General features: G+C 73.9%; 74 protein-coding genes and 1 pseudogene. 37 read left to right on the plus strand and 38 right to left on the minus strand.

The window, feature by feature from the left end:
• Positions 1 to 1,198: 1,198 nt before the first annotated feature.
• The 4 genes from ACIPLC_RS14605 to ACIPLC_RS14620 all read right to left on the minus strand — a co-directional run bounded on the left by ACIPLC_RS14605 (position 1,199) and on the right by ACIPLC_RS14620 (position 5,793).
• Positions 1,199 to 1,747, minus strand: a complete 549-nt coding sequence (locus ACIPLC_RS14605) for a GTP-binding protein (RefSeq protein ID WP_400473386.1) — start codon at positions 1,745 to 1,747, stop codon at positions 1,199 to 1,201.
• Between the two features lie 163 nt (positions 1,748 to 1,910).
• Positions 1,911 to 2,450 carry a DUF742 domain-containing protein gene (locus ACIPLC_RS14610; RefSeq protein ID WP_400473316.1) on the minus strand — a complete coding sequence of 180 codons (540 nt, stop codon included), beginning with the start codon at positions 2,448 to 2,450 and terminating at the stop codon, positions 1,911 to 1,913.
• Positions 2,451 to 2,458: 8 nt separating this feature from the next.
• On the minus strand, positions 2,459 to 2,878 hold the full coding sequence (locus ACIPLC_RS14615; protein ID WP_063349983.1) for a roadblock/LC7 domain-containing protein: 420 nt from the start codon (positions 2,876 to 2,878) through the stop codon (positions 2,459 to 2,461).
• Complete coding sequence (locus tag ACIPLC_RS14620; protein ID WP_400473317.1) at positions 2,875 to 5,793, minus strand: nitrate- and nitrite sensing domain-containing protein; 2,919 nt, start codon at positions 5,791 to 5,793, stop codon at positions 2,875 to 2,877. The genes ACIPLC_RS14615 and ACIPLC_RS14620 overlap by 4 nt, the downstream gene beginning before the upstream one ends.
• Before the next feature lie 559 nt (positions 5,794 to 6,352).
• Between ACIPLC_RS14620 and ACIPLC_RS14625 the strand changes: the two genes are divergently transcribed.
• From ACIPLC_RS14625 to ACIPLC_RS14635, 3 genes are all read left to right on the plus strand, one after another.
• Positions 6,353 to 8,290 carry an AMP-dependent synthetase/ligase gene (locus ACIPLC_RS14625; RefSeq protein WP_400473318.1) on the plus strand — a complete coding sequence of 646 codons (1,938 nt, stop codon included), beginning with the start codon at positions 6,353 to 6,355 and terminating at the stop codon, positions 8,288 to 8,290.
• A 335-nt stretch (positions 8,291 to 8,625) separates the two neighbouring features.
• Positions 8,626 to 9,771 (plus strand): polysaccharide deacetylase family protein, encoded by a 1,146-nt coding sequence (locus ACIPLC_RS14630; RefSeq protein ID WP_400473387.1) that lies wholly within the window; start codon positions 8,626 to 8,628, stop codon positions 9,769 to 9,771.
• Positions 9,772 to 10,271: 500 nt separating this feature from the next.
• Positions 10,272 to 11,168, plus strand: a complete 897-nt coding sequence (locus ACIPLC_RS14635) for a nitroreductase/quinone reductase family protein (RefSeq protein WP_400473319.1) — start codon at positions 10,272 to 10,274, stop codon at positions 11,166 to 11,168.
• A 189-nt stretch (positions 11,169 to 11,357) separates the two neighbouring features.
• Here the strand turns inward: ACIPLC_RS14635 and ACIPLC_RS14640 are convergent, their stop codons facing one another.
• The 3 genes from ACIPLC_RS14640 to ACIPLC_RS14650 form a co-directional block, all read right to left on the minus strand.
• Positions 11,358 to 12,155 (minus strand): SGNH/GDSL hydrolase family protein, encoded by a 798-nt coding sequence (locus ACIPLC_RS14640; protein ID WP_400473320.1) that lies wholly within the window; start codon positions 12,153 to 12,155, stop codon positions 11,358 to 11,360.
• A 486-nt stretch (positions 12,156 to 12,641) separates the two neighbouring features.
• Entirely contained in the window at positions 12,642 to 13,355 is a 714-nt protein-coding gene (locus ACIPLC_RS14645; RefSeq protein WP_400473321.1) for a hypothetical protein, read from the minus strand.
• Between the two features lie 205 nt (positions 13,356 to 13,560).
• A complete protein-coding gene (locus tag ACIPLC_RS14650) occupies positions 13,561 to 14,505 on the minus strand; it encodes a hypothetical protein (RefSeq protein WP_400473322.1) in 945 nt (314 codons plus the stop codon).
• Between the two features lie 512 nt (positions 14,506 to 15,017).
• Here ACIPLC_RS14650 and ACIPLC_RS14655 point away from each other — a divergent pair.
• Both ACIPLC_RS14655 and ACIPLC_RS14660 read left to right on the plus strand, forming a co-directional pair.
• Positions 15,018 to 16,187 (plus strand): exonuclease SbcCD subunit D, encoded by a 1,170-nt coding sequence (locus ACIPLC_RS14655; protein WP_400473323.1) that lies wholly within the window; start codon positions 15,018 to 15,020, stop codon positions 16,185 to 16,187.
• The gene (locus ACIPLC_RS14660) at positions 16,184 to 19,240 is read left to right on the plus strand and encodes an AAA family ATPase (RefSeq protein ID WP_400473324.1); all 3,057 of its coding nucleotides are present in this window, start codon (positions 16,184 to 16,186) and stop codon (positions 19,238 to 19,240) included. Before ACIPLC_RS14655 ends, ACIPLC_RS14660 begins: the two co-directional genes overlap by 4 nt.
• A gap of 27 nt (positions 19,241 to 19,267) precedes the next feature.
• Here the strand turns inward: ACIPLC_RS14660 and ACIPLC_RS14665 are convergent, their stop codons facing one another.
• Complete coding sequence (locus ACIPLC_RS14665) at positions 19,268 to 19,504, minus strand: hypothetical protein (protein WP_400473325.1); 237 nt, start codon at positions 19,502 to 19,504, stop codon at positions 19,268 to 19,270.
• A gap of 196 nt (positions 19,505 to 19,700) precedes the next feature.
• Between ACIPLC_RS14665 and ACIPLC_RS14670 the strand changes: the two genes are divergently transcribed.
• The gene (locus tag ACIPLC_RS14670) at positions 19,701 to 20,291 is read left to right on the plus strand and encodes a DUF1990 family protein (protein WP_400473326.1); all 591 of its coding nucleotides are present in this window, start codon (positions 19,701 to 19,703) and stop codon (positions 20,289 to 20,291) included.
• A 72-nt stretch (positions 20,292 to 20,363) separates the two neighbouring features.
• Here the strand turns inward: ACIPLC_RS14670 and ACIPLC_RS14675 are convergent, their stop codons facing one another.
• Together ACIPLC_RS14675 and ACIPLC_RS14680 are read right to left on the minus strand one after the other, a co-directional pair.
• Positions 20,364 to 20,825, minus strand: a complete 462-nt coding sequence (locus ACIPLC_RS14675; RefSeq protein WP_400473327.1) for a YjbQ family protein — start codon at positions 20,823 to 20,825, stop codon at positions 20,364 to 20,366.
• A 240-nt stretch (positions 20,826 to 21,065) separates the two neighbouring features.
• The gene (locus ACIPLC_RS14680; protein ID WP_400473328.1) at positions 21,066 to 21,332 is read right to left on the minus strand and encodes a hypothetical protein; all 267 of its coding nucleotides are present in this window, start codon (positions 21,330 to 21,332) and stop codon (positions 21,066 to 21,068) included.
• A 759-nt stretch (positions 21,333 to 22,091) separates the two neighbouring features.
• On the opposite strand from ACIPLC_RS14680, the gene ACIPLC_RS14685 reads away from it, so the two are divergent.
• The gene (locus tag ACIPLC_RS14685; protein WP_400473329.1) at positions 22,092 to 24,308 is read left to right on the plus strand and encodes a CDP-glycerol glycerophosphotransferase family protein; all 2,217 of its coding nucleotides are present in this window, start codon (positions 22,092 to 22,094) and stop codon (positions 24,306 to 24,308) included.
• 179 nt (positions 24,309 to 24,487) lie between these two features.
• Here ACIPLC_RS14685 and ACIPLC_RS14690 read toward each other — a convergent pair whose 3' ends face one another.
• Positions 24,488 to 24,700, minus strand: coding sequence for an EF-hand domain-containing protein (locus tag ACIPLC_RS14690; RefSeq protein ID WP_371520600.1), 213 nt, complete (start codon positions 24,698 to 24,700; stop codon positions 24,488 to 24,490).
• 174 nt (positions 24,701 to 24,874) lie between these two features.
• On the opposite strand from ACIPLC_RS14690, the gene ACIPLC_RS14695 reads away from it, so the two are divergent.
• On the plus strand, positions 24,875 to 25,543 hold the full coding sequence (locus tag ACIPLC_RS14695) for a lysophospholipid acyltransferase family protein (RefSeq protein WP_400473330.1): 669 nt from the start codon (positions 24,875 to 24,877) through the stop codon (positions 25,541 to 25,543).
• 130 nt (positions 25,544 to 25,673) lie between these two features.
• On the opposite strand, the gene ACIPLC_RS14700 is transcribed toward ACIPLC_RS14695, so the two are convergent.
• A complete protein-coding gene (locus ACIPLC_RS14700) occupies positions 25,674 to 27,515 on the minus strand; it encodes an ABC transporter ATP-binding protein (RefSeq protein WP_400473331.1) in 1,842 nt (613 codons plus the stop codon).
• Positions 27,516 to 27,768: 253 nt separating this feature from the next.
• Positions 27,769 to 28,542 (minus strand): SDR family NAD(P)-dependent oxidoreductase, encoded by a 774-nt coding sequence (locus ACIPLC_RS14705; protein WP_400473332.1) that lies wholly within the window; start codon positions 28,540 to 28,542, stop codon positions 27,769 to 27,771.
• Between the two features lie 155 nt (positions 28,543 to 28,697).
• On the opposite strand from ACIPLC_RS14705, the gene ACIPLC_RS14710 reads away from it, so the two are divergent.
• The 4 genes from ACIPLC_RS14710 (at position 28,698) to ACIPLC_RS14725 (ending at position 31,916) form a co-directional block, all read left to right on the plus strand.
• Positions 28,698 to 28,898: a hypothetical protein gene (locus ACIPLC_RS14710; RefSeq protein ID WP_400473333.1), complete on the plus strand. Its 201-nt coding sequence runs from the start codon at positions 28,698 to 28,700 to the stop codon at positions 28,896 to 28,898.
• A gap of 314 nt (positions 28,899 to 29,212) precedes the next feature.
• Positions 29,213 to 29,956: a hypothetical protein gene (locus tag ACIPLC_RS14715; RefSeq protein ID WP_400473334.1), complete on the plus strand. Its 744-nt coding sequence runs from the start codon at positions 29,213 to 29,215 to the stop codon at positions 29,954 to 29,956.
• Complete coding sequence (locus tag ACIPLC_RS14720) at positions 29,953 to 30,894, plus strand: DUF6895 family protein (RefSeq protein ID WP_400473335.1); 942 nt, start codon at positions 29,953 to 29,955, stop codon at positions 30,892 to 30,894. Before ACIPLC_RS14715 ends, ACIPLC_RS14720 begins: the two co-directional genes overlap by 4 nt.
• A complete protein-coding gene (locus ACIPLC_RS14725) occupies positions 30,891 to 31,916 on the plus strand; it encodes a serine hydrolase domain-containing protein (RefSeq protein WP_400473336.1) in 1,026 nt (341 codons plus the stop codon). The genes ACIPLC_RS14720 and ACIPLC_RS14725 overlap by 4 nt, the downstream gene beginning before the upstream one ends.
• A 157-nt stretch (positions 31,917 to 32,073) precedes the next feature.
• Here the strand turns inward: ACIPLC_RS14725 and ACIPLC_RS14730 are convergent, their stop codons facing one another.
• Positions 32,074 to 32,670, minus strand: a complete 597-nt coding sequence (locus ACIPLC_RS14730; protein ID WP_400473388.1) for a LysE family translocator — start codon at positions 32,668 to 32,670, stop codon at positions 32,074 to 32,076.
• A 265-nt stretch (positions 32,671 to 32,935) separates the two neighbouring features.
• Here ACIPLC_RS14730 and ACIPLC_RS14735 point away from each other — a divergent pair, with 265 nt between their 5' ends.
• Complete coding sequence (locus tag ACIPLC_RS14735; RefSeq protein WP_400473337.1) at positions 32,936 to 34,330, plus strand: PLP-dependent aminotransferase family protein; 1,395 nt, start codon at positions 32,936 to 32,938, stop codon at positions 34,328 to 34,330.
• Between the two features lie 154 nt (positions 34,331 to 34,484).
• Here the strand turns inward: ACIPLC_RS14735 and ACIPLC_RS14740 are convergent, their stop codons facing one another.
• Genes ACIPLC_RS14740 through ACIPLC_RS14750 form a run of 3 tightly spaced genes read right to left on the minus strand, consistent with a single transcriptional unit; the run spans position 34,485 to position 37,935 of the window.
• Complete coding sequence (locus ACIPLC_RS14740) at positions 34,485 to 35,390, minus strand: SDR family oxidoreductase (protein ID WP_400473338.1); 906 nt, start codon at positions 35,388 to 35,390, stop codon at positions 34,485 to 34,487.
• Complete coding sequence (locus ACIPLC_RS14745) at positions 35,387 to 36,376, minus strand: alpha/beta fold hydrolase (RefSeq protein ID WP_400473339.1); 990 nt, start codon at positions 36,374 to 36,376, stop codon at positions 35,387 to 35,389. The genes ACIPLC_RS14740 and ACIPLC_RS14745 overlap by 4 nt, the downstream gene beginning before the upstream one ends.
• The gene (locus ACIPLC_RS14750; RefSeq protein WP_400473340.1) at positions 36,373 to 37,935 is read right to left on the minus strand and encodes a flavin-containing monooxygenase; all 1,563 of its coding nucleotides are present in this window, start codon (positions 37,933 to 37,935) and stop codon (positions 36,373 to 36,375) included. Before ACIPLC_RS14750 ends, ACIPLC_RS14745 begins: the two co-directional genes overlap by 4 nt.
• 304 nt (positions 37,936 to 38,239) lie before the next feature.
• Between ACIPLC_RS14750 and ACIPLC_RS14755 the strand changes: the two genes are divergently transcribed.
• The 3 genes from ACIPLC_RS14755 to ACIPLC_RS14765 all read left to right on the plus strand — a co-directional run bounded on the left by ACIPLC_RS14755 (position 38,240) and on the right by ACIPLC_RS14765 (position 41,672).
• Entirely contained in the window at positions 38,240 to 39,028 is a 789-nt protein-coding gene (locus ACIPLC_RS14755; protein ID WP_400473341.1) for a MerR family transcriptional regulator, read from the plus strand.
• A 59-nt stretch (positions 39,029 to 39,087) separates the two neighbouring features.
• Entirely contained in the window at positions 39,088 to 40,056 is a 969-nt protein-coding gene (locus tag ACIPLC_RS14760) for an ABC transporter substrate-binding protein (RefSeq protein WP_400473342.1), read from the plus strand.
• Between the two features lie 320 nt (positions 40,057 to 40,376).
• On the plus strand, positions 40,377 to 41,672 hold the full coding sequence (locus ACIPLC_RS14765) for an MFS transporter (RefSeq protein WP_400473343.1): 1,296 nt from the start codon (positions 40,377 to 40,379) through the stop codon (positions 41,670 to 41,672).
• Between the two features lie 167 nt (positions 41,673 to 41,839).
• Here ACIPLC_RS14765 and ACIPLC_RS14770 read toward each other — a convergent pair whose 3' ends face one another.
• From ACIPLC_RS14770 to ACIPLC_RS14795, 6 genes are all read right to left on the minus strand, one after another.
• Positions 41,840 to 43,477, minus strand: a complete 1,638-nt coding sequence (locus tag ACIPLC_RS14770; RefSeq protein WP_400473344.1) for a M4 family metallopeptidase — start codon at positions 43,475 to 43,477, stop codon at positions 41,840 to 41,842.
• Between the two features lie 698 nt (positions 43,478 to 44,175).
• A complete protein-coding gene (locus ACIPLC_RS14775; RefSeq protein ID WP_400473345.1) occupies positions 44,176 to 44,673 on the minus strand; it encodes a hypothetical protein in 498 nt (165 codons plus the stop codon).
• A gap of 44 nt (positions 44,674 to 44,717) precedes the next feature.
• Positions 44,718 to 45,020, minus strand: a complete 303-nt coding sequence (locus ACIPLC_RS14780) for a glutaredoxin domain-containing protein (protein WP_400473346.1) — start codon at positions 45,018 to 45,020, stop codon at positions 44,718 to 44,720.
• Positions 45,017 to 47,071, minus strand: coding sequence for a protein kinase (locus tag ACIPLC_RS14785; RefSeq protein WP_400473347.1), 2,055 nt, complete (start codon positions 47,069 to 47,071; stop codon positions 45,017 to 45,019). The genes ACIPLC_RS14780 and ACIPLC_RS14785 overlap by 4 nt, the downstream gene beginning before the upstream one ends.
• Before the next feature lie 129 nt (positions 47,072 to 47,200).
• Positions 47,201 to 48,079: an alpha/beta fold hydrolase gene (locus ACIPLC_RS14790; protein WP_400473348.1), complete on the minus strand. Its 879-nt coding sequence runs from the start codon at positions 48,077 to 48,079 to the stop codon at positions 47,201 to 47,203.
• Between the two features lie 465 nt (positions 48,080 to 48,544).
• Positions 48,545 to 49,303 (minus strand): dienelactone hydrolase family protein, encoded by a 759-nt coding sequence (locus ACIPLC_RS14795; RefSeq protein ID WP_400473349.1) that lies wholly within the window; start codon positions 49,301 to 49,303, stop codon positions 48,545 to 48,547.
• A gap of 156 nt (positions 49,304 to 49,459) precedes the next feature.
• Here ACIPLC_RS14795 and ACIPLC_RS14800 point away from each other — a divergent pair, with 156 nt between their 5' ends.
• Positions 49,460 to 49,792, plus strand: coding sequence for a DUF6191 domain-containing protein (locus ACIPLC_RS14800; RefSeq protein WP_400473350.1), 333 nt, complete (start codon positions 49,460 to 49,462; stop codon positions 49,790 to 49,792).
• Here the strand turns inward: ACIPLC_RS14800 and ACIPLC_RS14805 are convergent.
• Together ACIPLC_RS14805 and ACIPLC_RS14810 are read right to left on the minus strand one after the other, a co-directional pair.
• Positions 49,753 to 50,154: a VOC family protein gene (locus ACIPLC_RS14805; RefSeq protein WP_400473351.1), complete on the minus strand. Its 402-nt coding sequence runs from the start codon at positions 50,152 to 50,154 to the stop codon at positions 49,753 to 49,755. The genes ACIPLC_RS14800 and ACIPLC_RS14805 overlap by 40 nt on opposite strands.
• 150 nt (positions 50,155 to 50,304) lie before the next feature.
• On the minus strand, positions 50,305 to 51,105 hold the full coding sequence (locus ACIPLC_RS14810) for a (2Fe-2S)-binding protein (protein WP_400473352.1): 801 nt from the start codon (positions 51,103 to 51,105) through the stop codon (positions 50,305 to 50,307).
• 298 nt (positions 51,106 to 51,403) lie between these two features.
• Between ACIPLC_RS14810 and ACIPLC_RS14815 the strand changes: the two genes are divergently transcribed.
• From ACIPLC_RS14815 to ACIPLC_RS14860, 10 genes are all read left to right on the plus strand, one after another.
• On the plus strand, positions 51,404 to 52,369 hold the full coding sequence (locus tag ACIPLC_RS14815; protein ID WP_400473389.1) for a FecCD family ABC transporter permease: 966 nt from the start codon (positions 51,404 to 51,406) through the stop codon (positions 52,367 to 52,369).
• The gene (locus ACIPLC_RS14820; protein ID WP_400473353.1) at positions 52,366 to 53,400 is read left to right on the plus strand and encodes a FecCD family ABC transporter permease; all 1,035 of its coding nucleotides are present in this window, start codon (positions 52,366 to 52,368) and stop codon (positions 53,398 to 53,400) included. Before ACIPLC_RS14815 ends, ACIPLC_RS14820 begins: the two co-directional genes overlap by 4 nt.
• Positions 53,400 to 54,248: an ABC transporter ATP-binding protein gene (locus ACIPLC_RS14825; protein ID WP_400473354.1), complete on the plus strand. Its 849-nt coding sequence runs from the start codon at positions 53,400 to 53,402 to the stop codon at positions 54,246 to 54,248. Before ACIPLC_RS14820 ends, ACIPLC_RS14825 begins: the two co-directional genes overlap by 1 nt.
• Positions 54,249 to 54,351: 103 nt before the next feature.
• Positions 54,352 to 55,353 (plus strand): ABC transporter substrate-binding protein, encoded by a 1,002-nt coding sequence (locus ACIPLC_RS14830; protein ID WP_400473355.1) that lies wholly within the window; start codon positions 54,352 to 54,354, stop codon positions 55,351 to 55,353.
• Positions 55,354 to 55,554: 201 nt separating this feature from the next.
• Entirely contained in the window at positions 55,555 to 56,763 is a 1,209-nt protein-coding gene (locus tag ACIPLC_RS14835; protein ID WP_400473356.1) for an acetyl-CoA carboxylase biotin carboxylase subunit family protein, read from the plus strand.
• Positions 56,760 to 58,475 carry an IucA/IucC family protein gene (locus tag ACIPLC_RS14840; protein WP_400473357.1) on the plus strand — a complete coding sequence of 572 codons (1,716 nt, stop codon included), beginning with the start codon at positions 56,760 to 56,762 and terminating at the stop codon, positions 58,473 to 58,475. The genes ACIPLC_RS14835 and ACIPLC_RS14840 overlap by 4 nt, the downstream gene beginning before the upstream one ends.
• Positions 58,472 to 59,692 carry an MFS transporter gene (locus ACIPLC_RS14845; protein ID WP_400473358.1) on the plus strand — a complete coding sequence of 407 codons (1,221 nt, stop codon included), beginning with the start codon at positions 58,472 to 58,474 and terminating at the stop codon, positions 59,690 to 59,692. Before ACIPLC_RS14840 ends, ACIPLC_RS14845 begins: the two co-directional genes overlap by 4 nt.
• The gene (locus tag ACIPLC_RS14850) at positions 59,689 to 61,443 is read left to right on the plus strand and encodes an IucA/IucC family protein (RefSeq protein ID WP_400473359.1); all 1,755 of its coding nucleotides are present in this window, start codon (positions 59,689 to 59,691) and stop codon (positions 61,441 to 61,443) included. The genes ACIPLC_RS14845 and ACIPLC_RS14850 overlap by 4 nt, the downstream gene beginning before the upstream one ends.
• Entirely contained in the window at positions 61,440 to 62,654 is a 1,215-nt protein-coding gene (locus ACIPLC_RS14855) for a type III PLP-dependent enzyme (RefSeq protein ID WP_400473360.1), read from the plus strand. Before ACIPLC_RS14850 ends, ACIPLC_RS14855 begins: the two co-directional genes overlap by 4 nt.
• Before the next feature lie 229 nt (positions 62,655 to 62,883).
• Positions 62,884 to 63,681 (plus strand): inositol monophosphatase family protein, encoded by a 798-nt coding sequence (locus ACIPLC_RS14860; protein WP_400473390.1) that lies wholly within the window; start codon positions 62,884 to 62,886, stop codon positions 63,679 to 63,681.
• A 151-nt stretch (positions 63,682 to 63,832) separates the two neighbouring features.
• On the opposite strand, the gene ACIPLC_RS14865 is transcribed toward ACIPLC_RS14860, so the two are convergent.
• The 4 genes from ACIPLC_RS14865 to ACIPLC_RS14880 form a co-directional block, all read right to left on the minus strand.
• On the minus strand, positions 63,833 to 65,296 hold the full coding sequence (locus tag ACIPLC_RS14865; RefSeq protein WP_400473361.1) for a pyridoxal phosphate-dependent decarboxylase family protein: 1,464 nt from the start codon (positions 65,294 to 65,296) through the stop codon (positions 63,833 to 63,835).
• Between the two features lie 143 nt (positions 65,297 to 65,439).
• Positions 65,440 to 66,963: a diaminobutyrate--2-oxoglutarate transaminase gene (locus ACIPLC_RS14870; protein ID WP_400473362.1), complete on the minus strand. Its 1,524-nt coding sequence runs from the start codon at positions 66,961 to 66,963 to the stop codon at positions 65,440 to 65,442.
• A 169-nt stretch (positions 66,964 to 67,132) separates the two neighbouring features.
• Positions 67,133 to 67,873, minus strand: coding sequence for a response regulator (locus ACIPLC_RS14875; RefSeq protein WP_400473363.1), 741 nt, complete (start codon positions 67,871 to 67,873; stop codon positions 67,133 to 67,135).
• Positions 67,870 to 69,672, minus strand: a complete 1,803-nt coding sequence (locus ACIPLC_RS14880) for an ATP-binding protein (protein WP_400473364.1) — start codon at positions 69,670 to 69,672, stop codon at positions 67,870 to 67,872. The genes ACIPLC_RS14875 and ACIPLC_RS14880 overlap by 4 nt, the downstream gene beginning before the upstream one ends.
• A 244-nt stretch (positions 69,673 to 69,916) precedes the next feature.
• Here ACIPLC_RS14880 and ACIPLC_RS14885 point away from each other — a divergent pair, with 244 nt between their 5' ends.
• Complete coding sequence (locus ACIPLC_RS14885) at positions 69,917 to 71,320, plus strand: cation:dicarboxylate symporter family transporter (RefSeq protein WP_400473365.1); 1,404 nt, start codon at positions 69,917 to 69,919, stop codon at positions 71,318 to 71,320.
• Positions 71,321 to 71,437: 117 nt separating this feature from the next.
• Here ACIPLC_RS14885 and ACIPLC_RS14890 read toward each other — a convergent pair whose 3' ends face one another.
• Positions 71,438 to 72,403: a hypothetical protein gene (locus ACIPLC_RS14890; RefSeq protein ID WP_400473366.1), complete on the minus strand. Its 966-nt coding sequence runs from the start codon at positions 72,401 to 72,403 to the stop codon at positions 71,438 to 71,440.
• A 45-nt stretch (positions 72,404 to 72,448) separates the two neighbouring features.
• Complete coding sequence (locus ACIPLC_RS14895) at positions 72,449 to 73,273, minus strand: RNA polymerase sigma factor (RefSeq protein WP_400473367.1); 825 nt, start codon at positions 73,271 to 73,273, stop codon at positions 72,449 to 72,451.
• A gap of 153 nt (positions 73,274 to 73,426) precedes the next feature.
• Here ACIPLC_RS14895 and ACIPLC_RS14900 point away from each other — a divergent pair, with 153 nt between their 5' ends.
• Entirely contained in the window at positions 73,427 to 73,807 is a 381-nt protein-coding gene (locus ACIPLC_RS14900; protein ID WP_400473368.1) for a hypothetical protein, read from the plus strand.
• Positions 73,808 to 73,985: 178 nt separating this feature from the next.
• Here ACIPLC_RS14900 and ACIPLC_RS14905 read toward each other — a convergent pair whose 3' ends face one another.
• Together ACIPLC_RS14905 and ACIPLC_RS14910 are read right to left on the minus strand one after the other, a co-directional pair.
• Positions 73,986 to 75,371 (minus strand): cytochrome P450, encoded by a 1,386-nt coding sequence (locus ACIPLC_RS14905; protein WP_400473369.1) that lies wholly within the window; start codon positions 75,369 to 75,371, stop codon positions 73,986 to 73,988.
• 168 nt (positions 75,372 to 75,539) lie between these two features.
• Positions 75,540 to 76,607, minus strand: coding sequence for an RNA ligase (ATP) (locus ACIPLC_RS14910; RefSeq protein WP_400473370.1), 1,068 nt, complete (start codon positions 76,605 to 76,607; stop codon positions 75,540 to 75,542).
• Positions 76,608 to 76,990: 383 nt separating this feature from the next.
• On the opposite strand from ACIPLC_RS14910, the gene modA reads away from it, so the two are divergent.
• From modA to ACIPLC_RS14925, 3 genes are all read left to right on the plus strand, one after another.
• A complete protein-coding gene (modA, locus tag ACIPLC_RS14915; RefSeq protein ID WP_400473371.1) occupies positions 76,991 to 77,881 on the plus strand; it encodes a molybdate ABC transporter substrate-binding protein in 891 nt (296 codons plus the stop codon).
• 41 nt (positions 77,882 to 77,922) lie between these two features.
• Positions 77,923 to 78,744: an ABC transporter permease gene (locus ACIPLC_RS14920; protein WP_400473391.1), complete on the plus strand. Its 822-nt coding sequence runs from the start codon at positions 77,923 to 77,925 to the stop codon at positions 78,742 to 78,744.
• A 73-nt stretch (positions 78,745 to 78,817) separates the two neighbouring features.
• A complete protein-coding gene (locus ACIPLC_RS14925) occupies positions 78,818 to 79,921 on the plus strand; it encodes an ABC transporter ATP-binding protein (protein ID WP_400473372.1) in 1,104 nt (367 codons plus the stop codon).
• A gap of 142 nt (positions 79,922 to 80,063) precedes the next feature.
• On the opposite strand, the gene ACIPLC_RS14930 is transcribed toward ACIPLC_RS14925, so the two are convergent.
• Positions 80,064 to 80,723, minus strand: a complete 660-nt coding sequence (locus ACIPLC_RS14930) for a response regulator (protein ID WP_400473392.1) — start codon at positions 80,721 to 80,723, stop codon at positions 80,064 to 80,066.
• 44 nt (positions 80,724 to 80,767) lie between these two features.
• A complete protein-coding gene (locus ACIPLC_RS14935; protein WP_400473373.1) occupies positions 80,768 to 81,973 on the minus strand; it encodes a sensor histidine kinase in 1,206 nt (401 codons plus the stop codon).
• A 179-nt stretch (positions 81,974 to 82,152) separates the two neighbouring features.
• On the opposite strand from ACIPLC_RS14935, the gene ACIPLC_RS14940 reads away from it, so the two are divergent.
• Genes ACIPLC_RS14940 through ACIPLC_RS14950 form a run of 3 tightly spaced genes read left to right on the plus strand, consistent with a single transcriptional unit; the run spans position 82,153 to position 84,613 of the window.
• Positions 82,153 to 83,091 carry an ABC transporter ATP-binding protein gene (locus ACIPLC_RS14940; protein WP_400473374.1) on the plus strand — a complete coding sequence of 313 codons (939 nt, stop codon included), beginning with the start codon at positions 82,153 to 82,155 and terminating at the stop codon, positions 83,089 to 83,091.
• A complete protein-coding gene (locus tag ACIPLC_RS14945) occupies positions 83,088 to 83,843 on the plus strand; it encodes a hypothetical protein (RefSeq protein WP_400473375.1) in 756 nt (251 codons plus the stop codon). The genes ACIPLC_RS14940 and ACIPLC_RS14945 overlap by 4 nt, the downstream gene beginning before the upstream one ends.
• A 23-nt stretch (positions 83,844 to 83,866) precedes the next feature.
• Positions 83,867 to 84,613: a hypothetical protein gene (locus ACIPLC_RS14950; protein WP_400473376.1), complete on the plus strand. Its 747-nt coding sequence runs from the start codon at positions 83,867 to 83,869 to the stop codon at positions 84,611 to 84,613.
• Between the two features lie 114 nt (positions 84,614 to 84,727).
• Here the strand turns inward: ACIPLC_RS14950 and ACIPLC_RS14955 are convergent, their stop codons facing one another.
• The 3 genes from ACIPLC_RS14955 to ACIPLC_RS14965 all read right to left on the minus strand — a co-directional run bounded on the left by ACIPLC_RS14955 (position 84,728) and on the right by ACIPLC_RS14965 (position 87,295).
• Positions 84,728 to 85,492 (minus strand): aminoacyl-tRNA hydrolase, encoded by a 765-nt coding sequence (locus tag ACIPLC_RS14955; protein WP_400473377.1) that lies wholly within the window; start codon positions 85,490 to 85,492, stop codon positions 84,728 to 84,730.
• 183 nt (positions 85,493 to 85,675) lie between these two features.
• Complete coding sequence (locus ACIPLC_RS14960; RefSeq protein WP_400473378.1) at positions 85,676 to 86,152, minus strand: hypothetical protein; 477 nt, start codon at positions 86,150 to 86,152, stop codon at positions 85,676 to 85,678.
• A 210-nt stretch (positions 86,153 to 86,362) separates the two neighbouring features.
• Positions 86,363 to 87,295, minus strand: coding sequence for a hypothetical protein (locus tag ACIPLC_RS14965; RefSeq protein WP_400473379.1), 933 nt, complete (start codon positions 87,293 to 87,295; stop codon positions 86,363 to 86,365).
• 124 nt (positions 87,296 to 87,419) lie between these two features.
• Here ACIPLC_RS14965 and ACIPLC_RS14970 point away from each other — a divergent pair, with 124 nt between their 5' ends.
• Both ACIPLC_RS14970 and ACIPLC_RS14975 read left to right on the plus strand, forming a co-directional pair.
• On the plus strand, positions 87,420 to 87,791 hold the full coding sequence (locus ACIPLC_RS14970; protein WP_400473380.1) for a YbjQ family protein: 372 nt from the start codon (positions 87,420 to 87,422) through the stop codon (positions 87,789 to 87,791).
• Between the two features lie 87 nt (positions 87,792 to 87,878).
• Positions 87,879 to 88,427, plus strand: a pseudogene (locus ACIPLC_RS14975) (NAD(P)-binding domain-containing protein); the annotation flags it as partial.
• Between the last annotated feature and the right edge of the window lie 92 nt (positions 88,428 to 88,519).

The following is an 88,519-nucleotide window of genomic DNA, read 5'->3' on the forward strand; positions in this document are numbered from 1 at the left end:
GAGGACCGTACCCGGCTGGGGCGCGACGCCCGCGCCCGCCGGGCGGGGCGGGGCCCCATGGGAGGACCGGACCGGCCCCCCGGGCCATCGCTCGGCGGCCGACGAGCCGTGCGGGAGCGGCGAGGCGGAGGAGCCCGGCGCGCCGACGGCGCCGGAGCCGGCCGGGGCGACGCCGGGGACGGAGCGGACCGCGCGCAGGTGCGGGGTCGCGGTGGGCAGGGGCAGGGTGGCCGTGGACGAAGAAGACATGGTGTGCCGCTCATTTCGCGCGTGACGGACGGGGTGGAGTCGTCTGCGCGTCGACCGGGCGTACTACCGGGCTGATCCGGGATCAGCCGGCGGAGGGCCGGGACGCGCTGGGCGAGCCCGGACACGTCTGATCGAACAGGTGCGGCTGCCGGGACGGCCAGAACGGCTCAAGGTCGAGGCGACCCTGGTGGCTGTCCCCGGCGCGGTTCGCGCGCCCGTTCCACCGCCCGGCCGGTCCACCGGCGCACATCGCGGAAGCCGCCCCGGTCGTGCGGGAACGGCCGGCGATGCCGGAGGCAGGGCTGGTGCAGGCGATGTTCACTGGTGGTCTCTCCGCGAGGCGGGGCCGGATCGGCGGTCACGGGCACGCCGGATGGGGCGGGTCCGCTACGGCCTGGTCGACGGGATTGGCGGTGCGTCAGACGGCGGCCGGGTAGGCCGGGGGCGTCGGGGACGTACCGGGAAGGGGCCGGCCGGTCACCGACAACAGGCGCTGCAGATCAGCGCCTGGTCGATGTAGCGGCGGACGGTGAGTACCGGCGTGACGGGGGCGGGATCGGTCGTGGCGCGTCGCTGGCCGACGGTCATCCTGCTGCCCTCCCCCTTGCTCTGTGCGACGGCGCGTCGTCGTCGATGCGCGCCTTCGTGAACGGAACGTTTCCGGCCCTCCCGACGGCATGGCCGGGCGGCTTTCGTGCCCAGAGCCTTCCACGCCGGGCCGGTCTAGGCAACCTTCAGCGCGCCGAACGTCCGGGATCCGGACAACCGAATGAGACGTCGGTCGGGTCGGAGGCTCTGTGGAGCCTCTGTGCGGGTGCAGCGCCGGACCGGAGCGCGATGGTGCCAGGCCGGGTCGTGGCGGCGTCAGGCCCGGGCGCGGTGGTGCCAGACCGGGTCATGGCTGTGTCAGACCCGGGGTGCGATGCCATCGGGCCCGGGTGCGGCGGCGTCAGGCCCGGGCCGGCGCGCGGTGGCGACGGGCGGCGGCGTGCTCGACGAGCGCGACCAGGAGGTCCTTCCCGTCCTCCCGCAGGCGCGCGTCACACAGCAGCACGGGGATGTCCGGGTCGAGGTCGAGCGCGTCGCGGACCTCGTCCGGGGCGAACCGCTCGGTGCCGTCGAAGCAGTTCACCGCGACCACGAACGGGATGCCGCGCTGCTCGAAGAAGTCGACCGAGGGGAAGCAGTCGGCCAGCCGCCGGGTGTCCGCGAGCACCAGTGCGCCGAGCGCGCCGCGGGCCAACTCGTCCCAGACGAACCAGAACCGGTCCTGCCCGGGCGTGCCGAACAGGTACAGCGCGAGTCCGGGCCGCAGGTCGATCCGGCCGAAGTCCATCGCCACGGTGGTGGTGCGCTTCGCCTCCACGCCCGAGGTGTCGTCCACCGGGCGGCCCAGTTCGCTGAGCTCCTCCTCGGTGCGCAGCGGCCGGATCTCGCTCACCGAACCGACCAGCGTGGTCTTTCCCGCGCCGAAGCCGCCCGCGACGAGGATCTTCACCGCGACGGCCGGACCGCCGCGCCAGCGCGGGTCGTTGGCGCGGCCGTCGGAGCTGCGGCTGCCGGAGCCGCGGCCGGCTGGGGTGCCCGGGCCGCCGGGGCCACCGCGGCCACCGGGGGTGCCGCCACCAGAGGTACCGCCGGCGGCGGCGCGGCCGTCGTGGTCAGAGCGCACGGAGTCCATTGATCACGTCTCGCAGCAGGCGCTCGTCCGGCAGCTCGGCGAGCGGAACGGGTCGGGTGACGCTGATCAGCTCGGCGTCGTAGAGGTCGCCGAGCAGCACCCGGACGACGCTGACCGGTAGGTCGGTGTAGGAGCCGAGTTCGGCGACGGACAGCGGCTCGCGGCGGCACCAGGCCAGGAGGGTCTGGTGCTCCGGGTCGAGGACGTGCGCGGGCACGGCCCCCGCGTTCGGCCCGGGCTCGACGGCGGTGATCAGCGAGATCAGGTCGAACAGGCCGTCCTCGACCGGCCGGGTCCGGCCCCGGGTCATCGAGTAGAGCCGCACGACCGGGCCGGCCTCGTCGTCGAACCAGCGGTCGTCGACGGGGGCGGGCGGGTGGAACAGGTCGGCCTCGTCCCCGTCCTGGCCCAGCTGCTCCGCCACCGCCCAGGCCGCCCCGGCCGACGCGTCCGGGCCGTCCGGGCCGTCCGAGCCGTCCGGCTCGGGCCGACCCGCCGCCTCAGCCTTCGGATCCGCCATCGGACCGCTCATCTCCCCGGCGGCGCGGCTTCGGTGCGCGGCTCGGCGGCCAGGTGCTCGCCGACCCGCTTGACCAGCAGCGCCATCTCGTAGGCGATCTGGCCGATGTCCGCCTCGGCCTCGCTCAGCACGGCCAGGCAGCTGCCGTCGCCGGCCGCCGTGATGAACAGGAACGCCTCGTCCAGTTCCACCATGGTCTGGCGGACCCCACCGACCTTGAAGTGCCCGCCGGCGCCCTTGGCCAGGCTGTGGAACCCGGCCGCGACGGCCGCCAGGTGCTCGGCGTCCTCGCGGTCGAGGTCGCGGGAGGCGCCGGTGGCCAGGCCGTCGCTGGAGAGGATCACCGCGTGCCGCAGGGCCGCGACGCGCCCCACCAGGTCGTCCAGGAGCCAGTTGAGGTCCCCGGACGGCTGCGTCGAAGTGGTCATGAATCAGTTCCTTCCGATGGAGCGGGTGGTGCAGGTGTTGCCGGTGATACAGATTTTCCTGGTGGTGCAGGTGCTGCCAGTGGTGCAGACGTTCCTGATGGTGCAGGTGTTCCTGATGGTGCAGGTGGCGCGGTTCGTGCCGTGGGTGCGGGCGCCGGGTTCAGCCGGACGGGCGGGCCGGGCGGCACCCGGCGGGCGAGCGGCGCCCGGGCACCGTCCGACGGCGCGGACAGCGCCGCCGGGGCGGGTGCCGGACTGATCGCCCGCCGGGACGGGTCCGGCGGCCGCCAGGCGGGTACGGCGGCGGGCCGGGCACTCGCCGGGGCCGACGCCGACGTGGTGGTGCCGCGCCCACGGGTGAAGCCGCGTTGGAACGAGGCGAACGTGGCCCGCGCCTCCTCGGGCGAGCGCTCGCGCGCCCGCTCCGCGTCCCTGGCCTCCTGAGCCTGTCGGGCGGCGAGGGCGGCCTGGTCCTCGGGCCCGTTGTCGGCCCGGTCCCGGAGGCGCTCCTTCAACTGCTCCTTGAGCTGTGGCGCGAGGTTCGCCTGCCGGACCCGCCGGGGCAGCCCGCCCTCGGTTCGCGGGCTTGCCACCACCGGCGGGCTCGCGGGCCCGTCCACGGGAGCGGTCGCGGCCTGCTCGCCCCGGCGGTGGCGCCCCGCGCCTGCGCCGTCCTTGCCGTCCTTGCCGTCCTCGCCGTCCCGTGGCGGAGCGGGCACCAGCACCGGCCCGCCCTTGGTCCGCGAGGCCCGTCGCGGCAGCCCGCCGGGTGTCCGGGCCGGCTCGGGCGTGGACGGCCGGGGACCGCCGCTGCCCCGGTGCCGCCCGCCCTCCCCAACGACAGACCCGACAACAGCACCCGCAACGGACCCGGCACCGGAACCGACGGCAGAGCCGACGGGAGAACCGGCCGCGGAGCCAGCAGCGGAGCCGGCAGCGGGCACGGCGACCAGGTCGCGCTGCCCGCGCCGGGCCGGGGCGGAGCGCTGTCCGGTGGACGGCGGCTCGGGCAGGCCGTCCGGCGCCTCGGCGAGCAGTTCGCGCGGGATCAGCACGACCGCCGTCGTCCCGCCGTACGGGGACGGGCGCAGGTGGACCCGAATGCCGTGCCGCCGGGCCAGCCGGCTGACCACGAACAGGCCCAGCCGGTCGGTGTCGGCGAGGTCGAACTCCTGCTCCACAGCGAGGCGTTCGTTGGTCTCGGCGAGCAGCTGCTCGCTCAGCCCGAGCCCGCGGTCGTCGATCTCCAGCGCGAAGCCGTGCGCCACCACCTCACCCTGGACGGTGACTTGGGTGGTCGGCGGAGAGAACACCGCGGCGTTCTCGACGAGTTCGGCGATCAGGTGGGTGACGTCCGCGACGGCGCTGCCGAGCAGGCCGGTGCCGGGGAACGGTCGGACGATCACCCGGGCGTAGTCCTCGACCTCGCCGACCGCCGCACGGACCACGTCCACCATCCGGACCGGCTTGCGCCAGGCGCGCCCGGGCGAGCCGCCGGCGAGGATGATCAGGCCTTCGGCGTGCCGGCGCATGCGCGTGGTGAGGTGGTCGACCTTGAAGAGGTCCGCCAGCTCGGTCGGGTCCTCGGTGCGGCGCTCCATGGTGTCGAGCAGGGTGAGCTGGCGGTGCAGCAGCACCTGGCTGCGCCGGGCCAGGTTGACGAACACCGCCGAGACGCCGCGCCGCAGTTCGGCCTGTTCGACGGCGGCCTCGACGGCGGCCCGCTGGACGGCGTTGAAGGCCTGCCCGACCTGGCCTATCTCGGCCGCCCCGAACCGCAGTTCGGGTGCCTCGGCCGCGACGTCCACCGCCTCGCCGCGGCGCAGCCGCAGCATGACGGAGGGCAGCCGGGTGCCGGCCAGTTCGTTGGCCGCGTTGCGCAGTCCGATCAGTTCGCGGGCGAGGCCGCGCCCGATCCGGAAGGAGATCAGCACCGACAGGACGACCGCGACCAGGCCGATCGCGCCGGCGATGCCGCCGCGCCAGAGCAGCCCGATCGCGGCGGACCGTTCGCGCTCGCCGATCCCGTTGGCGATCCGGGTGTTGATCGAGGTGAGGTCGCCGAGCGCCCGGTCCGCGGTCTCCCGCCAGGAGTCGCCGTTGATCGCCTGGGCGACCCGCTCGGGGCCGCCGGCGCCGACGAAGTCCGCTTCGGCGCGGGCCAGCGCGGCCCAGGCCTCGCCGCCGCGCAGGGCGACGTAGTCAGCCTGGTCGGCGGGTTCGAGTTCGGCGATGTAGACGGTGAACAGGGCCTGCTGGTTGTGCAGGGCGTCCAGGGCGACCTGGTACTGCTCGGCGGTGGGCTTGGCGGCGCCGCTGCGCAGGCCCTCCATCGCGGCGTCCTCCTGCGCGAGGTACTCGCGAGCACGCACCAGCTCGATCAGGATGGTCCCCTGGCGCGGGAGTTGGCCGGTCTGCCGGGCGACGTAGGCGGACCGGAAACTGAACACCGGCTTGACCAGGTCGCTGTACTGCCCCAGCGCGAACTCCCAGTTGAGCGCGGAGCGGCCGACCTGCGCGCGCAGCGGTCCGATCTGGTCGGCGGCGGCGATGATCTGCAGGAAGCGGCCGCGCTGGGAGTTGGAGAGCTTGCCGCCCGCGTGGTCCTTCTTCTGCCGCAGGACGTCGAGGCTGCGGTCGGTGGCGGCCTTGGCGTGTTCGTAGGCGTCCGTGGCGACCTGCGAGTTCGGGACGGCCAGGCGCTGGACGGCCGCGCGGCGCTCGTCCTGCAGGTCAGTGGCGTACTCGTCGACCGGGGTCCCGAACTCCTTGTACGTACGGCTGATCTCCAACTGGCCCCAGACGTCTCCGGTGGTGGCGAAGGTCGCGTACACCCACAGCGCGGTGAGCGCGACGATGGGCACCAGGAGCAGCGCGATGATCTTCGCGCGGATCGAGCTGCTGCGCAGACGCATGGAGTCCTCGGTCGGGAAGTGCCAGGCGCGGACGGGGAGCGGTTCGGAGGAGCCGCGGGGCTCGGCCGGAAAGGGGCTGCGGGAGGGGCTGCGGAAGGGCTTCGGGGGTCGGCTTCGGGGCTGGTCGGCGTGGATGGTGCGTCATCGGATCGGGCCTGGCCGGGAGGCCCCCGGCCGCAGGTCTGCGAGAGCCTACTACGCCCTGACCACTCGTTCGAGGGTCGAACCGGTCCACTTCTCCGGCTTGCCCCGCACACGTCAGGATCGGATCCCGGTCACCGCGGGCTCGCGTCCGGATCGTCCACCGGCGCCCGGTTTGCCCGGTCACCGAACGCACGCCGTTCCTCCCCGGCGGCGACACCTTCCGCAGGGACTGGTGCCGATCTCGTCGCGCCACGGTCACAACCCTGGGCAGTGACAGGCCGATCCGATAGTTTCGCTCCACCTGCGCGGCCCGGCACCGCCGCCACGGCCTCCGGCGCCGACACCGGTACCGGCACCGGTACCGGCACCGGCGCGGGCGCGGGCAGTGCGGCCGCGAGACGCTGACGGGGGGAATGTGCGCGAGTTCACCACCCCCGCCGTGGCCGGGCCCGAGGCCACCGGAGGACTCGCCGACTCGCTGTACGACACCGCCGAACGCTCACCGGACCTGGTGCAACTGGCCCGCCGCGTCGGCCCGGCCCGCCCCGCCAGCTCTGCCTGTTCCAGCAGTTCCAGCGGGGCCGGCAGTTCCAGCGGTTCCAGCAGCTCCGGCGGTTCCAGCAGCTCCAGCGGCTCCAGCGGCCCGTTGGACGAGTGGCGGGGCGTCACCGCGCGGGAGTTCCGCGACGAGGTGCTCGCCCTCGCCAAGGGCCTGCTCACGCGGGGCGTGCGCTACGGCGACCGGGTCGCCCTGATGTCCCGCACCCGCTACGAGTGGACGCTGTTCGACTACGCGCTCTGGTCGATCGGCGCGATCACCGTCCCGGTCTACCCGACGGCGGCCGCCGAACAGGTGCGCTGGATCCTCGCCGAGACCCAGGCGGTGGCCTGCCTGGTCGAGGACGAGGACGCCGCGATGACGGTCGGCGCGGTCTGCGACGCGCTGCCCGACCTCACCGGCATCTGGCAACTGGACCGCGACTGCGTCGCCGCGATCACCGAGGACGGCCGCGACGTGCCCGACTCGCTGGTGCACCGCCAGCGGCTCGGCGTCGCGGCCGGGAACGTCGCCACCGTCGTCTACACCTCGGGCACCACCGGCCGCCCCAAGGGCTGCCTGATCACCCACGCCAACCTGGCCGCCGAGGCCGACGCGCTGCTCGGCGGCTGGCGGGAGGCCTTCCACGACACCGGCGCCGGACAGCCGTCCACCCTGCTGTTCCTGCCGCTGGCGCACGTCTACGGGCGGGCCGTGCAGGTCGCGGCGATCCGCGGCGGCTTCCGGATCGGGCACGTCCCGGAGGTCTCCACCGACGCCCTGCTGCCCGCGATGGAGTCCTTCCGGCCGACCTTCCTGCACGTCGTCCCGTACGTCTTCGAGAAGATCTTCCAGCAGGCCCGACGGGCCGCCGAGGACGCCGGGCGAGGCGAACTCTTCGAACAGGCCCGGCAGGTGGCCGTCGACTGGGCCGCCGCCAGGGAGCAGAAGGCGTTCGGCCGCGGGCCCGGGCCCGGCCCCAAGCTGCGGCTGCGCCACCTCGCCTACGAACGGACCGTCTACCAGCGGCTGCGGGCCGCACTCGGCGGCCGGGTGCGCAGCGTGATGTGCGGCGGCTCCTCGCTGCGCCGTGAACTCGGCCTCTTCTTCACCGGAGCCGGCCTGCACCTGTACGAGGGCTACGGGCTGACCGAGACCTCCGCCGCGATCACCGCCAACCCGGTCGGACGGCAGAAGCTGGGCACGGTCGGGCACCCGCTGCCGGGCTCGTCGGTGGCCCTCGCCGACGACGGCGAGGTCTGGGTGCGCGGCGGCTCGGTCTTCGGCGGCTACCTCAACCACCCGCAGTGCACGGCGGAGTCGCTGATCGACGGCTGGTTCGGGACGGGCGACCTGGGCCGGCTGGACGAGGACGGCTACCTGACCATCACCGGCCGCAAGAAGGACCTGATCGTCACCAACAGCGGCAAGAACCTGGCCCCGGCGGCGCTGGAGGAGCGGGTGGCCGCGCATCCGCTGGTCTCCCAGTGCCTGGTGGTGGGCGACGACCGTCCGTACGTGGCCGCGCTGATCACGCTCGACCCGGCGGCGCTGGCGCACTGGTTGAAGACGCACGGGCTGGAGCAGCTGGACCCGTGGGCGGTGCTCGCGGACGAGCAGTTGCACACCGAGGTCCAGCGCGCGGTGGCGGCGGCGAACACGGCGGTGTCGCGGGCCGAGTCGATCCGCGCGTTCCGGCTGCTGGCCCGGGAGTTCAGCCAGGACCAGGGGCTGCTGACCCCCTCCCTGAAGCTGCGCCGGGCGGCGATCGCCGAGTACTACGCCGCGGACATCGCGGAGCTGTACGGTCCCTGACGGATCGTCTTGTCCCTTTTGTGGCAGGTGCGGTGGAATTCGGTTCACCGGCCGTTCCCTTGACGGGCCGATTGGTCCAGTCCATTGTTTCTCCTCGGTCCGAGTGCGGCGCACCATCCGCTCCCGCCCCTCCGGGAGCACCCAGGTTCCGCGGTCCCCGGTCCACGAACCCGGTCCCACGAACCCGGTCCCACGAACCCGGGGCCCGGGGCCAGGGGCCAGGGGCCAGGGGCCCGGCTCCAAGGGCCCGACCCACGGGCCCGGTTCCAGGGTTCCGATTCCGCCACGCCCTCCCCACGGGCGTGTCCCCCACACGCAGGAGTCCTCTCGTGTCGATGTCCACGCGCCTGTCCGCGCTGGCCGCCTCCGTCGCGCTGCTCACCGCCTTCGCCGCCCCGGCGGCCTCCGCCGACCCCGGGCCCGCCCCGGCCGGCGCCCCGAGCGGCCCGAGCGGCCCAACCGTCAACCTGGCCACCAACCCCGGCTTCGAGCTGCCCGCCCCCGACCTCTCCGACTGGGGCGCCGTCCCCGGCTGGAGTTGCACCGGCGGCCCGGCCGAGGCGGCCGTCACCGCCACCGCCGCGCACTCCGGCACCTCCGCGCTCACCGTCACACCGGCCAACGCCGACTCCACCGGCGAGTGCGCGCAGACCGTGGCCGTCCAGCCCAACACCACCTACACCGCCTCGGCCTGGGTCCGCGGCGACTTCGTCTACCTGGGCGCCACCGGCACCGGCAGGGACGTCGCCCCGGCCTGGACCGAGACCACCGGTGGCGGCTGGCAGCAGCTCACCACCCGGTTCACCACCGGCCCGAACGCGCACAGCGTCCGGCTCTACGTCCACGGCTGGTACCAGCAAGGCCCGTTCTCGGTCGACGACGTCCGGGTGGACGGCCCCGCGCCCGCCCCGGCCGTGGCCGCCGGATCCGTGCCCACCAACGACAAGGTCGTCTTCTTCACCGTCGACGACGGCTGGCAGCGCACCCCCGAGGCGGAGAAGTTCATCGCCGACCACCGGCTGCCGATCACCGCCTTCCCGCTGCCGATGCCGGCCGGCACCGACCCCGACTTCTTCCGGCGCGTCACGGCCGTGCCCGGCTCCTCCATCCAGGACCACAGCGTCTCCCACTCCGACCTCAGCAAACTGCCGCTGGAACAGCAGCAGATCGAGATCTGCGACGCCCGCGACGCCCTGACCCGCCAGTTCGGCACCGCGCCGACGGTCTTCCGCCCGCCGTACTTCGCTTGGAACGCCGACACCCTGCAGGCCGCCGCCGGCTGCGGCATCCGCACGGTGCTCACCGCCGACGCGGACTTCAGCTGGGGCGCGTCCAACATCTGGCACCCGGGCCTGTTGCAGCCGGGCGACGTCGTCCTGATGCACTGGACCGACACCCTCGCCGACGACCTCCAGCGCGCCCTCGCCGCCGCCGACGCGGCCGGGCTCAAGCCGGCCGGCCTGGTCGACCACCTGCGCTGACACGCCGCCGCGGGCCGACGCGCCGCCGCCTCCAGGGGGAGCGGCGGCGCGTCGCCTTCTGCCTGCGGGGGCCCGTTCGCAGGGGAACCGTGCGCGGGAAGCCGTCCGCAGGGAGCCGTCCACGGACGGCCCGGCTCAGCCGAAGACGTCCGCCATCCAGCGGCCCAGGCGCTCGTCGAAGTCGGCGGCGCCGGCTCGACGGCGTGGTCGAGGTCGACGATGCGCTCCACGGTGGCGTCCACTCCCCTTCGTCGCCGATCTCGCCCGTTGACAGGCCTCCGCAGCATGACTGTAATGGGGGCGTGCAGCGTGGCGCCGGCCACAGAGCAGTGGGCCGGCCGGCGACCGAGCGAGCACCTGTATCCGAGGGACGATGCGCGATGAGCACTTTCTCCGCTGCCCTGATCTGACGTAGGCGGTCACCGCGGTGTCCGCGTGCGCGCCCGTGCACCGCGTGTGGCCGTGACTCCCAAACCCTGCAGGAGACTTCACCCACACGTATGTCCACGTCCACGAACCATGTCAACCAGTTCAACCGGAACGTCATCGAGGAGTTCCGCGCCAACGGCGGGCGGGTCGGCGGCCCGTTCGAGGGCGGCGACCTGCTGCTGCTCACCACCGCCGGGGCCGGCTCGGGCAAGCCGCACACCGTGCCGCTCGGGTACGTCCGGGCCGAGGGGCTGCTCCTGGTCGTCGCCTCCGCCGCCGGGGCGCCGGACCACCCGCAGTGGTACCGCAACCTGCTCGCCCGACCGGTGGTCCGGGTCGAACTCGGCTCCGAGGCGTTCGACGTGATCGCCGTACCCACCGAAGGCGCCCGACGGGAGCAGCTGTTCGCGGCCGTCGTCCGGCAGGCGCCCGGGTACGGCGACTACCAGGCGAACACCGAACGGGAACTGCCGGTGATCGTCCTGGAACAGCCCGAGACACCCACCCGCGAGGTGCGCAGCCTCGCCGACAAACTGCTGGAGGCGCACACCTGGCTGCGCGCGCAGCTGCGCCACGTCCGGGAGGAGGCGCACTCGCACGTCGCGGGCCGCCCGGCCGGCCTCGGGCTCCAACTGCGCCAGCACTGCCTCGCCTTCTGCGAGGGGCTGACGCACCACCACACCGGCGAGGACGCCGCGATCTTCCCCGCGCTGGCGCGCAACCACCCGGAGCTGGCCGAGGTGCTGGAACGGCTGGGCGAACAGCACCTGGTGATCGGGCGGATCAAGGAGGAGCTGGTGGCACTGCTGGCCGGGATCGAGGTCACCGAACCGGAGCGGCTCCGGGCCGAGTTGGACCGGATGTCGGCCGAACTGGAGGCTCACCTCGACTACGAGGAAGCGGAACTGCTGCCGACGCTCGCCGGGATCCCGTTCCCGCCGGTCCGATCCGGCCCGGCCGGGAACTGAGACGCGCGAAGGCCGTCGGCCCCTCCCCCGCACTCGGGGGGAGGGGCCGACGGCCCGCGTGTCGGTCTGGCGGCGAGCCGGTGCAACGACGTACCGGTGGAGCGACGTACCGGTGGAGCGACGTACCGGCGCGACAGCCTGCCGGTGCGACGGGGCCCGCTGGTGCGGCGGCCTACCGGCGCGAAGCCGTTACGACTGGGTGAAGACCGGGAGGTAGCCACCGGACTGGCCGGCGGCCTTCGGGTGGTAGCTCTCGTCGACCGGCAGGGTGGCGCTGTTCAGCCAGGTGGTCTGCGAGCCGCAGATCTCGTGCTCGGTGAAGATGCTGCGCACGTCGCCGAAGCTGAAGCCGGCGTTGGCGACCCGCTTGGCGATGACCTCGTCCAGCGTGTCGGCGGCGCCGTTGATCGCGGCGCGCTTGGTGTCACTGATGCCGAGGATGCAGCTGCCGCCGATCTTGTAGAGGTGCGGGTAACCCAGCACCACCACGTGGGCGTTCGGCGCCTTGGCGTGGATCGTCGAGTACACCTTGTCCAGTTGGGCGGGCAGGGTGTTGCGGGCGTAGTTCTGGGCCGTGCTGACGGCGCTGAGGCAGGTGCTGTCCGACTCCAGCACGCAGGTCTTCATGGTGTCGGCGAAGCCGGCGTCGTTGCCGCCGACCGACAGGCTGACCAGCGTGGTGCTGGAGCTCAGCGCGGAGATCTGGCTGTTGAGGACGTCTCCGGTTCTGGCGCCGGAACACGCGACGAACGAGAAGGAGGACGGCGAGTGCGCGTTCTTCCACAGGTACGGGTAGGCGTTGGTGCTCCGCTTGCAGTTACCGCTGTCGCTCAGGTAGCTGCCGGCACCGACACCGGCGGAGTAGGAGTCCCCGAGAGCGACATAGCTGACACCGGCCGCGTTCGCGGATGACGCGGTGAAGAGCGTGGTCAGAGTGAGAAGAGCCGCTATCGCGGCAACGGACAGGGCGCGAGCTGGACGGAGCATGGCACCTCCTGGTGTGGTATGGGTCACAGAAGTGATACCAGGCAGTAGGTGAACCGGGAAGCGGTCATGCCAAGGACATTGACGGACCGTCTGACAACGCAGAAGTGAACCACCAACCACAGGGCGTGAGTTGGCGCTGGTCAGCGCCGGTGTACGCCGACGGGCGTCGGTCATCGCGCGTAGACGGTGGTCGGCGAAAAAGTCAGCAAGTGGTCAGTCGGTGGTCAGGGCGTGGCCAGGACACCGTCACGCCACGGCCATCGCCGGGCCGAGCCGTGGCACGGCGCGTTACGGCGCGACGCCGCCCGGCCCCGCCCCGCGCGCGGTGCGGGGCGGGGCGGGGCAGGGCGTGCCACGGCAGGACAGCGCGCGGCGCAACCCGGCCCGGCTCCGCACGCACAGGCGTCGGCACATGCGGGCTCCGGCCCGAAGCCCTGACCGTGGATCAGGTGGACGATGACCGTCGCCCGGCCACCCCTCCCCGGGCTACGCGAGGCCCGGGTGAGGCTCGCTCGGGCACGCGGCGTCCGGGCATACGGCGTCCGGGCATACGGCGTCCGAGCACGCCGCGTCCGAGCACGCGGCGTCCGGGTAGACCGCACCGGGGAAGACCACGCAGCCCTCCACCGGCAGCTCCTCGATCGCCTCGTTCGCGGCGACCGGCACCCCGAGCCGGCGGGCGGCGGTGGCGACCGCCACCCGGGCCTGGCGCAGCCCGGGCGCGCCCCAGCCGAGCAGTTCGACGGCGAGTCCGGGCGCGACCAGCAGCCTCCGGTAGTGCCGGCCGGAGGCCGGGTCAGCCGCGCTCGGACCGACCACCCGCAGCGCCGCCGCCATCCGGACCCGCGCGCACTCGTGCCCGCCGTTGGCCGAGCCGACCCGGTCGTAGAGGTAGCCGAGGTAGTACGGCCGACCGATCACGGCCTGGGCCTCCTCGGCCGCCTCCCGGGCCAACGCGGAGGCCGGGTCGCCGGCGTCCTCCGGCTCCAGCGAGCCACCGGGCAGCGAGCAGATCCCGTCCCGGGGGTTGACCAGGGTCAGCACCCGCCCGTCCGGAGCGAACAGCCACCCCCAGGACTGCTTCACCGGCAGCCCCTCGGGCACCTGCTCGCCCGGCCGCCACGGCCACCCCGCGGTGGGACGCCGGCGCACCCTGCCGAGCAGCTCGGCGATCTCCGCGCTGTACTCGATCCGGCCCATGCGCCCCCCTCTCGGTGTCGGGCTCGCCGGACCGGCGGTGCGCGGGACGGACCTGCGGAGCACGGTACGGAGCGGAGCGGCCGGAGCGGCGGCGTGGGGCACCGCGCGCTCCTGCTGTTGATCTTCTCCGAATCTTCCCCGAACAGGCGGTCGATGAACAGTCCCCAGCGCCGCATGGTGGATGCGAGGGGTGGAAACCCCCTGATCACCCCAGCGGCCCACCTCCCTCCCCCGGCGCCGGGAAACCGGGCTCCGGCACGTCGGGCTCCGGGTAGCCGTTCACCGGGAAGCCGTTCACCGGGAAGCCCGGCAGCGGGAAGCCCGGCAGCGGGAAGCCCGGTCGCGGAACCACCCCGGGCGGGAACGGCAACCCGCGCGCGGCGTCGTCGGCCAGCTCGTCGAACACCTCGTGCACGGTCATCGGCCGCAACCGCCCGCCGGCCAGCGCCCACCCGCGCACCCACGGCCCGTCCGACCCCGAGTCCCCGGGTGCCGGGACACCCGGATCGCCGTGCAGCAGCAACGCCCCCGCCCCGTCGGCGGCCACGCCCGCCGCCAGCGTGACGCAGAACGCCTCGGTGTCCCGCCCGGCGGGGTAGAGGCCGCCCCCCTCGACGCAGACCTCCATCGCCGAGCTGAGCTGCTCGCCGTCCTCCGGGCCGTGGCAGCGCAGCGTCAGCAGGTGGCAGCCCTCACCCGCGCCCTCGGCCAACGCGAGGTAGACCGACGTCACATACCCCATCACCGCCGCCAGCCGCCGCTGCCCGTCCGGGGCGTCGCCGACCGCCTCCAGCAGGGCCGCGCCCGCGACGGACATCCGCACCCGCGCCCGGTGGTCGTCCAGCAGGACCGGGAGCAGTTCGGCCAGCCGCTCCCCCGTGTAGACGAAGGGCTCCCCGGCCAGCTCCGGATCGCCCGCGTACGCGACCCGGGCGGCGGGCGTCCGGGGGTCGAGGCCGAGCGCCGTGCAGTAGTCCTCGTAGTCACCCGCCTCCAGGACCCGCAGGTGCACCTCCAGGCCCTGCCCGTGCAGGGCTCTCAGCTGCTCCTCCACCCGCCGCAGGTACTCCCGGTGGGCGAGCCGGCCGAACAGCCCGTACCGCGCGAGCCCGGCGAAGTCGGCCGCAGCCGCCGCCAGCGCGACCGCCACCGGCTGCGGCGGAGGAGCACCCCGGGCCCGCCCGCCGCGCCGCCCCCGCGCACCGGTGCCGCCCGCACGCCCACCCGGCGGCCGGTCGCCACCGGTCGGCCGGGCCCCGCCGGGACCACCCGGCCCGCCGTCCTGCCCGACCCGCCGCCCGGCGCGCAGCAGCACCCGCCGACGGACCCGCGACCGCCCGAAGACGTCGACGGCCCCGGCACCCCGGGAACCCCCGGACACCCCAGAGCACCCGGAGCACCGGGAGCCCCCACAACGATCCGAACAACGCTCCGAAACCCCGGAGCCCGCACGCCCCAACGACCACGCCCGCATGGTTCCTCCCACCGACTAGCCCAGCACCGGACACCGCCGACCGCTCCGACCCCGGAGCCGCCGACGTCGAGGAACATACACAGAGCCACTGACAATCCACCCCGAGTAATCGAACACCCGCCCCCCAGGACGCCTGGGCCTCCTGATCCGGACGGGATCGTCAGTGCCGGACGTTAAGGTCGGGAACCATGCGACTGCTGCATACCTCCGACTGGCATCTGGGCCGCTCCTTCCACCGGGAGAGCCTGCACGACGCCCAGCGCGCCTTCCTGGACCACCTGGTGGACGTGGTCCAGGCCGAGCGCGTGGACGCCGTGCTGGTCGCCGGGGACGTGTACGACCGGGCGCTGCCGGGCCTGGACGCGGTCGCCCTGTTCGACGACGTGCTGCACCGGCTGGCCGGGCTGGGCGTGCCGACGGTGTTCATCAGCGGCAACCACGACTCGGCCCGCCGCCTCGGCGTCGGCGCCGGGCTGATCGGCCGGGCCGGCATCCACCTGCGCACCGACCCGGGCGAGTGCGCCGCCCCGGTGCTGCTGGCGGACGAGCACGGCCCGGTGGCGGTCTACGGGCTGCCGTACCTGGAGCCGACGCTGGTGCGCGAGCGGTTCGGGCTAGAGCGCGGCGGGCACGCGGCGGTGCTCGGCGCGGCGATGGACCAGGTCCGGGCCGATCTCGCGGCCCGCCCGGCCGGCACCCGCGCGGTGGTGCTGGCGCACGCCTTCGTGACCGGCGGCACGGCGAGCGACAGCGAGCGGGACATCGCGGTCGGCGGCGTCGCCTCGGTGCCCGCCTCCGTCTTCGACGGCGTGCACTACGCCGCGCTCGGCCACCTGCACGGCTGCCAGACCCTGGCGCCGCACCTGCGCTACAGCGGCTCGCCGCTCGCCTACTCCTTCTCCGAGGTGAACCAGCGCAAGACCATGTGGCTGGTCGATCTCGCGGCCGACGGCTCGGTCGCCGCCGAGCGCGTCGACTGCCCGCGCCCGCGCCCGCTCGCCACCCTGCGCGACAGCCTCGACGCGCTGCTCACCAAGGACGAGTACGCGCCGTACGAGCAGGCCTGGGTGCAGGCGACGCTCACCGACGCGGCCCGCCCGAGCGAGCCGATGGAGAAGCTGCGCCGGCGCTTCCCGCACACCCTCCAACTGCTCTTCGACCCCGAGGAGAGCGAGGCCGAACCCTCCCGCTCGTACGCGGCCCGGGTCAGCGGCCGGGCCGACCTGGAGATCGCCGAGGGCTTCCTGCGGCACGTGCGCCCGGGCGCCGAGCCGGAGCCGGACGAGCTGGGCTGGCTGCGCGCCGGGTTCGAGAGCGTCCGGGAGACCACCGACCGGAAGGCGGACCTGCCCCGATGAGGCTGCACCGGCTCACCGTCAGCGCGTTCGGCCCGTTCGCGGGCAGTGAGAGCGTCGACTTCGACGCGCTCGCCGCCGGCGGCCTGTTCCTGCTGCGCGGCGCCACCGGCGCGGGCAAGAGCAGCGTGCTGGACGCGGTCTGCTTCGCCCTCTACGGCGACGTCCCCGGTACCCGGCGGGCCAACCGGCTGCGCAGCGACCACGCCGACCCGCGCAGGCTGACCGAAGTCCGGCTGGAGCTGACGCTCGGCGGTCGGCGGCTGCAGATCACCCGGCTGCCGGAGCAGCGGCGGCCGAAGAAGGTCGGCACCGGCACCACCGTCGAGCGGCCGCAGACCCTGCTGCGCGAGTGGGCCGCCGACGCGGGGGACGGCACGCCCGGCTGGCAGGCGGTGAGCAAGTCGCACCAGGAGGCCGGGGAGGAGATCCACCGGCTGATCGGCATGAACCGGGAGCAGTTCTGCCAGGTGGTGCTGCTGCCGCAGGGCGACTTCGCCCGCTTCCTCAAGGGCGACTCGGAGGAGCGCGGCAAGCTGCTGCGGCGCCTGTTCGACACCGAGCGGTTCCAGCACGTCGAGGGGTGGCTCGCGGAGCAGCGGCGCGTCCAGGAGGCCGCCGTCCAGGCCGGCCGGCGCCGCCTGCGGGATCTCGCCAGCAAGGCCGAGCAGGCGGCCGGCCCCGGCGCGGAGCCCGCCGGGGGCTGGGTGCCGGCCGAGGAGGACGCCACCGACCTGACCGCCGGGGTGCTCGGCTGGGCGGCGATCCTGCGCAGCGGCGCGGCCGAGCAGTTCACCGTCGCCGGGGCCGCGCTGGCGGGCGCCGAGGAGGCGCAGCACGCCGCCCAGCGCGAGCGCGCGGCCGCCGAGGAACTGGCCGGGCGGCAGCGCCGGCACCGGCAGGCGCTGCTCCAGGCCGACCGGCTGGCCGCGTTCGAGCCCGAGGCGGCCCGGGACGGCCGGCGGCTGGCGGCGGCGCAGGCGGCCGTCGGGGTGGAGTCCGCGCTGCGGCTGCACGAGGGCGCGGCCGAGGCGCACCGGCGCGCGCGGGAGGCCGAGCTCCGGCACCGTGAGGTGCTGGCCGGAGACGGCGGCGGCGGGGGCGGCGCCGTCGGCGGGGGCCCGGCGCTGGCCGAGGCCGGGTCCGCCGAGCTGGTCGAGGCCGAACGGGATCTGCGGGCCGAGCTGGTCCGGCTGGAGGCAGCCGGGGCGGAGGAGCGGCGCTGCGCCGAACTCGCCCGCGAACAGCGGGGCCTGGACGGGGAGCGCCGGCGGGCCGACGAGCTCGCCGAGGAGGCCGAGGACTGGCTGGCCGAGTACGACGAACGGCTCGGCGGCCTCCAGGAGCAGCAGGCCAGGGCCCGGTCGGCGGGCGCGCTGGTCGAGCAACTCGACGGCCGACGAGCCGAGTTGAGCACCCGCCTGGACGCCGCCCGGGAGCGCGACGGCCTGCGGGCCGAGATCGCCGCCGCCGAGCCCCGCGCCACCGCCCTGCGCATCGCCGCACTGGACGCCCGCGAGTACGGCCTCGGCCTGCGCGAGCGACGGCTGGCGGGCATGGCCGCCGAGTTGGCCGAGCAGTTGCGCGCGGGCGAGGCGTGCCGGGTCTGCGGCTCGCCCGAGCACCCGGCGCCCGCCGAGACCGCCGACGGCCGGGTCGGCGCCGACGACGAGGAGCGTGCCCGCCGGGCCCAGGCCGCCGCCGAACAGGCCTGGACGACGGCCGACCAGGCCCTTACCGCACTGCGGGTCCGCGAGGCGACCGCCACCGGCGCGGCCGGGCCGGAGGGCGCCGACGCGCTCGCGCAGGCCCTCGCCGAGCTGGACCGCGAACACCGCGAAGCGCTGCACGCGGCGGAGGCACTCGGCCGGGTCGAGCAGGAGATCGCCCGCTTGTCGGCCGACCAGGACCGCCGGCTCGCCGAACTGCGCGAGGCCCGGGAACGCGCCGCCGTCCGCACCGACCGGCTCCAGGCGCTCCAGCACGAACAGCGCGAGCTCGCCGCGCGGGTGGCCGCCGCCCGGGGCGAGGCGGCCTCCGTCGCCGCGAGGGCGGCGGCGCTGGAACGGCTGGTCGAGCGGGTCACCGCCGTGGCCGAGGCCTCCCGGGCCGGCGCGCAGACGCTGGCCCGGCTCGGCGACGCCGAGGGCGAGCTCGCCGAGGCCGCCGCCGCGGCGGGCTTCCCGGGCCCCGAGGAGGCCATCGCCGTGCTGCTCCCCCGCGCGGAACGCGAGCGGCTGGCGGCCCGGCTGGAGCGGCACCGAGCGGAGTCCGCCGCCGTCCGGCACGAACTCGCGCTGCCCGAACTGGCCGAGGCCGCGGCCCGTCCACCCGCCGACCTGCCCGCCGCCGCGGCCGCGCTCGGCGCCGCCACCGACCGGCTGGGCCGGGCCCACGCCGCCCGTTCGGCGGCCGGCGAGCGGTGCGCGGCGCTGGCCGCGATCGGTCGGCACCTAGCCGACCTCGCCGCCGAGTCGGCCCCGGCGCTGGCCCGGTACGGGCGGCTCAACCGGCTCGCCGCACTGGCCGCCGGCACCTCCACCGAGAACCGGCTCCGGATGCGCCTGGAGTCGTACGTCCTGGCGGCGCGGCTGGAGCAGGTCGCGGCGGCGGCCAGCGACCGGCTGGTCCGGATGTCCGGCGGCCGCTACACCCTGGTGCACAGCGACGACCGGGGCACCGGCAACAAGCGCTCTGGCCTGGCCCTGCGGGTGGTCGACGCCTGGACGGGCACCGAGCGGGACACCGCGACGCTCTCCGGGGGCGAGAGCTTCTTCGCCTCCCTCGCCCTGGCCCTGGGCCTGGCCGACGTGGTCACCGACGAGGCCGGCGGCATGCCGCTGGACACCCTGTTCATCGACGAGGGCTTCGGCACGCTCGACGAGCAGTCCCTGGAGGAGGTGATGGACGTCCTCGACGGCCTGCGCGAACGCGACCGGGCGGTCGGCATCGTCAGCCACGTCGCCGATCTGCGCACCCGCATCCCCGCCCAGCTCCTGGTCCGCAAGGGCCGACGCGGCTCGACCCTGGCCCTGGCCGGGCGGGAGGACGCCTAAGGCTCGCCTGGGAAGCACTGATGCGCATCAGCCCGAACAGGCCACCCGCTGGGCCTGCTGCCAGGCGCAGACCGGGCAGAGGGTGCTGCCCGGGTGGTCGGCGGGCAGTTCGGTCGGCTCCCCGCACAGGACGCAGTCGGCCCGCGGTCCGGTCGACGCCGGATCGCGCACCAGCGCCGCCTGCGCCGCACCGTCGGGGGCGAACTCGCAGACCGCCGCGTCCTCGTTCCTCGCGCTGTCGCCGTTCCTCGCGCTGTCGCTCATGCCGCCTTCCTACTCCGCCCCCGGCCCCCGCCGCAAGGCCGGACGGGGCGGGGCGGCCCGAGCGCCGACCCGGGTCCCGGCCCCTCGGCCACGGCGGCGACGCCGTCCAGGAGCGGGCACAGCCCGGAACGGGACCGCCCCACCCCCCGGGTGACCCACCGGCGGTGGGTCTGCGACGCCCGGCTACGGTGGCCGCATGGCCACCGACCTCCAGCGGCGCCTGCTCGCCGCCCGCGCCGCCGCACCCTCGTACGCCGAGGTCGGCGCCACTCGCGGCGGCCGGCTGCCGGACGGCTACGCGCACCTGCGGCGGCGGGTGCACCTGGGCCACGGGCCGCAGGTGCTGGCCCGGGCCGGGCGGTACGTGCTCGGCTGGGACAGCCAACTCGGCACCGGCTTCGCCGTGTACCCGCACGCGCCCGCCGAGACGGGGGCGACGGTGCTGCTGCGGCTGAGCCCGCCGGGTGGCCGGTGGCCACGGCTGGTGATCCCGTGCCGGGTGGTGTGGACGGTCGTGGAGCCGGACCGGATCGGCTTCGCGTACGGCACGCTCCCCGGGCACCCGGAGTGCGGCGAGGAGGCGTTCCTGGTGTCCATGGACGCCGACGGCGAGGTGTGGTTCGAGGTGTCGGCGTTCTCCCGGCTGACCGCCTGGTACGCGCGGCTGGGCCGGCCGGTCGCGCTGCTCTGCCAGCACCTGGCGATCGAGCGCTACCTGACCGCGGTGGCCGCCGCCGCGGCAGGGCCGGCGGGCCGTGCGGGCCCGGCCGGCCCCGCCGCCGAGTAGGGCGTCGGGGTAAGGCGTCGGGTAGGGCGTCGGGGTAGGGCGTCGGGTAGGGCGTCGGGGTAGGGCGTCGGGTCAGCCGAGGAAGGAGAGCCGGACGGTCCGGCGCGGGTTGTCACCGTTGGTGTCGATCAGCACCACGGACTGCCAGATGCCGAGCGCCAGTTGGCCGCCGATGACCGGCAGGGTGGCGTGCGGGGCGACCAGGCCGGGCACCACGTGATCCCGCCCGTGGCCGGGGCTGCCGTGCCGGTGGCGCCAGCGGTCGTCGGCGGGGAGCAGTTCGCGCAGGGTGGCGAGGAAGTCGTCGTCGCTGCCGGAACCGGTCTCCAGAACGGCGATCCCGGCGGTGGCGTGCGGCACGAAGACGTTGAGCAGGCCGTCGCGGCCGGCGGCCCGCTCGGTCAGGAACGCGGCGCAGCGGTCGGTGATGTCGAGCGCGACCTCGTGGCTGCCGGTGGTGATCTCGAAGGTGGTGGTCTGGAAGGTGGTGGTCGGGAAGAGGCCCTGGTGGGTGGAGTGGATGTTGTCCGCCATGGCGCCATCCTGACCCACCCCGGGAGGCCTCGCGCAGCACCTCGCCGACTCCGCCTGCCGGGGCCGCGAGGTGCACTAGGGTGAAAGGTTTAGACCACATCGACCCGGCCGGGGTTGGCCCGGAGCCGGGCGCGCCGAAGACCCGGCGGTCCGTGTGGTCCGCCGGGTCCGGGTCCCGATCCGCACCGGGTGGGCCGGGAGGCCCAGGCTGCGGAGCCGCACCCCCCGGGTCGACGGGCGCTAGCCGCGCCCGCCGAAGAGGCTTCGCCGCAGCCGACGCAGTGGCGTCAGCAGCGAGATCCGCGCGTGACGACGCTTGGCCGTCGGGGCGTCCGCGCCGCGCGGCGTCAGCTCCCTTATCAACCCGAGCGCCTCGGCGGTGTCCACCACCGGGAGTGCGGGCGCGCCGAGCACGGCCAGGTGTCGTTCGATCCGACGGCCGGTCGTGCCGACGCCGCACTGGATCGCCGGCACTCGGGGCCGAGTCCGCACTTGCATGTGTTCCATCAGTTTTCCCACCCCTACGAGGCGCCAGGGCCGTGAGGCGAAGACTATCCGCGATGGACGGCCTTCGCGCAACCGTCCTTGGTGTTGTGCCACCGTATCGTGCGGCGTCAACTGACGATGCACCAGGGGCCACCAGGCCGATCACGACTAGGCATCAATGATGGTGCACGACCGGCCATCCGTCAGCAGTGCCCAGGGGCGCGGGCCCGGCGCCCGGCCGCGCGGCGCACGCCGGGCGCACGGAGCCTCGCGGGCGGTCCGGCGGCCGTGAGGAACGCGGCGGCGGATACGGCGGCGGATACGGCGGTCGATACGGCGGTGGATATAGGGGACAGTCACGGCCGTCGACAAAGCGACCGGTCGACACCTCCAGGCTTCATGAAGTGAACACATTTGAGGGATTGACTCCCGGGATTCCTCCAAGCAATATCGGTGGGAACGCGTCCGCGCCCGCATCGCACCCGGGTGCGTGTTCGAGTGATGAAGAACTCCGGCTCCCGCGAGCCACTGCCCGGCCGCCTCGACGCTGCGGTGGCCAGGCTCGCGAGGTGCCCGGAAAGGCGGTCGGCCGTAGAGGGTCGGCCGGGCCGCCACCAGGCTGCCGGTGCCGCCCCGCTCGGGGCCCGGCACCGGCGGTTCCGGGCCCGGGGGCGGCCACGGCTCCACGGCGGCCGGTCACCCTGACCGCTCACCTCGGCAGATCACCCCGGCCGGACGTCCCCGCAGGTCGCACCCGGTGGATCGGTAGACTCGGCCAGCGTGCCCCTCCTCCTCAGCATCGTGCTCCCGGTCCACGGCGTGGAGCGGTTCCTGCCGCGCTGCCTCGACTCGATCCTCGGCGACACCCCCGCCACGGAGTCCCGTTTCGAGGTGATCGCGGTCGACGACCTCTCCCCCGACGGCTCCGGGGCGATCCTGGACGCGTACGCGGCCCGCGACCCCCGACTGCGGGTCCTGCACCTCACCGAGAACCAGGGCCTGGGCGGCGCCCGCACCGCCGCCCTGCCGCAGGTGCGCGGCGAGTACGTCTGGTTCGTGGACAGCGACGACTGGCTGCCCGAGCGGACGGTGGGCGCCATCCTGGACGAACTGGAGCGGGAGCGGGAGCAGGAACGGGAGCGCGGGCACGGGACGCCCGCCGACGTCCTGCTCACCGGCTTCACCCACGTCTACCCGGACGGCGAGACCGAGCCGAACCCCTGGCGCCACGTGCTGGCCGACTCCCCGCTGGTCGAGGGCTGCACGCTGGCCGAGCACCCGGCGCTGTTCCAGACCGTGATGTCGGTCTGGAACAAGGTGTTCCGCCGCGCCTTCCTGGAGGGCCTCGGCGTCTCGTTCGGCCGCGGCTACTACGAGGACATCTCGGTCACCTACCCCGCGCTGCTGGCCGCCGGGCGACTGCGCTACCTCGACCGCCCCTGCTACTTCTACCGGCGCGGCCGGGACGGCGCGATCACCGCCACCGCCTCCCCCAAGCACGCCGACGTGTTCGCCCAGTACGACGCGATCTTCGCCTTCCTGGACCGCCCGGACCGCCCCGGCCGACCCGTCCCCGACGCGCTGCGCACCCTGGTCTTCGAGCGGACCGTCCGACAGGCGCTGAACGTCTACGACACCCCCGGACTCGTCCCCGCCGACCGGCGCAAGGACTTCTTCCGCCAGATCGCCCGGCACTTCGCCCGCCACCGCCCGGCCGGCTACCGCTACCCCGGCGGTGTGCGCGGCGTCCAGTACCGGCTGGCCGCGCGCGGCGCCCGGATCGCGTACGCGGAGCTGCGCCGGACCGGGCGGCTGCCGGGCGAACTCAGGCGCGGGGCACGGGCGGTGGCCCCGGCCGTGAAGAAGGGCGTGCGCAGCGGCGCCCGGTTCACCGCGTACAACGCCTTCCGCCGACTGCCACTGGACGAACACCTGGCGGTCTACGCGGCGTACTGGCACCGGGGTTACGCGTGCAGCCCGGCGGCGATCTACGAGAAGGCCAGGGAACTGGCACCGCAGATCCAGGGCGTGTGGGTGGTGGAGAACCGCAAGCAGGCCGCGGCCATGCCGCCCGGCGTGCCGTACGTGATCGTCAACACCCCCGCCTACCTCAAGGCGATGGCGACCGCCAAGTACTTCGTCAACAACGTCAACTTCCCGCGCACGATGGCGAAGCGGGCGGGCACCGTGCACGTGCAGACCCAACACGGCACCCCGCTCAAGGCGATGGGCATGGACCTGCGCGAACGTCCCGAGGCCGCCGAGGGGATGGACTTCGCCCGGCTCCAGGAAGCCGTCGACCGCTGGGACTTCCTGGTCTCCTCCAACCCGCACACCAGCGAGCACTTCGCCCGCGCCTTCCCCGGCCGGTACGAGATGCTGGACACCGGCTACCCCCGCAACGACCGGCTGGCCAACGCCACACCGGACGAGGTGGGCGCCATGCGCGAGCGGTTCGGGCTGCGGCCGGACACCACGGCCGTGCTGTACGCCCCGACCCACCGCGGCGACCAGGGCGGCTACGTGCCGCTGCTGGACGTCCGGGAGCTGGCCCGGCGGCTGGGCCCGGACTTCACCCTGCTGGTGCGCACGCACTACTTCCACACCGGCGGCCCGGGCGACCTGGCGGCGGACGAGGGTTCGGCCGCGATCGTCGACGTCTCGGCCCATCCGACCGTGGAGGACCTCTACCTCGCGGCGGACGCGCTGGTGACGGACTACTCGTCGATGATGTTCGACTACGCGGTGCTGGACCGGCCGGTCGTGATCTTCGCGCCGGACTGGGAGGAGTACCAGCGGGTGCGCGGCGTCTACTTCGACCTGTTCGCGCAGCCGCCGGGGGCTGTCACGGTGGACGCGGACGGGCTGGCGAAGGCACTGCTGGCGGGCGATCCGGAGCCGGCCGCGCGGGCGGGCTTCCGGGCGCGGTTCTGCCCGTGGGACGACGGCGGGGCGGCGGAGCGGGTGGTGCGCCGGGTGTTCCCGGTGGAGTCCTGAGGCGTCCTGCTAGGCGTTCTCGGAAGTCCCGACGGCGTCCCGAGGAGTCCTGAGCCGCTCTTGGGGGTCCTCAGGCGCGTCCGGGGGTGTCCCGAGGCGTTCCCGGGAGTCCCGAGGAGCCGTACGGGGCGGGGCGGGGCCCGGCGCCGCCGGTACGGCGACCGGACCCGTCGGCTCGCTCAGCGCTGGCGGGCAGCCAGGAACTCGTCGAAGGTCAGGTAGCCCTGGTGGTGGGTGTCCATCGCGTGGATCAGGGCCTCGGCCATCGACAGCGTCACGTCGTGGTCGCCCATCTCGTTCGCGACCAGCGCGTATTCGGCCGGAGTGATCTTGCCGTCGCCGTTCTTGTCGAAACGGTCGAACATGGCCTTGATCGCCTCGGTGGTCTCCATCGTGCCCTCCTGGTACTACGGGGTCGTGCTCGGTTCGGACGGGCGTACCCTACCCGGCCGTGGTGCGCGCCACGGTCGCCGGGAGTGGACGGCCGCAGGGGTGGGTGTCGTAGTCTGCGGATCTGATTGCAGGCCCGGGCTCCTCCCGGGCGATCGTTCGTCCAGGGAGGGACCATGCTCGATCTCGTCACCAGGCTGGTGCTGAAACCCGTCTCACGCGGCATCTGGCGGCCGGCCATCGAGGGTGTCGAGAACGTGCCGCGCAAGGGCGGGGTCATCCTGGCCAGCAACCACCTGTCCTTCATCGACAGCGTGGTGATCCCGCTCACCGCCCCGCGCCGGGTCCACTTCCTCGCCAAGGCCGAGTACTTCACCGGGACGGGGCTCAAGGGCCGGCTGTCCAAGGACTTCTTCGAGGCGATCGGCGCGGTGCCGGTCGAGCGCGGCACCTACCGTTCCGCTCAGGCCTCGCTGGAGTCGGCGCTGGAGATCCTGGAGGACGGCAAGGCCTTCGGCATCTACCCCGAGGGCACCCGGTCACTGGACGGCCGGCTCTACCGGGGCAAGACGGGCGTCGCCTGGCTGGCGCTGACCGCGGGCGTGCCGGTGGTGCCGGTGGCACTGGAGGGGCCGGAGCAGATCCTGCCGGTGGGCAAGCGGGCGCCGCGGATCAAGAAGGTGACCGTCCGGTTCGGCGAGCCGCTGCACTTCGACGAGCTGCACGGACAGGCCCGCTCGCTGAAGGCCCGTCGGCAGGTGACCGACGAGGTGATGGCGGCGATCCAGCGGCTCTCCGGCCAGGAGGTCGCGGAGAGCTACAACGAGGCGCCGAAGGCCGCGTAGGCCGCGGCCGCGCGCTGCACCGCGCCACCCTGCACCGCACCGCACCGCACCGCACCGCGCTGCGTCGCACCGCGTCGCACCGCACCACGTCGTACCGCACCGCACCGCGTCGTACCGGAGGCGGCCGCGTTCACACGTGTCCGAGCGCAGCCGCCTCCGGTACGACGGCGGCCGGCTCCGGCGCCTCCCGGCGCAGCAGTGCCGCGTAGCGGCCGTCCAGCTCCACCAGCTCCTCGTGAGTGCCGAGTTCGACCACCTCGCCGTGGTCGAGGACGGCGATCTGGTCGGCGGCCCGGACGGTGGAGAGCCGGTGCGCGATGGTGATGGTGGTACGGCCGGCGGCCAGGGTGTCCACGGCCTGCTGGACGGCCTGTTCGGTGCGGTTGTCGAGCGCGCTGGTGGCCTCGTCGAGGATCAGCACCGGCGGGTTGCGCAGGATCGTCCGGGCGAGCGCGAGGCGCTGCTTCTCGCCGCCGGAGAAGCGGTAGCCGCGCTCGCCGACCAAGGTGTCGTAGCCGTCCGGCAGGGCGGCGATGGTCTCGTGGACCTGCGCGGCCCGGGCGGCCTCGACCAGTTCGGCGTCGGTGGCCTCCGGCTTGGCGAAACGCAGGTTCTCGGCGACCGAGGCGTGGAAGAGGTAGGTCTCCTGGGAGACCACGCCGACCGCGCGGGCCAGCGTGTCGAAGGACAGCTCGCGCACGTCCACGCCGTCGATGGTGACCCGGCCGCCGGTGACGTCGTACAGGCGCGGGACGAGGTAGCTGAGCGTGGTCTTGCCGGAGCCCGTCTCGCCGACCACGGCCAGCGAACTCCCGGCCGGGACCTTGAGTTCGACGCCGGAGAGCGTCGGCCGCTCCTGCGCCGGGTCGTAGCGGAAGTCGACGTCCTCGAAGCGGACCTCGCCGCGGATGGCGGTCAGGTTCCGCGGCTTCGGCGGTTCGGCGATCTCCACCGGCAGGTCGAGGTACTCGAAGATGCGCTGGAAGAGCGCGAGCGAGGTCTGGACGTCCACGCCGGTGGAGAGCAGGCTGACGGTCGGACGGAACAGGCCCTGCTGGAGGGTGACGAAGGCGACCAGGGTGCCGACCGAGACGATCGGCGCGCCGCCCGCCGCGGACAGCCCCGCCGCCCAGTAGATGACCGCGGGCATCGCGGCCATGACGATCTGGATGGTGTTCATCCGCCAGCGTCCGGCCATGCTGGCCCGCACTTCGAGGTCGGCCAGCTGGTCGGACTGCCCGGTGAACTCACGGGCGAGCGAGTCGGAGCGGCCCATCGTGCGGCCGAGCAGGATGCCGCTGACCGACAGCGACTCCTGGACCGCCGAACTCATCGCGGCCAGCTGCTTCTGCCGCTCGGTGGTGATCTTCTTGCGCTCGTTGCCGACCCGCCGGCTGATCCAGACGAACAGCGGGAGCAGCAGCAGCGAGACGACGGTGAGCCGCCAGTCGAGCGCGACCATCGCGACCACGGAGGCGATCACCGCGGTGAAGTTGGAGACCAGGCTGGTCGCGGTGGACGTCACCGTGGACTGCATGCCGCCGATGTCGTTGGCGATCCGGGACTGCACCTCGCCGGTGCGGGTGCGGGTGAAGAAGGCCAGCGACTGCCGTTGCAGGTGGCTGTAGACGGCCGTGCGCAGGTCGTGCATGACGCGCTGGCCGACGGTGGTGGAGATCAGCGTCTGCAGGACGTTGAAGATGCTGTTCACCACGGCCGCAAGGATCATCCCGAGCGCGAGCAGACTGAGCAGCCCGGTGCGGCCCTGCGGGATCGCGGTGTCCAGGACGGCCTTCAGCAGGAACGGCGAGACCACCGACACCACGGCGGAGGCGGCGACCAGCAGCCCGACGACGGTGAGGCGGCCCGTGTAGGGGCGGAAGAGGGCGAGGATGCGCCGCCACTGGGCCGGCGGGTGGGGCTCGCCCTGGGCGCGTTCGGGCGGGGTCCAGTCGATGGTGGTGGGTCTCAAGGGCAAACCTCCGTGGGTGGGGCGGTCGGGCGGCCGCCGACATAGCGAGAATAGCTCATAGTTAGACTAGCTAATAGTGAGGCTGGATCTATTCCTGCTCGCCGCTCCCTGCCGTGCCGGCTGCACGGCGGTCCCGGCTGTCTCGGCGGTCCCGGCGGTCCCGGCTGTCTCGGCGGTCCCGGCGGTCCCGGCGCCGCGACCGCCAGGCCGCTGGGCTGCTGGGCTGCTGAGCCGACCGCCCGACCCGGCGGCGTCAGTTCGTCCGGTAGCTGCGCGCCGCCTTCGAGGACAGGCCGCCCAGCCGGCCGGAGGGCAGCAGACGGGCGAGAGCCACCACGGCCTTGTAGCGCTTGCCCGGCACGGACAACGAGCGGCCCCGGGCCAGGTCGCGCATCGCCTCCTCCACCACCCGCTCGGCCGAGAGCCAGGACCAGGCCGGGATGTTGCCGGTGCCCATGCCGGCCCGCTGGTGGAACTCGGTGCGGGTGAAGCCCGGGCAGAGCGCCATCATCCGCACCCCGGTGCCGCCGAGGTCGCGCAGCACGCCCTGGGTGAAGCTCACCACCCACGCCTTGCTCGCCCCGTACGTGCCGCGCGGCAGGAACGCCGCCACCGAGGCGACGTTCACGACCGCGCCGCGGCCGCGCTCACGCATCCCCGGCAGGGCCGCCGTGGTCAGCCGCAGGATCGCCTCGATGTGCACCTTCAACATGTCCAGCTCGTCCTGGAGCGGGACGGTCCCGAACGCGCCCTTGTTGCCGAAACCGGCGTTGTTGACGAGCAGGTCCACCGGGCGGGCGGAGTCGGCGAGCCGGGCCTCGACGGCCGCGATGCCCTCGTCGGTGGCGAGGTCGGCGGTCAGCACCTCCACCTCGGTGCCGAACCTCCCGCCCAGGTCTGCGGCGGCGCCCTCCAGACGCTCGGTGTCCCGGGCCACCAGGACGAGCTGGTAGCCGCTGCGGGCGAGCCGGCGGGCGAACGCGGCTCCGATGCCGGCGGTCGCGCCGGTGATCAAGGCTGTGGTCATGCCCCCGACGGTACCGACTCACCGCACCCGCGCCCACTCCGAACGGAGTATCCCCGCGCAGCCGTCTGCGGATGCAGGCACCGGACCGTGCCCGTACGGTCGGACGGGGGCATCGCCCGACCGGGCGGTGAGGCTCAACTGAGGAGGCACTCCTGATGCTTACTCACCACCAGACCCACACGACCGTGGCCACGCCGACCGCGACGCGCGCCGAGACGGAAACACTCGCGAGCCTGATGGTGGAGGACGAGGCCGTCGTGTCCGACGCGCCCACGTACTCGCCGGAAGCCGCAGGGCTCCTGCTTCTGGCGCTGTTGCTGTCGCCGAAGCCGCCCAGGGAGAAGTCGACCCGGTAGCAGCCGGGCGTCCAGGTCTCCCGGAGCCGGGCGGCCCGATCACGGGGCCGGTCCACCGACGTGGACCGGCCCACCCCTTCCGGGGCTCCTCGGCGGGCCTGACGAGGGCTCGTGAGCCGCACTCGTGAGCCCACACGTGTGACCCGCGCTCGTGACCCGCGCTCGTGAGCCGTCCTCGCGACCCGCGCTCGTGACCGGCACTCGTGAGCCGTCCTCGCGACCCTCGCTCGTGACCGGCGCTCGTGACCCGCGCTCGTGACCGGCGCTCGTGAGCCCGTCCGCCGAGGGCTCCTCGACACGGAGGAACACCACCGATGCCATTCGCCGGGACGCCGCTGCGCGACGAGTACGCCGCGGCCGCCGACCAGGTGGCGCGCCGGACCCTCGACGCCCTCCGGGGCGGCGGGGGCGCGGCCGCGCTCACGGGCCCGGACACCGCCGTACCGCGCCCGACGCTGGCCGCGCTGCGGGTGCTCGGCGCGGACCTCTTCACCCCACAACTACTCGCCGGGGCCCCGCCCGACGAGCCCACCGCCGTACTGCTGACCGAAGCACGGCGGGTCTTTCCGACACCGGGCTCGGCAGCGGCCCCGGCCGACGCCGCGCTGGTGATCGAGTGGCAGGACTGGGCGGCCGAGCAGGTGCTCGCCCGCACGCCGTACGGAACCGGCGCCCCACCGCCCGCGCCGCCTCCCGGCCCTGAGACCGTCGGCTGGCAGACCTGGTCGGTGCGGATGGCGCAGTTGTCCGTCCTCGCGCTGCCCGAACTTGACGGCCCGGTGCACGACGCCGCCCGCGCGCACACCCTGGACCTCGCCCGTGGCGCCGTCCGTTCCATGCTGCGCCGCGACCTCCCCACCGCCGCCCGGCTCGCCCGCTGGCTCGCCTGGGCCGGTGCCGAGGGCCGACCGCTGCAGCTGGAGGTCGAGCCCGTTCTGGAGCGCATCCGGCTGGCCGGTAACGGCAGTGCCCGCACGGGACTTGAACTGGCCGTCGCCCGTCGGCTGCTCGACCGCTCCTCCCGTCCGCCGACCGACGAACGGAGCCCGGGCCGATGACCGACACCCACGTCCTCGCCACCGCGCAGCGGCTCGCCGCCCGCGCGCTGGCCTGGCTGCACGCCTCCCACGGCGACGGCCTCGGCCGGATCCCGGACACCACCGTGGTCGACCTCGCCGACCCCGACGACGTCTACAAGCCGCTCGGCGAGATCGCGCTCGCCGCCTCGCTGATCCTGCGCGACGGCGTCACCGGGCCCGCCGAGGCCCGCACCGCACGCGAACTGCTCGACCATGCCTGGGGGCAACTGCGCGAAGGAGACCTGCTGTACGAACGGCAGCTGCGCCACTTCACCATGACCGACCCGCTGGAGACCTACGCCCACTTCGCCCGGGCCGGCTACCGCCACCCGGCGTTGGAGGACCTGCTCGACTCGCTCAGCCGGTTGCGGGCCGCGCACGCCGAGGAGATCCACCCCAACCGGCGCCTGGGGGTCGCCAACGCCCGGCGGGTCGTCGGGCTCGCCCACCAGCCGGACTGGGCCGCACTCGCCGCCGGCACCTGGCTGGGCGCCACGCCCGAGCCGTGGGCCGTCAACTGGATGACCGGCTACGACATCACCCACACCGTCTTCCACCTCACGGACTGGGGCGCCCACCCGGACGGCCTGCCGGAGCCGATGCGCGACCACGTGCGCGACTGGCTGCCGGTCTGGCTCGACATCTGGCTGGAGATCGGCCAGTGGGACCTCGCTGCCGAACTCCTCGTGGTCGACGCGTGCATCGGCGAACCGGCCACCGGGCGGCAGGGCTGGGACGCGCTGGCCGCCGTCCAGCGCGAGGACGGCCTGCTGCCGCGCGACACCGACCCGGTCGACGAGGACCGGGAGCAGGCGTTCCGGGACCACCAGCACACCGCCGTCGTCGCGGTGGTGGCCGGTGACATCACGCTCGCCCGGGCACTCGGAGCCGCCGCGGCCGCCACGGCCGCCGCGTGAACGGGCTGGGTACGGCGGTCGCGGAGGTGGTGCGCGCGGCCGGGCCGTACGCCACCGCCGTCACCGCGGCCGTCACGCGCGGGGACGAGGAGGAGGTGCGCTGCCACGGGCGGCTCGGGCGCGGACGGACGGCCGCGTGCTCGCCGGACACCGTCTTCGAACTCGGCTCGGTCAGCAAGACCTTCACCGCGCTGCTGCTGGCGGAGATGACCGCGCGCGGAGACGTCTCCCTGGACGACCCGGTGGAGCGCCGCCTGCCGGGTCGCTGGCGCCCGGTGACCGTCCGCTCCCCCGAGCCGATCCGGCTCCTGCACCTGGCCACCCACACCTCGGGCCTGCCCCGGCTGCCGCCCGGGCTGGCCGCGCGCGCCGTCCCGACCTGGTTCAGCAACCCGTACACCGCGTTCGGGGACGAGCAGTTGAGGGACGGGGTGGCCCGAACCACCGTACGAAGCAAGCCCGGCAGCCGGTACCGGTACTCCAACTACGGCGTCGCTCTGCTCGGGCGGGCACTCGCCGAGACGGGCGGGCTGCCGTACGGGGAACTGCTCGCCGAACGGGTCCTCCGGCCGCTGGGCCTGGGCGCCACCACCTGTACACCGGACCCGCCAGGGCGGGCGGTCGGGTACCGGCGCGGACAGGAGCTGACCCCCTGGCGCATCCCCGGGCTGCCGGGGGCGGGCGCGCTCCGGGCGAGCGGAGCCGACCTGCTGCGCTACCTGCGGGCCCATCTCGACAGTGGCCACGGCGAGTTGGCGGCCGCGCTGCGCGAGGTCCAGCGGCCGCGGTTGCGGCTGCCGCACTCGGCGGACGAGCTGTGCCTGGTGTGGAACCACCGCCGCTCGGAAGGGCGTGACCTGTACTTCCACGCCGGGGCGACACGGGGGTTCACCGCGTTCGTCGGGTTCTCACCGCAGAGGGCGGCCGCGGTGGCGGCCCTGGCCAACACCGGGCCGTCGCTGGACGGGCGGTTCGTGCAGGCGGGGTACGAGGTGCTGCGGGCGGCGAGCCGGGGGGCTTAGGCGCTGCCCGGCGCAGGCGCTGCGACCTGGGGGTGGGCGGGTACGGCACTGCGACCCGGGGATGGGCGGGTACGGCACTGCGACCCGGGGATGGGCGGGTACGGCACTGCGACCCGGGGATGGGTGGGTACGGCGCTGCGACCCGGGTGGCGACGGGTTAGGCCGCCACGGCCTTGGCGCGGTCGGCGGCGATGTGGACGGCGAGGCCGCCGAGGACCGTCCCCATCGCGTAACGCTGGATCCGAAGCCAGGCGGGACGGCGGTTGAGGAAGGACGCGATGCCGCCCGCGCTCACCGCGATCAGCCCGTTGACCGTGACCGCCACCACGATCTGGGTCAGCCCCAGCACCAGGCTCTGCACCGCGACGTGACCGCGCTCGGGCGCCACGAACTGGGGCAGCAGCGAGATGTACATGATGGCGATCTTGGGATTGAGCAGGCAGGTCAGGAAGCCCATCGCGAACAGCCGGCGCGGCGGGTCCGGCGGCAGCTGCTGCGGGGCGAACACCGCCGTACCGCCCGGGCGGACGGCCTTCCAGGCCAGCCACAGCAGGTAGCCGGCGCCGGCCAGCTTGACCGCGGTGTAGAGCGCGGGCACCACCGAGAACACGGCGGCCACGCCCGCCGTCACCGCTGCCAGGTAGACCAGGAAGCCGGCCGCGACCCCGACCAGCGACAGCAGCCCGGCACGGCGGCCCTGGGCGATCGACCGGGAGACCAGGTAGATCATGTTCGGCCCGGGCGTCAGCACCATCCCGAGTGCCACGGCGGCGATCCCGAGCACGGCGTGCCCACCCACGGCCGACAGGGCCGATCCGGTGAATGCGGCGGATCCGGTGAATGCGATGGACGCGACGGATGCGGTGGACGCGACAGGTGCGCTGGCTGCGACGGACAGGACGGGGGTCAGTGCTTCCATGCGAGGAGGCTAGGCCCGGCGCCAATCTCAATGCAATGATGACTTTGCACTCGGTGCAATGCTTGCTCATGCCGTCGACTTGCCTGGAGGGGCGCCGCCGATGGACGACTACCACCTGATCGCCGATGAGATCGCCGCCGCCATCACGGGCGGGCGACTCCGACCGGGCCAGCAACTGCCCACCCAGCGCGCCTTCGCCCGCGACCGGGGCATCGCCAACTCCACGGCGGGGCGCGTCTACCGGGAACTGGCCCGGCGCGGACTGACCACCGGGGAGGTCGGGCGCGGCACCTTCGTCCGGGCCGGACGCGGGGCGGGCGGCGGGGCTGGCGGCGGGGCGGCCGGCGGGCAGGTCGCACTCGCCGAACCGGCCGACGCGCCGGTGGACCTGGAACTCAACTACCCCACCGTCCCCGAGCAGGCCGGACTGCTGGCCGCCGGACTGGCGCCACTGCTGCGGGCGGACGCGCTGGGCGCCGCACTCGCACCGGTGGGCGCGGCCGGGACGGGCGCGGCCCGGCAGGCGTTCGCGGCGCTGCTGTCGGACGAACCCCGGCCGGACGGAGACCGGTCCGACGGAGGCTGGGAGGTCACCGGGGAGGAGCTGCTGTTCGCGGGCAACGGGCGGCAGGCCATCGCCGCGGCACTGTCGGCGCTGGTGCCGCCCGGCCACCGACTGGGGGTGGAGGCGCTGACCTATCCGGTGGTCAAGGCCGTCGCCCAACGGTTGGGCATCACGCTCGTACCGCTGGCCGTCGACGAGCACGGACTGCTGCCCGACGCCGTGGCCGCCGCCCACCGGGCCGCACCGCTGCGCGCCGTCTACGTCCAGCCGAGGCTGCAGAACCCGCTCGGCGGGAGCCTGCCCTACGAGCGGACGGCCGCCCTCGCCGAGGAACTGCACCGCCTCGACCTGCCGGCCGTCGAGGACGCGATCTGGTCCTTCCTCCGCCCGGAGCTGACCGCCCTCGCGGCCCTCGCACCGGAGCGCACCGTCCTCGTCGACAGCCTCTCGAAGCGGCTCGCGCCCGGGCTGACCACCGGGTTCGCGGTCGTCCCCGCCGCACTGCGCGAGCGGATGGCGGGCGCGCTGCGCTCGGGCGGCTGGACACCCAGCGGGTTCGCCCTGGAGGCGGCCGTGCGCTGGATCGGGGACGGCACCGTCGCCGAGGTCGCGGCGGCCAAGCGCGCCGACGCCGTCGCGCGCCAGCTGCTGGCGCGCGAGGTGCTGGCGGGGCAGCGGGTCCGGGCCGACCCCTGCTCGTACTACCTGTGGTGGGAGTTGCCGGCGGCCTGGCGGGCGGAGACCTTCGTCGCGGCGGCGGCTCGGGCGAGCATCGCCGTCACCCCCGCGGCGGCGTTCGCCGCCGACCCCCGGCGCTCTCCGTCCGCCGTCCGGGTCGCCCTGGCCTCGCCGCCACTGCCGGTCCTGGGGCGAGCGCTGGAGACACTGGCGCGGATCGCTCGGGGGACGGCGGAGGAGTGGGCGGACTGACGGGGGCGGAGGGGCGGACGGGCGGACGGGCGGACGGGCGGACGGGCGGATGGGCGGATGGGCAGGAGGGCAGATGGACGGACGAACGACAGGCAACAGATAACAGATGTTGAAATCTGTTATCTGTTATCTGTCTGCTGAAATCCGTCAGTCGTCAGCTGTCGGTGCCGCTCCGGCCGCCCCGCACCGCCGTGTCCGCAGCTCCGCCGGCACCGACGGCGCGCAGCCTGGAGGCGGCGGTGGCAGCGAGCTGGGGCGCGATCCGGGCGACGTCACGGGAACCGACCGCCGCGATCAGGCTCGGCAGCAGCCAGCGGACCGGCTGCATGCCGCGCAGCCAGGCCTGCGCGTAGACGTGGGCGGACCTCCGGGCGATGCCGGCGACGATCCGCTCCACCGCCGGCTCCAGCGGGTAGGTCTTGTTGGCCGGCCACGGCAGCCTGGTCCGCATCTGCTTGAGCACGGCATCCTCGTCGGCGCCGCGCACCATGTCGGTGTCGGTCCAACTCAGGTATCCCACACCGACTTTGACCCCCTGGTAGGCGACCTCGGCACGGAGCGAGTGGGCGAAGGCCTCCACCCCGGACTTGCTGGCGCAGTACGCGCTCATCAGCGGCGCGGGGGTGATCGCGGCGAGCGAGGCGATCTGCAGCAGGTAACCCCGACTCTCGGCGAGCGCGGGCAGGAAGGCCCTGGCCGTGGCGACGCTACCGAGCAGGTTGACCTCGATGACCCGGCTGAACGCCCGGTGGTCGCTGTCCGCCACCGGCCCGCCGATGGCGATGCCCGCGTTGGCGACCACGGTGTCGATCCGGCCGTAGTGCTCCTTGATCCGACGGGCGGCGTCGCCGAGCGCGTCGAGGTCGGTGACGTCCACCTCCCAACTGGTCGCGGCCGCGCCGCACTGCGCCGCGACGGCCTTGAGTTCGTCCGGTTCCAGCCCGAGGAGGGCTACCTTGGCCCCGCGCCGGGCGAGTGTGCGGGCGAGCGAAGCCCCGACCCCGCGGGCGGCCCCGGTGACGACGACGACCTGGGCGGACAACGGCGGGATGGCGTTCATGCGGCGACGGTCCTCTCGGAGACGGGGGCAGGCGCAGCGGAGGAGGAGACAGGGGCGGAGACGGACGCGGGCGCGGCGGGCAGGTAAGCAGCGGCCAGGCGGTGGATCTCGGTGGCGATCTCCACCGGCCGCTCCAGCGGCGCCATGTGCCCGACCCCGGGCAGCAGCAACAGCCCTTGCGGGTCGGAGAGTTCAGCGACGATCCGGTGTGCGTGCACGGGCGGGGTCAGCCGGTCCGCGGTGCCGACCACGACGGCGGTCGGTGCGGCGAGCCGGGCGAGCCCGGCGTGGACGTCCAGACGGTCGAGGACGCCCGCCCAGTTGGCGCGGACGCCGGTCGGGCAGGCGTGCACGATCCGGGCCGTCGCCTCGACCTGCCCGGCCGCCGAACCCGGGCCCATGGTCGCGTACTTGAGCGCAACGCGGCTGACCGAAGAAACCGGCCCGAGCGGCAGCCGGGAGCGCAGCAGCTGCCGGTTCAGGAAACGGCGCAGTCCCGGGGAGCGCACCGCCTCGGGCAGCACGGCGAGTTCGGCCACCAGCTCCCCCGGCCCGGTGGAGACCAGGACGACGGCGGCGGTGCGCTCGGCGATCTCGGAGCGGCCGCCGCCGGCCATGATGGTCATCCCGCCCATGCTGTGCCCGGCGAGCACGGCCTTCTCCCCCACCGGAACGGTCCGGGCGAGGACGGCGGAGAGGTCATCGGCCAGCGCCCGGGTGGAGTAGCGGGCCCGGCTCGGCGGGATCTCGCTGTGCCCGTGGCCGCGCTGGTCGTAGGCCACCACTCGGTAGCGCTCGGTGAGTTGGCGGATCACCGGGGCCCAGAAGGCGGTTGAGCAGGTCCATCCGTGGGCGAGCACGATGGTCGGCGCCCCGGGTTGGCCGTGGACCTCCACGTGCAGCCGGATCCCGTCCGCCGAGCGGACGCTCAACTCCTCGACGGGGGTGGGCGGGACGTACTCGGCGGGCAGCCGGGCGGCGCTCATGCGGACACCTCCTGGGCGGTACGGGCAGCGTCCTGCCCGGCCCGCATGATCAGTTCGTACTCGCCGAGGTCGATCTTGCGGGTGGCGCGGCGGAACGCGGTGGTGGAGCCGGGCCAGAGCACGGTGTTCTTACCGTTCGGGTCCAGGTACCAGCTGCGGCAGCCGCCGGTGGTCCAGACGGTGCGGTCCATCCGGTGCTGGAGTTCGAGGTTCCACTGCCGCTGGGCCCGGGCGGTGGGCTGCATCGCGGTGGCGCCGATCGAGCGGAGCGTGGTCAGCGCGTCGATCAGGTAGTTCAGTTGGGACTCGATCATCAGGATCATCGAGCTGTTGCCGAGACCGGTGTTGGGGCCGATCACGAAGAACAGGTTCGGGAAGCCGTGCACGGTCGACCCGCGCAGCGCCTCCATGCCGTCCTTCCACTCCTCCGCCAGGCTGGTGCCGTTGGCGCCGAACACCCGGGCTCCGACGGGCATGTCGGTGACGTGGAAGCCGGTGCCGAAGACGATGGCGTCCACCTCGCGCTCGCTGCCGTCGGCGGCGACCAGGGTGGAGCCGCGCAGTTCGCGCAGGCCGGAGGCGACGACCTCGGTGTTGGCCGCGGCGAGCGCCGGGTAGTAGGTGTTGCTGAGCAGGATGCGCTTGCAGCCGATCCGGTAGTCCGGGGTGAGCTTGGCGCGCAGGGCCGGGTCGGGAACACCCTGGGCGACGTGGCGTTCGGCGAGCTGCTGAACCACGCGTAGCAGGCCGGGGCGGCGCACGAAGGCGTCCACCTGGAGCTCACGGAGCGCGAACAGGGTGCCGCGGCGGATCTTTCCAGTGACCGGCACGCGGTCGTGCAGCCACTTCTCCAGTTGGGTGATCTCGCGGTCCCGGCGCGGCAGGACCCAGGCCGGGGTTCGCTGAAAGACCGTCAACTTGTCGACCTTCGGCTGGATCGACGGAATGATCTGGGCGGCGGAGGCGCCGGTGCCGACGATCGCGACCCGCTTGCCGGTCAGGTCGTAGTCGTGGTCCCAGCGGGAGGAGTGGAACACCTTGCCGGGGAAGGCGCCGAGCCCCGGCAGGTCGGGGATCTGCGGGTCGGCGAGCGGTCCGGCGGCGGAGACCACGGCGTCCGCGGTCCACTGGCCGGCCGAGGTGGTGATCCGCCAGCGGGTCTGCTCGACCTCCCAACGCGCCTCCAGCACTTCGGTGTTGAACCGCAGGTGCGGACGGAGGCCGAAGACGGTGGCGACCTTCTCCAGGTAGGCGCGGATGTCCGGCTGGCCGGAGAAGCTGCGCGGCCACTCGGGGTTGGGCGCGAAGGAGAAGGAGTAGAGGTGCGAGGGCACGTCGCAGGCGCAGCCGGGGTAGCTGTTGTCGCGCCAGGTGCCGCCGACCGAGTCCGCGCGTTCCAGGACGACGAAGTCGGTGATCCCGGCGCGGCGCAGTCGGACCGCGGCGCCGAGGCCGCCGAAGCCGGATCCGATCACAGCCACCCGCACGTGCGGGACGGCCTCGTCCGCCGCCGGGGCACCGGACGTGCCGGGGCGGGGGCGCTTGCTGCTGGATGCCATGCGGCCTCCTCCTGAGGGTGGGGCGGTGATCTTCACGCTGCCGTACGGTGGCGCCCGCTCGCGCCGGGCTTCCTGGCGCGCCGACGCCGAGCTCCTACCACGCTCGCGCTGCTCTCGTACTGCCCTGGTGCTGCCCTGCGTACTGCCCTGCGTACTGCTGAGAGGGCTCCCCCGGGGGTTGGCCCCGGAACCCTGCCAATCACGCCAGTAATCACTGGCATGATTGGCAGGGTAGTCCTCGCTGACACCGGATGGAAGAAGCGCGGCCACCCGGATTCCGGGAGCCCCCGGAGGTACCGGACCTATGCTGATCGCCGTGGACAAGGTCAGAGCTGCTGCCGGTGACGGAAAACGCGAGTACCGGGTGGAGGAACTGGCCGAGGCGGCCGGCATCACCAGCCGGACGCTGCGCTTCTACCGCGAACGCAAACTGCTCCAGCCGCCCCGCAAGGAGGGCCGGATCGCCTGGTACGGCGAAGAACACCTGGCCCGGCTGCGGATGATCGGCGAACTGCTGGAACGCGGCCACACCCTGGGCGGCATCGCCGAACTGATCGGCGCCGGCGAGAGCGGACGGGACGTCGCCGAGTTGATCGGGCTGGAGGCCGCGATCGTCGCCCCCTGGTCGGACGAGACCCCGGTGCGCCTGGACTGGGACGAACTCAAGGCCGTCTTCAACGACCAGCTCACCGAGGAGAACACCGCCGAGTCGATCGCCCAGGGCTACATCACGATCAACGACGACGGGATCACCCACATCAGCCGCCGCCTGATGGACGCCACCACCGCACTCGTCGCCGAGGGCGTACCGCTGTCCGTGGTGCTGGACGCCAGCCGGCGCACCCAGGAACACGTGGAGGCCATCGCCGAGATCTTCATCGACGTGGTCAGCGAGCACCTGCTCGGCGCACTCGCCGCCGACACCCCGCTGCCGCCCGGCGAAGCGGCCCGGCTCACCGAACGCATCCTGCGGGTACGGCCGCTGGCCCGTACGGTCGTCGACGCCCAGTTCGCCCTCGCGATGGACCGGCGGGTGCCCGCCGAGTACGACGAACTGCTGCGCCAGCGACGGGAGAACGACACCGAGGCGTAACCCCTCCAACGGGCGGGCAGGGATTCCCGCGCCCCGCCCGCCCGTTGGAGGAGCCGCCGATGCCCAGACCCCTCAGCCGCCGCGCCGCGCTCGGCCTCGCCGCCGGGCTCGCCCCGGGCCTCGCGCTCGCCGCCTGCGGCCCGAACTCCCCCGCACCGACCGCCGGTTCGACCAGCGGCACCGGCCCCCGGACCGTCCGACACGCGCGCGGCGAGAGCACCGTACCGGCCCGGGCCGCCCGGGTGGTGGCGCTGGACACCGACGCGCTGGACTCGGTGGTCACCCTCGGACTCACGCCGGTCGGCGCGACCACCGTCACCGAGGGCGCGCCCTTCCCCGGCTACCTGCCCGCCGAACGGCTGGCCGCGACGAAGGCCGTCGGCATCATCGGGCAGCCCAACCTGGAGGCCATCGCGGCGCTGCGGCCGGACCTCATCCTGAGCAACCAGGTGCGCGACGACAAGCGGTACGACGAGTTGGCCAAGATCGCGCCGACCGTGCTGTCCAAGACCACCGGGCCCACCTGGAAGGAGAACGTCCGGCTGCACGCCGAGGCGATGGGCCGGCAGACCGAGGCCGAGGCGGCCGACGCGGCGTACCGGACGAAGGCGCGGGACCTGGTCACCGCGATCGGCGGCCCGGCCAGGGCCGCCGCCACCCGGGTCGAGATGGCACGCTTCCTGGCGGGCGCGCCGACCAGGCTGTACCTCAACGACACCTTTGTCGGCTCGCTGTTCAAGGACCTCGGGCTCGGTCGGCCCACCAACCAGGACAAGCCCGGATTCTCGGTCGAGATCAGCCCCGAGCAGGTGGACCAGGCGGCGGCCGACGTCATCTTCTACGCCGTCTACGGGGACGCGGCCAAATCCGACCACGGCAAGATCACCGATGGCGCACTGTGGAAGAACCTGGACGCCGTCCGCACCGGCCGGGTGTTCCGCGTCGACGACAACCTGTGGATGCTCGGAATCGGCTACACCGGAGCCGGCCTGATCCTGGACCAGATCCGGAAGGACCTCGCGCCCTGAGCGCGCTCGGCGGCACGGCGGACCGATGACGGCAGACATCCGACAGACGACGGCGAACAGCTAACAGATAACAGCCGACAGATAACAGATGTTGAAATCTGTCATCTGTTATCTGTTCGCCGCAACCCCTCGCGCCCTCGCCCGTTGTCCACTCCTCCAACCCCGCCCCTCCCCCGCCCCCGACGCCGCTGGTCGATCGACCGATTACCCGCCCCCGGGGCACGCCCCTACCGTCGAGGCTCACCCGCAGGTCGCTGTCGCCTGGTCGGGCGGGTGACGGGAGGCGGGCGCCCGCACCGGCTCCGCGTGGGGGCGTCCCGATGTCCGTGGTCGTGAAATTCCGTACGGCGGCGCAACTGACCGGCGGCCGGGTGCTGCTGTGGTCGCTGCTCGGCCGACTGCCGAACGCGATGAGCCCGATCGGCACCCTGCTGCTGGTGAGCCGGAACGCCGACAGCGTGTGGCGCGGTTCCCTGGTCGCCGGTGCGCTGGCGGTCGGTCAGGCGGTCGGCGGGCCGTTGGTGGGCCGGCTGGCGGACCAGCGCGGGCAGCGGACGGTCGGGCTGGTCGCCGCACTGGTCAACGCGACGGCGCTGGTCGCGCTGGTGGCCGCCTCGCAACGCGGCTTGGCCCTCGGCTGGCAGCTCGCGCCTGCCGCCGTGATCGGCCTGTCCGTCCCGCTGGTCGGGCCACTGTCGCGCAGCCGGTGGGTCCGACTGACCGCCGGTGAAGGCGAGTTGACCACCGCCATGCTGTCGCTGGACGGGATCGTCGACGAGGTCGGCTTCACCGCCGGGCCCGCGCTGGTCGGAGTCCTCGCCACCGTCTCCTCCCCCGCCGTCGGCCTGCTCGTGGCGGCCGCGCTGTCCGGCGTCTGCGCGACCCTGTTCGCACTGCATCCGACAGCCTCCCCCGGCATCCCGAAGTCCCCGGCCCGCTCCTCCACCGGGCGGCTGCTCACCACGCCCTACGTCCTGCTGCTGGCCGGGATGGCACTGCTGGGCGCGTGCTTCGGCTCGGTGCAGATCGGGGTGACCGCCACCACGGAGGCGCTGGGCCGGCCGGGCGCCGCCGGGCTGCTGTACGGCTTCATCGGGTTCACCAGCTCCCTGGCCGGGATCGCCGCCGCGGGTCTGCCCGCCCGGTGGGAGTTGGCGTCCCGGCTGCGGGCGGGCACGGTCCTGCTGTTCGCCGCCTCCTGCGTCCTGCTCGTCTCCGCCGGGAGCCTGTGGAGCCTGACCGCCGCCGTGGGCCTCCTCGGGGTGGCGGTCGCACCGCAGATGATCACGATGTTCGGCCTGGTCGAGCGGACGGTGCCGGTCGTCCGGCTGGGCGAGGCGATGGCGGCGCTGGTCAGTGCGCTGATCCTGGCGCAGTCGGCCGGCACCTTCCTGGGCGGCTGGGCGACCACGCACTTCGCGCCCGCCGCGCCGTTCGCGATCACCGCCGCCGCGGCGGCGGCCGCCCTGCTGCTCGCCGCGTGCACCGCGACCGAGCAGCGCTACCGCCGCCGCACTCCGACCACCCCGGTACCGTCGCCGTCAACGGACGCGCATGCGCATGCGGTCGCGGACTCGACCGCGACCGAGCACCCGCAGGAGCCAGTGGGCCAGTGATCCCGGCGCGCCGGTCATCCGGTCCACCCCGCGGAGGAAGCCCGCGCCCTGCCGGACCGCTTCGCGCACATGACGGCGGGGGCGACGGTGGTCCGCGCACCGTCGCCCCCGCCGTGCGGCCCTGCCGGCCGGCACCCACGGTGCGGCAGGGCTCACTCAGGCGGGTGTCAGTTGACGTTCACCGCCGTCCAGGTGGCCGCGACCGCGTTGTACTCGGCGCTGCCGTTGCCGTACAGGTCCGCCGCCGCGCTGAGGGTGCCCGCCCGGGCGCCCGCGTAGTCGGTGGTGGAGGTGAAGTAGACGGTCAGCGCGCGGTACCAGATCTGCGCGGCCTTGTCCCGACCGATGCCCGCGAGCGAAGAGCCGTCAGCCGTCGGGCTGTTGTAGTTGAACCCGTTGATGCTCTTCGCGCCGCTGCCCTCGGACAGCAGGTAGAAGAAGTGGTTCGCCACGCCCGACGAGTAGTGCACGTCGAGGTTGCCCACGTCGGCGGACCAGGAGTCGGCGGACTGGCCGTCCTTGCTGGGCTGGTCCATGTAGCGCAGCGGAGTGCCGTTGCCGTTCAGGTTGATCAGCTCGCCGATCCAGTAGTTCGGCGGGTTGGAGGGCAGGTTGGCGTACCACTCGACCATCGTGCCCATGATGTCGGAGGTGGCCTCGTTGAGGCCTCCGGACTCACCCGAGTAGTTGAGGTTCGCCGTGGCGGCGGTGACGCCGTGGCTCATCTCGTGGCCGGCCACGTCAATCTCGGTGAGCGGGGCGGCGTCGCCGTTGCCGTCGCCGTAGGACATACAGAAGCAGCTGTCGTCCCAGAAGGCGTTGACGTAGTTGGAGCCGTAGTGGACGCGGCTCGCGGCGCCGACGCCGTCGTTGCGGATGCCGTTGCGGCCGAAGGTGTTCTTGTAGAAGTCCCAGGTGGTGGCCGCGCCGAACTGGGCGTCCACGGCGGCGGATTCGCGGTTGCTCGCGGTGCCGTCGCCGAAGTTGTTGGAGGTGTTGGCGAAGAGCGAGCCGTTGCCGGCGGTCCCGTTGTTCATGTCGCTGCTGGACTGGCCGCCGCGGCTGTCGTCCTTCAGCGAGTAGCTGGAACCGTTCTGCGCGGTGGTGAGCGGCACCTGGCCGACGAAGACGCCCTTGCCGGTGCCGGCGGCGGTCTGGATCTTCTCGTGGGTGGACAGCACCTGGCCGGTGGCGGCGTCGGTGACGAGCACCTGGTTGCTCGGGGTGCCGTCGGCGCGCACGCCCTCGACGGTGGTCCGGTAGGCCAGGCGCGGGTTGCCGTCGCTCGCCCAGACGACCAGCTCGGCCTTACCGGTCTGGTGCACGTCGGCCAGCGGGGACTCGTCGGCGTCGAGGGTGACCCCGACGGTGGCCTTGACCGCGCCGGTGGCCTGCGTGGCGGCCTTGTCGGCCGGGATCTGCGGGGTCAGGCTCGGCAGCACGAGCTTGGCGGAGACCGCCTTGTCGACCGACTTGACCGAGCCGTTGGCCTTCTGGTGGACGACCAGGTCGCCGCCGAGCACCGGCAGGCCTGCGTAGGTGCGCTCGAAGCGCAAGTGCCGGGTGCCGTCCTTGTCCACCACGGCGTCCTTGGCGACGAGCCGCTCCTTCTCGCCGAGGGCGAGGGCCTTGGCGAGCGGGCCGGACTGGCCGCCGGCCAGGGCCAGCACGGCCGCGTGCTGGTGGTCGGCCTGGGCCTGGAGGCCGGCGACGGGGCTGGCCTGGGCTGCGGTGCTCACCTGGATCACACCGGTCAGCAGGGCGGTGGCCGACAGTACGGCGACAGCTGCGAGCTTTCGCTTCACGTACGAGTCCTTCCGGGAAACCGCGTGTGGACGCGGTCGCGCCGCGTTCCGGGGGCCGGGGTCGGCACCTGTGGGGCGGAATGGGCGCTGACGTGCTGAAACCCCGGGCGGTCGAGCGGCGAGCCACCAAGGGGTGGGGGTGGGGGCTACCGCCGGGGCTGGCCAAAAGCATGACAATCCAGCAGGTGAATTGACAGGTCTACTTCAGCGATTGGCCAGGTCCCGCCAGCTCGCCAGGGCGCTCAAGCAGTGGGCAAAACGGGGCAATTCACCCCGCCTTGCCGGAGGTTCCCACCCGAACCACAGTCGACCGCCTGCACCGATACTCGATCGGCTATCGAACGCCGATTCGGCACGCGGGGCCGCGCGGGCCGAAATCGACTTTTACAACTCTGTAGAACTTCCCATACGGAGTCTTGACATCCGCTTGGCGAGGTCCCGCCACCTGCGGCCCTTGTCCACCGCCGGGGCGTCTGCTAGCACCACCGGACCGCGTGTTCGCCCGACTCCTCAGCGCAGTCGGCGAGTTGGGCGCCAAATCCGGGGACGCGCCGGAGCCGAGGAAGCCTCACGTCCCACAACTGCCACTCCCTCACCGGCATCTGCGATGGCGCCCGGTTCCGCTGCGCCCCGACCGCCCACCCCGACTCGCGGGCCACCTGCACGCACGGACGCTCAGGCCGGGCCGGCGCGCACGCTCAACCGCCACCGGCGCCAGGCCCGTCCGGTCGCGGAGGCTGAAACGGACGCGACGTCTGAAGCGGCAGCGGCGACGAAAGCGGCAGCGACGACGACGGAGACGGGGTCGGGATCGGGATCGGGATCGGGATCGGGAGGGCGAAGGGGTCCCGCTCCTCGGCGGTCAGCAGGAGGGCGACGTCCTGGAGCGGCTGCGGCTCGTCGAGCACGACCTGCAGGATCTCGCCCGCCGGGGACAACCCGTCGGGGCGGTCGAGCACCCGGCGGCCGGGGATCGGCCCGCAGCGACTGGATCCCGCGTCCGGCGCGTCGGGGGCGAGCCCGCCGAAGCGGTCCAGCAGGGCGAAGACGGCCGCGGTCACGTCCGGGACGTGCCGGGCCGCCTCCTCCTCGGTGGCCTGCGGGTCCAGTTCTCGGAACGCCGCCCGGGCCGCGACCAGGAACCGCTCGGGGTCGACCACCACCACGTCCCGGCGGATCCGGAGGCTGATCGTCATCCCCGCCAGCGGGAGCCGGGGTTCGTCCCCCTCGACCGGACCGGTCAGCGAGACCTCCCCGGAAGCACGTCCGGCGCGTACTCCCTTACTGCGGCGAGCAGTTGGCGGATCGACGGGTTCACCATCGGTCGCCCGGCCACGGTGGCGGTCGGCACGGTCTCGTTGCCGTCGGCGACCGAGCGGACGAAGGCGGCGGCGTCCGGGTCCTTCCAGATGTTCACCATGGTGAACCGCCGACTGTAGCGCAGGCGGGTGAAGAGCAGCGCTAGCCGCAGGTTCATGCAGAACGTGCACAGCGGACGCCAGTAGAGGACCACGCCGTCGTCGACGCCGCCGGTCGCCGTCACTGGAACCGCCATTCCTGGGCCGTGTTGCCGGGGGTGCAGGTCACCATGGTGACCGCGCTCCCCGGGCCGTTGTCGGTCATGCAGCGCTGGTTCTGGTAGTCGGCCAGCGTGTAGGAGCCCTGGGTGGACCCGCTGCGCACCGTCCAGTTGGTCAGGAAGCTGAAGCCTCCGCTCAGGGTGACCTTGCCGTCCATGGTCTGGACGAGCAGCGGCCCGCCGCTGTTGCAGGCGTTGAAGTTGATCCAGGAGCCGGGGTCGGTCGCCCGCACCCAGCCGTACTGGGACGCGCCGCCCACCACGATCGGGTTGTCGCCGCTCAGTTCGTCGCGGGCCATCCCGATCGGGCGGCCGTCCTTCACGTTGACGACGGTGGTCCAGGAGGAGCCGCCGCACGACGCGGGCCGGGAGGGGGTCTGCGGAGCCGGCGGATTGCCGCCGCCCGAGGGCGAACCACCGCCGGACGGTGAGCCGCCCCCGGCGGGGGAACCACCGGCCGCGTTCTGGGCCGGGGGCTGCGGGTTGGGATTGGCGGGCTGGTTGGCGGTGCCGCCGGCACCGCCGCCGGACGGGTTGGACCGACCGCCCGAGGCACCGCCCGCAGCGCCTCCGCCACCGGCCGCGCTGCCGCCGCCCGCCGCGCCCGCGCCGGTGCCCCGGCCCGCCGAGCCTCCGTTGCCGCCCGACGCGGGGGCCGGTACGGGCGCGCCCGGCTGGTTCGGACTGTTCGGCTGCTGGTCGGCGGCCGGGGCAGCCGCCGGGGTATCGGAGGGTGTCGGCGTGGCGGGCGGCGTCGTGGCCGGGGCCGACGGGGTGCCCGTGCCCGGGGTCACCGGGGCCGTCACGACGACGGTCGGCTGGGCAGCGGGCGGTACGGCCGCGTCCGACCGACCGGGAGAACGGTCCACCAGCAGGACGGTCGCGGTACCCATCGAGATGACCACGGGGACGATCACCGGCACCAGCAGCGCGCGCCGCGACCGGCGCTTGCCCGGCTCGGTCACCGGCTGCGGCCCCACCTTCGCGACCTCGTCCGGCATGGGGCGGTCGGCTGACGCGGGCTGGTCGGCCGCGCCCGCGGCCGGCACCAGGGCACCGGTCTTCGCCGAGCCGGCGCCCCCGGCCGCCGCTCTGAGGTCGACCGTCCCGGTGTCGGCCGGGGCACCGGCAGCGCCCGCCACGGCGGCCGAGCTCTTCACACCGATCGCCGCCCGGGCGGCGGCCGCCATCTCGGCGGCGTCGGCGAACCGGTCCTCGGGCTTCTTCTCCAGCGCCCTCGCGACCAGCTCGCGGACCGCCGCCGGGAACGAATCCGGCAGCTCCGGCGCCGGCTGGCGGACGTGCTTGAGCGCGACCTCCAACACGCTCTCGCCGACGAACGGCGGCTTCCCGGTGAGCAGTTCGAAGCAGACCACGCCGATCGAGTAGAGGTCGGAGGCCGGTCCGGTGCCCGTGCCCTCGGCCTGCTCGGGGGCCATGTAGAGGGCGGTGCCGACGATCGCGTGCGAGGCCGTGATCTTGGTGCTGGCGATCGCCCGGGCGATGCCGAAGTCGGTGATGATCACCCGGCCGTCCGTACGCACCATCAGGTTGGACGGCTTGAGGTCCCGGTGCACGATCTCCCGACGGTGAGCGGCGTGCAGGCCGTCCAGGGCGGCGGCGACCAGGTCGAGGGCGCGCTCGGGAGGCATCGGGCCCTCCTCGGCGAGCACCCGGTCCAGCGGCCGGCCGTCGACCAACTCCATGACGATGTAGGCGCAGCGGTCCCCGCCTGCGCCGTCCTCGTCGCCCTCCCGGCCCTCACCGCCGCCGCTCTCGCCGTAGTCGTGGACGTCCACGACGGCCGGGTGGTCGATCACGGCGACCAGTTGGGCCTCCCGGCGGAAACGCTGGATGAAGGTGTCGTCCTCGAACAGCGCCGAGTGCAGGATCTTGACGGCCACCGGCCGCGCCAGCACCGCGTCGTCGGCCCGCCAGACCGTACCCATCCCCCCGCCGCCGATCCGCTCGACCAGCGTGTACCGCCCGCCGAGCACGGCACCCGGACCCCTCATACTCCCGCCCCCATGTGTCATGACCCTCCCCAGCGGGCCGTTCGGCCCCCAGTGTGCCAGAGGGGATCGAATGGTCAGCAGGCACTGTCCGGCCAGGGGTTGAGGGCCGCTGCCCACCGCCCGCCGCCGTCAGGTGTCCCGACCCTGCCGGGTGTGCTCGACCACCTCCAGGACGGCGGCGGCGACGGCCTGCGGGTGGTCGGCGTAAACGTGGTGGCCGGCGCCGCGCACCACGATGTGCGACCCCCCGGCGGCCCCGGCGGCGACACGCGACTGGAGGGCGGTCCAGCGGGCGCGCATCGCCCCTGGCAGGCCGTCGGTCGCGCTCAGCACGGTCACCGGCACGTCGGGCAGCCGCGCGGCCGCGCGCCGCCGCCGCATCTCGGAGACCGCGAGGACCGTCAGGCGGTTCTCGTCGAGGACGGTCCGCCGTTGGTGACGGTGCGCCTCGACGGCCGCCTCGGCCCTCGCGGCAGTTCCCCCGGCACGGCGGGCGGCGGGCGCCAGGGCCGCCCGAAGCAGCCCCACCCGCAACAGGACGGCCTCGGCGGCGCGGACGGCCGGTGGCTGGAACTCCTCGTGCGCCGGATCCACCAGGACCAGGCCGGCCACCAGTTCCGGCCGCCCCCAGGCGAGGAGTTGGGCCAGTTGGCCGCCCCAGCTGTGCCCGACCAGGACGGCCGGTCCGGCGCCGAGGCGCTCCACCAGGGCGGCCAGGTCACCGGTCGGGGCCTCCAGCGAGGGGCCGGAGACGCGGTCGGGGTCGCTGGCGCCGAGCCCGGCCCGGTCGTACGCCACGACCCGGCTGTGCGCGGCCAGTTCGGGCAGCAGCGGCGCCCAGGTCAGCGACGAGGTGCCGCAGCCCGCGAGCAGGACCACCGGCGGACCGCCGTGCCCCGCCTCCACCCAGCGCAACGCCCGACCGCCACGGTCGAGTTCGCCCTGCCGCACCCCGCCGGGGACGCGCTCGGCCAGCGCCTGCGCGATGGCGTCCTGCACAGCCCGCATGCCCCGTATGCCCCGCACACCCTGTATGCCCCCGGCGCCCTGCGTGCCCCCTGCGCCGCACGGTTCCTGCGCGTTCTGCTCCTTCGCTGTCTTCTGCACGTTCGGTTCCCCCCTGGATCCGCCCACCCTCCCCCGGCCTGTGCTACCGGGTGACGCGGGTGCGTACTCACCGCTGCCACGCGGTCCGGACGCCCCCCGACGCCCGGCGGATCCGCCGTCGGCCGGGCCCGGACTCACCGTCAGGCACCATACCCTGAGCGCTCGTTCCCTCACTAACCCGAACACCTCGCGTCCGTTGCGTGGCCGAAGGGCGAAGAGGAGGTGCTGTGGCGCGAGGCCGTCACCGGGCCGCCCCGAGCCCGGGCCCGGGGCGAGTCGCGTCGGGTCGGGTCGGGCCAAGCCGAGGCGGAGCGGGGCAGGACAGGGTGGGACGGGGCGGCCTGACTTGGCCTGGACCACAGCGGCTCAGGCCGACAGGGTCCGCTTGAACAGGTCGAGCACCGCCTCCCAGTGGCGCGCGTCGGCGACCGCGTCGTAGCGGGTGGTGTCGGCCTGGGTGTAGCCGTGCGGGGCGCCCGGGTAGACCTCCGCCCGGTGGCGGACGCCGGCGGCGGTGAGAGCCCCGTCGAGCCGTTCGATCTGCTCGGCGGGCAGGGACGGATCCTCGTCGGCGTGGCCGAAGTACACCTCGGCGGTGATCCGGGAGGCGCCCAGGTGCGGACTGTCCGGTGCCTCGGTGGCGAGGCTGCCGCCGTGGAAACCGGCCATGGCCGCGATCCGGTCGGGGTGGCTGGCGGCCGTCCGCAGGGCGAGCACCGCGCCGCGGCAGTAGCCGGTGAGCCCGACCGGGCCGTCCTCGACGAGCGGGGACTCGGCGAGCCAGCGCAGGTAGGCGTCCGCGTCGCGGGTGGTCACCTCGGGGGTGAGGGTGGCGAGCAGCGGACCGATCCGTCCGAAGATCGTCGAGTCGTTCTCCAGGTCGATCAGCGGCGGCAGTTCGACGACCGGCGCGCGGCCGTGCCGGTAGTAGGCGTTGGGGACCAGCACGGCGTACCCGGCCTGGGCGAGCCGGTCGGCCATGTCCTTCAGCTGGGGTCGGAGCCCGAAGGCGTCCATGTAGAGGATGACTCCGGGGTGGGCCCGCCCGTCGTCGGGATGGGCGAGGTAGGCGTCGGCGGTGCCGTCCGCCGTCGGGATGTCCACGGTGGTTCCGCGCACGGTCATGGTGCGGGGTCTCCTTCGGTTCGCGCGGCAGGGTAGCGGGTGGACGCCGCCTCCGGCGCGGCGCACTCCGGGAACGCGGGTGCGACCGCCCGGCGTTGGGCGTACATGGGTGTGATCGTAGATGTGGCGTGCGCGGCGGCGGCGATTATCGGGCTGGTGCTCCTGATCGCATGGCAGATCCGGGGCGAGTCGTCGGGGCGTTGGCGGCGGGGCGGCAGGAGCGCCGGGGCGGGTCTGGGCGGCGGGCTGGAGGAGTTGCAGGCGCTGTTCAGACCGGGCAAGCAGGTGCAGGTCGAGCAGCGGCGGGAACAGCTGACGCTGCGGGACGACGCGCAGGCCGGAGCGCCGCCGCACTTCGGCGTGGACCTGGACCGGGGCGTGGCGGTGCTGCACAACAAGGGCGGGACGGGCGGGACGGGCGGCGCGACCGGCCTGGGCCTGGAGAGTGCTCAGGCTCCCCAGCCGCGGGAGCAGAGCACCAGCCGGTAGCCGTCCGGGTCGGATATCGTCACGCCGAACTCCTCCCAGTAGGGGTTGTGGGCCCGGACCCGGGTACCGCCGGCGTCCTCCAGCCGGGCGACCAGGGCGTCGTCCACCGGCGCGCCGAGGTAGACGACGAACAGGTCGTCGACCGTCGGGGTGGGCTCCAGCGGGTTCTCTGGGTCGTGGGTGAGTTCGAAGTGCCAGGCGCCGCCGGGCGGGCCGACCATCAGCAGGTCGTGCTCGCCGGACACCCGCTCGGTGGTGCGCCACAGCACGTCGAGGCCGAGGCCGTCGACGTAGAAGCGCTCGGCCGCCGCGAGATCGCGCGAGGGCCGGGCGATACGGACCCGCATCGTCGAATCGATCATGGCCGCGACCCTAGCCGATACCACTGACAACGAACCGCCCTCGACCAACCGCCCTCGACGAACCACGCCTCGACGAACCGCCCACGGCGAACCGCGCCTCGGCAAACCGCCCATGACGGACCGTCCGTCGACGAACCGCGGGCGGACCGCTCAGAACCGGCGCAGCCGTTCCTCGTCACCGGTACGCGGGCAGGTCAGGCAGGCGGCGGCCTCGGGCTTGACGGCGTAGTAGAGGCAGCAACCGAGCCGGGTACGGGTGTGGTGGCCGCGCCCGTCGGGGGTGTGCAGGCGGCGGAAGTCGGCGGCGCCGGGCAGCGGGAGGGTGCCGCCGGGCAGCACCGCCTCGGCGGCGGCGACCGCGGTGTCCTCCTCGCCGAGCATCCGGCCGAGGTACCAGACGGCGGAGGCGAGGTCGTCCGTCACCATGCCCCAGAGCGCGCGGTCGCGGCGCCGGCTGGGAGCGGCGAAGGCGGCGAGCACCGGCTCGACGTGGGCGACCACGGCCGCCCGCAGTTCAGCGCGGAGTTCGTCGTCGCCGGAGAGCGTGACGTGGCCGCGCGGGCGCAGCGCGAGGTCCCCGGTGGGGGCGTGCAGCCAGAGGTCGGCGGGGTCGACGAGGGGGACCTTCCGGGCGAGGTGCCAGGGGCCGGCGATGAGCAGGCACGCGGACCAGACGTAGTGGTGCAGCAGTCTGGAGGCGGTGACGTGCGGGCGGGGGGCACGGCCGTGTTCGGCGGCGATGCGGTCCTCCTCGCCGGCCAGGGCGGCGGCCAGTGCCCGTTCGTCGGCGGCGAGTTCGGCCCCGGAGTACCAGCCGTCGGCGGCACGGGGGTCGGGTTCGGCGGCGTCGAGCAGGCGCAGTTCCAGCACCGGGCAGAGCTCGCGCAGGCGCCGGTAGTCACCGGGCAGGGTGGACGGCGGCGCGACGGGCAGGGGTGTTCCGGGGATCATCGGCGCTCCGTGGATCGACTCCGCATGATCGAATAAGGTGAGGCTCACCTTATAATGCCTCAGGGAGTGCATGGCTCGGGGCCGGGCCGGGCCGAACGGTCCGACTTCGTCACGGACGGCGCGCCGCCCGGCGACCGGGCGGCGCGACACCCGCGACGAGCGGCTCGACATCGGACCGAGCGGCTCGGCATTGACGAACTTAGGCAAACCTAACCTAAGATGTCGACTCGTGTTGAGAACCGACCCGCCGGCCACCACAGCCCCGGCGACACCTCGATCCTCGGCGTTCCAGCGGCCCCTGCTGCTGGTCGCCGGTGTGGGCGCGCTCGTGCTGTGCGCCGCGCTGAGCCTCGCGCTCGGCTCCCGATCCGTCCCGCTGTCCACCGTGGCCGACGCGCTCACCGGGGCCGCCCACGGCGGCGACGCCGACGTGGTGACGGGCCTTCGCCTGCCGCGGACGGTGATCGGACTGGCCGTCGGGGCCGCGCTCGGCGTCGCCGGGGCGGTCGCCCAGGGCGTCACCCGCAACCCGCTCGCCTCCCCCGTCACGCTCGGCGTCAACGCCGGCGCGAGCCTGGCCGTGGTCGCCGCGATCTACGCGCTGGACCTCACCCGGCCCGTCGAGTACGTCTGGTTCGCCTTCGCCGGGGCGGCCGTCGCCGCGGTCGCCGCGTACGCGATGTCCCGGCGCGGCGGCGACCTCGATCCGGTCCGGCTCGCGCTCGGCGGCACCGTGCTCACCGTGGTGCTCACCTCGTGGACCTCCGCGCTGATGCTGGCCAGTCACCGCACCCTGGACGAGGCCCGGTTCTGGCTGGCCGGCTCGATCGGCGGGCGGCAGCTGGACACCCTCACCCCCGTACTGCCGTTCCTGGCGCTCGGCCTGCTGGGCGCGTTCGCGATCTCGCCCGCCCTCAACGCGCTGGCCCTCGGCGACGAGACCGCCCAGTCGCTCGGCGTGCCGGTGGCCCGGATCCGACTGGCCGGCGGGCTGGCCGTCGTCCTGCTCGCGGGCAGTGCGGTGGCCGTCGCCGGGCCGGTGGCGTTCATCGGACTGGCCGCGCCGCACCTGGTCCGCCCGCTGCTCGGCAACGACCACCGCTGGCTGCTGCCGGGCTGCCTGATCGCCGGTCCGCTGCTGCTGCTCGCCGCCGACGTGCTCGGACGGCTCGTGGTGCGCCCCTCCGAGATCGAGGTCGGCATCGTGACCGCCTTCCTCGGTGCGCCGCTGCTCGCCGTACTGGCCCGGAAGGTGGCCCGATGACCGCGCTCGCCGTGCCGGTCGGCACGCTCGCCCGCCGCCGGGCCCGCACCGCCGCGTGGTCGGCGCTGGCCGCCGCCGCCCTGGTGGTGCTGACCGGCGTCGCACTCGGCACCGGGCAGGTGAGCCTGTCCGGGTGGGACGCGCTGCGCGCCCTGGTCGGGCAGGGCGAACCCGGAAACGTCCTGGTGGTACAGCAGTTCCGGGCGCCCCGGGTGGTGTCGGCGCTGATCGCCGGGGCCGGGCTGGCGATGGCCGGCTCGATGCTCCAGCGGCTCTTCCGCAACCCGTTGGCCTCCCCCGACACCATTGGCGTCACCGGCGGCGCGTCCTTCGGCGCGGTGCTGATGCTCGCCACCGGCGCCTCCCAGCAGTTGATCCCGCTGGCCGCGCTCGGCGGCGGACTGCTGGCGGCACTGCTGCTCGGCGGCCTCGCCTGGCGGTCGAAGATGGCCGTCACCCGGCTGGTGCTGGTCGGCCTGGCGGTGCAGCAGGGCCTCGCCGCCGCCGTGAACCTGATGATCGTACGGTTCCCGGCCGAGCTGGCCTCCTCCGCGATGCAGTGGACCACCGGCTCGCTCTACGGCCGCAACTGGACCGAGGTGTGGATCGGCGGCACCGCCATCGCGCTGACCGCCCTGGCCGTGCTGCTCTGCCAGCGGCGGATCGCGGTCCTCGACCTCGGCGACGACTCGGCCGGCGGCCTCGGCCTCAACCCCGGCCGGGACCGGCTCTGGCTGCTGCTGCTCGGCATCACCCTCGCCTCGCTGGCCGCCGCCCTCACCGGCCCGGTCGCGTTCGTCGCGCTCGCCGTGCCGCACCTGGTCCGGCTGCTCGCCGGGCCGCCCACCCTCGGCACGCTCGGACTCACCGCGCTCACCGGCGCCGTCCTGCTGCTGTCCGCCGACCTCCTCGTGCTCCACGTGATCCCCGTCCACGGCCTGCCGGTCGGTGCCGTCACCGCCACGCTCGGCGCGCCCTGGCTCCTGGCACTGATGATCCGCCAGGGCCGGCCTCCCCAGAGGAGCAACTGATGACGCCCACGACGACCGTCGAGTCCGACACCGCCACCGCCACCGCCAACCGGCTCGCCGCGCACGGCCTCGACCTGCGTTACGGCGACCGCACGATCGTCGACGGGCTCGACCTCGAACTGCCCGGCGGCGCCGTCACCGCCATCGTCGGGCCCAACGCCTGCGGCAAGTCGACCCTGCTGCGCGGGCTGGTCCGGCTGCTCGCCCCGGCCGCCGGCACCGTCACCCTGGACGGCTCCGACATCCACCGGATGCCCGCCCGGGCCCTCGCCAAGCGGATGGGCCTGCTGCCGCAGCAGCCGGTCACCCCCGAGGCGATCACCGTCGAGGCGCTGGTGCGGCTCGGCCGGTACCCGCACCAGCGGATGCTCAGCCCGTGGTCCAAGAGCGACCAGGCCGCCGTCGAGGAGGCCCTCGCCCGGACCAGCACCGCCGAACTGCGCGACCAGCAGGTCGACCGGCTCTCTGGCGGGCAGCGCCAGCGCGCCTGGATCGCGCTCGCGCTCGCCCAGGACACCGAACTGCTGCTGCTCGACGAGCCGACCACCTTCCTCGACCTGCGCCACCAGCTCGACGTCCTCGACCTGGTCGCCGACCTGCACGCCGAGGCCGGACGCACCGTCGTCATGGTGCTGCACGACCTCGGGCAGGCCGCCCGGTACGCCGACCACCTGGTGGTGCTCAAGGACGGGCGGCTCGCCGCCGCCGGACCGCCCGCCGAGGTCCTCACCGCCGACCTGGTCGAGGCCGTGTTCCAGGTGCCGTGCCAGGTGGTGCCAGACCCGGAGACCGGCACGCCACTGGTCGTCCCCCGGGCGCGGACCCGGCCGCGCGCCACCGACCGCTGACCGCTGACCGGTCCCTGACTCCTGGTCCCTACCCCCTACCCCACCGCCTACCCCCGGCGCCCCTCAACCCCGACCGCCCGCTCGACCCGATCCAAGGAACCCCATGAACCGCCGCCTCCCCGTCGCCGTCCTCGCCGTCGCCCTGTCCACCACGCTGCTCGCCGCCTGCGGTAGCGACGGCGGGACCACGCAGAGCGGGGACGCCGCCCAGGCCGGCGCCTCCGCGAGCACCGGCGCCTCCGCCGGCTTCCCGCGTACCGTCACCCACGCCGCCGGAACGGCCCAGATCAAGGCCCAGCCCAAGCGCGTCGTGGTACTGGACAGCGGCGAGCTGGACGACGTCACGCTGCTCGGCATCACGCCGGTCGGCGCGGTGTCGCCGCACATGAAGACCGAGGGCGGGTTCCCGAACTACCTCAAGGACAAGATCAAGGACACCAAGGACGTCGGCCCGATGAACGAGCCGAACCTGGAGCTGATCGCCTCCCTCAAGCCCGACCTGATCCTCTCCTCCAAGGTCCGCCACGCCAAGGTCTACGACCAGCTGAACGCGATCGCGCCGACCGTCCTCGCCGAGACCACCGGGTTCCCGTGGAAGGAGAACCTCGCCCTCTACGCGCAGGCGCTCGGCAAGGAGGACGAGGCCAAGAAGGCGCTCGCCGACTACGAGGCGCGGGCCGCCAAGCTCGGCGAGGCGATCAAGGCGAAGAACGGCGGCGCCATGCCGACCGCCTCGGTGGTCCGCTTCGTGGCCGGGCCGACCCGCCTCTACGCCAAGGCCTCCTACAGCGGCGTGGTGCTCAAGGACGTCGGCCTGGCCCGTCCGGCCTCCCAGGACGTCGACAAGAACATCGTCGAGGTGAGCGCCGAGCAGGTCAACCAGGCCGACGCCGACCTGGTGTTCGTCACCACCGCCGACGACCCGTCCAAGACCAAGGAGAGCGAGGTCCAGCAGACCCCGGTCTGGCAGGGCCTGAACGCCGTCAAGAACGGCAAGGTCTTCAACGTCCCGGACGAGACCTGGATGTCCGGCATCGGCGTCCAGGCCGCCAACGCCATGCTCGGCGACATCGCCAAGGCCGCGGGCGTGGACGCGCCCAAGTAATCGCCGACAGACGACGGCGGGCGGGGGCGGCGGCGGGGGCGGCGAACAGCCGGCAGCGGACAGATGACAACAAACAGATAACAGATTTCGAAATCTGTTATCTGTTCGCCGTCCTCCCCGCCCTGTGCGCCACGACCCGCCTGGCCGCCCGCCCACCCGCCGTCACTCTCGTCCGTCACACCCTCAAGGACCACCAACCCCATGCGGCTCTACCTGCTCGCCCTCAACCCCACCGACTCGGTCACCGCCGGTTTCCTGCCCGCCGCCGCCCGGCTCGGGCTCGACGTCACCGTCCTGACCGACCACGCCGAACCCCACCGGAAGGCCTACGCCGACCTCCCGTTCACCGCACCCGAGGTGCTGGAGTGCGACGTCCGGGACTTCCGCGCCGTGATCAGCCTGGCCTCCCGCCACCACGCGCCCGACGCGGTGTTCAGCAACAGCGACCACCTGCAGACCCAGACCGCCCTGACAGCCGAGTACTTCGGCCTCCCCGCCAAGGACTGGAAGGCCGCACTGCGGGCCAAGGACAAGGGCCAACTGCGCCGCCACCTCGCCCTGACCGGCCAGGACGCCGTCTGGTCCGCGGAGTTGGCCCCCGGGCAGGACCCTGCTGAGCTGGACCCGCCCTTCCCGTGCGTGGTCAAGCCACGCGAGGGAGTGGCCAGCGAGGACGTCACTCTGGTCACCGACGCCGCCGAACTCGCCCTCCGCTGCCGGGAGATCCAGCACCGCCGGGCCGGCGCGACACTGGTCGTCGAGGAGTTCCTGGACGGCCGGCTGTGCACCCTGGAGACGCTCGGCGACGGCCGCCGCCGGCACGTCCTCGGCGGCTTCCGCACGCAGCTCTCCCCGCCGCCGGACTTCATCGAGGAGGTGCTGGAGTTCGTCCCCGCGCACCCCGCCGAGGTGGTCGCGCAGGTGCTCGCCCAGCTCGACGCACTCGGCGTCGGACTCGGCGCCTGCCACACCGAGTTCGTCATCCAGCCGGACGGCCGCGCCCGGATCATCGAGGTCAACTACCGCGCCATCGGCGACCAGTGCGACCTGATGCTCGCCGAGATCCTCGGCATCCCGCTCTTCGAGCACATCCTCGCCACCCACCTCGGCCGCGAACTCCCCGCCGAACTCGGCGCCCAGTGCGCCGCGGCCCCCCGCCGGGCCCGCAACGAGGTGGTCTGCGCCGACCGGGCCGGCGTCCTCACCGCCGCCCCCGGCCCGTACGACGAGGAGCGCGACGGCGTCCGGCTCGCCTACCGGCCGCTGCGCCCGCTCGGCGAACGGCACGAGCACTACCGCACCAACCGCGACTACCTGGGCGTGATGTGGGCCGTCGGCGCCGACCAGGAGGCCGTGGACGCCGCCGTGGCCCGGTTCCGCGCCGCCAACCGCTGGGAGATCACCCCGTGACCGCCGACGAGCAGCTCACCCTGCGGGTGCTCTCCGCCCTGCTGCGCGAGGACGTCCTCGGCCTGCGCACCCGCGGCGCCGTCGAGCACCGCGCGGACGGCCCCTGGTTCACCGTCACGGACGCCGAACTCGCCCTGCCCGTCGCCGCCGAGGGCTTCCAGTGCGAGTACGCCGCCCGGCTGCCACTGCTGGAGCTGGCCGGGCGCCGGCTCACCGGCCTGGACGCCATCGTGGCAGCCCTGGCCGGCCTGGCCGAGGCCGAGGACCGGCCCGGCTGGGACGCTTTCGCCGAGGAGTGCCGCCAGACCCTCGCCACCATGGAACTGCACGAACGCGCGCGACCCGAGGTGCACGCCCGGCTCACCGACCTGTACGGCGAGGACCCGGCCGGCTGGACCGGCCTGGCCGCCGCCCTCGGCCACGACACCCTGGCCGCTTACCTCGACCACCCGGTCTACCCGACCGCGCGCGGCCGGGCCGGTCTCAGCGATCCCCAACTTCGCTCCTACGCACCGGAGTTCCATCCGGCGTTCGAGCTGCGCTGGCTGGCCGTCCCGACCGAAGCCCTCACCACCCACGGCGAGCGCCCGCTGCCGAGCTGGTGGCCCACCCCGGCCTGGCTGGGCCTTGCGGACGCCTGCCCCGGCGACGGCTGGACCACCCTGCCGGTCCACCCGCTCACCGTCGGCACCCCGCTGGACGAGGCACTGGAGGCGGCTGGCCTGGCCGGCCGCGCGGTACTCGCCGAACGGCCCTACCTGACCGTCGTGCCGACGCTCTCCATGCGCACCGTCGCCGTCGCCGACGACCCCTCCTGCCACCTCAAACTCCCGCTCGCCACCGCCACCCTGGGCCGGCTCAACCGCCGCACCATCAAGCCCGGCACGCTGCTCGACGGCTCCGCCGGCCAGCGCCTGATCGAGGCCGTGCTGGCCCGCGAGCCGCGCTTCGCCGACCGCGTCCTGCACGCAGACGAGCAGACCTGGGCGCATGCCGGTCACGAACTGCTGGCCGTCCTGCTGCGCCGCTACCCCACCGGGCTGGAGCAGGCCGTCACCGTCCCGCTCGCCGCCCTGCTGGCTCCCGCGCCCGGCGGCCGCCTGGTGCTCGACCATCTCGCCGACCGTTTCTACGACGGCGACCAACTCGCCTTCTACGACGCCCTGCTGGAACTTCTGCTGGACTGGCAGACCACGCTGTTCGGCTACGGCATCGCCCTGGAGTCGCACCAACAGAACACCTCCCTGGTGCTCGGCGACGACGGCCTGCGTCTGCTCTACAAGGACGACGACGGCCCGCGTGTGCACACCGCCCGGATGACCGCCCGACTCGGCGAACTCGCCCCGGCCCGCACCGACTTCGACGACGCCCGGATCTTCGGCGACGACGACCGGGCGCTCACCGACCTGTTCACCACCATCACCGGCCACCTGTGCACCGGCGCGCTCGCGTTCGGCCTCGCGGAACACCACCGCGCCGAACTCGCCGACGTGCTCGGACTGTTGCGAAAGCGCCTGGCCGAGGCCGTGGACCGGATCGGGCCGGCCGGCGAACCGCTGCGGACGCACCTGCTGGAGGCCGAACGCCTGCCGGTCAAGGCCATGGTCAGTGCCGGGACCCTGCTCAGCAAGCAGCGATCGGGCGCCGCCGACATCAACAAGCACTACACCAGCGGCCCCAACTACCTGCTGGCGAACGGGATCGCCCGATGAGCACGGAGACCCTGCCGCAGCGGTCCGGCCACGGGACGGACCGCTCCGGCGGGCTCGGCCGCCGCCAGGTGCACGCCGTCGCCGCCTGCTACTTCGTCGCCTCCTTCGCCGCACTGGGCCTGCCGCCGTACCTGACCGCGATCCTGCCCACGCTCGGCGATCCGCAGGCCCGGTGGGCCGGCGTGCTCTACATCGTCCCGACGGTCTTCAGCGCGCTCGGCGCACCGCTGTGGGGTCGGCTGGCCGACCGCTTCGGCCGCAAACGACTGCTGCTGCGTGCCCAACTCGGGCTCACCGTCTCCTTCCTGCTGGCCGGAGCCGCCGGCAGCCTGCCCGCCTTCACCCTCGCACTGGTCCTGCAGGGCTTCCTCGGCGGCACCTTCGCCGCCACCAACGGCTACCTCGCCGCCGCCCTCGACGGACCACGGCTGTCCCGCGCACTCACCCTGATGCAGGGCAGCGCCCGGGCGGCCCTGGTGGCCGCGCCGATCCTGGTCGGCGCGCTGTCCCCGTGGATCGACCCGCACCGCCAGTACCTGGTGATGGCCGTCCTCCCGCTCGCCGCCGCGCTGCTGCTGTCGCTGCTGCCCGAACCGGAGCACCCGGCTGCCGCCCCCGCGTCCGAGGGCCGCGCCGAGCGGGCACCCACCGTCCCACTCCTGCCGCTCTACGTCTTCGAGTTCGTCTTCGTCTTCGCCACCGTCATCTCCTTCCCCTATCTGATCTCGCTCGCCGAGCAGCGGCTGCCCGGAGTCTCCGGCACCACCACCGGCGTGCTGTTCGCCCTGCCTCACCTGTGCTACCTGGTGTTCGCCGCGCGCACCCACACGCTGTTCCACGCCCGCCCGCACACCGGCATCGCGCTCGGCTTCGGCTTCGTCGCACTCGGTCTGGCCGGGCACGCCGTCGCGTACTCGCTGCCCGTCTTCGTCACCGTCCGGCTACTGCTCGGCGCCGGGCTCACGCTCGGCCTGGTCTGCCTCGCCGTGCTCGCCGCCGGTGCGGCCCAAGGGCGCGCGCCCGGGCGGATGTTCGGCACGCTCGAACTCGTCTCCAAGGGTGGCGCCGTCGCCGCCGGCGCCGTCGCAGCGCTGGCCAACGGGCGGTTCGGTGCCGCCGCGCCCGTGGTGGCCGGCACCGCCGCCGCCCTGCTGGCCGCCGTCGCGGCCACCGCATTCTCCCTCCCGTCCCTCCGCCAGCGCTGGAGTCGCCGATGACCCCCGAGCCGATCACCCACAAGTCGGTCGCCCACGAGTCGATCAGCCACGAACTGCCCACCGCCGACGACGCGGCGGCCCACACCCTGCTGAACTGCCTGCTGCGCGAGGTCTCCGCCCCCGAGCACCAGACCGCCGTGGCCGACGGCCGCCTGCTGCTGCGCCTGCCCCGGCGGGGCGCCCTGCTGCGGATCGCCCTGCGCCGCACCTCACTGCTCGGCGCGCACCGCTTCACCGGCCCGGTCGAGATCGAACGAGTCGGCGAATGGGCGGAGTTGGACTGGCGTGAGCTGGCCGAACACGTGCAGGACGAACTGGAGCTGCGTACCGGCACGGTGAACGAGGAGTTCCTGGGCCAGGTCACCTCCAGTCATGACGGCCTCCGGCAGAGCCTGGACGGCCGCCCGGCCTCCGGACCGGACCGCTACCTGGAGTCCGAGCAGGCCCTGCTGTTCGGCCACCGCTTCCACCCGGCGCCCAAGTCCCGCTCCGCCGCCCGGGGGGACTGGCGCGGGTACGCCCCGGAATCCCGTGCGGCGTTCCCGCTGCGCCACCTCGCCGTCCGCTCCGAACTGCTCGCCGAGCAGTCCCTGGACGAGAGCGCGAGCGCCCTGCTGGACGGTCTCGGCGACGTCCCGGACGGCTACCGCCTGCTGCCCGCCCACCCCTGGCAGTACCAACTCATCGGCGACCACCCGCTGCTGCGCGCTGCCCTGGCCCGTGGGGACGTCCTCGACCTCGGGCCGCGCGGTGAGGAGTTCGCCGCCACGGCCTCGGTGCGCACCCTCCACGGCGCGGACGCCTTCCTCAAGTTCAGCCTCAACGTGCGCATCACCAACTGCCTGCGCAAGAACGCCGCGTACGAGCTCACCGGCGCCGTCGCGCTCACCCGGCTGCTCGCCCCCGCCCTTACCGACCTCGCCCGGCGCTTTCCCGGCGCGGCGATGCTGCGCGAGCCCGCGTTCCGCACCCTCGCCCTGCCCGGCGCCGACGGCCGACCCGACCAGGCGCTCTACGAGGGCTTCGGTCTGATCGTCCGCGAGGGCTTCGGCGGCGTGCTGCGGCCCGGCGTCACCCCGCTGCTGGCCGCCGCCGTCGCCGACGAGCACCCGACCAGCTCCGCCCACATCTCCCACCTGCTGGAGGGGAGTTCGGACGCATCCCGGGCCCTGGATTGGTGGCGCGCCTACCTGGGGCTGCTCATCCCGCCCGTGCTCGCCGCCTACTTCGACCACGGCGTGGTGCTGGAGCCGCACCTGCAGAACGTGCTCATCGGCGTCGACGCCACCGGACACCCCGCCCAGGTGCTCTTCCGCGACCTGGAGGGCACCAAGCTCGTCCCCGAGCACAACGCCGACATCCTGGCCGCCCTCCCGCCCGAGGTCGCCGGGCCGATGACGTACGACGCCGAGCGCGGCTGGGACCGGGTGGTCTACTGCCTGCTGGTCAACCACGTCGCCGAACTGCTCGCCGCCCTCGCCGACCGCCACCCCGAACTGGAGGGCGCCCTGTGGCAGGCGGTCCGAGACACCCTGGAGCAGCACGCGGCAGGCCACGGCCGGCCGCCCCGGCTGCGGGCGCTGCTCGCGGGCGTGCCGCTGCCGGCCAAGGCCAACCTGCTCACCCGCTGGGAACGCAAGGCCGACCGCCAGGCCGGCTACGTCCGCCTGCCCTCGCCGCTCGCCGGATCCGTCCTCGCCCAGGCCGCCCGCACGCCCGTCCCCCTCTCCCTCGGGAGCGCCGCCCGATGACCGAGACCGTCCGCCGGCACGTCGCCGCCCTCGCACCCGACGCCCTGCCCGCCTACGTCTACGACCTGGCGGCGCTGCACGCGCACGCCGCCGCCGTCCGGGCCGCGCTACCCGCGCGGGTCGAGCTGTACTACGCCGCCAAGGCCAACCCGGAGGCACCGCTGCTCGCCGCGCTGCGCGACGCGGTCGACGGCTACGAGGTCTCCAGCGGCGGGGAGTTGGCGCACGTGCGGGCGGCGGTTCCGGACGCGCCGCTGGCCTTCGGCGGACCGGGCAAGACGCCCGCCGAGATCGCCGCCGCCGTGGACGTCGGAGTGCACCGCTGGCACGTCGAGAGCGAGCAGGAGCTACACCGGCTCGACGCCGTCCTCGCGGACCGGCCGGGCACGGTGGTTGACGTGCTGCTGCGGGTCAACCTTCCGGTCGCCACCGGAGCGCTCGACGCGGTGGCGCTCGCGATGGGCGGGCGGCCGACGCCGTTCGGGCTCGACCCGGACCGCGCCGAGGAGTGCGTGCGTGTGCTCACCGGCGACGGCACCGGCCCCGGCCCGCTCGGTCGGCGGCTGCGCCTGCGCGGCGTGCACGCCCACCTGGCCAGCGGACTCGCGGCGCCGGAGCAACTGGCCGTCGCCGAGCAGATCGTGGCCTGGTCCGCCGCGCTGGCCGAGCGACACGGCTTCCCGCTGACGGAGGTCAACGTCGGCGGCGGGATGGCCGTGGACTACGAGGACCCGGCGAACCGCTTCGACTGGACGGCCTTCGGCGAAGGGTTGGCCAAGCTGCTGGACGCCCACCCGGGCCTGACCCTGCGGATCGAACCCGGTCGGGCACTGACCGCCTACTGCGGCTGGTACGCCACCGAGGTGCTGGACGTGAAGCAGAGCCACGGCGAGGACTTCGCGGTGGTCCGCGGCGGCACCCACCACCTGCGCACCCCCGCCACCCGGGGCCACTCCCAGCCGTTCGAGGTGCTCCCGGTCGACGCCTGGCCGCATCCGTGGCCGCGCCCCGCCGCCACCACCGGCAGCACCACCCTGGCCGGCCAGCTCTGCACCCCGAAGGACGTCCTCGCCCGGGCCTCCTCCGACGCCGACGGCCTGCGGGCGGCCGACCGCGTGCTGTTCGCGATGGCGGGCGCGTACGCCTGGAACATCTCGCACCACGAGTTCCTGATGCACCCCCGCCCGGGGTTCCACTACCTGGGCGGCTGAGGGCCGCCTCCGGAGGGCAAGTGACAGATGACAGCCGACAGATAACAGATAACAGATTTCGAAAGTTGTCATCTGTTATCTGTTCGCCGTTCCCCGTTCGCACCCCTCCGCCCGCCATACCGCGCCCCCGGACCCACCTGTGGGCCCCACCCGCCCCAGGGGTCGCCACAGGTCACCTCCGCACACTCGTGCGACAGTGGTAGCCAGCGAAGGGAGCGCGAACGTGCTGATGGACAAGGTGGCGGAGATACTCGTCGAGGCGTCGGCCGAGGCGGTGGAGCCGCGCTTCCGGGCGCTGGCCGCCGGCGAGGTGATGGAGAAGGCACCCGGCGAGGTCGTGACGGTCGCCGACCGCGAGGCCGAGGTGATCATCGCCCGCCGCCTGCGCGAGCTGCTGCCCGTCCCCGTGGTCGGCGAGGAGGCGGTCTCCGCCGACCCCGAACTCGCCCAGGCCCTCCACGACGAGCCCGCCGCCTGGCTGGTCGACCCGGTCGACGGCACCGCCAACTTCGTCGCCGGCCGCCCCGAGTACGCCGTGATGTGCTCACTCGTCCGCGGCGGAGAGACCGTCGCCTCCTGGATCTGGCAGCCCGCCACCGCCACCGCCTACCGCGCCGAACTGGGCTCCGGAGCCTGGCGCGACGGCGTGCGCCTGACCCGGCCGCCGGCGCCGCACGACGCCGCGAAGCTGCGCGGATCCGTGAAGAGCCGCTACCTCGACCCGGAACACCGTCGGCGCCTGCAGGCCAACGAGTCGGCCTTCGGCGAGGTCTCCCCCGGTCGGCACGCCGCCGGAATCGAGTACCCGGACCTCGTCGAGGGCCGCTTCGACTTCCTCCTCTACTGGCGCACCCTCCCGTGGGACCACGCCCCCGGTTCCCTGCTCGTCACCGAGGCCGGCGGCGTGTCCGCCCGACTGGACGGCACCCCCTACCGCCCCGAGGCTCCCGGCTGCGAGAACGGCCTGCTGGTCGCCGCCGATCCGGAGACCTGGGAGCTCACCCGCACCATCCTCCTGAGCGACTGACCGCGACCGCCGGCACCGCCCCCAACCCCGTTCCCGCGGCAGCCGTGGTCATTCGGTGGCGGCCATGGATCGACCGTCCTGACCCACGGTCTCGAACGGGGACCGCCCGATGCCGGGCGGCCAGCGACGGCCGGTTTCACGCAGCTCGGCCCTAGCCGGCCCGGTCCCCCGCAACCTTCCGGCCGGCGCTCACCACCTCGCGCAGCAGTGCGCAGACCTCCCCCGCCGTGGCGTGCGGGTTGAGCAGGGTGAGCTTGAGCCGCACCCGGCCGGGCCCCTCGCCCGGGAGTTCGGTCCGCCCGATCACCGCCCGCCCGGTGCGCAGCAGCAACCGGCGCAGGCTGCCGTTGAGTTCGTCGACGGCGGCCTCGTCGGTCAGGCCCGGCGGCCGGTAGCGGAACAGCAGGACGGTCAACGCGGGTTCGGCGTGGAGTTCGAGTGACGGTTCGGCGCGGACGGCCTCGGCGGCGGACCGGGCGAGTTCGTGGCAGGCGTCGACGAGCCGGCCGAGCCCGTCGCGACCGAGGGTGCGCAGCGTGACGGCGAGTTTGAAGGCGTCGGCCCGCCGGGTGGTGCGCAGGGAGCGGCCGAGCAGGCTGGGGTAGCCGGCCTGCTCGTCGTCGACGGGGTTGAGGTACTCGGCGCGGCGGGCGAGCGAGACGTAGGTCTCGGTGCGGCGGACCAGGAAGATGCCGGCGGCCGCGGGCTGCCAGCCGAGTTTGTGCCAGTCGAGGGAGACGGAGTCGGCACGGTCGATGCCGTCGAGGAGCGGGGCGAGCCGGTCGGAGAGCAGGGCGCCGCCACCGTACGCGGCGTCGACGTGCAGCCAGGCGCCGTAGCGGCCGGCCAGGTCGGCGGCTACGTGCAGCGGGTCGACGCCACCGGTGTCGGTGGTGCCGGCGGTGGCGACGATGGCGATCGGGGTGCGTCCGGCCCAGCTGACCTCGGCCAGGGTCCGCTCCAACTCCTTTGGTTCCATCCGGAGTTGCCGGTCGACCGGGACGGTGGTGACGGCACGCTCGCCGAGCCCGAGCAGGGCGGCGGCGCGCTGGACGGAGAAGTGCGCGGCCTCCGACGCGACGATGCACGGCCGGACTCCGGCCGGGATGCCGTCCAACTCGACGATGCCGTCCAGCTTCTGGTCCCGCGCCAGCATCAGGCCCATGAAGTTGGACTCGGTGCCGCCGGAGGTGAGGACGCCGGCGGCTCGGGCCGGGTCGTAGCCGACCAGGGAGGCGAGTTCGGCGAGGAGCGCGGTCTCCAGGGCGGTGGCGGCGGGGGCCTGGTCCCAGGAGTCCTGGGAGGGGTTGAGGGCACTGACCGCGAGGTCGGCGGCGGCGGCCACGGCGAGCGGCGGGCAGTGCAGGTGGGCGGCGCAGGCCGGGTCGGCGGGGTCGGCGGCGCCGTAGGCGAGGAGTTCGGTGAGGCGGGCGAGCGCGCCGGGTCCGTGGGCGCCGGCCAGGCCGTCGGCGACCAGCGCGCCGAGCTCGGCCGGACTGCCTGCGGGCAGCGGCCCGCCGCGCAGGGCGATGCCGTGGTCGAGCGCGTCGAGGACGGTGGCCAGCAGCGGCCCGAGCGCTCCGGGGCCGCCGACGCCGCCCGCGAGGGCGTCCAACGGGGCGGGCCCGCCGGGCAGTCCGACGACGGCGCCGGACCCCCCACCGGAACCCGCATCGGAACCGCCTCCGGCTCCGGAGTGGGCGCCCGAGCCGTCTCCCGGACCACCTCCCGAACCACCACCGCCTCCTCGCCCCGCGCTCATTCGGCGCCCCGAGCCCCGGGACCCGCAGGAGCCCCGGGACCCGCAGGACCCGCAGGACCCGCAGGACCCGCCGCAGCGGCGGAATCGACGGCCGCCGCTGCCGCGATCGCGTCCGCGAGCCGGTCGAACACCGCGGCGACCTGCTCGTCGGTGATGGTGAGCGGCGGCAGCAGCCGCAGCACCGCGTCGTGGCGCCCGCCGAGTTCGACGATCAGCCCGCGCGCCAGGCAGGCCTCCCGGACCCGGAGGGCGAGCGCCGGATCGGCCGGGCGGGCCCCGCAGGCGTCCGGTTCGGCGGCGGGGTCGACGAGTTCGACGCCGAGCATCAGGCCGCGCCCGCGTACGTCGCCGATCACCGGCAGTTCGGCGGCGAGCGCGCGCAGCCGCGCGGTCATCCGTTCGCCGACGACGGCGGCGCGCTCGGCCAGCCCGTGGGCGGCGACGTGGCGCAGGGTGGCGGCGCCGGCGGCCATGGCGAGGGTGTTGCCGCGGAAGGTGCCGGTGTGGGCGCCGGGGCGCCAGCCGTCGTAGTCCTCCCGGTAGACGACGACGGCGAGCGGCAGGCTGCCGCCGATGGCCTTGGAGAGCACCATGGCGTCCGGGACGATGCCGCTGTGCTCGACGGCCCACATCGCGCCGGTGCGCCCGACGCCGGTCTGCACCTCGTCGACGATCAGCGGGATGCCCCGTTCCGCGGTGATCCGGCGCATCTCGCGCAGCCAGCCGTCGGGCGCGGGGACGACGCCGCCCTCGCCCTGTACGGCCTCCAGGATCATCGCGGCGGGCGGGACGACCCCGCCCGAGGGGTCGTCCAGCAGCCGTTCGACATAGGTCGCGGCGAGGTCGGCGCCGGCCTCGCCGCCGACGCCGAACGGGCAGCGGTAGCCGTACGGGTAGGGCAGCCGGACGACCTCGCCGCCGCTCGGCAGCGGTTCCTTGACGGCGACGTTGCCGGTGAGCGCCAGGGCTCCGGCGGTCATGCCGTGGTAGGCGCCGGTGAAGGCGAGCGCGCCGGACCGGCCGGTGGCGGTCTGCATCAGTTTGAGCGCGGCCTCGACGGCGTCGGTGCCGGCGGGCCCGCAGAAGTGGATCCGGGCGCCGGCGGCGAAGTCGGCGGGCAGGCTTTCGAACAGGGCGCTGGTGAAGTCGTCCTTCTCGGCGGTGGCGAGGTCGAGCAGGTGCAGCGGGGCGCCGCTGTCGAGGGTGCGGCGGATCGCCTCCAGCACCACCGGGTGGTTGTGCCCGAGGGCGAGCGTCCCGGCGCCGGAGAGGCAGTCCAGGTAGCGCCGCCCGTCGGCGCCCTCGACGGTCATGCCGTGGGCCCGTACCGGGACGATCGGGAAGGACCGGGCGTACGTGCGGGCGGCGGACTCGCGTACGCGCTGGCGGCGCAGGATGGCCTCACCGGAGGCCGGGGCACCGGTGGTTCCAGCGACTCCGACAGCTCCAGCGACTCCAGAGGCACCGGCGGCTCCGGAAGGGGAGGCCGGGGCCTGGGCGGGGACGGCGGCGAGCGACAAGGCGAACCCCCATGAGAAGTTAGGTAAGCCTAACTTTACTGCTCCCGACCTGGCGGGATACTCCAGGGGCCCCCGGAACCACCCGAGTGAGTGAACCGCCCCCGGTCCTGCCAACGAGCGACCGGCGAAAAGGTCACGCCCTTCGACACCGACCCGGCGGGCGCGCTCCTCACCCCCGCCGCCCCACGGCCGCCCCGTCGCCCTTCCACCGGTAGCAGAGCTCCGGCCGCCCCACGCTCCCGTACTGCGGCTCCCGTACCGCCCGCCCGGTGTCGACGAGGTGTTCGAGGTAGCGGCGAGCGGTGATCCGGGAGACCCCGGCGGCGACGCCCGCGGCGGCGGCGGACAGACCCGTCGCGGTCTCGCGCAGCACGGAGGCGACGGTGTCCAGGGTGGGCGCGCTCAGTCCTTTGGGGAGGCTGCTGCGCTCGGGCGTGCGGAGCAGGGCGAACGCCTGGTCGACCTCGTCCTGCCCGGTCGCCTCGCCGGTGCGCCCGAGGCTGTCGCGGTAGCGGGCGTACCGTTCCAGGCGGTCGTGCAGGGCGGCGGCGCCGAATGGTTTCAGCAGGTACTGGACCACACCCGCCGACACGGCCTGCCGGACCATCGCCAGGTCACGGGCCGAGGTCACCGCGATGACGTCGGTGGTGTGGCCGACGGCGCGCAGCGAGCGGCACAGCTGGAGGCCGTGGCCGTCCGGCAGGTAGAGGTCGAGCAGGGTGAGGTCGACGGGCCTCCCGGCGGCGCGGGCGCGGTCCAGGAAACGCAGCGCGTCGGCGCAGCTGTGCACCGTCCCGGCGGCGTGGAAGCCGGGTTCGCGCTCGACGTAGAGGGTGTGCGCGGCGGCGGCCACGGGGTCGTCCTCGACGACCAGCACGGAGATCCCCGGCCCGGCGGTCACCTCGGTCATCGCGACGCCCCTTCCCGCCGACCCGGCCGGCCCGGCTGCCCCGGCCGCTCAGACCGGCCCGGCTGCCCCGGTTGCCCAGACCGCCCCGGTTGCCCCGGCTGCCGCTCGCCGGGTCGCGCGGGCAGCCCGGCGAGCGGCAGCCGGACGGTGAGCACCGCCCCCCGGTCGCGCCCGACCTCGACGCTGCCGCCGTTGCGCCGGGCGGCCTGGGCCACCAGCGCCAGACCGAGGCCGTGCCCGTGCCCGTCCTGCTTGGTGCTCCAGCCGCGCCGGAACACGTCCTCGACGGCGGCCGGGTCGATCCCCGCCCCGGTGTCGGCGACCCGCAGCAGCAGGCACTCGCCACCACCCTCCGAACCACCACCCTCCGAACCGCCGCCCCCGGCGTCGATCCGCGCGGTGACGGTGACCTCCGGCGGCACCGCGTTCTGCGCGACTCCGGCGATCGCGGCGTCCACGGCGTTGTCGATCAGGTTGCCGAGGACGGTGATCAGGTCCCGCGCGGAGAGCCCGGGCGGCAGCACCCCGTCGTCGATCCGGCTGTCGTCGGTGAGGGTCAACTCCACTCCCCGCTCGGCTGCTTGGGCCGCCTTGCCGAGCAGCAGCGCGGCCAGCACCGGTTCGCCGACCGCCGCGACCACCCGGTCGGTGAGCTGCTGCGCGAGCGCGAGCTCGGCGGTGGCGAACTCCACCGCCTGTTCGTGGCGGCCGAGTTCGACCAGGGAGACGACGGCGTGCAAGCGGTTGGCCGCCTCGTGCGCCTGCGCCCCGAGGGCCTCGGTGAAGCCCCGCACGGAGTCCAACTCACCGCTGAGTGACTGCAGTTCGGTGTGATCGCGCAGGGTGACGACCCGGCCGAGGCCGGTGCCGATGGTGGAGGTGTTGAGCACCACCACCCGCTCGGCGGTCAGGTGCACCTCGTCCCGGACCGGCTCGTCGCCGAGCACGGCCGCGACCAGCGCTTGCGGCAGCCCCAGCTCCACGATCGGTCGGCCCTCCAAGTCACCGGCCAGTCCGAGCAGTTCACGGGCCGCGTCGTTGCACAGCACCACCCGGTGTGCACGGTCCAGCAGGACCAGCCCCTCGCGCACCGAGTGCAGGGTCGCCTGGTGGTACTCGTAGAGGTGACTGAGTTCGGCCGGCCCCATGCCGTGGGTGTGCCGCCGCAGCCGGGAGTTGGCGAGGTAGGTGCCCACACCGCCGACCGCGAGCGCGGCCACCGCCACCCCGACCAGGGCGAGCAGCGGGCCGCTCAGCTGCTCGGAGATGGACTCCACCGTGAGGCCCGCGCTGACCAGCGCGATCACCTGGCGCCGGTCGTCCAGTACCGGCGTGACCACCCGCACGGACGGTCCGAGCGTGCCGGTGTAGGTCTCGCTGCGGGTCTCCCCCGCGAGCGCCCAGTCGATGTGCCCGAGGAAGCGCTTGCCGATCTGCTCGGGCAGCGGGTGGGTCCAGCGCACGCCCTCGGTGTCCATGACGGTGATGAAGGAGACGCCGGTGTCCACCCGCACCTGCTCGACGTACGGCTGGAGCACCGCCGTCGGGTCCGGCGCGGTGACGGCGGCACGGACGGACGGCGAGTCGGCGACGGCGTGGGCGACGGCCGTGACCTGGCGGCGCGCCGCGTCCTCGGCGCGGTCGGCGGTGAAGAGGTACGCGAGCACCGCGCCGCCCGCCACCACGGCGGCGACGATGACCACCTGGACGACGAAGAGCTGCCCGGCCAGGCTGCGGACCAGCCCACGGGGTGCCGGGAGCCGTCGGCGCGAGGGCGTGGGGGCGGTGCGCACGGACATGCCTGCCAGTGTGCACCACGCCCCCGAGGTCCCCCAGGGGCCCGCTATCGGTCAGCAGCCAGTCGACGGGCTGTCGACGGTCGGGCGACGGTCGGGCGACGGCCTGCCGACGGTCGGGCGACTCCCGGCTGCGCCCGTTCGTGAACTCTATGAACGCAAACGTGACCTCCGTCACGCTCAGGCCCGATAGTCAGAGCGGCCCACCACCCGGGGCCGCCAGGACCGCACGGCGAAGGAGCCGCAGATGTCGATCGTTGGAGCCGCACCGGCGGGAGGGTCCAGACGCAGGGACCGGACCCACTACCTCTACCTCGCCGTCATCGCCGCCGTGGTCGCGGGCATCGTGGTCGGGCTGGCCGCCCCCGGCTTCGCCGTGGAGCTGAAGCCGGTCGGCACCGGCTTCGTCAACCTGATCAAGATGATGATCAGCCCGGTGATCTTCTGCACCATCGTGCTCGGCATCGGCTCGGTGACCAAGGCCGCCAAGGTCGGCAAGGTCGGCGGCCTCGCCCTCGGCTACTTCCTCGTCATGTCGACCGTCGCGCTGGCCATCGGCCTGGCCGTCGGCAACCTGCTGGAGCCCGGCGGCGGCCTGCACCTGACCGCCGCGCTCGCGAAGTCCGGCCACGCCCAGGCCGTCGCCGGCGGGGCCCAGTCGACGACCGACTTCCTGCTCGGGATGATCCCCACCACCATGTTCTCGGCCCTCACCGAGGGCAAGGTGCTGCAGACCCTGCTGGTCGCGCTGCTCGCCGGCTTCGCCTTGCAGGCGATGGGCCCGGCCGGCGCCCCGGTGCTGCGCGGGGTCGAGCACGTGCAGCGGCTGGTCTTCCGGGTCATGTCGATGATCATGTGGGTCGCGCCGATCGGCGCCTTCGGGGCGATGGCCGCCGTCGTCGGGGCGACCGGCACGGCCGCGCTGAAGAGCCTCGCGGTCATCATGATCGGCTTCTACGCGACCTGCGTGCTGTTCGTCGTCGTGGTGCTGGGCGCGCTGCTGCGGCTGGTCGCCGGCGTCAACGTGTTCGCGCTGCTGCGCTACCTGGGCCGCGAGTTCCTGCTGATCCTCTCCACGTCCTCCTCCGAGAGCGCGCTGCCCCGCCTGATCGCCAAGATGGAGCACCTCGGCGTGAGCCGCCCCGTCGTCGGCATCACCGTGCCGACCGGCTACAGCTTCAACCTCGACGGCACCGCGATCTACCTCACCATGTCGTCGATCTTCATCTCCGAGGCGATGGACAAGCCGATGTCGATCGGCGAGCAGCTCTCGCTGCTGGTGTTCATGGTGATCGCGAGCAAGGGCGCGGCCGGCGTCACCGGCGCCGGGCTGGCCACCCTGGCCGGCGGACTGCAGTCGCACAAGCCGGCGCTGGTGGACGGGGTCGGCCTGATCGTCGGCATCGACCGCTTCATGTCCGAGGCCCGTGCGCTCACCAACTTCGCGGGCAACGCCGTCGCCACCGTCCTGATCGGGCACTGGACCGGCGAACTCGACGCGGACCGCGCCCAGCGGGTGCTGGCCGGCGAGCTGCCCTTCGACGAGCGGACCCTGGTCGACGCGCACGGCGGGCCGAGCGCGACCCCCGAGGCCGCCCCGGCGACTCCGGAGGCCGTCCCCGCCCAGGGCGGTGCGGCCGCGGCCGTCTGAGCGGCCCCTCATACGCCCCTGGTCCGGCGCCACCACCTCCCCCGGAAACGGCGCCGGACCAGGGGTCCCGCACATCCGGCGGGTTCGCCACAGGTCCGCACGGGGTCCCGCAGGTCCTCACAGGTCCTCGGAGCCGCTCACCGCCCAGGCCAGGCCGCAGGCCGGGTCCTCCAGCGCGACGTGCAGATGGCGCAGTCCGGCGGCCGGCTCGTGCCAGACGAAGCAGCGCATCCGGGCCACCAGCGCGTCGACCTCGGCCCGGTCGGGACCGGCCGCACCGTCCGCCCCGGCCATCGCGACCAGCGCCCGCCAGAGCGCCAGTCGTCCGTGCGCCGAGCCCTGCCAGCGGTCCACGGCGGCCGCCTGCACCAACGCCGGGTAGACGAGCGCGAACGGCAGGTACCCCCCGGCGACCCTGGCACTACGAGCCAGTTGGGCGGCCGCCTGCGGCGCCGGGCCCCGGACGCAGACCACCTCCGCCCAGTCCGCCAGCGCGGCCAGCGCCCGGGTCGCCCGCTGCCCGCCCAGCCGCACGCCCGGCGTGGGCAGCGCCACCTCGCCCAGCCCCTCCCGGCTGGCCGGCAGGGTCAGCAGCGCGCTGCGCGCGCCCCCGCAGGGCAGGTACTGGCGCACGCGCGCCCCCTCGTCCCACCCGGCCGTCTCCCACGGTGCCAGCAGCAACGGCACGCCCTCCGGGTCGGGTTCGGCCCCGTACGAGAGGTCCTCGCCGAGCAGCACCCGGGTCTGCGCGACCAGTCGGCGCACCGGGGCCGGGACGAGCAGCGGGGCCAGTCGCAGCCAGGAATGCCGGGTCGCCAGCACCTCCCAGAGCGGACCGGCGTCATGGTCGGCGACCCCGGCGACCGTCCCCGGGCCGCCGTCCCGGTCGAACAGCCGGACGGCCAGCTCCGGCGGCGCCGAGTAGGCGATCAGGTGGCCGAGCGGCGCGGTCAGCGCCGCCGCGGGCTCCTCCCCGGCACGCTCCACGGCTGCCGCCCGACCCTGCCGGTAGGCGGCCAGCAGTTCGGGCCAGCGGCCGTCGTCGGCCAGGGCGCGGAGGCGGTGGTCCTCGTACGTGATCACGATTTTCAGCGTACGGGCCGGGGCGGCGCATCAGCTGACTTCCCGTCAGCTCGGTGCGTCGGGAGCCGCTTCGGGCTCCGCCTCAGGCCCTGCGCCGGGCCTTGCACTGGGCGTTGCGCCGGGCTCCGCTTCGGGAGCGGGCCCCGGCCAGTGGCCCCGTTCGCAATCCCGCCCTCCGTCCCGATCCCGCTCGCGTTCTCGCCCGTGCTCTCGCTCCCGTTCGAGGACCGCGCGCAGCCTCCCATGGGCGCGGCGGCGGGTGACGGCCAGGGTGCTGCGGTGCAGGCCCAGCAGTTCGGCGGCCTCGTCGACGGTGTAACCGTCGAGGTCCACCAGCACCACCACCCGGGCCTGCTTCGCGGTCAGGCAGCCCAGCAGTCGGAGCACCTCCCAGCGCGCCTGCAGTTCGTCCATCCCGCCCGACAGCGAATCGACCGCCGCCCGGCCCCGCTCGCGCTCGGCCACCTCGGGCGGATCGGGCAACGCGACCCTCCGCCGCTCCCGGCGCCACTGGTCGCGCACGATGTTCGCCATCGTGGTGAACACGTAGGCATAGGGCTGTGGATGGCTCAGGAGCCGCTCCGGCCTGCGGGCGATCCGCAGATACGCGTCGTGCACCACGTCCCCGGCCGCGAGCCCGCCGACGAGCGACGCGGCCGCCCGGTGGAGCCTCGGCAGCATTTCCGTGAACACCCGGTTGAAATCGGCCGATTGACGATCGGCGAGACCCGGACCGAAGTCCTTCCCGCCGTCGCTCCCGCGTCCGCCGCCACACCGACCGCCGCATTCCGCCATGCCGTTCTCCCCGGAAATCGGCACCCCGAAAGCCCAGTTGGGCAGGTCACGACCCGTCGAGAAAGGTTGTGACACGGGTCACATCATAGGCCGTCGTCTCACTGCCCGCAGTCATTCGTGTGCAATACGTCATCAGCCGGACGGGGGCCCGGAATTCACCCGCTCCGTGGATCCGGACGGCCGGGGACGCATCACCCGATCAGCACCGTTGAGCGAGGAGAAACCGCCATGCGAGGTCACGTCGCCAGGAAGATCGCCACGTTCGGGGTGGCCGCCGCGGCCACCCTCTGCGTACTCGGGACCACCACTCTGCCCGCCGCCGCCGCGCCCACCGTCGCCGCCGCCGACCAGGCCATCTCCGCCGATGCCATCGGGGCCTCGCCCGAGGTGGCCGCCGCCTCCTACCACTGCGTCATCACCGCCAACTACGGGTGGCGCTGGGAGGGCTACTGCAACGTCTACTCGGGCGAGCTGCGCACCATCACCTACTGTGCCGACGGCACGCACACCACCGGCCTGTGGATCGGCGCCCGGTCCCAGGCCTGGGACGTCTGGGGCAACTGCCCGGGCTCCAGCTGGACCAAGGTCGTGTTCCAGAGCCGGGGCTGAGGCGCCGGCAGAGTCGATGGGGGCGCCGTCCCGCCGGGGCGGCACCCCCGCCGCACGCCCACGCCCCCGGGGGGGCCGGCCGGCCGTGCGCCCGGAGAGCAGCGAACAGATTTCAGCGAACAGATAACAGATTTCAAACTCTGTTATCTGTTCGCTGAACACTGAAGGTTGTCAGCCGTTACCCGGCGAGCCCCGCGGCTCCCCGCGCCGTCACCCGGATCCGCATCGGGCTCGCCGCGCGGAGCGTGATGCCCTGGGCGAGCGCCACCCGCTGATCCACCGCCTCCATCTCGAAGTCCCGCAGTAGCACGCCCAGGCTCAGCACCGATTCCAGCATCGAGAAGTGCTGCCCGATGCACGCCCGCGGACCGCCCCCGAACGGGTACCAGGCGTAGCGGTGCCGCTCCTTCTCCCGCTCGGGCAGGAAGCGGTCCGGGTCGAAGCGTTCCGGTTCCGGCCAGTGCGCCGGGTGCCGGTGGGTGACCAGCGGCGAGATGATGACCTGGGCGCCCGCCGGGATCACGTACCCGTCGATGACCGTCTGAGCGACCGCCCGCCGCCCGACCAGTGCCGCCGCCGGGTAGAGCCGCATCGCCTCCTTCAGCACCCGGGTGATGTACGGCAGCGCCTCCAGGTCGGCGGCGGTCGGCTCCCGGCCGGCCAGCACGGTCTCCGCCTCCTGCCGGGCGAGCTTTCGCTGCTCGGGGTGCTTGGCGAGCAGGTGCAGCGCGAAGGCCAACGAGGTGGCCGTGGTCTCGTGCCCCGCGAGCAGGAACACCAGGACCTGGTCCCGGAGTTCGGCCGGGTCGAGTTGCTCCCCGCCCTCGCCGCGGGCCCGTCCGAGCAGGGTGAGCAGGTCGTCCGCGTCCTCGTCCAGGTCGCCGCGCGCGGCCCGCTCGGCGATGATCCGGTCGCAGACCGCGTACAGGGCGCGCTGGGCCTCGGCGCCGCGCCGGTTCGAAGGGGTCGGCCAGGTGCGAGGGGTGCGGATCGCCGCGAAGCCGCGGTCCCAGACGTACTGGCCGAGCGCCGGAAAGCTGTGGTCCACCACCGCCACCGCCTCCTCGACGTCCGCGCCGAACAGGATCCGGGCGACGGCGCGCAGCGCGAACCGGGAGATCTCCTCCGCCGCGTCCACGACCCCGCCCGGGGTCACGTTCCACCGTTCGGTGAGCGCCCGTGCCTCCTGGGCGACGGCGCCCGCGTAGCCGTCCACCCGGCGGCGGGTGAACAGCGGCTGGACCAGCCGGCGTTGGCGCTGGTAGTCGCCGTCCTGGCTCGTCAACAGGCCGTTGCCGACGCTGGTCCGCAGCTCGTCGTAGAAGGCGTTCTCCTTGCGGAAGTTGGCGGCCTCGCTGCCCAGCACCTGGTGGACTCCTTCAGGGGAGAACACCCCGAAGAACTCGACCCGCAGCCCGGGCGGCCCCACCCGGAACCGGACCACGTCCCCGTGGTCCCGGTGAGCGGCGAGGTAGGTGCGCAGCGGGCGGCGGGTGAGATCGAACAGCGAACCGACCAGGGGGTTCCCGGCCGGTCCGGGCATGAGGGCGGTGGCGTTGGTCATCGACACTCCTTCCGCACAGGCGACCCACCAAGTTAACTGACGATCAATCACCTCCGGAAGGCGCGGAAGAGCGCGAAAAGGCGCGGGAGTGCGCGACGGGGGGCGGGACGGGCGGCGGGACGGGCGGCGGGACGGGAAGGGGCGGGAAGGGGCGGGAAGGGGCGCGGATCACTCGTACTCGGTGCCACCCTTGCGCGTCAGGTAGGCGTCGCCGACCACCTTGGCGATCGCCCGCCCGCCGACCACCGGGCTCCAGCGCTCCGTCACCGGCCGGACCACCACGCCTTCGCGCAGGTGGAGTTCACGCCCGGAGACGGTCTCCTTGCCCTGGGCGAAGGCCAGCACGGTCTCCGGGTCGAACGGCCCCCGCCACAGTTCGGGCACCAACGGCAGTTCACCGTCGAGCAGTTCGGCCGCGGAGTACCACGTCAGCTGCCCGTCCACCACGGCCGACACGTCGAACGCGGCGTACCCGGGCAGTTCGGCGCGGCCGGAGGCGCCGTACGTCAGGTCCTGTACCCCGGCGCCGAAGACCTCGCCGAAGACACCGACCCGCTCGGCGCCGAGCCGCTCGGCCAGTCGGGCCGCCACGGCCGGGAGGTCGTACGCGCGCACGGCCCGCCAGTACAGGTTGCGCTCGTCCTCGGCCAGTGAGAGCCCCTGCGCCCCGATGCCCTTGGACGACACCTGGACCTCGCCGGTGGCAGCGGTGTAGGTCATCAGGCAGCAGCTGCCGTGCAGCTTCTCGGTGAGCACCACCGGCTCGCCGGGCTCGAAGACGTCGGGGTAGCGCTTGAGGTTCTCGATGTCCACCCAGGGCAGCAGGTCGGGCGCGCTCAGCACGTCGCCGTTCATGGAGGTCGGCACCGGGGGCTGCCACTTGACGACTCCGAGCAGCTCGGCGAAGTCCTCGCCGCGCTCGGCGGCAGGCGCCAGGTCGGTGCCGGCGAGCGCGGCCGGCAGGCAGACGATGCCCTGGGACAGCTCGCCGCGCAGTCGGACGGCCTTCACCCGGTCGGACTTGCTACCGGCCAGCCTGCCCGTCAACCCCAGCTCCTCGATCAACTCCACCGGGAGGACGGACTGTTCGGGGATGTAGACGGCGTAGTCGCCGGTCCGGTACCTGCCCTTGGCGACCACCGCCCGGTAGAGGCCGACCTGCGCGAGCTCCAGGGCGTCGGCGTTCGGGTGCTCCAGGACGACCAGCTTCTCGGCGGTGACGCGCAACGTGGACATGGACGGACCCCTCCCCCTCTCCTGGGCCGTTCGGCCCGGGCGTTGTGTACGGACTGCTGTACGAATCACCCCCACCCTGTCCGCCCGACCGCCCCCCGCGCGACGTAATTTCCCCGGCACCGCCCCACGCCGCCCATGACACGGCCCATGACACCGGCCATCGCACCACCCACCACACCGGCCCCCGTACCAGTGCCACCCCCGGCACCGTCCGTGCACGTTTGAGCCTTCCCACAGCCGAGCGGACGCCCCCGCCACACCCGCCTGTGCGAAGCGACAGAGGATTTATCACTCGCATTTGCGGCACTATGATCACCATAATGGCCGCACCTGCGGCCTCACCCCGCGCCCCTTCCGGCGCGCGCCCTGGAGGGGAAGCCCCGATGAGCACCCGTACGACCACCCGCAGACTCGCCGTCGCCGCCGCGGCGGCCCTCGTCCTCAGCCTCGGGGCGACCGCCTGCGGCAGCGACGGCGGTGGCAAGTCCGGCGGCTCCTCCCCCGCTTCGACGGCCGGCTCCTCGGCCTCGACGGCGACAGGTTCCTCGACGGCGACCGGCTCCTCGACGGCGGCCGGTGGCGGCAGCGTCCCGAAGGCCACCGGCGACATCACCGTCTTCGCCGCCGCCTCGCTCAAGGAGACCTTCACCGACCTCGGCAAGAAGTTCGAGGCCGCGAACCCGGGCGCCAAGGTCAAGTTCAACTTCGGCGGCAGCTCCAGCCTCGCCACCAGCATCAACTCGGGCGCCCCGGCGGACGTGTTCGCCGCCGCCAGTCCGGCCACCATGAAGACCGTGACCGACGCGGGCGGCGCGAGCGGCGACCCGAAGACCTTCGTCAAGAACACGCTCACCATCGCCGTGCCCAAGGGCAACCCCAAGCACCTCGCGGGCCTGAACGACCTCACCGGCTCCGGTGTGAAGGTCGCGCTGTGCGCAAAGGAGGTGCCGTGCGGCGCCGCCGCCCTGACCGCGCTCAAGGCCGCCAACGTCAACCTCACCCCGGTCACCCTGGAGCAAGACGTCAAGGGCGCGCTCACCAAGGTCGAGCTCGGTGAGGTCGACGCCTCGCTCGTGTACAAGACCGACGTGAAGGCGGATGCTGGGAAGATCGACAGCGTGGACTTCCCCGAGGCCGACAAGGCCGTGAACGACTACCCGATCGCCGCGCTGGCCAAGGCCCCGAACAAGGACGGCGCCGCCGCCTTCGTCGCGTACATCCAGTCGCCCGAGGCCAAGCAGGTGCTCACCGCGGCGGGCTTCCAGGCGCCGTGAGCGACCGCACCACCGACCGCACCACCGACACCGGGCCCGGCGTGGCAGGAACGGCGAAGGCCCTGCCACGCCGGCGCCGGCGCCCGCACCGCGTCCCGGTCACGCTGCTGCTCCCGGCGCTGCTCGGGCTGGCGTTCCTGATCCTGCCGCTGGTCGGCCTGCTGGTCCGGGCGCCCTGGAGCGGCCTGTCCGACCAACTCACCAGCGCCGCCGTCTGGGACGCCCTGCGCCTGTCGCTGATCTGCGCGACGGCGGCCACGGCGGTCTCGCTGGTCCTCGGCGTCCCGCTGGCCTGGCTGCTCGCCCGCACCGAACTGCCGGGCCGGCGGGTCATCCGGGCCCTGGTCACCCTGCCGCTGGTGCTGCCGCCGGTGGTCGGCGGCGTGGCGCTGCTGCTGGTCCTCGGGCGGCGCGGCATCGTCGGTTCCTGGCTGGACTCGGCCTTCGGCATCACCCTGCCGTTCACCACGACCGGGGTCGTCATCGCCGAGGCGTTCGTGGCGATGCCGTTCCTGGTGATCAGCGTGGAGGGCGCGCTGCGCGCCGCCGACCCCCGCTACGAGGAGGCGGCCGCGACGCTGGGGGCTTCCCGGCTGACGGCGTTCCGCCGGGTGACCCTGCCGCTGATCGCTCCGGGGATCGCCGCCGGAGCGGTGCTCGCGTGGGCCCGGGCGCTCGGCGAGTTCGGCGCCACGATCACCTTCGCGGGCAACTTCCCCGGCCGCACCCAGACCATGCCGCTGGCCGTCTACCTCGCCATGGAGTCGGACCCGGAGGCGGCGATCGCGCTGTCGCTGGTCCTGCTGGTGGTCTCCGTCGCCGTCCTGGTCGGCCTGCGCGACCGCTGGATGTCGACCCCGTGACGGCCCGGCGAGCCCCGGCGGCGCTCGGCCGGAGCACGGCCACCGCCGCCCCGACCCCCTGGACACCGCCCCGATGAGCACCTCCCCCGCCACCCCCGTCACCGGTGCCACGGCGGCACCCGCGCCCGCCCTCGACGCCCGGCTGCGGGTGGAACGCACCGCGTTCACCCTCGACCTCGCCCTCACCGCCGCCCCCGGCGAGGTGATCGCGCTGCTCGGCCCGAACGGCGCCGGCAAGTCCACCGCCCTGCGCGCCCTCGCCGGGCTGCTCCCGCTCACCGGCGGCCACCTGCGCCTGGACGGACGCCTGTTGGAGGAGCCCGAGCAGCGTGTGCACACCCCCGCCGAGGAACGTCCCGTCGGCGTGGTGTTCCAGGACTACCTGCTCTTCCCGCACCTCAGCGCGCTCGACAACGTCGCCTTCGGCCCGCGCTGCCAGGGCCGCCCCAAGCGTGCCGCCCGGGCCGAGGCGGCCGGCTGGCTGGAGCGGATGGGCCTGGTCGACCACGCCTCCGTCCGCCCCGGCAGCCTCTCCGGCGGCCAGGCCCAGCGGGTGGCGCTGGCCCGGGCGCTGGCCGTCCGCCCCCGGCTGCTGCTGCTGGACGAGCCGCTGGCCGCCCTGGACGCCCGCACCCGGCTCGACGTACGCGCCCAACTGCGGCGCCACCTAAGCGAGTTCGAGGCCGTGGCGGTGCTGGTGACGCACGACCCGCTGGACGCGATGGTGCTCGCCGACCGGCTGGTGGTGATCGAGGGCGGGCACGAGGTGCAGTCCGGCAGCCCCGCGGAGGTCGCCCGGCGGCCGCGCACCGACTACATCGCGCGCCTGGTCGGACTGAACCTGTACCAGGGTGTGGCCGAGGGCCACCAGGTCACGCTCACGGCCGGCACGGTGCTGGCCACCACCGAGGAACTGTCCGGCCCGGCCTTCGTCGCCTTCCCGCCGTCCGCCGTGACCCTGCACCGCGAACGGCCGCAGTCCAGCGCGCGCAACGTGTGGAAGGCCGAGGTCACCGGCCTGGACCTGCACGGCGACCAGGTGCGCGCCGATCTCGCGGGTGAACTACCGATGGCCGCCGACCTCACCCCGGCCGCCGTCGCGGAGCTGGGGCTGGCGCCCGGATCCGAGGTCTGGGCCTCCGTCAAGGCCGCGCAGACCCACGCCTACCCGGCCTGACCCCGGCGCCGCGCCGGGCCTCCGGCAACCGCCCCGCCACTGCTCCGACCCGCAGCGCTACCTGGCCTCGGTGCGCCGCCCCCGTCCGCCGCTCCGCCCCCGTCCGCTACTCCGACGGCTCCGGCTACTCCGACTACTCCGGCTACTCCGACGGCTCGACGAAGCCGGACTCGTACGCGGCGATCACCGCCTGGGTGCGGTCCCGCGCGCCGAGCTTCGCCAGCACGCTGCTGACGTGGGTCTTCACCGTCTGCACGCCGAGGAACAGCCGCTCGGCGATCTCCCCGTTGCTGAGGCCGCGCGCGACCAGCCGCAGCACCTCCGTCTCGCGCTCCGTCAGCGCCGCCCGGTCCATGGTCGCGCGGGCGGCGGGATTGCCGTGGCCGGCCGCGAGGCGGCGGATCGTGGCCGGGAACAGCAACGACTCGCCCGCCGCCACCAGCCGTACCGCGTGCGCGATCTCGGCCGGCCGGGAGCGCTTCAGCAGGAAGCCGTCGGCGCCCGCTCGCAGCGCCTGGTAGACGTAGTCGTCGTTCTCGAAGGTGGTGACGACCAGGATCTTCGGTGGCTGCTCCCCCGACGCACCGGGACGCAGGAGCTCGCGGGTCGCCGCCAGGCCGTCCAGCACCGGCATCCGGACGTCCATCAGGACGACGCGCGGGCGCAGCGCGCGGGCCAGCGCCACCGCGTCGGCGCCGTCGGCGGCCTCGCCGACCACCCGTAGGTCCCCCTGCGCCTCCAGGACGGCCCGCATCCCGGCCCGGACCAGTTCCTCGTCGTCGGCGAGCAGGATGTCGATCATCCCGGCGGCGCCCCTCGCCGGACCGTCACCCACAAGATCGTTCGTCACGAGCCCAAGCGTAGGGGCAACCGGACGGCGAGCACCCACTCCCCGCCCCCGTCGCCCGACACCCCGGCGGTGGCCTCCCCGCCGAGCAGCGTGGCGCGCTCCCGGATGCCGCGCAGCCCCTTGCCGCCCCTGCCCGCCGCGCCGCCCGTGAGTCGCGCCGGTCCGGTGCCGCCGACCGCCGACCGATTGGCGCAGCGCAGCTCCAACTGCCCACCCTGAACGGCGATCCGGACGCTGACCGGCTCGCCGGGCGCATACTTGAGCGCGTTGGTGACGCCCTCCTGGACGATCCGGTAGGACTCGCGGGAGAGCACCCCGGGCAGTGCCCCCGCCGGCACCTCGATCCGTGCCTCGACCGGGCTCCCGGCCGCCCGGGCGGTGTCGAACAGCGCGGACAGTTGGTCGACGCCGGGGTGCTCGGTGGCCGTTCCGTCGCCGGCCGCGCCCTCGGGCGGCTCGCGGAGCAGGACGAGGGTGCGTTCGAGGTCCTCCATGGCCCGGCGGCCGGTCTCCTCGATGACTTCGAGCGCCTTGGCGGTGAATGCCTGGTCCCCGACCTCCCGCGCGGCGCCCGCCTGAAGGACCGTCACCGTCAGTGCGTGGCCGATGGAATCGTGCAGCTCACGGGCCAACCTGTTGCGCTCCAGCAGCCGTTCGGCCCGCAGCTCCGCCTCCGCCAGCCGCTCCACCGGGGACGGCCCCAGCAGCCTTACGACCATGGCGAGTTGGAGTCGGCCGGCGGACACCACCAGCCAACCGTAGCCGAGCACCAGCACCGGGGCGAGCGGGAGGTACCAGAACGAGTCCGGTCCGGTCAGCAGGTCGTAGCCGCTGGTGAGGCCGAAGGCCGTCGCGAACCCGACCACCGAACCGAGCACGACCCGCCCGATCAACCAGCCGGCGGTGCGCCGCCGATCCGCCCAACTGCGGGAGGACTCGGCGGCGATGTCCTCCTCGCGGTCGGGCAGCAGCAGCAGCCGCGCCTGCACCCCTTCGGCGCGCCGCGTCGCGGGGACGAGGGCGACCAGGGCGAGCAGGACGACATCCACCGCGACGCTCGCGACCACGATCTCGCCCAGGCCCTTGTGGTACGTCCCGGGATAGATCATCAGGACGACGCCCGCGAAGATCCACCCGATCAGCAGGTGCAGCAGGCGCGCGTACGTGGCGCCGGCCAGCAGCGGCGCGAGGATCCTGGGCATTCCGCCATCCTGCCAGGTCAGCGGTCGGCCCTGGATCCCCCGCCGGGCTGCCGCCGTCTCCCTCCCGGGAGGGAGACGGCTCCCGACCCCTGCGGGATCCGCCGATACGGCCCGCTCCGGTCGAATGTGACCACCAGCCGGACGACCCGGCGCCGGAGCACCGAGAGGGGAGCGCGGCCGTGATCGAGATCCAGGGCCTCACCAAGGAGTACGACGGTCGGCGCGTCGTCGACGACCTGTCCTTCGAGATCCGACCCGGCCTGGTGACGGGCTTCCTCGGCCCGAACGGCGCCGGCAAGAGCACCACCATGCGCCTGATCCTCGGCTTGGACCGCCCCACCGCCGGAAGCGCCCTGGTCGGCGGCCGCCGGTACACCGAACTCGCCCAGCCGCTACGGCAGGTGGGCGCCCTGCTGGACGCCCACGCGCTGCACGGCGGCCGCACCGCCGCCGGTCACCTGCGCTGGCTCGCGGCGAGCAACGGCCTGGCGCCGCGCCGGGTGGACGAGGTGCTCGCCCAGGTCGGCCTGACGGACGCCGCCGGGCGGCGGATCCGCGGCTTCTCCCTCGGCATGCGCCAGCGCCTCGGGGTGGCCGCCGCGCTGCTCGGCGACCCGCCGGTGCTACTGCTGGACGAACCGGTCAACGGCCTGGACCCGGAGGGCATCCGCTGGATCCGCAACCTGTTGCGCGAACTGGCCGCCGAGGGCAGGTCGGTGCTGGTGTCGTCCCATCTGATGACCGAAATGGCGCTCACCGCCGACCACTTGGTGGTCATCGGCCGCGGCCGGCTGCTCGCGGACGCCGCCACGGCCGAGTTCATCGACCAGCACGGCCGGACCAGGATCCGCGTCCGGGCCGTGAACCCGGCCAAACTGGCCGCCCTGTTCGGCGGCGACCTGCTCCGGCAGTCGGACGCCGCCGGCAACCTCGCCGCGACCCGGGCGGACGACGGCGCCTGGGAGGTGACCGGCGCCGAACCCGAGCAGATCGCCGCGCTCGCCGCCGCGCACGGCGTGGTCCTGTACGAGATCGCGGTCCAACAGGACTCGCTGGAGGAGGCGTTCATGCGGATGACCGCCGACAGCGTCGAGTACCGCGCCGAGACCACCGCATGAGCCCCGACTCGGCTTTCCGGTACCACCTGTGCGCCTTCAACGCCGAACGGATCAAGCTCACCACGCTCCAGTCCCTCTGGATCACCCCGCTGCTCGCCTTCGCGCTCACCGTGGGCACCACCACGGCGATCGGCGCGGCCCTCGGCGGCTCAGAGCACAACCTCACCGACGACCCGGGCGCGGGCGTCTTCTACGGGCTCAACTTCGGCCAGGCCGCACTGGTCTGCTTCGCGGTCCTGCTGATCGGCCAGGAGTTCAACACCCGCATGATCGACGTCTCGCTCACCGCCGTCCCCCGGCGCGGGCGGCTGTACGGCGCCAAGCTGACGCTCGGCGCGCTGGTCGGCCTCGGCGTCGGCGCGGCGGGCACGGCGGGCGCCTTCGCCGGGTACGCGGCCACCGTCCCCGGCGACTGGGACGGCCCCGCCTTCGCCCGCAGCGCCACCGCCGGCGTGCTCTACCCGGTGCTGCTGGTGGTGTTCTGCCTCGGGGCGACCGCGCTGCTCGGCAACCTCACCGCCGCCATGGGACTGCTGGTACCGGTCGTCTTCCTGCTCTCGCCGCTGCTCGGCGGCGTGGCCGGGGTGCGGCAGGTGGCCCAGTTCCTGCCCGACCGGGCCGGCCAGTACGCGCTGCACTACGCCGACGACCCGCAGGTCCCGTACGGGCACTGGACCGGACTACTGATCATGGCCCTGTGGGCCGGCGCCGCGGCCTACGGCGGCCTGCTCGCCCTGCGGCGCGCCAAGTGACCACGAACGAAGGGAAGATGACAATGAGCGCGGCCCACGCCCTGCGCGCCGAACGGATCAAGTTCACCACCCTGCCCTCCCAGTGGGCGGCCCCGCTGGTCGCCCTGGTCCTGACCGTCGGAGTCACCGCGGCCGTCAGCGCCGCCTCCGACCCGAAGAGCGTGAACCCCGGCGCGGACCCGGCCAACGGGATCTACTACGGGCTGCTCTTCGGCCACGTGGCCGTGGCCTGCCTCGGGATCCTGCTGATCGGGCAGGAGTTCAACACCCGCATGATCAGCACCTCGTTCATCGCCGTCCCCCGGCGCGCGCGGCTCTACGGCGCCAAGCTCGCGCTCGGCGCCGGGCTGGGCCTGCTGCTCGGGCTGGCGTCGACGGCGGGCTCGTTCCTGGCCGTCGACGCCACCGCCGGACTGGACTGGTCCACCCCCGGCCTGACCCGCAGCTTCGTGGCCGGCGTCCTCTACCACCCGCTGCTGGTACTGCTCTGCCTCGGACTGACCACGATGCTGGGCAACTTCAGCGCCGCGCTCGGTCTGCTCGGCCCGATGGTGTTCCTCGGCACCACCTGGCTGGCGGCCATCCCCGGCGTCCGCGAGGTCGGCCAGTTCCTGCCCGACCGGGCCGGCCTGTACGCGATGCACACCCAGACCGAGACCGGCATCCACTACGGGCACTGGACCGGGCTGCTGATCATGGCCCTCTGGACGGCCGCAGCCGCCTACGGCGGCCTGCGGGCGATCCGTCGGTACCAGACCTCCGGCGAGTAGCGGCCTGCAACGGACGGCGGGCGGGCAACAGATGACAACAAACAGATGACGGCGAACAGATAACAGATTTCGAAATCTGTTATCTGTTATCTGTTCGCCGTCATCTGTTACCCGTCAACCGCGCAGCGCCGGGTGGTCCGCGATCACCGTGCAGCTGCCCGGCGCGATCTCGGTGAAGCCCGCGTCCCGGACCAGCGGCAAACCGTTGGCGACCAGCCCCTCCCACACCTCCGCCGGGACCGTCCGCACCGCGAGCGCGAATCCGGACTCGGCCCACTCCTTGCGCTGCGCCTCGTCCAACCGCCACCACGCCAGCTGGGCGGCGTGGCCGGTCTGCGCCATCGCCTTGCCCGCGCTCATCTCCAGCTCCGGGTTGAGCCACAGCACCGGCAGTCCAGGCTCAGGAGCACCGATCTCGGCGGTCTCCTCCAGATCCGTCCCGGAGACCTGGGGATTCGGGTGGGGTACACCTTGGGGATCGTCGGTCAGCTCAAGCCCCGACACCTGGAGCTTGGCGAGATCCTTCGGCCAGCCGTCCAGCGGAACCGGCGGAAACACCCGCACCTCGGCCTCCCGCCCGCTCACCGTGATCCCCGGCAGCTCGCCCGCCCGGCGCCACTCCCCGCCCCGGGCCCGCCGGACCACCTTGCGGATCCGGGCGTCCTCCCAGGCCTCGACCCGCTCCGCCCACTCGCCGTCCACCTCGGTCACCCGCGGGTCGGACAGCAGGGTGAGCACCGCCCGGGCCGAGGTCTCCAGCGCGTCGGTCCGCCCGGGCGGCGTGGCCTTCTCCACCTGGACGACCAGCGGCAGCACGTACTGCGGCCGTGCGTCAGGGTCCGCCGGGGCCGAGGCGTCGTCGGCAGCGGAAACGGGCACCGGAACGGGAGCGGCAGCAGGAGCGAGAGCAGGGGCCGGGGTGTCGAACGGAGAAGTCACCCGTCCAGCATGCCAGCCCCGCCACCCCGGTGATCACGCGGTGCCGGGGGCCCCGCACGACCCCCGCCCCGAGCCGCCCCGGGCCGCCCCGTCTCCACTCCCTGCCCCTGCCAATCCCCCCGCTCAGCGCAACCGCTGCCGCAGTTCGTCGACGGCCGCCCGGATGCTCGCGCCGTAGACGTCCTCGGGGAGCGCATCCAGGCTGCGCACGGCGCGCTCCAGTTGCTCGCGCGCGAGGTCGGGCTTGCCGAGCTTGAGGTGGTCGGAGGCCAGGTTGAGGTGCAGTGAGGGGTAGAACGCGCGCACCTGGAGGGCGGACTCATAGGTCTGGGCGCGCTCGGCGGTGAGCGAGTCGGCGGCGGCCAGCGCCCGCTGGTCCCACTCCAGTTCGTCCTGCGGATCGTCCTGCAGGTCGGCCAGGTAGTGGGCGAGGACACAGCGGTGGAAGACGTCGCCCCGCTCGCCCAGCGCCGCCCAGAGCGTCTCGAAGCTGGCCCGCGCCTCGGCCGTCCGCCCGCGCTGGGCAGCCTGCACACCGTCCAGTCCGAGCGCGATCCGGGTGAGCAGCTGGTCGTCCCCGCCTGCCGAAGACCCGCGCACCCCGGCCGGACCACCCGCGCGGGCCGCCCCATCCGCCCCGTCCGGCCACCCGGATACCGCACGCACATCAGACGTATCGGACATGCCCGCAGCCTAGCCGCCCACCAGTCACAACGCCCGGAGAGCATCTCGAACCAACCTGAACCAGCTCGAACCAGCCTGAATCGGCCCAACCTGGCCCAACCCGGCCCGAACGGGCCCGACGACCGGTCAGCGCCGGTAGCCGCGCTGCGGGTCCCGCGCCTCCGCGTCCTCGTACGTCAGGAACCAGCCCTCCGGGTGCGTGGCCGCCAGCAGCACCTCGGTGCGCTGCTCGGCTCCCAGCTCCGGGTCGCCGTCGTCCGGTCCGTAGACGCCGAACAGCTCGTCGTGGCAGCCGTCCCAGTCGTAGTCGTACAGGTCGGCCGGCAGGTCGCCCATCATGTCGGCCACCGACTCGGGCTGCGCGCCGAGCAGGGCCCGGGCGTCGACCAGGGCCATCCGCAGTCCGATCTCCTCGGCCAGGCAGCGTGGCAGCGGCCATTCGCCGAGGGCGAGGTCGTCGGCGAGGTCGTCGAAGGCCCGGGCCATGGCACGGCGCCAGTTCCGGCGCAGCCGCCAGGTGCGCTGGGGCAGGCGGGCGTAGACCGACCAGTCGGCGTCCTCGCCGTCGACGACTGGGTCGTCACCGTGCTCGTCGAAGTCGTCGTAGGCCGCGTCGGCCAGGCCGATCAGCTGGGCGTGCAGGAGGCAGGCGGTGCGCGGGGTGAGGGTCCAGTCCGCACCCGCGCCGCCGTCCTCGTCCTCGTCGCCCTCCAGCGGGAACAGTTCGGCGAAGTCCGGCGCGAAGTCCTCGGTGACGCTGATCTCCAGCGTGCCGCCGATCGCCTCGACCCCGGGGATGGCGGCCACCAGCCGGTCCGGGTGCAGCAGCGCGCCGAGCGCCGCGTTGGCGTCCTCGGCGACCTCGCGCAGCAGTTCACGGCGCTGGCCGGCCGGGTCGACGCCTTCGAACACCAGCTCCTCGACGGCCCTGATCGCGGCGGCGCGCAGCGCCGGCCAGTCGGTGATCCGCAGGCCCAGCACCACCGTCGCCTCGATCTCCTGCGCGCCGGAGTCCTCCGCCGCGCCCGGCCCCTGTGGATGATCGCTTCGCTCGCCCATGGGGCTACGGTACGGCCTTTCGGTCGCCCGATCACCGGTCTGAGCCAGCTTCTGGACCCCTTCTCGGCCATCGCCCGGCCCCGCCTGGGTCACTCGGACGCACGACACGGGGCAGGATGGGCCCATGGCTGACATCAACGAGTACGGCGGCGGGCAGGGCCCGAACGCCGACGTCCTGGTCGTGACCACCAACGACATCCCCGGCTTCCGGGTCGATCATGTGATCGGCGAGGTCTTCGGGCTGACCGTGCGCAGCCGCCACCTCGGCAGCCAGATCGGCGCCGGGCTGAAGTCGCTGATCGGCGGCGAGCTGCGGGGCCTGACGAAGACCCTGGTCGAGAGCCGCAACGAGGCGATGCACCGTCTGATCGAGCAGACCAAGGCGCGCGGCGGAAACGCGGTGCTGATGATGCGCTTCGACGTGACGGAGGCGGCGGACGTCGGCACCGAGGTCTGCGCCTACGGCACGGCCGCGGTGATCTCCCCGGCCGTCTGACCCGGCACCCGCGCGGGGCGTCACATGGTGTGACGCAGGAGCGCGCGGGCACGGGAACACCCGCCGCACCCCCGATGTTTCACCGGCGTGACTGTTTACGGCGCAACCAACGGCGGGCAGCGGCGCGTGGACGTCCTGGTGGTGGGCGCCGGACAGGCCGGACTGTCCGCCGCCTACCACCTCAGCCGCCGCGGCTTCGCCCCCTCCCGGGCGGACGCCGACGGCGGCTTCGTCGTGCTCGACGCCAACCCCGCGCCGGGCGGCGCCTGGGCGCACCGCTCACCGTCCCTGCGGATGGCCACCGTGCACGGCTTCCACGACCTCCCGGACGCCGAACTCCCCGCGCCCGACCCCCAGGCCCCGGCGCGCGAGGTCGTGCCGGGGTACTTCGCGGCGTACGAGGCCCGGCACGCGCTCCCGGTCGTACGCCCCGTCGCCGTTCACGCGGTGCGCGCCGAGTCGGACCGCCCGGACTCCCGGCTGCTGGTCGAGACCGACCACGGCACCTGGTCCAGCCGCGCGCTGATCAACGCCACCGGCACCTGGACCCGCCCCTTCCTGCCCCACTACCCGGGCCACTTCGCCGGTCGCCAGCTGCACTACGCCGACTACCGCGGCCCCGGGGAGTTCGCCGGGACTATCACGATCTAGGTGTACGACACCCGGTTGGACTAGGTGTTGATCTTGCTGTCTGGCGTGGGCCGGGTGGCCTACGCCCGTCCGGCTGA

Origin of the sequence: Kitasatospora sp. NPDC086801 (assembly GCF_044745805.1) — a bacterium.
GTDB lineage: Bacteria > Actinomycetota > Actinomycetes > Streptomycetales > Streptomycetaceae > Kitasatospora.

Excerpts from the sequence above, each read along its gene's own strand:
- ACIPLC_RS14855 (WP_400473360.1), top strand. The coding sequence starts at position 61,440 with ATGACCGAGACCGTCCGCCGGCACGTCGCCGCCCTCGCACCCGACGCC.
- ACIPLC_RS14610 (WP_400473316.1), bottom strand. The coding sequence starts at position 2,450 with ATGGCGGATCCGAAGGCTGAGGCGGCGGGTCGGCCCGAGCCGGACGGC.
- ACIPLC_RS14965 (WP_400473379.1), bottom strand. The coding sequence starts at position 87,295 with ATGGGCGAGCGAAGCGATCATCCACAGGGGCCGGGCGCGGCGGAGGAC.
- ACIPLC_RS14795 (WP_400473349.1), bottom strand. The coding sequence starts at position 49,303 with ATGACCGTGCGCGGAACCACCGTGGACATCCCGACGGCGGACGGCACC.
- ACIPLC_RS14910 (WP_400473370.1), bottom strand. The coding sequence starts at position 76,607 with ATGTCCACGTTGCGCGTCACCGCCGAGAAGCTGGTCGTCCTGGAGCAC.
- ACIPLC_RS14695 (WP_400473330.1), top strand. The coding sequence starts at position 24,875 with ATGCTCGATCTCGTCACCAGGCTGGTGCTGAAACCCGTCTCACGCGGC.
- ACIPLC_RS14715 (WP_400473334.1), top strand. The coding sequence starts at position 29,213 with ATGCCATTCGCCGGGACGCCGCTGCGCGACGAGTACGCCGCGGCCGCC.
- ACIPLC_RS14635 (WP_400473319.1), top strand. The coding sequence starts at position 10,272 with ATGTCCACGTCCACGAACCATGTCAACCAGTTCAACCGGAACGTCATC.
- ACIPLC_RS14720 (WP_400473335.1), top strand. The coding sequence starts at position 29,953 with ATGACCGACACCCACGTCCTCGCCACCGCGCAGCGGCTCGCCGCCCGC.
- ACIPLC_RS14675 (WP_400473327.1), bottom strand. The coding sequence starts at position 20,825 with ATGGCGGACAACATCCACTCCACCCACCAGGGCCTCTTCCCGACCACC.
- ACIPLC_RS14820 (WP_400473353.1), top strand. The coding sequence starts at position 52,366 with ATGACCGCGCTCGCCGTGCCGGTCGGCACGCTCGCCCGCCGCCGGGCC.
- ACIPLC_RS14680 (WP_400473328.1), bottom strand. The coding sequence starts at position 21,332 with ATGGAACACATGCAAGTGCGGACTCGGCCCCGAGTGCCGGCGATCCAG.
- ACIPLC_RS14825 (WP_400473354.1), top strand. The coding sequence starts at position 53,400 with ATGACGCCCACGACGACCGTCGAGTCCGACACCGCCACCGCCACCGCC.
- ACIPLC_RS14645 (WP_400473321.1), bottom strand. The coding sequence starts at position 13,355 with ATGGGCCGGATCGAGTACAGCGCGGAGATCGCCGAGCTGCTCGGCAGG.
- ACIPLC_RS14845 (WP_400473358.1), top strand. The coding sequence starts at position 58,472 with ATGAGCACGGAGACCCTGCCGCAGCGGTCCGGCCACGGGACGGACCGC.
- ACIPLC_RS14750 (WP_400473340.1), bottom strand. The coding sequence starts at position 37,935 with ATGGCATCCAGCAGCAAGCGCCCCCGCCCCGGCACGTCCGGTGCCCCG.
- ACIPLC_RS14670 (WP_400473326.1), top strand. The coding sequence starts at position 19,701 with ATGGCCACCGACCTCCAGCGGCGCCTGCTCGCCGCCCGCGCCGCCGCA.
- ACIPLC_RS14665 (WP_400473325.1), bottom strand. The coding sequence starts at position 19,504 with ATGAGCGACAGCGCGAGGAACGGCGACAGCGCGAGGAACGAGGACGCG.
- ACIPLC_RS14740 (WP_400473338.1), bottom strand. The coding sequence starts at position 35,390 with ATGAACGCCATCCCGCCGTTGTCCGCCCAGGTCGTCGTCGTCACCGGG.
- ACIPLC_RS14775 (WP_400473345.1), bottom strand. The coding sequence starts at position 44,673 with ATGACGATCAGCCTCCGGATCCGCCGGGACGTGGTGGTGGTCGACCCC.
- ACIPLC_RS14710 (WP_400473333.1), top strand. The coding sequence starts at position 28,698 with ATGCTTACTCACCACCAGACCCACACGACCGTGGCCACGCCGACCGCG.
- ACIPLC_RS14880 (WP_400473364.1), bottom strand. The coding sequence starts at position 69,672 with ATGTCCGTGCGCACCGCCCCCACGCCCTCGCGCCGACGGCTCCCGGCA.
- ACIPLC_RS14875 (WP_400473363.1), bottom strand. The coding sequence starts at position 67,873 with ATGACCGAGGTGACCGCCGGGCCGGGGATCTCCGTGCTGGTCGTCGAG.
- ACIPLC_RS14730 (WP_400473388.1), bottom strand. The coding sequence starts at position 32,670 with ATGGTGCTGACGCCCGGGCCGAACATGATCTACCTGGTCTCCCGGTCG.
- ACIPLC_RS14885 (WP_400473365.1), top strand. The coding sequence starts at position 69,917 with ATGTCGATCGTTGGAGCCGCACCGGCGGGAGGGTCCAGACGCAGGGAC.
- ACIPLC_RS14785 (WP_400473347.1), bottom strand. The coding sequence starts at position 47,071 with ATGAGGGGTCCGGGTGCCGTGCTCGGCGGGCGGTACACGCTGGTCGAG.
- ACIPLC_RS14905 (WP_400473369.1), bottom strand. The coding sequence starts at position 75,371 with ATGACCAACGCCACCGCCCTCATGCCCGGACCGGCCGGGAACCCCCTG.
- ACIPLC_RS14935 (WP_400473373.1), bottom strand. The coding sequence starts at position 81,973 with ATGCCCAGGATCCTCGCGCCGCTGCTGGCCGGCGCCACGTACGCGCGC.
- ACIPLC_RS14660 (WP_400473324.1), top strand. The coding sequence starts at position 16,184 with ATGAGGCTGCACCGGCTCACCGTCAGCGCGTTCGGCCCGTTCGCGGGC.
- ACIPLC_RS14790 (WP_400473348.1), bottom strand. The coding sequence starts at position 48,079 with ATGCGGGCTGTGCAGGACGCCATCGCGCAGGCGCTGGCCGAGCGCGTC.
- ACIPLC_RS14860 (WP_400473390.1), top strand. The coding sequence starts at position 62,884 with ATGGACAAGGTGGCGGAGATACTCGTCGAGGCGTCGGCCGAGGCGGTG.
- ACIPLC_RS14655 (WP_400473323.1), top strand. The coding sequence starts at position 15,018 with ATGCGACTGCTGCATACCTCCGACTGGCATCTGGGCCGCTCCTTCCAC.
- ACIPLC_RS14850 (WP_400473359.1), top strand. The coding sequence starts at position 59,689 with ATGACCCCCGAGCCGATCACCCACAAGTCGGTCGCCCACGAGTCGATC.
- ACIPLC_RS14760 (WP_400473342.1), top strand. The coding sequence starts at position 39,088 with ATGCCCAGACCCCTCAGCCGCCGCGCCGCGCTCGGCCTCGCCGCCGGG.
- ACIPLC_RS14930 (WP_400473392.1), bottom strand. The coding sequence starts at position 80,723 with ATGATCGACATCCTGCTCGCCGACGACGAGGAACTGGTCCGGGCCGGG.
- ACIPLC_RS14810 (WP_400473352.1), bottom strand. The coding sequence starts at position 51,105 with ATGATCCCCGGAACACCCCTGCCCGTCGCGCCGCCGTCCACCCTGCCC.
- ACIPLC_RS14805 (WP_400473351.1), bottom strand. The coding sequence starts at position 50,154 with ATGATCGATTCGACGATGCGGGTCCGTATCGCCCGGCCCTCGCGCGAT.
- ACIPLC_RS14690 (WP_371520600.1), bottom strand. The coding sequence starts at position 24,700 with ATGGAGACCACCGAGGCGATCAAGGCCATGTTCGACCGTTTCGACAAG.
- ACIPLC_RS14925 (WP_400473372.1), top strand. The coding sequence starts at position 78,818 with ATGAGCACCTCCCCCGCCACCCCCGTCACCGGTGCCACGGCGGCACCC.
- ACIPLC_RS14640 (WP_400473320.1), bottom strand. The coding sequence starts at position 12,155 with ATGCTCCGTCCAGCTCGCGCCCTGTCCGTTGCCGCGATAGCGGCTCTT.
- ACIPLC_RS14970 (WP_400473380.1), top strand. The coding sequence starts at position 87,420 with ATGGCTGACATCAACGAGTACGGCGGCGGGCAGGGCCCGAACGCCGAC.
- ACIPLC_RS14745 (WP_400473339.1), bottom strand. The coding sequence starts at position 36,376 with ATGAGCGCCGCCCGGCTGCCCGCCGAGTACGTCCCGCCCACCCCCGTC.
- ACIPLC_RS14735 (WP_400473337.1), top strand. The coding sequence starts at position 32,936 with ATGGACGACTACCACCTGATCGCCGATGAGATCGCCGCCGCCATCACG.
- modA (WP_400473371.1), top strand. The coding sequence starts at position 76,991 with ATGAGCACCCGTACGACCACCCGCAGACTCGCCGTCGCCGCCGCGGCG.
- ACIPLC_RS14630 (WP_400473387.1), top strand. The coding sequence starts at position 8,626 with ATGTCCACGCGCCTGTCCGCGCTGGCCGCCTCCGTCGCGCTGCTCACC.
- ACIPLC_RS14900 (WP_400473368.1), top strand. The coding sequence starts at position 73,427 with ATGCGAGGTCACGTCGCCAGGAAGATCGCCACGTTCGGGGTGGCCGCC.
- ACIPLC_RS14755 (WP_400473341.1), top strand. The coding sequence starts at position 38,240 with ATGCTGATCGCCGTGGACAAGGTCAGAGCTGCTGCCGGTGACGGAAAA.
- ACIPLC_RS14835 (WP_400473356.1), top strand. The coding sequence starts at position 55,555 with ATGCGGCTCTACCTGCTCGCCCTCAACCCCACCGACTCGGTCACCGCC.
- ACIPLC_RS14620 (WP_400473317.1), bottom strand. The coding sequence starts at position 5,793 with ATGCGTCTGCGCAGCAGCTCGATCCGCGCGAAGATCATCGCGCTGCTC.
- ACIPLC_RS14830 (WP_400473355.1), top strand. The coding sequence starts at position 54,352 with ATGAACCGCCGCCTCCCCGTCGCCGTCCTCGCCGTCGCCCTGTCCACC.
- ACIPLC_RS14615 (WP_063349983.1), bottom strand. The coding sequence starts at position 2,878 with ATGACCACTTCGACGCAGCCGTCCGGGGACCTCAACTGGCTCCTGGAC.
- ACIPLC_RS14705 (WP_400473332.1), bottom strand. The coding sequence starts at position 28,542 with ATGACCACAGCCTTGATCACCGGCGCGACCGCCGGCATCGGAGCCGCG.
- ACIPLC_RS14765 (WP_400473343.1), top strand. The coding sequence starts at position 40,377 with ATGTCCGTGGTCGTGAAATTCCGTACGGCGGCGCAACTGACCGGCGGC.
- ACIPLC_RS14945 (WP_400473375.1), top strand. The coding sequence starts at position 83,088 with ATGAGCCCCGACTCGGCTTTCCGGTACCACCTGTGCGCCTTCAACGCC.
- ACIPLC_RS14950 (WP_400473376.1), top strand. The coding sequence starts at position 83,867 with ATGAGCGCGGCCCACGCCCTGCGCGCCGAACGGATCAAGTTCACCACC.